Raw genomic sequence first — 110,614 nt, 5'->3', positions numbered from 1 at the left:
AGCCGGGCCGGCTTTTCCTTGTGACCCCGCAGGGGGATAAAACGGAGATAAGCGGCGTTCCCAAAGTGGCCTATGGCGGCCAGAACGGGCTGCTTGACGTGGCGGTTGCGCCGGATTTTGCCCGCAAACCCGTGATTTACCTGACCTATGTGGAACCGGGGGCTGGCGGCAGCAGTCTCGCCCTCGCCCGCGCCGAGCTCTCTCTGACCGGAAAGACCGGCGAATTGAAGGGGCTCGACGTCATCTGGCGGCAGATGCCGAAGGGCAGCGGCGGACAGCCCGGCGGAATCATAGCGTTCTCGCCTGACGGGCGTCACCTGTTCCTCACATCGGGGGATCGCATGCGGCCAAGCACGGCGCAGGACCCCGATCAGGCCCTCGGGAAAGTTTTGCGGCTCAATCTCGACGGATCGACGCCCGCCGACAATCCCTGGGCCAAGCAGGGCGGCATCAGAGCGCAGATCTGGACCCTGGGGCACCGCAACCCCTATGGCCTTGCCTTTGATGCCAAAGGCAGGCTCTGGCTGGATGAAATGGGTCCGAAGGGTGGCGATGAACTCAACCTTTTGAAGCCGGGCCGCAACTATGGCTGGCCAATTGTCTCCAACGGCGACAATTACAATGGAACGCCCATCCCGCGCCATGACACCCGCCCGGAATTCGAGGCTCCGCTCGTCTATTGGACGCCGGTCATCGCTCCCGCCGGCCTGGCGTTTTACCAGGGCGACCTCTTCCCGCAATGGAAGGGATCGGCATTCATCGGCGGGCTGGTCGAAAAAGGCTTCGTGCGGATCAGCTTCGACGCCGATGGCGGTGCCAGGGAAGCGGACCGATGGGTGCTCGGCCATCGCATCCGCGATGTCGCCGTGGCACCGGACGGCGCGCTTTGGCTGATCGAAGACGAAAGCAACGGCCGCCTGCTGCGGCTGACGCCGAAATAGCAGGGATGTCATCAGTTCCGTGCTTCGACGCTATGCTCAGCGCGATATGAGCATGGGCAGCTCGGTGTCCGACAACAGCGATCGCGTCACGCCGCCAAACAGGATCTCGGTGGAACGCGGGTGGCTGTAGGCGCCAATGACCAGAAGATTGGCCCCGATGCCGCGCGTCTCCCTGATAATCGCGTGGGCAACCGGTTCGTTGGACGAAACTGCCAGAACAGTTGCCTGCACGTCGTGCCTTGCCAGATGGCTCAAAAGGTCCGCGCCCGGCTCATGCGTGCAATCGGCCGCTGCGTGACCGTTTTCAATCACCAGTATGGTGACCTGCTTTGCCGTCACGATAAACGGCATGGCATCATAAACGGCACGCCGCGCCTCCCGGCTGCCATTCCAGGCGATAACCACCCGGTTGCCGATCGTGTCCCCATCCCACTCCCGTGGAATAACCAGCACAGGAATTCCCGTTGCGAGGAGCAATTGTTCGGCCGACCAGCTCATGGGAAGATCGCCCAGCGGCGGTTGCGCGGCAACGATCAGATCCGCATTCAGGCCACGGACCATGTTCTGGTCGCCGGGCCTGTCATGCCACGCCACGCGAAACTCGGAACCGATGCCCTCGGCTTCGGTAATCCGGGCAAAATGGCGGCCCGACCTGATCAGTTTGTTTTCGTCAGCGCTTCTCTGGCGAACGATCACCTGCCGGATTGCTTCCGGCCCGCGCGCAAAATTATCGGATGGCGAGCCGTAGGCCGCTCGGGTCAAACCGTAAACACCGACGAGATAAGCCCCATGCTTCCTGGCGAGGCGCGCCGCATGTGCGCCAATTTTTTCACCGGGGAGAGAGGCATCCAGGAAGACGACGATATCACGCCACACGGAAAGCATCGGAATACTCCTTGAACCATGTCCTTCACAAGATATGGTGTCGGGATATCCGTTTGTCACCCATCATGGGGTGCGCCGCGCGTTAAATTATCAATACGGTTAAAATGCGCGGTCACCTGTTCTTCAGGCGCCATTCGCCTTGCGGTTTACGTCCCGGCAAGCACGCCATCCAGCGTTGAGGCGTGACGCCCATCGGCATTCTGATCATGGGCAATCCGCGAAAAAACCTCTGCCATGGCCTGGAAAAGCGCCGCGCCGGGATCATCAGGTCCCAGGAATTCGGCAATCTCCTCCATCTCCGCGACCCATCGATAGGCTTTGGGATACATATCGGGTATCGAGCGCTGGAAGCGTGCGAGAAGCTCCGGCATGCTTTCCGTCATCTCGGCATGCAGGCTTGCCGCAGACCCCGATCCGGCTGCGGCCAGCAGCATGGTTGTACCAAGCCCGATCAGCCCCTTGTTGATGCCGGCATAAACCATCTTCAAGGCAGAGGCAGCACCGATCGAACCATCGACGCGGTGCGCCCGCAAGCCCAGCGCCGCAAGGCGATCCACGATCGCAGCGCTGCCGCCGCTGACATAGAATTTCGGTCCGGCATTATCGGGTTTCGGCGGCAGGCCGATAATGGCGCCGTCGCATATGTCCCAACCCGTTCCGGCCAGAACCGATCCGACGTCGCGCATCGAATTGGGATTGATCGCATTGAAATCGATGAAGGTGCCTTTGGCGCTCGCTGCCGACAAAACCGGCGCGAACCTGCGCGCGACACCGGTCGCCTCGGCGGGAGGAACAATGGAGAATATCAGGTCAGCCTTTGCGATATCGGCGATGGCTGCGGGTTCGATACCCGCCGCCCGGACGCGGTCCAGTGTCCGCTGGCTTCGCCCTTCGGTAAAGGAAAGGACGCGGGCGCCGCCCTGTATCAGGCGTTGCCCGACGGCGCTGCCCATGGCCCCGGCTCCGATGATGGCGATGGTTGTCGGCATGGGTTGTCCTCACATGAGCTGAACACTCCGACCAAGCCTCGCCAAGCCCTGTTCAATTGTCAACGGCGCAATCCGCCGAAAGCCACCGGATGCGTTCAAGCAGTGTGCGGACGGCACGCCGCTGGCTGCCCCGTTCTGTGATGGCATGGAATTTCAATTGGCTGGCCACCGGAGCGCTGGACATCGGCACGAGGCTGCCGTTTTGGACAAACACCTCGCCATAGGGCGCGCGCAGAAGCGCCACGCCGCTTCCCGCAGCCGCCGCGTGCAGGCCCAGATCATAGTCCGGATACCGGCGGTCCTGCGGGCGCGGGCGATACCGGTGCCCGCGCTCGGCCAGCCAGATACGCCACGCATCGGGATAGGCATCGTGAATCAGGGGGTAGCGGAGAATGTCGCCCGGCTCAGCTTCATTTCCCAGGATGAGCGCGAGTTCGGGCGATGCGACGGGAAAGAGAACTTCGTCGAAGAGCGGCATTGCCGCACCATCGCTCCAATCACCGCGGCCGTAACGGATCGCCACGTCAACCTCGCCGAGCGGGGCATAGCGGCGGTCAAGCTCCAGTTCGATCCGCAGATCGGGGGGAGAGCCCTCCAGTTTGCCAAGATTCGGCAAAATCCACAGCCGCGCAAACGACGGCAGGACACTGATCCTGACAGTTTCGGGCTGGCGGTTCTCCCGCCATTCGGCTGCCCCGCTATCAATCAGGTCGAGCGCCTGCTCGAATAACCGCACAAGCCGCTGGCCTTCGATCGTCAGGCGCACACCGCGCCCGTGGCGTTCGAACAATGCCGTCCCGGCCCATGCCTCGACGACGGCGACGCGCCGGCTGACAGCCCCATGCGTCAGATCGAGTTCATCGGCGGCGCCGGAGAATGAGCCGGTGCGATTAGAGGCCAGAACCGCCTGTATGGCATCGAAGGACGGAAGATCCGAGCTGTGTTTCATTCTCACAGCTCACGCCATATCAGCACTCTATGTCAAGCCTTGAACCTGTTTTAGTTTCTCCCCATGACCCCATCCCGCCCCACACTTCTACCGATCCTGGCTATCTCCACCACCATTCTCGTGTGGGCGACAGCTTTTCCCGCAATCAAGCTCGCGCTTACACAATTGGAGCCCTTGCCGCTCGCATCGATCCGCTATGCCATCGCCGCCGTACTGGCGGCGATGTGGCTGATCTGGAACCGCCCTGCCCGTATGCCGCTGCCTCACCTCCTGCTCTGCGCCGGCTGCGGCATCGTGGGCGGTGCCGGTTACAGCGTTCTCCTGAACATCGGTCAGCAAACCGTCGCGGCGGGCGCCGCAAGCTTTCTCATCAAGACTGAATCGCTGTGGATGGCGACGTTTGCCGTCGTGCTCCTCAAGGAGCGGTTCCCGCCCATTGCCTGGGGCGGAACCCTGTTGTGCATTGTCGGTATTGGCTTGATTGCCAGCGCACAGGCCGGCGGCCTCACCCTGAATTCAGGTGCTGCCTTTGTGCTCGGCGCGGCATTGTGCTCGGCAACGGGCTTTACCGTGCAACGCCAGCTGGTGTCGCGCTATGGCGCCCTGCATGTCGCAGCCGTCATGTTTATTTCAGCCGCCCTCGCCCTTTCACCATGGCTGTCGCAGGCACTGGCCCAGACCGGCAAAGCATCGCTGGCAGTACAGGGCTGGATCGGCTTCCTCGGCATCTTTCCCACCGCAATCGGCCTGGTTTGCTGGGCCTATGCGCTCGGCACATTTGGTGTCGCCCGTGCCGGAAACTTTCTCTACCTCATTGCGCCGATCGCCATGCTGATCGCCTGGCTCATTGCCGGCGAACCGCCGAAAATGAGCACGGTCCTCGGCGGCATGCTCATCCTGGCCGGGGTTGTGATCGTGAACATGCGCGGCAAGACTGTGCAGGCACCGGTTGACGTTCGCACGGAAGCACCGGCAACCGATACCGCCAAATTGTGATCCTGCGCGTCTGCGCCGGGTATCGCAAAACTGCCTATAGCGTCGACAGTTTCAGGCCAATCAGTCCCGCAACGATGAAGCCGACGCTTGCAATCCGGAAAAGCGTGACCGCTTCACCGAGGAAGAATATCCCGACGAGGAATGCGCCAACCGCTCCGATACCGGTCCAGATGGCATAGGCGGTGCCGAGCGGCAGGGATTTCATCGCCACGGCGAGCAAGCCGAAGCTGATGATCATCGTGACGATGGTGATCACACTTGGCACAAGCCGCGTGAAACCATCGGAATGTTTCATTGTGGAAGCCCAAATCACCTCAAACAGGCCAGCAAGGGCAAGATAAATCCATGCCATAATCGTTCCTTTCACATGGGTATGGTTTCAGTGGCCCGGATGAACGACATCAGCCGTTCGAGACCTGTCAGCGCAACGGCCATGGCCAGCGGCAGAACGGCAGCCAGACGGACAAGCGGTCTGACGATGAGTGCTGGCTGGGCCAGCGACAATCAAATGGGAAAAATTCGGTCTGGTATGGGACACCATCATCTCCTTCAATCGAGATAACGGGGCCGTCCCCATGCGCAACCATGACACAGGTCGTCCTGTGCATGGCGGTCGTAACCGCCAGGCGGAAACAATTCAAGTCAACAAATCGTCATATGCGGATCAGAAGATATGCAAGCCAGCGCGAACAGATCCTGTCTGCGATCTGTTCGCGCTCAAGCGCGGCGTGAGCTAATCGACGGAAATCACGTCACCCGTTCGCCGGTCGACGCTGACGCGAATATCGTTGCCCCGCCGGTCTGTCCCCTCCACGATGAAACGGGACCGCGTCCGGTCTATATTGTCCACGTTGCGCAAACCTTCGGCGCGGGCAATGCGGACCGCCTCACGCTCGCTGATATCCATGCCGCGCCGCATGGGCCGTTCAACGCGCGGTTCGACAAGGCGCACGCCGCCCGGTCCGATTTCGAGCGATTGCGCGAGGGATGGGGCCGGCGGCACGAGAGCCGCTGCTGCAATGGCCGCAATAGCAAAATATTTCAACATGATCGCCTCCCAAAGAGCATTGTTAAATGCATTATCATCAGGGGAAACGCCAAGCTGCGGCTGTGGTTCCGTTCAAATGCCTGCAGCCTGTTGATCTGCCGGCTTTTTGTCATAGAACAGTTCACCCGTTGCCATGGTCAAATCGGCTTTCACAGCGGCAAAATCGCTGGCCGAGGTCCAGTACCGCAGGGTGATGGCGATGGATTCATCCGTGAGATCGGAGGCGAAGACCTGCGGCGCCGGCTCCCGCAAGATGCGCTTGTCACCAGCGGTCAGGGCCACCAGGCTCTTGCGCATCCGGTCAATATCCTCGCCATGATCGGCCCCGAGCGTGATGTCGTTGCGCCGGACGCCATTGCGCGTATAGTTTTTGACGGGCTGGGTCCAAAGGGTTGAATTGGGCGCAAGGACATAGACGCCGTCCGCAGCCCGCAAGCGGGTGGCAAACAGCCCTATTTCCTCCACCGTGCCGGAAATGCTGCCGACTTCGACATATTCCCCGATGCGCAGCGGCCGCAAGGCGAGGAGCATGATGCCGGCTGCGATATTCTGCAGCGTTCCCTGCAGGGCAAGACCGATGGCCAGGCCGACCGCGCCGATGGCGGCAATGACCGACGCGGTCTGGATGCCGAACTGGCCGAGCACCATGACCGCCACCAGTCCCAAAACCGCATAGCGCGCGATCTTCGAGAAGAAGCGGCGCAAAGTCAGGTCGAAGCCGCCGACCTTCCCCAGTCCGGCATAGAGCCAGCGTTCCACCAGCCCGGCAACGATATAGCCGATCACCAGCAGCAAGATGGCGCCAAGGACCGAGAACGAATAGGTGACAACAAGCGCGCTTGCCTGGTGAATACCGGTCTGTATGGCGGTGACGGCGTTTTGGGGATCAAGTTCCATGGGCCAATTCTCCTGATCAGAAACTGTAGAAGGAAATATCAGAGTGCCGGGATGGTTCCTTCGTCAACGATTGCGTCAATCTCAAGGGCATTGCGTCCGCGGCACCGTTTCGCACAGCGTTGCGGACATACTTTTGACAAGCCATCCGGGCGATATGCCATTTCAGGGCTTGCGCCGAAACCCGCTGTCTGATTCTTTGCCGGACAATGGGGTAAGGAGAAGCTTTGATTCTCCTGGTGAGCTCCGTCATAACATTACGTACCTGCACGCCGATACGACCATCGGCCGGGAATAAGGATTGCACGATGTCAATTAACCTCAAGAAGCCGGAAATTTCCGAGATGAAGCCGAATATCACCGTGTTCGGTGTCGGCGGCGGCGGCGGCAATGCGGTTAACAACATGATCCGTGAAAACCTGCAGGGCACGCAGTTCATCGTGGCCAATACGGATGCGCAGGCGCTGGCCATGTCCAAGGCAAGCCGGCTGATCCAGCTCGGCGCCAACGTGACGCAGGGACTTGGCGCAGGCTCGCATCCGGAAATCGGACGGGCCGCTGCGGAAGAAAGCATCGATGAAATCATGGATCATCTTGCCGGCACGCACATGTGCTTCGTGACGGCGGGCATGGGCGGCGGCACCGGAACCGGCGCAGCGCCGGTCATTGCCCGCGCAGCCCGCTCGGCCGGCATCCTGACGGTTGGCGTCGTGACAAAGCCGTTCTCGTTCGAAGGCACGCGCCGCATGCGCATGGCCGAAGAGGGTCTGGAAGAGCTGCGCGACAGCGCCGATACGCTGATCGTCATCCCCAACCAGAATCTTTTCCGCGTCGCCAATGCGACCACGACCTTTGCCGACGCCTTTGCCACGGCCGACCGCGTTCTCTATTCGGGCGTTGCCTGCATCACCGACCTGATGGTCCGCGAAGGCCTGATCAATCTGGACTTTGCCGACGTGCGCTCGGTCATGCGTGACATGGGCCGCGCCATGATGGGGACCGGCGAAGGCACGGGCGAAGGCCGCGCGCAGGCTGCCGCCGAAGCTGCAATCGCCAATCCGCTTCTCGACGTGGAATCGATGAAGGGTGCCAAGGGCGTCCTGGTGTCGATCTCCGGCGGGCGAGACATGACCCTGTTCGAGGTCGACGAAGCCGCAACCCGTATCCGCGAGGAAGTGGACGATCAGGCCAACATCATTCTCGGCGCAACCTTCGATGATGCGCTGGAAGGCGTTTTCCGCGTATCGGTTGTTGCGACCGGCATCGATGTTGCCCGCGCTGCCGCACTGTCTGACGCAGGCACACCCGGCTCCGTCCTGTCGATGACACGGCGTCAGGCCTGAAATCCCACGCATGAATTCCCATACGGCGCCGCTTCCGGCGCCGCATGGGTTTAGACATCAGTCTTTTTTCTTGCCTGATTCTATGTCCAGCGCCGCCTGTTCGAGGATCTTGCGAACCCGGTCGGCCTCTTCCGCATCCCAGCCGTGACTGTGAAGGTGGAGCGCGGTGCGCAGCGTGTCCATCGCATGGGCGACCGCTTCCGGCGCGCGCTGTCCAGCCATCGAACGCGCAACCATGCCCATCCGCGTGCGGACCGCATCCACAAGGTTCTTGTTCTCGGCGAGATAGGCAAGTCCCTCCTCCGTGATGGTATAGAGCTTTTTCGAGCCTTCGCTCGCTGCAGCCGTTACCTGCCCTATTTCCTCCAGAAACGTCAGGGACGGATAGACAGAACCGGGGCTCGGCGCATAGGCGCCGCCGAACAGCTCTTCGATGTCCTTGATCAGTTCATAACCATGACGCGGCCGTTCGGCGACCAGCGCCAGCAGGACCAGACGCAGGTCGCCTGACGCGAACACCCTGCCTCCGCCGCCCCTGCGGCCGAAACGGCCGCCGCCGCCGGGGCCATCGTGACCGCCGCCCTGACGGCCAAAACCGCGCCCCATGCCGTATATGACAAAACGCTCATCGCGTTCATGCCGTTCGTGATGACAATTTCTAAACATTGTACATTCTCCTTTCATATGCAAACGATATATCTTTTGAGTCTATCTGTAAATACAAACTTCAACCTGCATCGAACGTTTACTCCGTTGGAGGAGCTACACGCATGATTGTGCTGGGGAAAATATTGCGATGCGAACCCGCTCTGCATGATGCCGTGTATTCGACAAGCCTTGCGCATGCCGTGTCCGGGCGATAGCAATAGATGCGGAAGTCTCGCTCCTGCGAATGAAAGCACTTAAGCCAACGTAGGGACGCTCAGATATGCTCACTGTCTATGGCGAAGGTCGCGGGTTCCGTGTCGTTTGGCTGCTCGAAGAATTGGGAGTGGCTTATCGGCTGCGCCCGGTCGATCTGCTCGCGGTCGAAAACGATCCCGATTTTCTGGCGATCAACCCCGCGGGCTTCATCCCCGCGTTGCAGGACGGCGAGATGATCATGGTCGAATCGATTGCGATCCTCGAATATCTGCTTGCCCGCTACGGCCCGAGCCCGCTCGCCATTGCCCCGGATGATCCGGCTTTTGCCGCCTATCTGCAATTTCTCCATTTGGGAGAGGCCGGGCTCGCTGGGCCAATGAATGCCGTCCTCATCGGGCGCGCACTCGCGCCCGAAGCAGAGAGAAACGCCCGGGTCACACGCTGGGCACTGGAGACCTTTCATAGCCGGCTGGGATTGGTCATCCGGCGTCTCGCAAATCGGCCATTTCTCGCCGGAGACCGGTTCACTGCCGCTGACATTTCAGTGAGCTACGCTCTCCTGTTTGGTCTGCGCACCGGCAACTATACCCCAGGTTCGGTGGAGCGTGCCTATCTCGCCCGCACAACGGCGCGCCCCGCCTATGCCCGGGCGATGGAAACCTGCCAAGCCACCAAGGCCTGGGCGGCACGGTCACCGGCGTTGTAGAGCCACTTTTTAGCCGGGAGAGGCGTGCCGCGTATCGGTGACCGGCGCACGCGTGGGTCTGCGGCATTATCAGCGGCGGCGGCGATCAATCTCCCGGGCTTCTTCCCGCGTTATGCCGATGTCATCAAGCAGATGATCGCTGAGCTTGCTGACCTTTGGCTCGCCTGCCCGCCCGCCACGGATACGCAGATAGTTGTTCCAGATATCCGTTGCGGTGTTTTTGATGAATGATGCCAATGCATTGCCGCCGCGTCGTTCTAGTAGACCAGTCGTCTCGATATTGGACATGATAAATCTCCTATGAATGGTTTGTAAGCAGGCAATCAAACGTCATGGTCGCGAACCGCTTGAGCGGTGCAATGCTGCCTTCCGTCTTCATCCGCACCAGCGCCCCTTCATAGGCATCGATCAGAAAAGCAGCGGTTTCATCGGGATCAAGGTGCGCGGGCAGTTCGCCCTGCGCCCGTGCCTGCCGCAGAACCGTCTGGAAATCGTGTTGCCACGCGGCAAAGGCCCGGTGCAGTTCGTGCCTCAGGACATCGCTGTGGGCGGCCATCGATTGGGCGAGATTGCCAAGCAGGCAGCCGCCAATCGGATTCTCCCGGGCGAATTCCTGTTCGTAATATTCGAAATAGGCACGCAGGCGTTTGAGCGGCGTTTTGCTTTCGTCGCCCAAGATCCGCGTCCGGACAGTCTGGTTGCCCTCGGTGTAAAAGGTGAGGACCGCGGAGGCAAACTCCTCCTTGCTGGCGAAGAAATGGTAGAACGAGCCCTTCGGCACCCCGGCCGATTTGAGCACCGGGCCAATGCCCGCCCCTTCATAACCGTGCGAAAGCAGAGCTTTCAGCCCTTCCTCAATCAATACGGTGCGTGTGTCGATCTTTCCCATGTATTTAGAATAGACCAGTCGTCTAGTAAAGTCAAACCCGCTTGCGATGAGTCGTAAAAGAAAAGCCCACCGGACGGCAGGCTTTCAGCACGTTCTGGACAATAATCGAAAACTACCGATGCCGTCCGGCAGCGGCCACCCGGAAAAATCGCCGGTCGACAGGCTCGCCGTGCGTCGCCATATCAGGCGAAGCCTCTGCCATTCTGCGCAGATTGCGCTCGCTTTCAAACTGCATGACGGACAGCGCGATACCGACAGATGGCTTGCAGCGTCCATGCAGGGATGCCACCAGGATTTCGCGGCAGGAGAAAAAGGTGCCGAGATCACAGCCCGCAAGATAGTCATCCACCGCAGCCCGCGCATTCAGGAAGGCCGATTTCCAGACCTCCATGATCTCGCTGTGCAGGACAACCGCAAGCCGCCAGCGCTCGAGACGCTCCGCCGCATCGGCCGCATTGCGATAGGAATCCAGCCGCAGGCGCAGCGCGTCGCACAGCGCCGCCAGCGGTCCGATCTCCTGTTGGATGACCGCTTCCGCCCCCTGGATCAGTTTTGCTGTTTCCGGATGGGCATCTATAGGTTGGGATTTATCCCAATTGCTCGGCATAGTGTTCGATTCCCTCGAAAATAGAAGCACTTGAGGACGCGTTTTCCTATGCGATGCGAAGTCCTGTCACGTATGCAGGACCAGGATTTCACCGCATGTACCGGTTCGAATTACTGGCATTCCGACTGTGGTTGTGCGATCAGCCTCTGCAGGATTGAAAACAGTTCGTACTTGTCCAAACTGTCGTCCTCCTCCAGCAGAAGAGAACAGATATGCTGTGCCTTCGCCGCAAACTCTTCCAACGTGTTTGCCGGATGTTTCAGCATGGCAACGCGCGCGTGATGTTCCGCGTCCGTTGCCGCCGCCAGGCGCCGGTCTGACGATGCATTGTCCTGTTCGGAGTCCGCACGATCGGTGCATGTCCGGACAATCCATTGCAATTCACGTCTGGAATGTCTGTGCCGTTCAAGCACAGTTGCAATCGAAGCAACGCGTTCGGTCGGATTAACCCGGACACCATCGATGGTAATGATAGCCAAAGTCACGCCGTGTACCCTCTCAATGCATTTCAATGCACCGTTTCGCGTTTCGGTCGGAACACTATGCGGTTACGCTCAGAAAAATAGGGACAACCCTGTCCCTATTTTGCGCTTTGCATAAATCGCACTACTCTCTAAACGCAACTGCTGTATTTTATACACTGTGGCGTGCAACTGTGAGTACGCGTGAGAGCCATGTCGGAACAAACGTCAAAGCATACACATGTGCTGGTCATTGAAGACCAGCACCTCATGAGGCTGGCCCTGATACATGAATTGCAGGCGGCATTGCCTGCATCCATTGTTCACGGGGCGGCCAATGTCACCATTGCCCTCGACCTTCTGGAATCGCATCAATTCGACCTTGTGGTCATTGACCCCGGCATGCCCGGCTATGATCCGAAATCGCAGGATGACCGCCTGGATGTCGTGCAGGTCATCCTCGACCTTTCACCGGACGCAATCCATATCGTCGTCACGGGTTCCGACACGGATGAAGAATGGGAGCATTGCCAGAAGCTCGGTGTCGTCGGCTACCTCGCCAAGAACAATATAAGGCCGGGAGCACTCGTCGACGTTCTGCAGGAGGTTGCAGAACGGGGCTACAGCGTGAGGTTGTCGAACGAAACAACGGCGCCACCGGAATTCTATCATTCCGGTCTCACGCCACGCGAACAGGAAATACTCGGCTGGATGCGGCAAAGACCGTCTGGAATCAGCCGCAAGGACATATATGAACAGCTTGGGGAACGCTTTGATATCGACGCGGCATCGGCAGAAAAATACTACAAGCGAGCGCGCGCAAAGCTTTTAAAAACCGGGCTCCTGCCAAAGGGGTTGTGATGGGGTCGGCTCTGGACATCAAAAAAACCGAAAAAACATTGGCGAAGGCAGGCACGGAAGAACCCTTCCCTGCCGTTATCGCCAATAGAAAACAACGCGCGTCGCGCGCCTGGAAATATGCTGCCTTGTTTTTTGCCGCACTGTCGATCGGCGCGCCGCTCTGGTGCGGCGCGGCAGCGGCCAATGATGACCCTGCGGTCATTCAAATACAGGACGCGTCGGGCAGCCCTCTCGGGACCTTTACCCAGGAGCAGTTGAAGCAGCAGTTTCCCATGCGTGATCTGGTCACGGAAACGCCGTGGACCAATGGGGTGAAGGTGCATTTTCGCGGCCCCTCGCTGCAGGAGATGATCGCGAAATACAAAATCGGCGACAAGGCCAACCTCGAAGTTGCCGCCTATGATAATTTCATCGTGAAAGTCACGATGGATGAGGTTGTCGAATTTGCACCCGTGATCGCCATCGAGAGAGCCTGTACCGATGCCGACAAGCAAAGCGGAGCCTGCGCCAAGGATCAGGATTTCAAACCATTGTCACTCGATGATGGCGGCCCGTTCTACATTGTCTGGCCGCTATCCAAACTGCCAAAACCCTATGTCCCCGCGCGCAACACCATATGGGTTTGGTTTGTTACCTCGATCCGTCCGGTTGACTGAACATGAAACTGGATAAGTACCTCGATCCGCTCTTCTACATCATACTGATCAGTGCGGCTTTGATCTGCTGCTGGTCATTCATCCGGGCGGACACGTATCGTATCCAGTCAAACGAAATCATGAGCCAGAGCTTCGAGATTCAGGTCCGCGCCTCGCAGGCGCGCGAAAAGATTTCCAGCATCAAGGGCTATCTGACGCTGGCAACCCGGACAGGTGAAGTCGAGCCGCGCCTGCTGTCGGAAGTCACGCTCATGAACTTCAATCTCAAATCGCTGCAGCAGCTGGAATATGCCGACCGGTTCCTGGATGCGCCCGACATCGCGACACTGCAGAAAACCATCTCGACCGTCGATACCGTCCTGGTTCCCCAGATCAGGGCGGGAAACCAGTACGACAAGGCCCTGAAAACCTTGCAGACAATCGAAACGGATATTTATCGCACAGCCGGTTCGACAATGGCCCACAGCATCACCCTTCAGGGAACCGCGACGATTGCCGCTGATGTCGCCAGGAACAAGCTCCTGGGCGCCGCGGGTGCCCTCATCCTAGCGGGATTGCTCATCCATCAGCGCAGCCTGCTGGCGCGGCGCAAGGACCAGCATATCCGCTCCTTCTCCACCCTGTTTGCCCATATGACACGCACGCGCGTTGCCGCCCTGCGCCTTTTTCTCGGCTATGTCGGCAGCAACACCGTTCCGTCCTCTGAAATGACCTCTGCGGCTCGCAACACCATCGCCGAGCTTGAAAGCATCAACGAGGGGTTGATGATGATCGGGCATTCCAAGACACAATTCCGCAAAGTGCCGTTGGGTGACCTGCTTGCGGACATCGTGTCGAAGAGCGCGGTCGACCTGCAGCTCGACATCGATCAGGCAGCGCGAAATTCGCTCATTCCCGCATCGCAGTTTCACCTGATCATCGACGAACTCGTCCGCAATGCGATCAACGCCGTCGCCACCCGCACCACCCCCGTCATCGCCATCAAGGCCAGCATCCATCGGCGCTTTCTGCAGCGGCCGCAGCTGATACTCGTCGTTGCCGATAACGGCATCGGCATGAACCCGTCGACGCTTGCCAAGGCCAAGGAGCCGTTCTTTTCGACCAAGGCGGGCGTTCATCTCGGCCTCGGGCTGACAAACTGCATGGAGCTGGTGAAAACCATGGCCGGCAAGTTGAAAATTACCTCGACGCCTGACGTCGGCACCACCGTGCGCATCAGTTATGCCCTGGACAGCTGATTTTAGAACAGAATAGTTCGAATTAAACGCAAGCAGGCATGGCTTTCTTCATCTGTTTCGGGCTTGAATGCCGGTGCTTTCAACCAGCCCGGCAAACACCATGAACATCTACACTCTATGGATGACCAAGTTCGGCGCGCTCTCGCCCTTGACGCAGGTCGCGATCATGGTCGGCATGGCCACGATATCCTCGGATATCCTCGCCGTTCTGGCGTTCTTCGTCATCGGCCTGCGAACGCCTTATCACGTTGCCGGCGTCACCACCGCGATCGTGGTGCTGGTCAGCGTCCCCCTCGGGGCTTTTCTCGTCGGGCTGAACTTCAAGCTGAAACAGCTGGCGGCACAGCTCGACCTGGAATCCCGCCGTGACGACCTGACCGGGCTTCTCAACCGGGCAGAGTTTTATGTGCAGGCGCAGGGCCTGTTTCTCGCAGCAAGGCCGATGGATAGCGCCGGAGCCCTCCTCTATATCGACGCCGATCATTTCAAGGCAATCAATGACCGGTTTGGCCATGCCGCTGGCGACGAGGTCATTCATGAGATCGGCCGGGTGATCAGGGCGAATATCGGCGCGCGGGATTTGGCGGCGCGGATCGGCGGCGAAGAGTTTACCGTATTCCTGGCAGACGCGGACCTTGGCCGGGCCAACTGGATCTCGCATAAAATCCTCATGGCCACCCGCACCATCGGCAGGGAGCTTGGACTCGATACGACGGCCATCACGGTCAGCATCGGCATTGCCTTGCACGAACCCGGACAATCGCTCGAGGAAACCCTTGGTGTAGCCGACAAATATCTCTATTCGGCCAAGCATCAGGGCCGCAACCGGGTGGTATATGGTTAGGGGATTTTCATTCAACCTGTTCGTTCCGGCTCTTCCGCCCGCTTCACTTTCCCATTATGGTCCGCGATGAGACCGATCGAAACGGATCGGTCTTGGGGCTCGTAACCCCTCACGAAGCGGTCGGTGTCGACCGCAAAGGCACCTCCTCAGCCCTATGGCCGGGGGGGCCTCGGCGTATGTCCAGAGCTTCGGCTTAAAGGCCGTGGCGGTCGTCTTCGTGCGGCTTACGAACCTCCCGGTCACCAGAGGATAACCCTCGGGTGACCACTTTCCTCGCGAAACAAGGGGGTGCACATGGACAATTACAATTTCTGGCAGGATTTGTTCGATACATACCAGTCGCTATCCGACTGGCTCAAGATTCTGTGGCTGATCGTCCCGCCTGCCTTCATGCTGGGGCTGGTGGCGCTGACGCTGCGGTTTCGTATCGAGAGCAAAAAAGTGGAAAGACGTTTGGACGGCGAGCTGGTCTATTCCATCCACCGCGATGCCGACAACCGCGTCCACATTCTCCGGCATGGTCCGGGCGCGGAGGAAAGTCCCGCACTGCTCCTGCTCAATCCCGCAGGCGCGGAAAAAGCAAAAGACTTCAACCGATAGGCTCAAAAGGAAAAAGCGGGACTTTCGCCCCGCTTCCACTGTGATTGCCGTGATCAGCCCTTCAGGCGGGAATTGCAGAGGCTGTAATAGCCGCCGCCCTTCTGGATCCACTTGAGGCCGCCGAGCGTGTTGTTCTGCTTGTTGGCATAATACTGCTCGAGGCATGTCTGCATGCGGGCCTTGCCGGCGCTCTCGGTGGAATATTTGCTGGAAACAGCGCTCGGGAAAACAACGCCCTTCGGTGCCGGTGTGGTCGCTGCCGGTGGCTCATCCTTGTAGGTCGCTGTCTGCGGGGTCGGTGCGGTCTCATCAGCAGCGGCAGGAGCAGCTGCAGCCGTTGCACCGGCGGCGCACTGGGTCTTACGGAAGTCGTTCCACTTCACGTTGCCGAGCGTACCGGCGGTTTTTGCAGCCTGATACTTGGCACTGCACTCTTTCATGCTCAGGCCCGCTGCAGCCGGTGCGGCTGCTGCTGGAGCGGCGGCCTTGGGTGCTGCGGTTGTCGCCTTCGCGGCAGGCTTGGTCGTGGCAGCAGGAGCCGCCGGAGCGGCTGCAGCGGCCGGTGAAGCATCGGCACACTGGGTCTTGCGGAAGTCATTCCACTTCACGTTGCCGAGCGTACCGGCTGTCTTGGCCGCCTGGTATTTGACGCTGCATTCCTTCGCGGTCAGCGCATAGGCTGGCACAACCGTAAATGATGCGGCGCCAATAATTCCAGCGAGTATGAGATTCCGGGTGATAGTCATATTTGAACTCCCTCAATTTCAACAGTGCACATTCAGAAACTGTCACCAACTACAGGTTTCCCCAGAACCCATAGTCTTCCCATGTGATGAAATGATTATGGCTTAAATTTGAGAAGTAACCAACTAGAATCATTCGGGAAAAATATTCACCAAACATGACAAATTATTACAAGATTTCAAATGATTACGAACGAGTTTTGTTAAAATACTATTTTATCAGATATGTCCTGTAAATAATAAGAAAATGGCTCGAGAAAAAACAACCGGGCCGGATGGAAAGAATCGCCTGCGATTAACCATCGGCAGAGCTTGTGGATCAATCTGCAGTTGTTAAATGGATCCTTGTCTCCCAGACACATTTATGCGGCATTTACGCAGCACGGTCTTTCGTTGTTATATGAGATAAATGCCTAATCTCCGAAAAAACTGTTTTATCAAGGACACCGCATTGCCCCCATCGCCGCCCCGTCCGCTGCCCGTATTGGTCTTCCGAAACTATACCGTGGCAGAACTGTGGGCGGATGGCGTCGTCCATATGACGGGTGTGACGCTGGCAATCATCGGATCGATTCTGCTGCTTGCCTTTGTTCCGGAGGAAGCAACCGCAGGCGCCTACGCGGCAACCGCCATCTATCTGGCGACCCTGGTTCTGTCCATGGCCCTGTCGGCAATGTACAATATATGGCCGATTTCCCCGACCAAGGGGTTTCTGCGGCGCTTTGATCATTCGGCCATCTATCTGCTCATCGCCGGCACCTATACCCCCCTCATGGCCAAAAGCGGCACATGGTGGCTCCTGTCCATCGTCTGGTCGATTGCCATGGCCGGCGTCCTGTTGAAGCTGTTGATGCCCAACAGGTTCGACAGGCTTTCCATCGTTCTCTATCTCGCCCTCGGATGGAGCGGCGTTGCCGCCTATCAGGAACTGACGATTGCCCTGTCGGCCACGGTCTTGTGGCTGATCCTGGCCGGCGGCCTCGTCTATTCCTTCGGTGTCATCTTTCACGTCGCGGAACGGCTGCCCTTTCACAATGCGATATGGCACGGCTTCGTTCTGACGGCGGCAAGCATCCACTTTGCCGCCATATGCACGGCGGTCGCCTGAATCCGCCCGGTACACTCCTGCCATTCCGGGGATCCATGCTGACACATCAGGCTTGAGACATTGCCAGAAATAGGACAATCTCACGGGCGGACGAAAAGCTGCAAATTTTTCGTTGCATGACCTTTTCGCGAAAAGAAATACCCGGACCGATCGCTGTAATCGTGATTAAAAGGTCGCTTCAACTCGGGATATGCAAAGGGAACGAAAAGAATGTCTACCAGCAAAACTTTTCTCGGCGTAGCGCTTGCTCTGGCGCTTTCTCTCGGATCTGCCAGTGCGCAGGTTGTTGTTTCTTCCAAGATCGATACGGAAGGCGGTGTCCTCGGCAACATTATTCTGGCCGTTCTCAACGCGAATAAAATTCCAACGACCGACCGCATCCAACTGGGCGCCACGCCGATTGTGCGCAAGGCGATCACGGCCAAGGAAATCGACATCTATCCCGAATATACCGGCAATGCCGCGTTCTTCTTCGAAAAGGCCGATGATCCCGCCTGGAAAGACGCGGCCAAGGCCTATGAGACCGCCAAGAAACTCGACTACGACGCCAACAAGATCGTCTGGCTGACACCCTCGCCCGCCAACAACACCTGGGCCATTGCCCTGCGCAAGGAAGTGGCTGATGCGGAGAAGCTGGTCACCCTTTCCGACTTCGGCAAATATGTGGCCAAGGGCGGAACGGTGGTGCTTGCGGCCTCCTCCGAATTCGTTAATTCGGCAGCCGCCCTGCCTGCATTCCAGACAACCTATGGCTTCAAGCTGAAACCCGAGCAATTGATCACGCTCTCCGGCGGCGACACCGCTGCAACGATTGCAGCCGCTGCCAACAAGACCAATGGCGCCAATGCGGCCATGGTCTATGGCACCGATGGCGGCATCGCCCCCTCCGGGCTGGTGGTACTCCAGGACGACAAGGGCGTTCAGCCGGTTTATCAGCCCGCTCCGATCATTCGCGAGGCGGTTCTGAAGGAGCATCCGCAGATCGAAACCCTGTTGAAGCCCGTGTTCGAAAAGCTCGATCTTGTCACGCTGCAGGAACTCAATGGCCGCGTGCAGGTTGGCGGCGAACCGGCAAAAGCCGTTGCGGAAGACTTTTTGAAGAAGAACGGCTTCCTCAAGTAAATCCGCTCTTTGCCGGGATGGGGTGAGCCCGGTCTGGGCTTGCCCTGTTCCGGCAAAAAGGAGGCCATGCCGTGCGTCTGGACAAACTAGGTGTCGTGATTGCCCTGATCGCCGGATATGCCGTGGCGGCGGCACCCTTTGCCACGTTCCGCGCCAACCGGATCGTCGCCGGTGAGCCGCAGACGCTGTTGGCGGCCTTGCCCTCCTGGGCTGGCCCCACGCTTCTGGCGGTCATTGCAGCAGCCGTTCTCGTTGGATTGTTCCGCACACCCTCGACATTGCGGCTGGCGGCAAGCTTCGCCGCCCTGGCCGCCCTCCTCCTGTTGATCGGCACGGCGGCCGACCATCTGACGCCGCCTGGCAACACCTACGCGCGCGTGTCTCCGGCCTCGGGCTTCTGGCTGCTGCTCTTTGCCTTCGCCCTGCTGGCGGCGGATGCCCTGACGCGCCTGCGCCCGACACCGCCGCTCCGCATCCTTGTCCTGGTCTTGGCCGGGGCCTTCCTGGGTTTTGTCCTGTTCAGCGGCAGTTGGGACAGGCTGTCGATACTCAAGGAATACAGCGCCCGCGCCGACAGTTTCTGGGCGGAGGCCAGCAAGCATGTGACGCTGGCGCTCGGCTCGCTCGCCGCTGCCGTCATCGTCGGCATCCCGCTCGGCGTCCTGTGCCACAGGGTGCAGAAGCTGCGCGCCGCCGTTCTCAACGTCCTCAACATCGTCCAGACCATCCCCTCCATTGCCCTGTTCGGCATTCTCATCGCCCCGCTCGGCTGGATCGCGGCGCATGTGCCGGGCGCCGCTGACATCGGCATCAAGGGCATCGGCATGGCGCCCGCCTTTGTCGCGTTGTTTCTCTATTCCCTGCTGCCGGTGGTGGCCAATACGGTGGTCGGGCTTGCCGGCGTGCCGGTGCAGGCCAATGATGCCGCCCGCGGTGTCGGCATGACGGAACGGCAGCGCCTGTTCCGGGTGGAATTTCCGCTGGCCTTTCCCGTGATCCTGACCGGCGTGCGTATTGTCTTGGTTCAGAATATCGGCCTTGCAACCATCGCCGCGCTGATCGGCGGCGGCGGTTTCGGCGTCTTCGTGTTTCAGGGCATTGGCCAGACCGCCATGGATCTGGTTCTGCTCGGAGCTGTTCCGACCGTGCTTCTCGCCTTCGCGGCTGCCATCATTCTCGATGCGGCCGTCGAACTCAGTTCCCCCTTTCACGCGAGGACATCCGCATGATCGAAATCGAGAACATCACCAAGCGCTACGGCGCGGCAACGGTGGTCAACGACGTCTCGCTTGTCGTGCAGCCGCGAACGATCACCGTTATCGTCGGCACATCGGGCTCGGGCAAGACGACGCTGATGCGCATGATCAACCGGCTGGTGGAACCGACAGCGGGCGTGATCAGGCTCGATGGCGAGGACAACCGCACCCTGCCCGGATACGAACTGCGCCGCCGCATCGGTTATGCCATTCAGGGGCATGGCCTTTTCCCGCACCGTACCGTGGCGCAGAACATTGCGGTCGTTCCCGAACTTCTCGGCTGGGACAAGGCAAAAACCGATGCCCGCGTCAGCGAGCTGCTCTCCCTGTTTCAGCTCGACCCGGAAACCTTTGGCCCGCGCTATCCGCATGAACTTTCCGGCGGCCAGCAGCAGCGCATCGGCGTGGCCCGGGCGCTGGCGGCGGAACCCAACGTCCTGTTGATGGATGAACCCTTCGGCGCGCTCGATCCCGTCATACGCTCGAAGGCGCAGGAGGACCTGCTCGCCATCCAGAAGCGGTTCGGCACCACGATCATCCTGGTCACGCATGATATGGAAGAAGCGATCCACCTTGGCCACAAGATCGCGGTGATGGATGGCGGCAACCTGCTGCAATATGCAACACCCGCCGAAATTCTCGCCAATCCGGCAACGGATTTCGTGGCAACACTGGTCGGCACGGGTGACCGGCCGTTCCGCTTCCTGTCCCTGAGCCCCGCGGGCGACGCGGTGGAGCCCGGCACAGCCGAGGGCGAAGCCATCCCCGCCTCCGCCACCCAGCGCGATGCGCTGGCTGAACTCCTCTGGTCCGGCCGCCCCGCTTTGCCCGTGGTCAACGAGGCCGGAAAAGCCATCGGCCGGGTCACCGTCGATGGGCTGGTCAAGCGGGCGTCGAGGCCCGCCGCATGAAACTGCGCCTGCCCACCATAGTGCGCATCGGCATCCTGGTGCTGCTGGTCGTGTTTCTCGTATGGCCGGAATGGTTCGAGCCGGTGTTTCGCCCGTTGACGCAGAACAATGCTCCGGTGATCTATAATCAGGGCAGCCTGCTCAACCTGACATTGCTCCACCTGCGCACCGTTGCCATTGCGACGGCGGGCGCGACCGTCGTGGCCATCGCACTGGCCATTCTGGTCACGCGCCCCTTCGGCGCGGAATTTCTGCCGTTGTCCCGCAGTCTGGTGAATATCGGCCAGACGTTTCCGCCCGTCGCCGTGCTCGCTTTGGCGGTGCCAGCCGTCGGCTTCGGTGAAAAACCCACGCTGATCGCGCTGTTTCTCTACGGATTGCTGCCCATCTTCGAAAACGCGCTGACCGGCCTGACCACCCTGCCGCCGACTGTCACCGATGCGGCGCGCGGCGTCGGCATGACCGGCTGGCAGCGGCTTGTCAAAGTCGAGCTGCCGCTGGCGATGCCGGTCATTCTTGCCGGCATACGCCTCTCGGTGACGATCAATCTGGCGACGGCCACCATCGGCTCCACGGTTGCCGCCAAAACGCTGGGCGAAGTGATCATTGCCGGGCTGCAATCCAACAACCTCTCCTTTGTGCTGCAGGGCGGTCTGATCGTCGGTGTGCTCGCCGTCATGATCTATGACGGATTGTCGGCGATGGAACGTTTCATTTCGCGGCGCATGGGCCTTCTCCAGCAAGGCTGACCGTTTCCCCTGCGCTTTTTTCATTCATTACATCGTGTCTAAATCCGGTGGTCGAGCCGCTTGACCAGCCTGTCGCCAACCCATTGGATGCCGCAGACGAGGACGATGAGCACGATCACCACGGCAATCATGATCGAGGTTTCAAACCGCTGGTAGCCGTAGCGGATGGCCAGATCGCCAAGGCCGCCCGCGCCGATGGCACCGGCCATGGCCGATGCGCCGATCAGGGTGACGAGCGTCACCGTGAAACCGGCGATAATGCCCGGCAGCGCTTCGGGCACCAGCACTTCGCGGATAATCGTCCAGCGGTTGCCGCCCATGGCGCGTGCGGCCTCGATCAACCCGCGATCGACTTCCCGCAGCGACACCTCGGCAATGCGGGCATAATAGGGCGTCGCGCCGATGGACAGCGGCACAATGGCCGCCCATGTGCCGATGGATGTTCCGACGATGAGCCGTGTTACCGGGATCAGCGCCACCAGCAGGATGATGAACGGCACGGACCGGAAGGCGTTGATGACGGCACCAAGCACACTGTTGACCCAGGGATTGGGCGCAATGCCGCCACGGTCCGTTGCCACCAGAGCAAGGCCAAGCGGCAATCCCGCGGCCAGCGAGATCAGACCGGAGGCCCCGGTCATGACAAGCGTTTCCCAGATGGATTGAACGAGAAGATCAAGCATGACCGGTGACATAGCCGAGCACCTCCACACGGGCCGAGCGGGCCTCGAGAAATTGAATGAATGTCTGGACCGCGCCGGCAGGCACAGCCGGAACCGCGAGATAAAGCCGGGCAACCGCCTGGTCCTGCACATGATCGACACCGCCGTGCAGCAGGCGGAACGGCCGTGGCAGCTCGGCCAGCAAGGTGCCCTGCGCTGCAGCACCAGCGAGATCGACACCCAGCACAGCCTCGCCGCCGGGTTCCGCCGATAGGGCATCGGCGATATGCGCCGGAAGCTGCGGGCGAATACCCGCCAGCAGGCTTTTGGTGATGTCTGTCTGCGGATCGGCGAACACCGACCAGACGGGCCCCTCCTCGACGATTTTCCCTGCATCGATCACTGCCACGCGGTCGCCGATGGAGCGGACCACTTCCATCTCATGGGTGATCAGCAGGATGGTGAGGCCAAGCTTGCGATTGATGTCCTTCAGCAGCGCGAGGATGGAGCGGGTTGTTTCGGGATCGAGTGCCGATGTCGCTTCGTCCGAAAGCAGCAGCGCCGGGCGTGCCGCCAGTGCCCGCGCAATGCCGACGCGCTGCTTTTGCCCGCCGGACAGGGAGGACGGATAGGCCCTTGCCTTGTCGGAAAGGCCGACAAGATCGAGCAATTCGCGCGCGCGCTGGAGCCGTTCAGCCTTCGGACGGCCCTCGATCTTCAGCGGCAGCGCCACATTCTCTTCCACCGTCTTGGCCGACAAGAGGTTGAAGTGCTGGAAGATCATGCCGATACGGCGGCGGAAGGGCTGCAGCTCCCGCTCGCTAAGCCCGGTGATCTGCCTGCCTTCGACGAAAATGGCCCCGGATTCCGGCCGCTCCAGCCCGTTGAGGCAGCGGATCAGTGTCGACTTTCCCGCGCCGCTGCGGCCGATAATGCCGAGAATTTCCCCCTTGCGGACAGTCAGGGACACACCGTCCAAAGCCGGCGTTTCCCCAAAATGCCGTTTGACATTCTCAAGCCGCACGACAGCGTCGGCAAGCGGCGTACCGGCTATGATTGCACCCGTCTGGCCGGGAACAGAGACATGCGAATTCATGTGTTTTCCTCTTGGAGGGATGCCGCAACGGCATCCGCCTCAACCGGGAAAGCGGCCCGCGGCATATATCCATGCTGCGAACCGCTTTGTCGTGATTGCTTTTAAGATCAACTGGTTATCAGTAAGCGCTGATACCTGTTCCCTTGTACACCTTGTCGAATTCCGCCTTGACCTTGTCGTTCTGGTAGGAGGACACGAGGGTCTTCACCCATGGCTCCTTCTCCTGCCCGGCCTTCACGGCAATGAAATTGCGGTAAGGATTGTCGGCGATCTTTTCCTGGGCGATGCGGTTTTCCGGTGTCAGGCCGCTCTTCAGCGCCCAATCCGTGTTGACCACGGCTGCATCGAGATCTTCGACCGAACGCCCGACGATACCGGCATCGAGTTCCTTGATTTTCACCTTCTTCGGGTTGTCGGCAATGTCGGCGATGGTGGCGAGAATGCCCGTGCCGGGCTTGAGCTTGATGACGCCCTGATCTTCCAGCACCCGCAGCGCACGGCCTTCATTCGACGGATCGTTGGGAACGCCGACCACGGCGCCTTGCGGCAGGTCAGCGATTTTGCTGAACTTCTTGGAATAGAGGCCGATGGGCCAGACGCCGGTGTAGCCGACCGGAACAATGTGGTAGCCCTGCGTCTTGATCTGGTTGTCGAGATAGGGCTTGTGCTGGAATGCATTGGCGTCGAGATCGCCACGTTCCAGCGCTTCGTTCGGCTGGGTGTAATCGTTGAAAACAACCGTCTGGATTTTAAGGCCGTTCTTGGCGGCTTCCACCGTCACAACTTTCCAGACATCTTCGTCCTCGCCGCTGATGATGCCGACCTTGATGGCCTTGTCAGCCGCCTGGGACGGTTGCGGCGCGGTGAAGCTGGCAATGGCGATGGCCGAAGCCACCAGCGCAAACAGGCCGGCGCGCCGCGTGATTTTCCCGTTGTTTCCGAGATTTTCTATGGTTTTTGTCATGTGCTGGCCCCCGTAGGCAGTGTGAATAGCGAAAAGAGAAACGTCTTGTTTCGTCCCGGATATTCGCGAATGCACACGGTTTGAGCGAGGGATGACTATCTTTTGTGCAGAGCAGCAGGCGAAAAACCTTTCAACAATTGCCGCAACCGGAGCTGGAATTTTCCAGAATGTGGAATACATCCGGGTTTTGCCGCGAAATGAATCTGCCATCGGGTTTTCCATGGCGCGCCGCCGCCAGAAAATATAAGCCTTTGAACACCCTGCCCCCTACCCACCGCAAACCTGTCACAGACGGATATTTCCCATGAGCCGCATTTCCCCGATTGTTTATGAAGACGCAGCACCGGATATTCGCGCCGAGCATGACCGGGAGCTGCAGTTGCGCGGCCGCATGACCAACATGAAACGCATCATGCTGCATTCACCTGTCGCCCACCGCATCTATGCCGAATGGTTCACCTTGCGGGATCTGCTGCGCCCGGCCCTGCCGGATCGCGCCATCTGGCTTCTGTCGCTCGCCATCGCGCAGGCAAGCCATGCGGATGTGCCCGTCACCTTTTTCCGCCGCGCCCTGATCGATTCCGGGTTGCAGCCCGAGACCATCGTCCCGGATGCGGATGAAACGGTGCTGATCGATTTTGGCAAGGCCATCGTTGCCGATGCCAATGCGGTGCCCGAGCGGCTGTGGAACAAACTGGCTGCACGTTATGACGAGCCGACGCTGGTCAACCTTGTCGCCTTTGCCGGTATCATGATCGCCACGGCGGTCTTCACCAACGTTGTTGAGGTGGAGCTTGATCCGGAACTGCATTCCTACAGGGCATGAGCCGATTGCCATATCCGCGACCCCGGCGGCCATCTGGCCGGGATCGCGAATGATGCAGTGTAATTAAAGGGTTACATGCTTTTCATCAGGTCCGCACAGGCCTGCCAAACCCAGTGTGACAACGGCCGCCACGGCGGCAAACACCGCAACGGGCCAAAAGCTCGCCTCGGGGAGCAGGACCACGGCCAGCGTCCCGGCAGCCCCGACAATCACACTTTGGATGAAATAATAGATGGCTGTCGCCGTTCCCGCGATATCACCAAAGTCGCGCAAAGCCCCGTTTGCCACAACGGCAGATGTCAATGATATGGCGCAAGCCATGATCCACATCGGCGCCATGAACGTGACAATGGAGATGGGCAGGACCATCTGTCCCGCAATCAGCACCACCGCGCCGGTCAGGAACAAGGCCATCCCCCTGATCAGGCATCCCTTTAGCCCCCAACGCCGGACGAACACACCACCGAAGCGGCTGCACACGATCATGACAAGGGCAACGGTTGCAAAGACGAGGCTGAACATGGTCGAAGACAGGCCAAGCGCCTGCATGAGAATGCGCGGCGCCGTTGAAAAATAGGTGAAGAACGTTCCCATGGCGGTGCTGAAACCCATTGTATAGGTCCAGAACGAGACGCTGGAAAACACCCTGCCAAAACTGCCTCGCAGTGTCGCCGGATGTGTCTGTAGCGGACATGTTTCGGGCCAGCGCAGAAACGCATGCAGCCCGGACAACACAGCAAGCCCGGCAAGCAACCAGAAAACGGCACGCCAGCCGAATATATGGTCGACCAATGCGCCGATCATCGGTGCAAAAGCCGGAACGAAGGCCAGCATGGAACCGAACAGGCCGTAGATGATGGCGCCTTCCGGCCGCGCCGCATAAACATCGCGGACAGTGGCAAAGGTTGCCACCAGGGCCGCCGCGCCACCTGCCGACTGGACAACGCGCAGCGCTATGAAAACGCTGGCCGAACTGGTCATGGCCAATCCGGCGGAGGCAAAGGTGAACAGAAGTGCGCCGCCGAGCAGGACGGGCCTGCGTCCGATGCGGTCCGCCAGCGGGCCGAACAGGAGCTGCCCGCAGCCAAGAACGATCATATACAGGCTGAGTGTCAGCTGGATCGTCGCCGGTGTGGTTTGGAGAACCGCAGGCATGCGGACGACAACAGGCAGATAGATGTCCATGCCCAGCGAAGCGAGCAGGTCAAAGGGAGCCATCAGCAGCAAGGCTGCCGGCAGCGAATAAGTCCAATTTTTGGGGTAAAGCATAACAAAGAATCCCACACGAACAGGAAAGTCCGGCGGCGATCATTGATCCCAACGCAAAAAGCATGATGAGAGCTTTGAATGCCGCAACAACGGTTGAAAACGGTTGTTACGGCCTAGCGGGTTGCGAGCGTGGTGGCTTTCATGGAAGTGCAGCTCCCGGTTGAAGCGCCGATATAGAGCCGTGACGGGCGAGCGTCAAGCAGCTGCAAAACAGGGCCGTTTCATGGAAAAAAATTAATGTTGATGCACACAAAGAAAACACGGTCGATCAATAATCTGTGACTCGAGCAATGTTGGCATGGCGTATAGCACCGCGCATCTCATTGATTTGCAAGGGCTTGGCGAAATGCAAGCAGTGCTCAGGTGCAACCGTAGCGCGAGAGAACCTGGTGTCACAAAGCGCTACAAAACGGGTTTGTAACTCAAAGGAAACGACCATGAGACTAGTTGCCACCCTTACCGCCACCGCGATCCTTGCCTTTGTCGGCACAAGCGCGATGGCACAGACTGCAGCCCCCGCAACGACAGCGCCAGCGGCCACAACCGCACCGGCCGCACCGACCACAACGACAAAGCCGGCCGCCAATTCCATGGCCAAGAAACCCGCCGCTGCTCCGGCTGCCACAGCCACCACCCCGGCCAAGACAGCCATCTCCAAGGCATGCTCGGCCCAGGCCGATGCCAAGGGTCTGCATGGCAAGGAACGCCACAAGTTCCGCGCCGAATGCAAGAAGAACGGCGGCAAGAGCTAACGCCCGTCCTGCTGCTGGCGGGCGCGGTAAATCCGCCGCCCGCCAGTTATCGATACATGTAAATACGCGGCCGCTCAGGCTTTCAGTCCGATGCCGCCCGGACGGCATTGTTTCCGTCCGGTCGCTGCCCCGCCATCGGGGGCTTCTTTGGCGAAGCGCAGGCAAGCCGGATCGGCTATAATAGGCCTTGCAGCAGGCGCAACTTCGGAAATACTCCCATCATAGGTCTGTCGTGCCTGCCCTCCCGCGCGATCAATCCTCTGAATTGGAGTTCTGCAATGACCGGTACATCCTTCTTCAGCGACATGGTGCAGACGATCACCGAACGCGGCCGCAAGCTGCTGTCGTTTGCGCCACGCGCGGAACGGACGCAGGCCAGCCTCACCAGCCTGGAAAAACTGTGCGACATGCTGCTCTCCAGCCGCGGCGAGGCATCCGGCATGGCGCTGGCGGCGGAAATCCTGCAGCAATGGTCGCGCCTGAACGACGGACAGCAGCGCGATTTCATGCTGCTTCTTGCCGGCAAGTTCGGGCCTGACTCCGACAAGCTCGACAAGGCCATCGACACATACCGTGCGGAACGTAGCGCGAAAGCCGTGCTGGAACTGCATGAGGCCGCGGAGCCACGCCGGCAGGAACTGATCCGGCGCCTCAATCTGGCGCCCAACGGCATATCAACGCTGGTGCGCATGCGCGAACGGCTGCTGGAGCTGAAGATCGACACTCCGGACCTTGAGGCTGTGGATGCGGATTTCGCACATCTCTTCACCTCATGGTTCAATCGCGGCTTTCTGATACTCCGCCCGATCGACTGGTCAACGCCCGCGCATATTCTGGAAAAAATCATCCGCTACGAGGCCGTGCACGAGATCGGCGACTGGGATGAACTGCGCCGTCGCCTGGCGCCGGGCGACCGGCGCTGCTTTGCCTTCTTTCATCCGCAACTGGCCGACGATCCCCTGATCTTCGTGGAAGTGGCACTGACCAAGACCATTCCCGAAACCATCTCCGACGTGCTCGGGGAAAAGCGCGCGCCGATTCAGGCGCAGGATGCGCGAACCGCCGCCTTCTATTCCATTTCGAACTGCCAGGCGGGTTTGCGCGGCATTTCCTTCGGCAATTTCCTGATCAAGCAGGTGGTCGAAGATCTGCGCCGTGACCTTCCCAAGCTGGATACATTCGTCACGCTTTCACCGGCTCCGGCCTTTGCAGGCTGGCTGGGGCGCGAACGGCGCAATGAGGATTCCGACGTGCTGACGGCGGAGGACAAGGCCGCTCTCGCCGTGCTGGATGACGCCGACTGGGCCAGCGGCACGGCCGGGACCGCCGATGTAAAGGCGGCATTGCTGCCCGCCGCCGCCTGGTATTTCCTCCGGGCCCGGACGCCGGATGGCCGGCCGGTTGATCCGGTTGCCCGCTTTCACCTCGGCAACGGCGCGCGGCTGGAGCGGCTGGATTTTCTTGCCGACCGTTCAAGCCGCGCCATGCGGCAGGCGCACGGGCTGATGGTCAATTATCTCTACAAGCTTGACGATATTGAAACCAACCACGAGGCTTTCGCCCAGCGGGGCGAGATCGTTGCCGCGCCAGCCATCCGCAAGCTGCTTCGCAGCATCAAGCCGAACCGCTCCGCGCCTGCCGCGGAGCGCGCCGGGAACGCAGCAGACAGCAAGGAATTGAGTTCATGAGCAACCACTTGTTCGACGCCATCCGGGATGCCATTCCCGCCGGCAATGCCGTGTTCATTGAAACAGGCGACGGACGCAGCTGGACCTATGGCGACATGCTGCGCTGCTCCGGCCGGATGGCGGGTGCCTTGCGCGGCCTCGGCGTCATCCCCGGCGACAGGGTGGCCGTTCAGGTGGAAAAAAGCGCCGAAGCTTTGATGCTTTATCTCGCCTGCATCCGCTGCGGAGCGGTCTATCTGCCGTTGAATACCGCCTACACCCTGGCTGAACTTGACTATTTCATCGGTGATGCCGAACCGCGTCTCGTCGTGGCAACACCGCAGGCAGCCGATGGCATCAGGGCCGTGGCATCGAACCATGGCGCATCGGTTGAGACGCTCGATGACCACGGCGGCGGCTCGCTCATGGATATTGCAAGGGATCAATCGCCGGATTTTCCCGATATTGCGAGAGCGGCAGATGATCTTGCCGCCATTCTCTACACATCGGGCACAACCGGACGTTCCAAGGGCGCAATGCTGACCCATGACAATCTCCTGTCGAATGCCCTGACATTGCGGGCCTGCTGGCAATTCACAGCCGATGACCGGCTGATCCATGCCCTGCCGATCTTTCACACCCACGGGCTTTTCGTCGCCACCAACGTCATCCTGATGTCCGGCGCCTCGATGTTCCTCTTGCCAAAATTCGACCCGGCGGAAATCCTGTCGCTAATGCCGCGCGCGACCACCATGATGGGTGTTCCCACCTTTTATGTCAGGCTTTTGCAGAATGAGGGACTGACCCGTGATGCCGCCAGGGGAATGCGGCTGTTCATCTCCGGCTCGGCGCCTCTGCTTGCCGATACGCACCGGGCATTCCAGGAGCGTACCGGCCATGCCATTCTGGAGCGGTACGGCATGACCGAAACCAATATGAACACCTCCAATCCCTATGACGGCGAGCGGATTGCCGGAACGGTCGGCTTTCCGCTTCCGGGTGTTGCCGTGCGGGTCACCCATCCGGAAACCGGCGCGATGCTCCCGGCCGATGCAACCGGCATGATCGAGGTCAAGGGGCCGAATGTGTTCAAGGGGTACTGGCGCATGCCGGAGAAGACCAAGGCGGAGTTCCGCGATGACGGCTTCTTCATCACCGGCGATCTCGGCAAGATCGATGCGGGTGGCTATGTGCACATTGTCGGCCGCGGCAAGGATCTGGTGATATCGGGCGGCTACAACATCTATCCCAAGGAAGTGGAAACCGAAATCGATCAACTGCCGGGCGTCATGGAAAGCGCCGTGATCGGTGTCGCCCATCCGGATTTCGGCGAGGGCGTGACCGCCGTCGTGGTCAGGCAATCCGGCGCCGATATCGATGAGAAAGCCATTCTCGACGCGCTGCAGGATCGCCTGGCGCGCTACAAGCAGCCCAAACGCATCATTTTCGTCGATGACCTGCCGCGCAACACCATGGGCAAGGTGCAGAAGAACGTGCTGCGCGAGCAATATGGCAATCTCTATGCGAGCAAGGCGCACGCCTGAACGCCTGAACGCCCCTACCGGCTGACGATGGAGATTTTCCCGTCCTTGCCGACATGGGCGGCAATGGCGTCGTAGCTGGCGATTGCCGGGTGAGCGGTGGCAATCGCGTGCACCTGCGTCGCCGTCACCACGATGACCTCGGCACCGGCCGCCTCACCGGCTTGAATGCCCGCCGGCGCATCTTCAAAAACCAGGCAGTCCGCAATGTCCACGCCGAGTTTTTCGGCACCGAGCAGATAGCATTCCGGATTCGGTTTTCCGATCGAGACATCCTCGGCCGTCACCATCGTTCGGGGAACAGGAATACCCGCAGCTTCCAGCCGCCGCAGCGCCAGCGCAAGGGGGGCTGATGTCACGATCGCCCAGCTCTGCGGCGGCAGGGCGTTCAGAAAGGCCACCGCCCCGTCAATCGCGACAATGCCTTCGACATCGTCGATTTCCTCCCGCTCGATCTCCGCTGCTTCCGTTTCCGGATCCACCCCCGGCAAAGCCAGACGGCGGATCGTATCGACACCGCGGACGCCGTGCATGGTGGGCAGGAAGGTTTCGACATCAAGGCCCTTGCGGTGCGCCCAGTTGCCCCATATGCGCTCGGCGGAAGCCAGCGAATTGAGGATCGTGCCATCCATGTCGAAAAGCAATGCCGCAAACGGCTTGCTGAAAACGGCGGAAGTGGTTGGAGACAATTTGAATTTCCTTTCATTGGCAAAACCACCGATACACAATTGCAGCGCTTGCCCGCAACGCCCGCCATGCTAATTTCCGGCGCAAAATGGCACCAAAATCTGTGTTTGCAACCATGACGCGCCTGAGGTGCCGATGTCAGCGGCCGATCTGTTTTTGCGCCGCAATTTATGTCACAAGATATTGCAGCAAGCATATCGTTCATGCGCTGCGTGTATCGCAGCTTTGAACAGTCGGGGGCGTGATGGACAAAGAAGATGCCGATGCGATCGAGGCACTCGCCACCGGCGCGTTCTCCCTGTTTCAGCAATCACCGCGCGTGGCTTTTGCGTCGATTGCCGCCCTTGCCGGATCAATCATCGTCGCAGCATTGATCACCCGGCGGCTGAAACGGAAATGGCCGATCAGATCGCGCATCCGCATTCTCATCGATTATCTCTCGACTGTTGTTCTGACCATCATCTTCATCCTCGCGCTGATGCAGATATTCAGGGGAACACTGGCCAACACGCTGGTGTTCGTGATGGGCGGCGCGCTTGGTTCCTTTCTTGTCGTCCGGGTTGTCGGCGCGGTCGTCGAACTTCTTTTCAAACCGCATGAGCCGTTTCGCTCCATCCTGCGCGTCGGGTCCGTTCTATTCTGGTTTGCACTGTTCGTTTATCTCTTCGGGCAATGGAATCCGGCGATCAAGGGTTTCTTCGAGGCGGAAATCCCCATCGGCGATTCCAGGATCAGTGCGCAGGCGATCTTCAACATCCTGTTTCTGGGCGCCATCATCCTGATTGTCACGATCTGGATTTCCGAAACGGTGCAGCGCTATCTCCACCGCAGGAGTGGCCTGCAGCCCAACCTTGCGCTTGCTCTCGACCGTATCATCTCTGTAACGATGTGGGTGGTTGCGGCCCTGCTGATCATTTCATTGGCCGGGATCAATCTGACCGCCCTTGCCGCCTTTGGCGGCGCGCTCGGCATTGGTCTTGGCCTTGGCTTCCAGAAGCTTGCCGCCAGCTATATCAGCGGGCTCATCCTGCTGTTTGAACGTTCGGTCCGGGTCGGCGACAATCTGGTTACCGACCGCATTTCGGGCAAGGTCACGGAGATGACCATCCGCTACACAACGATCCATACCACCGATGGACTCGATGTCCTGATATCCAACGACACGCTGATCAGCAGCACGATCTTCAACGAGACGCTCTCCGACAGCAATATACGGCTGGAATGCCCGGTCGCGGTGGCATCCTCCGCCGATCTGGATGCGGCGCGCCGCATCTTTCTCGATGCCGTGCAAAAGCAGCCGCGCGTCCTGAAACAGCCGCCGCCCCGGATTTTTACGGCAACGATCGAAAACAAGAGCATCAAGCTTCTGGCCCGCTTCTGGATCAGTGATCCTAGCAATGGCCGTATAGAGATCATCTCTGATATCAATGAGATGATTCTGCAGGAATTCAAGAACAAGGGAATCGATCTGGCCTGACAAAGAAGCGGCAGATCACGGCAGTGGGGTTGGGAGGCACGCATGTCACTGAACGAAACGGTAGATCCGTACCGAAAAATAAGCCTGCGCATCATTCCTTTCATGATGGTGCTCTATCTCGTCGCATTTCTCGACCGGGTGAATATCAGCTTTGCTGCCCTCACCATGAACGACGATGTCGGCCTGACGCCCTATGTCTACGGATGGGGCGCGGGTATTTTCTTTCTCGGCTATTTCCTGTTCGAAGTGCCCAGCAACGTCATTCTCGAAAAGGTCGGTGCGCGGCTGTGGATTGCCCGGATCATGATCACCTGGGGGCTTGTCTCCGCCGCCATGGCCTTTGTGCAGGGGCCATGGAGTTTCTTCATCCTGCGCTTTCTGCTCGGCCTCGCCGAGGCGGGGTTTCTTCCCGGCATGATCCTTTACCTCACATACTGGTTTCCGGCGGCGCAGCGGGCGAAATTCATCGGCCTGTTCATGGCAGCGGTGCCGCTGGCAAGCGCCGTCGGCGCACCGCTTTCCAGCCTGATCATCGGCATCGATCACGCCTGGGGGCTGAAAGGCTGGCAGTGGCTGTTCATCGTCGAGGGCATCCCATCCTGCCTGCTCGGCCTTGCGGTGCTGCGCCTGTTGCCCAATGGCCCGGCGCAGGCGCCCTGGCTGACGCTGACCGAACGGCGCATCGTCCAGGAGAGACTGGACAAGGACCACCTCGCCCATCCCGGCCGCACCCAGCACAGGCTCTGGCCCGCTTTGGTTGACAGGCGGGTATTGCTCCTCGGCCTTGTCTATTTCGGCATCGTCATCGGGCTCTACGGCATTGGCCTGTGGCTGCCGCAAATGATCAAAGCGATGGGTTTTTCCAACACGCAGGTCGGCTTCATCACGGCCTTGCCTTATCTCGTCAGCGCCATCGCCATGCTGCTCTGGGGCCGGCACAGCGACAAAAGCGGCGAGCGGGTCTGGCATGTCGCCATTGCCGCGGCGGTCAGCGCCATCGGCTTCATCGGCAGCGTCTATCTCCAGTCCAATCTGGTGGCGCTTTTCTGTCTCGGCATCGCCTCCGTCGGCATTTATGCGAGCCTCGGCCCCTTCTGGGCCATGCCGCCGGTCTTTCTGCAGGGAACGGCGGCAGCCGGTGGCATTGCGCTGATCAATTCCGTCGGCAATCTCGGAGGGTTCGCCGGTCCCTATCTCGTCGGCTGGATCAAACAGAGCACCGGCAGTTTCCAGATCGGCATGGGTGTGCTTGCCTGCTGCCTTGCGGCGGCAGCCATCATCGTTCTGTTTCTCGGCCGGGAACTGAAATCCAGCCGGCACGATGCGGTGCGCTGACCTCTATTCGAACAGATCCGGGTGGTTTTTCTCCACCTCCGGCAGGGCGCGCAATATTTCGGTGAGGTGGTGGCGCATCGCCGCCTCCGCCGCGTCGGGATTGGCCGCATCGATGGCGCTGACGATTGCCTGATGCTGCTGGATGAGCAGTTGCATGGCCGCCGCGTTCAGCAGGGTAAGCTGGCACGCCCGATCCATATGGGCCTTGAGGTTGCCGACGACCGACCATGCCATGGGACAGCCTGCGCCTTCCGCAAGCGCAATGTGGAACTGCTCGTCAAATCTCTGGAAAGCGCTGTGGTCGGTGCGGGCGGCGGCACGCGCCTGCGCTTCAAGCGCCTCGTCGATCTTTTCCCGGCTTGCCGGATCAAACGCTTCACAGGCGCGGCGCACGACGGCGCTTTCGATGACCTCGCGCAGAAACCGCGCCTCCCGCATCTTGGCAAGGGAAATCTTGACCACCATCGTGCCCCGCTGCGGCAGCACTTCGACAAACTGCTGTTTGCTGAGCGCGATCAAAGCTTCGCGCACGGGCTGGCGCGACACGCCGTAGCGCTCGGCAATCTCCTGCTCCGACAAGCGCACGCCCGGATATAATTCCAGCGAAACAATGGCCCTGAGCAGCTCCTTTTCGAGCCGGTGCGCCGTTGAGCCACCACGGCTGAGATCAATCGTCAAACCTGCTCCTCCAATCCGCTTGCATTGCATCGATTACCATATCATACTACCATACTAGTATATGCCGTGCCAGCCGCGGTCAAGCGACGGCCTGTTTGTGAATCAGAATCCGGTGCCGGATAGACAAGGCCCCCATGCTGTTTCGCACAGGAATCCGCCTGAACCAAGCAAAGCCTGCATGGAGCCAGCAACACGGCAGGCGGATTGAGGAGTCCGCCATCGTGTCCGAAGCCGTCCTGAGCAAGAGCGGCAGCAAGGGGTGACGCCGGCGACCTCCGGCGTCGGGAACAATCAAGGCCACGGGGAGTGGCCGATGTGGAGGAGAGACTATGAAGGATTTTCGCCTGACACGCCGTGCATTCGGCCTTGGCCTTGCCGGTGCCGGTACATTCGCCATTCTCGGCCGCGCGACGCGCGCCGAAGCTGCCCCGGTGACCCTGCGCATGTCGTCATCCCTGCCCGCCGATCCGAACTCGGCGCACTGGCTGTGGTATGACCGCTTCCAGAGCAGCCTGAAAAACAAGGCCGGCGATGCCGTCGAGATCAAATATTTCCCTGACAATCAGCTTGGCAAGGAAGCCGACATTGTCGGCCAGGTGAAGCTCGGCATTGTCGACATGATGATCTCCGGCTCCTCCATCTGGGGCACGCTCGCGCCGGAAATCGGTGTTCTCGATCTCGGCTATCTCTTCAACTCGATGGATGCGGCCGGGCCGGTGCTCGATGGCAGCGCGGGCAAGGTGCTGAACGGCATTTTTGCCGGCAAGATTGGCGTCGAGGTGGTCAGCTGGGCCTATAGTCTCGGCGGGCGCAACGTAACGGCGCGCCAGCCTGCCAACACGCCGGAACTGCTCAAGGGACAGAAGATTCGCGTCCTGCCGGTTGCCAATTTCGTCGCCACGCTGAAGGCGATGGGGGCATCGCCCACGCCGATGTCACTGGGCGAAGTCTACACCGCCCTGCAGACGGGCGTCATTGACGGGCTGGAGCACGATGCGCCGACAGTCCTGGCACTGAAGTGCTATGAGGTGGCCAAGCACATTTCCCTCACCCAGCATATCTGCAATCCGCAGACCATCGTCATCGGCAGGCGTGCCCTGTCCAAAATACCGGCGGAACATCTGCCCGCTTTCCGCGAGGCTGCGGCGGAAGCCTCCGCCTTCCAGCGCAGCAAGGCAAACGAGATCGAAGCCAGCGCACTGGCAAAACTGCGCAGCAATGGCGTGACGACGCACGAGGTCGATCGTGCCGCCTTCAAGCAGCTTGTCCTGCCGCTCTGGGATGAGTTCGCCAGGACCTATCCAAGCACCAAGCCCGTGCTTGAATCCATCACCAAGGCCTGAGGTCGCCCATGTCCGTCGAGGCTGCCTTGCCCACCGCCCATGCACCCGCCGTCAGGGGCGCGCCGTTTGTCGGCGCTCTCCTGCGCACCGTCGAGATCCTTGCCGCCATCGCCCTGGCCGCCGATCTCGCTCTGGTCATCATCGCCGTCCTCTGGCGCTTCGCCTTCAACGACACCATTTTGTGGGCCGATGAAGTCGCACGCATGCTGCTCATCGCCGTCGCCTTTCTGGGCGGCGCTGCAGCGGTCGCCAAGGGCAATCATGTCGGTATCCGTATCCTGCGGGACAAGCTGGCGCCGCAGCATGCATCCCGCGTGGAAGCGGCGGGCCTGTGGATCGAACTCGGCGTGACACTCGCCGTGGCGGTCTTCGCCATCGAGTATTGCGAGTCTGCCTCCACGCAGGTGACTTCGACCGGCCTGCCGCAAAATCTCTTCATGTATCCGCTCGTTGCCGGCGGCTTCTGCATGGCCATTTTCACCGCGGCGCGGCTGCTGGCCTATCCCAGGACAGACATTGCGATGGGCCTGGCCGGGCTTCTTGTTCTGGCTGGTGCGGTGACGCTCTGGACAATGCTTCTGCCGGATCATGCACCCAGCCCGCTGGTTCTGATGCTCGGCGGGTTTGCCATTTGCCTGTCCAGCGGCATTCCCATCGCCTTTTCGCTGTGTGTCGGTGCCCTGCTCTACATTCTCGGCGATGGTTTCATTCCATTTGCGGTCTTTGCCCAGCAGGCCTCCAGCGGTATCGACAATTTCGTGCTGCTTGCCGTACCGTTCTTTGTCCTGACCGGCCTTGCCATGGAGGTGAATGGCATGTCGGTGCGGCTGATTGAATTGCTGCGCCGGGGGGTGGGCGAGCGCAAGGGCGGGCTCAACATCGTCACCATTCTCAGCATGGTGCTGTTCTCGGGCATTTCCGGCTCGAAACTTGCGGATGTGACGGCTGTCGGTACGGTCATGATCCCGGCCATGCGCCGGTCGGGCCATGATCCGTCGGAAGGCGTGGCCCTTCTGGCGGCCAGTGCCGTCATGGCGGAAACCATCCCGCCCTGCATCAACCTCATCATTCTCGGCTATGTGGCGAACCTGTCCATCGGCGGCCTGTTTGCCGCTGGCATTTATCCGGCGATCCTGATGGCCGGAGCCCTCATCCTTGGCGTCGTCATCTTCTCGAAGAAAGCGCCACCCGCCCCGGTGGAAACATCGGGGCGCAGCCTGAACAATCTCATGTGGAGCAGTGCGGTCAGCCTTGGCGTCATTGTGATCATTTTCGGCGGCTATCGCTCCGGCTTTGCCACCGCCACCGAAATCGGCGCCTTCGCCGTGGCCTATGCGCTCCTGGTCGGGCGCCTCGTGTTCCGGGAGCTGACATGGCGCAGCACGGTACACCTGTTCATCCGCTCCGCGACGCTTGCCGGTATGATCCTCTTCGTGGTCGCAGCCTCCCAGACCGTTGCCTTCTCGCTGACCATCGACCAGGTGCCGCACATGCTGGCGGAAGCCATGATCAATCTCAGCCACGGTGCAGGCTCCTGGGCGTTCATCATCGCCTCCATCCTGATCCTCATCGTCATGGGTGCCGCACTGGAAGGCGCTCCGGCGCTCATCATCTTCGGCCCGCTGCTCATTCCGGTGGCGCAGAGCTTTGGCATCCATCCCCTGCACTACGGCATCGTGCTCATCATCGCGATGGGGCTTGGCCTGTTCGCGCCGCCATTGGGGCTCGGGCTTTACACGAGTTGTGCGGTGGGCGGCGTGTCCCTGGAGGCGACGGTCAAGCCCATCGCCAAATATCTGGCGATCCTGTTCGTGTGTCTGCTGCTGATCGCCTTCATTCCGGATATCACATTGTCGCTGCCGCGCTATATGGGCTTTGTCCATTAGCCGGGAACCATGGTAGTCTCGATCCCTCGCAGAAGGGATCGAGCCCTCGGATCAAACCCTGGGATCAAGCCGTCTTTTCCTCGATTCTGGCGTCATCCTGAATTGCTTCGTCAGGCAAACAAAAAGCAAAACTGCATGACGCACGCCTGAATGCATCGGCAACCGCCCGCGCAGACGAATTCAAGCTGGCATCGCCGTGCATCAGAAACAGTTTCCGGGAAAATGGCGGATCAAGCGGACGGACAACACAGCCATCGACAATAGTTGGCAGCGCCAGTTCAGGCACCATGGCCACGCCGACATGGGAGCGGACCATCGAGAACAGCGTCTCCTTCTCCCTCACGCGCACGACAACATCGATTGCAACACCGGCATCCCCGAGCATCCCGTCGATCTGCGGGCCGCACCCCATTGCCGGCACGACAAAGCGGGCATCCTGCAAGTCGGCCTGCAATACGGTCTCGCGCCCGGCCAGGACATGATCTTCCGGAACGAGGAGAAGCAGCTTTTCTTCCATGAAGTGCTCGGCATTCAGACCATCGCAAATACCGGCTATGCCAATGTCGATCAGATCATTTCTGGCCCATTCATGTACTTCCTGATCGGTTCCATCCCAGATATCGAGCCGGATATCGGGAAAATTGCGGCGCAGGTCGCGCAAGGCCGCCGGCGTGATCCGCGACGCGATGCTGGCGACGACGCCGACGCGCACCGTGCCGCAGACATTGCGGTTCTGGCCGAGTTTGCGCAGCCGCTCAATGGCCTGCAGCACGCCGCGCGCTTCCTCGGCGACTTTCTGGCCCATGGCCGTCAGTTCCATATTGCCCCGCTGCCGCTCGATCAGCGGTGCGCCTATCGCAACCTCCAGGCCGCGGATGGCATGGCTGACGGCAGACTGGCTTACGCCGATCCGGTCGGCGCCGCGGGAAAACCCGCCTTCTTCCACGATAGCAATCAAAGCCTTCAGCATGGTCAGGTTGATATGAATCTTGCTCATGATGCGCGTCCAGAAGTTTTCATTTTACATGTTTCGATGGCCTATCTATCAGCTCCCCTTGTTTCCGGGCAAGTCAATTTTTGTATTATAACCCGGTAAAATGCAAAAATGAGGCGGTGCTATCCGTAACAATCTCCCAGGAATCGCGGATTGCACCCCGCATCGCCAGGCCACCGGCGGCGACCCGGCGGCACAGGCTCATAGCTTGGCGAATACAACTCAACTGACCATTGACAGGAAAAACCATGTTCAACCACTTCACGAAATTATGTGTCCGCACCAGCCTGATCGTGGCCATGATGGCAACAGCCGCATGGGCTGAGGAAACGGCGCTGCCCAAAAAGGATATTGCGGGCGCATCGGACAGCCCGGCGCTCAAGCGCTATGAAGGCTCGCTCATTTTGAGCCATCTTCACCAGAAATTCACCGACTTCACCTTTCCACTGTCTCCGCTTGTCGACACGGGCGAAAAGATCGAGCGGACCTATATGGAAGTATTCAAGCCCAAGCAGAAACAGACGGTCGAAGGCGAACTGACCCGGCTCATTTATCTCACCCCTGAAGGGCGCTCCACCCTTGAAGTCACACGGAACTATCAGGATGAAATCGCCGCGAAGGGCGGCAAGATCCTCTATTCCTGCAAGGGCGAAGAATGCGGCGGCAGCGCCGATCTTTCGGCCCGCGTCCCAACGGGCGGCAATGAGGACACCAGCCTGATGATGTACTTCATCGATGAGAGCAAGCTGCAGGCGAAATTTGATGATGCTTTGGGCTGCTCGGCCCTGCCGTACAAGATCGATGACCAGCGCTTTTTTGCGGCGAGCTTTCCGCAGGGCGGCGCGGACGCCTATGCGACGGTCCACACCTATCGCATTGCCAAGAGCTTCACCGACGGTTGCGCCCGTTATACTGACAGGACGATCGCCCTCGTCAACGTGGTGGAGCCGGAAAAGCGCGAACAGAAAATGATCACCGTCAATGCTCGCGAAATGGCAACGGCCCTTGATACCAGCGGCCGCGTTGCCCTCTATGGCATTTTCTTCGACACGGACCGGACCGACATCAAGCCGGAATCCGACGCTGCATTGTCCGAGATCGCCAACATGATGAAATCGAACCAGGACCTCAACGTTCTGGTTGTCGGCCACACCGATGACGTCGGAAATTTCGACTACAATGTCGACCTGTCCAAGCGCCGGGCGGCTTCGGTGACCAGAGTGCTGGCAGATCGTTACGGCATCGCAATCGGGCGGCTGCGCTCCTTTGGTGCAGGCATGTCTGCCCCCGCGGCAAGCAATGCAACCGAGGAAAACCGTTCGAAGAACCGGCGTGTTGAACTCGTCAAAATGCGCTAATGCGCGCAATCCGCTGGCGGCGCAAATGCCGCCAGCGGATTGCGTTTCAGAGTTTCAAATCTCCACTGGCAGATGAATGGCCGACATGGCAATCATCGCACGCCGGCAGTTGCACATTCTCAAAGATCAAGCAGGACACTCATGTGGAACTTCAGCATCACGCGTTCACTCGGCCTCATGGCACGCACGGCCCCGTTCATCGCGCTTAGAATTGCCATCTACTTCGGCATGGTCATCGCCTATGTGCTCGTCACATCAACCGGCGCCGGTATCGGCTGGGGTATTGGCGGCCTTGGCGATGAAGGGTTCCGGGCCAATTCCATCTTCATCGGCGGGCTTGTCGGCTTCTGCATGACCGCCGGGGCCCTCTATCTCATGCGGGAATACATCCTCTATGTCGTCAAGGCAGGGCACATTGCCGTGCTGGTGGAGCTGCTCGACGGCAGGCCATTGCCGGACAATCAGGGACAGATCCGGTACGCCAGAGGCATCGTTGCAAACCGGTTCGCCGAGGCAAGCGTCCTTTTTGCCGTCGACCAGCTGATAAAGGGCGTGCTGGCGGCCATCACCGGACTGGTGCAGGGTATCACCGCCTTTTTGCCCCTTCCCGGCCTGGACCAGCTCATGTCGCTGATCCGGGCATTTCTGCGCATTGCCGTCGGCTTCATCGATGAGGTCATGCTTGCCTACATCATCCGGACCCGCAGCCCCAATCCCTGGCAATCGGCACAGTCGGCACTGGTGCTCTACGGCCAGAATGCGGGAACGATGCTGCGCAATGCCGCGTTTCTGACCGTCATCGTCTACGGCCTGTCGATCGCCGTATTCCTGGTGATGCTGGCACCGGCGGCAGCCCTGGTCTACTGGATTCCGGGCGGCTGGACATCCGGCGGCTTCCTTCTCGCCCTCATCTTTGCCTGGGCCGTCAAGGCCGCCCTCATCGAACCGTTTGCCATCACATGCATGATGCAGGTGTTTTTCCGGACGATTGAAGGCCAGTCGCCCAATCCCGAATGGGAAGCCAAGCTGTCGCAAATGTCCGGAAAATTCAGGAAACTCAAGGAAAATGCCGGTCTGGCGGCAACCGCATAACCCGCCGGCATACAAGACGGCCTGCCCCCGGACGGAAATGCCGGGAGCAGGCCGCATATCTCAGGCGCAACGCCTGTTCACATCCGCATGAACATCGTCCAGAATCCGCTTCAGGACATCCAGCAGCTGCCCGATCTGGTCAAGCGTGGCAATGAATGGCGGCGCCAGAACCACCGAGGCACCGAGCGGACGAATGATGAAGCCGAGATCCCGTGCCGCCTTGGCGATCCTGTCCCCAACGCGATACTCTCCCGCATAGGCGGTCTTGGTTTTCTTGTCCGCCACCATCTCCAGCGCGCCCATCAGGCCAAGGCCGCGCGCCTCGCCAACCATGGGGTGTTCGGCCAGCGTGCGCAACCCGGCCTGAAAAACCGGCCCGACCTTGCGAATATTGTCGAGAATGCCCTCTTCCGTGATGATGCGGATCGCTTCCAGCGAAATGGCACATCCGACGGGATGGCCGCCAGTGGTATAACCATGCGGAAACTCTTCCCAAAGTTCGCAGGCCGCGGTCGCCCGCTTGTCCATGTCGGCGGACAGCATCACGGCGCCCATCGGGAAATAGCCCGCCGACATGCTCTTTGATGCCACGATGATATCCGGCTGCAGACCGACTGCCTGCGCACCCCACAGATGCCCTGTCCGGCCAAAGCCGCAGATCACCTCATCGGCGACGAGCGGGATGCCATAACGCTGCAGAACCGGCTGGATCATGCGGAAATACCCGTCCGGCGGCACGATGACACCGCCCGCCCCCATCACGGGCTCGGCGAACATGCCGGCAATGGTCTCCGGGCCTTCCGCCACAATCTGCTGTTCGAGCCGGACGGCAAGCCGCGCGCAATAGTCCTCGTCGCTTTCACCCGGCAGCGCAAAGCGCCAGCTATGCGGACAGTCAAGGGTAACGATCTCGGCATTGGGCAGACCGAAGGCCCGCACGTAATCCTTGCCCGTCAACGCCGAAGCCATGACGGTGGCGCCATGATAGGCGTTCTTGCGTGTCAGAAGCTTGCGCCGCCTGGGCTGGCCCTCTGCCGCCCACATCATCCACAGGAGCTTGATGACGGATTCATTGGCATCCGAGCCCGAATTTGTAAAAAAGACGCGGCTCATCGGCACGGGCGCCAGTTCAAGCATGCGCTCGGCCAGGGCAATGGTCGGCTTTGAGTTGCGGCCAAAGAAGGTGTGATAACCGGGAAACTGCGCATATTGCCGGGCGGCAACCTCGGCCAGGCGCGTTTCGGAAAATCCCAGCGTCATGTTCCAAAGACCGGAATTGCCCTCGAAATAGCGCTTGCCGGCGGTATCGAAGATATAGGCGCCATCGCCTTTCTCGACGATGGCAGGCCCGTCCTCCCGCAGCGATGCCAAATCCGAGAATGTGTGAAAGAAGCTGCCGAGTTCGCGCCGCTCCCAAGACTGTACTGTTGTATCCATGAATCCCTCCAGAAGTAACGATGCGTTGATCGCATCTGCACTTCATGAGAAGTCACATATTGCATTTTGTCAATATAAAATGCTTTTCGATATCACAGGTTGAACCGCTCTACCCGATTGCATCGCACAATATATTTTTACAGATTGGCGAAAACATGCCTGTCTATTGGTATATTCACCGCGATGTTTCTTGAAATAGGGATTTATCCCGGCATCCGGCAATTCCGGCGGGAAAATTCTTTATTGCACTATATCCATGTTAAAAACGGAAAACATCCACATGGGACATCCGTATCCCATCCGCAGATCAGCAGTTGCCGCAACCGGCGGGTGCCGTATCAGTCCTGCTCCAGGGAAAGATGCAAATCCCCCGCCCGGACCCGCTCCAGATCGTCATCGATGTATTTGAATGTTTCATCCCTGGAGATTTGCAGATGCAGCCGCATCAGGGCCGCAGCCACCTGCCTCTCACCGCGCAGCAGGGCCGCGATGATGTTGCGGTGCTCACCAAGGGATTCGCGGATGCGCTCGAGCCGGACAAACCCGATATATTCGTTGACCCGCCGGATATTGTTCTGCCGCTCGATGGCATCAACCAGATGCGCAGACCGGGCGCCGAGCGCAACCAACCGGTGAAATTTGGCATCCAGATCGAAAAGCCGCCGCTGATCAACTTTTTCGATATTGGCGATTGTATTGGCATGGTCGCGGTCAATCGCCTGAAAGGCCTCGACATCGACGAAGTAGGGATCGGCCAGAATGGTGGCCGGCTCGAGAATCTGACGGAACTTGTATCCGCTTTCCAGGGCAGTCGCACTGACGTCGGCAAAAATCCATCCGTGACCGACGGAAGGCTCCACCAGCTGATCGCGCATCAGGCGGCGCAGGGTTGACATGAGAATGCCGTGCGGAACCGCATATTTCTGCATCAGCGCCCGCTCGCTGATCACGCTGCCGAGCTGACCGAGCGCCATGTCGCGCATCACCCGTTCATCCAGCAGCTCATTCTTCTCGGCATCCGTATCAAACACGTCGGCGCTTGCATCCGCGAGGCGAAACCCGCGATGCTGCTCGTAGCTGACGACACCTTCATTCTGCAACTGCCACAGCACCTTGCGCACGGGCGTGCGCGAAATCCCCAGGGCATCGGCAATTTCCGCCTCATTCACCCGGTCGCCGACATGCAGGTCCTCACCGAACCGTCGTTGCAATTGATCGCGAATCCGTGTCTGAAGTGGCGTGTGCTTGGTCAAGTTCCGATACCCCTTGTAATAATAATTGTACTTTTTCCCAACAAAGAACTTTTATCAATCCTTATAAGGCCATTTCCAACATAAATGCGCACTTTTCTGCGTCAAACCATCACATTTGTTCAATGGCGAACGGCCATGGGGACATGCCGGGGCTGGTGATACGGCATTCATCCGTCCAGATCATGGCATTGGCGGATGTCCTTGCGGGCTGTCCTGACGGGCTGGCGCTCGAAGAATCCTGTAGCGCTTCCATGTTAGCCGGAATAGGAATTGGCAAAGGGAAGGAATCACCATGGCTTTACGATCATTCGGACCACTCACCGCAATTGCCATGCTGGCTTTGACAGCCGGCGCCGCGCCCGCCTGGAGCAGCGACAGCGTCCAGACAATTGCCTTTATCAGGCATGGTGAAAAGCCGGAAAAGGGCCTGGGCCAGCTCAATTGCCAGGGGCTGAATCGCGCCCTTGCTCTTCCCCCCGTGATTGCCAAAACACTGGGCAAGCCCGATTATATTTTCGCGCCGAACCCTTCCGATCAGAAGGAAGACGGCGGCGAGAACTATGACTATATTCGCCCGCTGGCCACGATCGAGCCGACGGCCATTTCGTTCGGCCTGCCGGTCAACGCAAGCATCGGCGTTTCCGAGCGCAAGGACCTCGCCAAGGCTCTCAGCAAGCCAAAACTGCGCAATGCCCGCATCCTCGTCGCCTGGGAACACAAGAAAATCGATAACATTGTCACTGACCTGCTCGAGGCCAACAATGGCGATGCCGGCGCCGTGCCGAAATGGCCGAAAGACGATTTCGACAGCATCTATGTCGTCACGATCACCCGAAACGGCGAAACGTCAAAATCGACATTCGAGATAAAGCATCAGGGCTTGAACGGACAGCCGCAGACCTGCCCGCACTGACCTTGCATGCGCCGGAATCTGACCGTCAGGCCGGGCCTGCCAGCCACCGTTGCCGCCGCCTGTACGCCGCAGCACGATTTCCAGTTGTTCTCCACACCTATTGCCAATAGTTTGGTTGTGGGCTGATTGGGTTGTAACAGCATGCGCCGCGTGCCGTTTCGGGGGTAACGATGATTTTTTGCGATTCGGCGGGACCGGTCTACTCGCCGCAGGACCTGGCAATCATGCGAAAGGCTTACGCTGAAGCTTTCCGCATGCTGGATCTCGGCCCGCGCTCAAAGGTCTATGCGCAGGAAATATCCCTGATCATCCTGCAGATTTATACCTCGGGTGTATCGGACGTGAAGCGGCTTGCCGAGCTTTCGCTTGACCGCGCCGTCCGCAAGAATTTCGAATTGCGCCTGACGCTCGACGCGGCAAGAGCCCATCAGCTGCGCCGTGAACAGGCCGAGGCAGCGGCGCGCAAGGCCGCCTTGATCAAGCCCGGCTCTCCCGCTCCGCACCGGCCCCGATATACACGCGGCTAAAGCCAAATCGCGCCATTTTACGTGCCTCTTGTTTTGACGCGGCTGCGCCTTGGGTATAAACCTGCACGGGCAACTTTCCTCGTCCCTGCAGTCCAAAATGCTCCGCAAATTCAACATTCGCCGCCTTGGTGTCCTCTCCATTCTCCTGGCACCCAGCCGGCTCCGGGCCTTCGCGCGCGGCAGCGAGCTTGGGCTTGTGCTTGCCGCCGCACTGATCGGCCTGGTTGCCGGTGTCGTGGTCACGGGCATGAGCCTTGTTACCCAGCAAATGCACCAGCTCATCTTCAAGATCGAAGAGGGCGAACGCTTAAGCTCCATGAGTGCGCTGGATCAGGTGATTGTTTTTTCGGCTCCGCTTGCCGGTGGAATTCTGCTCGGTGTTCTGGTGCTGATACTGGCACGCTGGCGCAAACGCCCCATGGTCGATCCGATTGAGGCCAATGCCCTGCATGGCGGCCGGCTTTCCCTCAACGACAGCATCATCGTCGCCGTACAGAATGTCATCTCCAACGGTTTCGGCGCATCCGTAGGATTGGAAGCCGGCTATACCCAGCTGGCATCGGGCCTGGCATCCAAGCTCGGCCTGTCCCTGCAGTTGCGCCGGGCCGAACTGCGCATTCTCGTTGGATGCGGCGCGGCGGGCGCCATTTCGGCGGCCTTCAACGCGCCGCTTACCGGATCGTTCTACGCCTTCGAGCTGATCATCGGCTCCTACACCATCACCAGCCTCGCGCCCGTCGTTGTATCGGCCCTTATCTCCACCATGGTCGCCCGCGCCCTCGTCGGCAGTGATTTCATGATCGACGTCGGCAGTTTCGGCACCGTCGTCACCGCCGACTACGTACCGGCGCTGCTCCTCGGCATCCTGTGCGCCGGTGCCGGCATCCTGCTGATGAAGGGCGTCTCCTTTGTCGAGGAACTCGCCCGCAAGAGCTCGGTTCCGTCATCGATCCGTCCGGCGATTGGCGGCGCTGTCGTGGGTGCGCTTGCATTGGTTTCGCCGCAGGTGCTGTCCGGCGGCCATGGCGCCCTCCACCTCAATCTCGATCATACCGCAACCATTGCCTCGCTGCTCGGCATCCTCCTGCTCAAATCAATCGCATCCGCCGTGTCCATTGGTTCCGGCTTCAGGGGCGGTCTCTTCTTCGCCTCCCTGTTCATGGGCGCCCTCCTCGGCAAGATATTCGCCTACTCCGCTCCCTTCATCTTTGCCCATGCCACACTGACACCCGTCATCTATGCGGTAGTCGGCATGAGTTCCCTTGCGGTCGCCGTTATCGGCGGACCGCTGACCATGACCTTCCTGGCTCTGGAAATCACCGGGGATTTTCCGATCACCGCGCTGGTTCTGGCCGCTGTCATCACCGCATCGCTGACCGTGCGCAACACCTTTGGCTATTCCTTCGCCACGTGGCGCTTTCATCTGCGCGGGGAAAGCATCCGCAGCGCGCACGATGTCGGCTGGATCCGCAATCTCACCGTCGACCGCCTGATGCGCCGGGATGTGCGCACCGCATCGACCCATATGACCATCGCCGACTTCCGCCACGATTTTCCCCTCGGCTCCACCCAGCGCGTCGTGGTCCTCGACGATGCGGGCAAATATGCCGGTATCGTTCTCGTACCGGAAGCCCATTCGGAAATCGTTGACGAATCGGCGCGCACCCAGGAAATCGGCAGCCTGATGAAGTATCAGGGCGATTTCCTGCATCCGCAGATGAATGCCAAGCAGGCGGTCGGCATTTTCGACAAGACGGAAAGCGAAGCGCTTGCTGTCGTTGACAACCTGATCGAACGCAACGTCGTCGGGCTTCTCACGGAAAGCCATACGCTGCGCCGTTACAGTGAAGAACTCGACCAGCGGCGGCGGGAGATTTCCGGCGAACTGTAAGGCCGGAAACGCGCTGAAACCACCACCGGCATGCCGCTGCTCCATTACCTGCTGCAAACTTCATAAAACTGTCATCTGGCAGAAACGGAATATTCAAGGATGAGCGGAAATTATCCGGCGGCAATTTGCATCCATGCCGGAGTACCCCATGTCCTTCCAACCCGCTGAAATGCTGGTCCTGCGCCGTTTTGGTGACGATCAGCTCGTGACCCTCGCAAAGCTGGCCATAGAAACCGCATTCCAGCCGATCGTCGAGGCGGCAACCGGGGCGACTTTCGGTTATGAATCGCTCATGCGCGGGTTTGACCGGCTGGGTTTTGGTTCGCCGCCCGAACTGCTCGACAAGGCGCATGATGTCGGCCAACTGGCCGAGCTGGAACAAATGATCAACGGCCGGGCCTTTGCCGGGTTTTCCGGCCTGCCCGGCTTCACCCACCGCATGCTGTTCATCAATATCGACGCGCGGCTGATCAGCCTGGGCACCAATTTCATCGAGCGCCTTGCCCAGCAGCTGATCAAAGCCAGCATCCGCCCCTCCTCCATCTGCTTCGAACTGTCCGAGCGCTTCGACAACACCAAGGACGCGGCGTTCACCGCACTGATCAACAAGCTGCGCCATGGCGGCTTCAAGCTTGCCATCGATGATTTCGGCGTCGGTTTCAACGGGTTGAAACTGCTGTGCGACTATCCGACCGACTATGTGAAGATCGACCGCCACTTCATCTCGGGTCTCGACGCCAGCCCGCGCAAACGCCACATCGTCAAGCAGATTGTCCAGATGGGTCATATGCTGGGTGCACGCGTCATTGCCGAAGGCGTGGAAACGGAAGCGGAATATATCGTCTGCCGCGATCTCGGCTGCGATCTCGTCCAGGGATATTACATCGCGCGCCCCACCACCCATGTCGGGGAGCTGCAGGATACCTATCCCCATCTGGAACAGGCCGGCAGCGGGCGCCGCCAGACCACGACACTCGACAGCATTCTCATCCGGGCGCAGGTGCAGCGCCTTCCCGCCGTGCGTGAGAACGACGATCTCGACAATGTCTTTGAACTCTTTCGCAAAAACCCGCAGCAGAGCTTTTTTCCGGTGCTCAGCGCCAATGACGAGCCACGCGGCGTTTTGCACGAATATCACGTCAAGGCGATGATCTATCATCCCTTCGGCCGCGATCTGCTGAAAAACCGCATTTATCAGCGCGGCATCTCGCACTTCGTGACCGGAACCCCGATCGCCGATCTCGATACGCCCGCCGAGCAGATGCTCAAGATTTTCGCCGGAATCGACGGCAGCGACTGCGTGATCCTGACCGAGAACCTGCGCTATGCCGGTGTCCTCTCCGCCTCGTCCCTGTTGAAAATCATCAATGAGAAGCAGCTGAAGACCGCACAGGACCAGAATCCGCTGACCGGCCTGCCGGGCAATCGCTCCATCCGCGACTATGTGCAGGACATCATGCGGGACGGTTCATCGACCCGCTTCTTCTGCTATTGCGACTTCGACAATTTCAAGCCGTTCAACGATCATTACGGCTTCCAGAAGGGCGATCTGGCCATCGGCCTGTTTGCCTCGCTGCTCCGGCATCATTTTGTCGGGGAAGACAAGTTCCTCGGCCATGTCGGCGGCGACGACTTCTTCATCGGGATGAGCGGAGGCAGCCGGGCGGAAATCGAGGAACGGCTGACCGGTCTGTTGAGCGATTTCCGGACCAATGTGCTTGATCTCTATACGCCGGAAGACCGCGCTGCCGGCGCCATCCGCGCCCATGACCGGTCCGGCGGCGAGCGCCATTTTCCGCTCATGCGCTGCAGCATTGCCGTGCTGGAGATTGGCGAAGGTCTCATGCATGCGGATGTCAACCGGGTCAGCGCATCCATCGCGGCGATCAAGGCATCGGCCAAAGCCAATCCGTCCGGACTGGTGTTCAGCAATCTGACAGAGGTTTAACTGGCATTCTGGAAATTGCGGACATTCGACAGGATTTCCTTCGACAGCGCCGCGATCAGTTCGCCGTCGGCGCCCTTGCGCGGAACCAGCACGAATTCCACATCCTCAAGCGCCGGCAGCCGGCCCGCGGGAAGCTCCTGCAAGCCGGCCGGAACCATGCTGCGCGGCTGCACCAGAACGCCCATGCCGGCTCTCGCTGCCGCAATCAGGCCGCTGAGACTGCCGCAGGTGCAGACGATACGCCAGGGAATCTGATGCTTTTCCAGTGTCTCCAGCGCGACGCGGCGGGTGATGCTCGGCGGTGGAAAGGCGATCAGCGGCAATGCCTTCTGCTTTCCAACGAGACGCGCCGGATCACGCGCCAGCCAGACCAGCGGCTCGCGATAGACCAGCTCGCCGCGCGGGTCGCCAAGACGGCGCTTGGCCAGGACCAGATCGATCTCACCCCGGTCCAGCATTTCATAGAGGACACCGCTCAAGGAAACCGTGAGTTCCAGGTCGACGGACGGGTGCGCCCGGCCGAAATCCTCCAGCACGTCAGGAAGACGGCTGGTGACAAAATCTTCGGAAACACCCAGGCGCAGATGACCGCGCAAGCTGTTTTCAGCGAAAAGCGCCTGCACTTCGCCATTGATCGTCAGCATGGTCCGCGCATGGGCAAGCAGCGCCTCGCCATCCGGCGTCAGGGCAAGACGATGCGTATCGCGCTGCACCAGACTGCGGCCGAGCTGCGTCTCCAGCCTCTGGATATGCTGGCTGACGGTTGACTGGCCCAGCCCCAGCTTTTTCGCCGCCAGGGAAAAACTGCCCATCTGCTCCAGCGCGACGAAACTGCGCAATTGCATGAGATCAAGCATATGAAATCCTGAATCATGATAAGTGTTATTCCTTGCATCCTATATCATGATAGTGGATGCTACCGCAAATCTATCGTACCGGAATAACAGCCATGTCCCGTTTCCTGCCTGACAATTTCACCCTGATGCTGGTTGCAACCGTTGTGCTTGCATCGTTTTTCCCCGTCAGCGGCGTGGCCGCCGGTTATTTCGGTCTGGCGACGAAAGTGGCCATCGGGCTTCTGTTTTTCCTGCACGGCGCGCGCCTGTCGCGGGATGTGGTCATTGCCGGGTTTCTGCACTGGAAACTGCATCTGACGATTCTCGCTGCCACCTTCGTGCTGTTCCCGATCTTCGGTCTGGCGGCCGGTGTGCTTGTTCCTACCATCCTGCCGCCGGCTTTTTACACCGGCATTCTGTTTCTGTGCGTTCTGCCGTCAACGGTGCAGTCGTCCATCGCCTTTACATCGATAGCCGGCGGCAATGTTCCCGCCGCCATCTGTTCGGCATCCGCCTCGAATATTTTCGGCATGTTCCTGACCCCGCTTCTGGCTGGCGTGCTGTTTTCCGCCAGCGGCCACGCCGGGTTCTCGCTGGATGCGCTGCAATCCATTCTGCTGCAATTGCTGGCCCCCTTCGTTCTCGGACAGGTGCTGCAGCCATGGATCGGCGATTTCATCCGCAGCAAGAAGAAAATCCTGATGCCGGTGGATCGCGGCTCCATTCTGATGGTTGTTTATCTCGCCTTCAGCGAGTCGGTGAATGAAGGCCTGTGGAAGACCATGTCGCTGCGCGATCTCGGCGTGGTCATTGCCGTCAACATCGTGCTTCTTGCACTGGTCCTGCTCACGACCATGTATGGCAGCCGCTGGCTGGGTTTCTCCAAGGAGGACGAGATCGCCATCACCTTCTGCGGCTCGAAGAAGAGTCTGGCCAGCGGCGTGCCCATTGCCACGGTGATTTTCGCCGGTCAGAACATTGGCAGCATCGTGCTGCCGCTGATGCTGTTCCACCAGATCCAGTTGATGGCCTGTGCGGTCATTGCCCAGCGCTACGCGGATGCGCACAAGAAGCAGGCATCCGAGGCCCCAGTCCAATCCTCCGGGGATAAAAAGGCTGCAACCAGCGCCGCCGGCTAGGCGGCGCGGGTCTCCAGATTCGAACTGGCAACATTACTGCGCGGATGGCTGCGCCGGCACGCGGGATGCGATGGCTTCCATCAGCTTGGCGGCCAGCGTGTCATATTTTTCATCGTAGTGGTGATCGCCCTTCAACTGGATTTTCTGCACCGTGCTGAGCGAGGGGTCATTGCAGGCCGTATCGTCCTCCTGCGTGCCATAGACGCACAGAACCTTTGCCGGCGGCAGTTTGGCAACGGCGGGCGCCACCTCGTTGTCGCCGCCCAGACCCAGCCACGCACCGACCGAGACCTGGAACGGCGTGGTCTCCTCCGTGCCGATCAGCCCGACCATGGCGATACGCTGTTGCAGATGCTCGGGAATGAAGGGCCAGGCGAAGGGCACCGTGTTCGCCCCGAAGGAATAGCCGAGAAGAACCACGGGCAGCTTGCTTGTCGGATCGGCTTTCTTGATGATGCGGCCGATATCCTTGGCGATGTCCTCCGGTTTGCGCACCGACCAGAAGTACCGCAGGGAATCGACACCGACGACGTGCACCCCTTCCTTGGCGATGATGTCGCCGACGGATTTGTCGATATCGCGCCAGCCGCCATCGCCGGAGAAGAAGACAGCGAGATATTTCGCCGGGCCGCTGCTGCTTGGAATATCAACGATCGGCAGGGTATCGGCGGAGGCATCTTCCTTGGCAATTTCCACTGCCGCATCCGCCGCCATCTGCATGCGCTCGGGCTTGCCTGCGGCCAGCTTCTCCTGCGCCTTGAAATAACCGGGGGTCGGCGGACCGGATGGTGCCGGATCGGCCTTTTCCCGCACGATCACCGCCGGATTGGGCAGGTCGGCATCATAGGAATAGCTGTAGCCCTGTCCGGCCACGGGCTCGAAATCCGCCCCCTCGCAGGAGGGCAGCTTGGTGTTGAGCGCAACGGTCGGGTCGAGTGCCACCGCACCCGCAAGGGTTGCCGCCGGTGAATTGGCGACCGAGGCATAGGACATCACGCCGCCTTCGCCAATGCCGATCATCACCGGATGCATATAGGTATCGAGAGAAATCATGCGCTGAGCTTCCTTCGCAATGCCCTCAAGATCGGAGACGAAATAGGTGCATTCGCCCGTATCCTGGTTGAGTTGCTGACGCCACCTTTCCAGATCGACCATCAGGACGAGGAACCCGCGATCGAGCAGCAGCTTGGACAGCGCCTCGTCATCAGCACCGATACCGCCGGTCTGCGACACGAGAATGGCAATACCGGTTGGCTTCATGCGCGGCTGCAGCAGCGGCACCTCGCTCAAGCGTTCGGATGTGACCAGAATGCGTCCGGAGGTCCCGAAACCAAGCCAGGGCATGGTGCGATAGGTGACGGAGAGAATGATGCTGATAATCACAAGCGCAGCAACGAGATACAGATAGGGCCTGCGTAGAAATTTCATCGTTTAAACACCTCGAAGGGGCTGCCGCTTACCAAATTCGTTGCATCGATCAGCGAACGCGGCGTGGCAAGGCCTGGGGGGCAAATCAGATAATAGGGCGTCCATTTCGGCCCGAACTTATCCTTGAACGCGCGCAATCCGTCAAATCGATAAAATTCGGCACCGCGCCGGTAGATGAACGACCCGATGCGGTTCCAGCGGGACGCAAGGTGGCTGTCGGAAAGACCGGACAAGGGTGCAGCACCGAGATTGAACCATTCATAGCCCTCTGCCTTCGCCGCCATCAGCAGATTGGCAAACAGGCCATCCATGATAACGCTTGATGCATCGGGCCGGTGCCGCATCAGATCAACAGCAATTTCCTTCTGCCCCGCGCCGCGCCAGACATTGGCAAAAGCCACGATAGCACCATCCTTGCGCAGGACCGCAATGTCGAAATGCGAGAGATACGCCACTTCGAACGAGCCGAGCGAGAAACGCTTTTCGGAACCTGATTTCATTTCGAGCCAGGCATCCGACACCTCGCGCAGTTCATCCATGACGGCCGGTGTCTGCTCCTTGGGCAGGATTTCAAAGGAGATGCCTTCTTTTTCCAGCCGCCTTGCCGCATAGCGCAGCGGCTGGCGTTTTGAACCCTCCAGCGAAAAATCACGCAGTTCCACGCGCGCCACTTCGCCGAGCTTGAGCGCTGTCAGGCCCATGTCGAGGAACAGCGGCAGGCGTTCCGGTCCGACGCCGTAGAAAACGGTCCGGGCGCCGGTGCGATCCGCCATGTCGCGAAACGCCCACGCAAGCCCCGCAATGACACCGTCATCCCCGCCGACCGGCTCGCCCATCGACACCAGACTGCCGCCGGAGCGGGCAAACATGACAAAGCCGCGCCCCTTGCCATCCATCAAGAACCGTTTGTCGCCCAAGAGTGCCAGCGCATCGGAGGCCCGCGGCGATTGCGCCACCAGATCCGGCACCTCTTCCGGGATGGGTTGCGCCCGCAATTTGCCGCGCCCGACACCGTTGATCACCGTGTTGATGGTGATCGCCGCCAGCAGGGTCAGCAGCAGCACGCTGCCGCGCAGGAAGCGGGATGCCTGCGCATCCCAGGCAAATTCCCACCAGAGCTGGTTGGCATATTCCACATGGCGATAGGCGAAGAAACCGAGCCACAGCACGGCAAAGGCGGTGGTGCCGATACTGGCAAGCCAGCCCCAGGTCAGCTTGAAACTTTCCCCCATCGGCTTGCGGTAAAAGGAATCGCCGAACAGCAGCAGCACGCCCGCCATCAGGGTCAGGGCCAGTGCTTCTTCCCAGTCCAGTCCCTTTGCCAGGGAAAAGACCGCCCCCAGGCTGAAGAGGACAACAGCCATCACCCAGGCGCGCCAGAGCCGCCGCGCCAGTCCCCGCGCCACGATGAGCAGGGCCAGACCGACAAAACTCGCGCCGAGATGCGACATTTCCAAAAACGGCATCGGCACGAAATCCGAGAGCACCTCGAGGCGGCGCGTGAAGTCTGGCGTGACCGAGGAAATCAGCAGGACAATGCCGCCGAGAAAGGCGATACCGGCGGAAAGCGGCGGTATCAGCGTTTCGAACACCCGCACGGCCAGCATGGTCGGCCCGGCAATGAGGTGCCGGCGCCGCAGTATTTCCGAGATGACAAAGCCGATGATGGCGACAAGGAACGGAATGAGCGTGTAGATCGCCCGGTACGCCAGCAAGGCAGCAATCGCGTCGGGATTGGTGCCAATCCCCAGACCGGCAATCATCGTGGCCTCGAACGCGCCGATGCCACCCGGCGCATGACTGATGATGCCAAGGGCCACGGCGACCACATAGATCAGCGCAAAGGCGGCGATGCTCGGCACCGCTCCGTGTGGCATCAGGACATAAAGGGTCGCCGCAGCGGCGGCAACATCGACCAATCCCGCAATGATCTGCAGCATGGCGCCTTGCGACGACGGCAGGCGCACCGACATACGGCCGATGCGCAACGTGCGCTCGCGGCGCGACAGCCAGTAGAGCAGGACCGCCACCGCAAGCAGAATGGACGCACCGATCATCTGGTCAATCACCGGACCGAACGACACGATCCAGGGAATACGCGTGGGATCGATCACCAGCGCAACGGCAATCATGATGGTGAAGGCAAACCAGATGGCCAGCCACGACGTGCCGATGATCCGGCCGATGTCGGCCACATTGATGCCTTCAGCGGCATAGACCCGATAACGCAGCGCCCCGCCGGTCAGCAGCGAGAATCCGAGCGCGTTGGAGATGGCATATCCGGCACCGCCTGCCATGGCGGAGATATAATAGGGCACCCGCTTGGGTGCGATGGTTTCCACCGCCACCACGTCATAGAGCGCAACGGCGGCAAAGCTGACGAAGGTAAAGAACAGCGCCAGCAGCAATGTGCTGTTCGGTATCGCGTGGATGGAATGTTTGACGGCCTTGAACGAAATCTCGCTCGACAAATGCGTCAGCACCAGCAGGCTGAGAACAGCCACGCCAACGCCGAAGAAGGCGAACATCGCCGATTTCGTCCGCTTTCCCCACGGCAGTTTAAGCTGCGAGCGCGCGTTAATTCTCTGCAGCGCTTTCTCGTTGCTATGAACCGGAGACGTGGCAGGGTCCGAAATCAATGCGTCGTCTTTCCAATAGTGCCAAAATCCCCATGACTTTGGCCAGGCGTGATAAGCTATGTAATAATGGCGGCAGTATGCCACAACACGAACGCTCGATTTTGGCCGAGCCAAAATCGAGTGCACTATTGTGTGCTTGTTATTGCATTCTGATGAATTGCGCTACTAGGCCGCTTGATCCAGCGCAAGGTGACGATACGATCCCGGTGCCCTTACTCTTCCGACAGCTGCGGATGGCGGCGTCAGCCCCATCCCTTCGGCAATGGCCGTTGCCACGGAGTTGCTGTTCTGGATCAGGAACGAATAGATGAGGCCGGATGCACGGATGCGCGACGCGACATCCACCGCCGCACGCCATTTTGTGGCGATGGACGTATAATTTCCTTCAAGCAGCAGTGTGGTGCGCGATGTCGGGCGCACATAGAACTCGGGGCAATAGATCAGGTCGCGCTTGGAATAGTCGGTTACCACAGCTGTCAGCCGGCCGCGAATGGCGCAGTAGTTGAAACTGCCGTCCGCATTGGCTGCACCGCCATTGATCTCATAGAGCGGCCTGCCCGTCTCATCGGTCCAAACCACAAAATTATGGCTGGCAATCCCGGCAAAGCGCGGGATCGGATAGGAGCCAAAGAGAATGCGGTGGTTCATAAACGGGTGCTCTGGAGTTCTGGTGAGAGAAAAACAGATTCTTCAATAGACCATTTGATTTCAAAGACAACAGGGACGTTTCTAACAAAAATGTCATGCGGATTTGTTTAGCCGGAACACCATCAATGCACAGACACAAAACTGTCAAACTTGAGCGCCCGCCGGCCCATTTTGGACCGGTTTGACGCTGACCTGCGTGAAACGGATCGAGATATCCCCGCAGATCGGCGTCAAAATTTATTTTTCACTTTTTTGCTGATGCCAACGCGAAAACACTTCCCTTCGCTGGCAAAATTCAGCGGCATGGCGCTTGAGACTAGGGTCAGGACCTAGACGACCCGCGCCCGAATCTCGCCGATACCGTCGACGCCGCCATGCATTTCATCGCCGCGCACGATGGCGCCCACACCGGCAGGCGTTCCGGAAAAGATCAGGTCGCCCGCCTGAAGCGTGAACAGTGTCGAGAGATAGGCGATGGTTTCAGGGACATTCCAGATCAGTTGCCTGAGATCGCCGCGCTGGCGCTCCTGACCGTTCACCGTGAGCCAGATGGCGCCGGAGGACGGATGGCCGATTTTTGCTGCCGGAACGATGTCGGAACAGGGTGCGGACGCTTCGAATGCCTTGGCCACGTCCCACGGGCGTCCCAGCTTCTTGGCTTCCCCCTGCAAGTCGCGCCGCGTCATATCGAGGCCGACCGCATAGCCGAAGACGTGATCAAGCGCATCCCCCACGGCGATATCGGTTCCGCCTTTGCCCAGAGCTACGACCATTTCCATCTCGTAATGGACGTCGCTGGAGCCGCTGGGATAGGGAAAATCGCCATTGCCGGTGACCAGCGCATCCGGATTCTTCTGGAAGAAGAACGGCGGTTCGCGGTTCGGATCATGCCCCATTTCGATGGCGTGATCGGCGTAATTTCGCCCGACGCAATAAATCCGGTGCACGGGAAACAGCTTTTCCGAGCCGGTCACACGCAGAACCGGCTGGGAAACGGGCTGGAAAACAAATTGATCGTTCGGCATTATGGGCCCTTCACATGAGATTGATGACCGGGATCGGATTCGATCTTGGCAAGCTGTTTGGCACGCTACACATGGTGTAGAAGTCAGACAATCGTCCAATGCAATCCGGCATATGCAGCGTCATTGTGCCCTGTAGCAGGAATACCCGGCCATTATGGATCAAAGATTCGTGCGTGAAAAAACAGGCATGGCCCCGGATGACGCGGGGTTGCTGGACGCGGTCCAGCGCGCATGCTTCCAGTATTTCTGGGACGGCGCGCATCCCCATAGCGGGCTTGCCCGCGACCGCACCGGCAAAAATGCCGACCCCAAGAACGATCTTGTTGCCGCAGGGGCAAGCGGTTTTGGTTTCATGGCCATACTGGTGGCAATCGAGCGCGGCTGGATCGAACGGCAGGCGGCTCTCGGCCGTATCGCCACAATGCTGACAGCGCTCGAACAGACCAAGCGCTATCACGGCGTGTTTCCGCATTTCTTCCATGGCAGAGACGGGTCCACCATCCCCTTTTCCAGGCGCGATGACGGCGGTGACCTCGTCGAAACCGCATTCCTGCTGCAGGGTTTGATCTGCGTGCGGCAGTATTTTGCCGCACCGGTCCCGGAAGAAACTGCGCTGCGCGACCGTATCAACCATCTCTGGCACGCTGTCGAATGGACCGCGCACATCAAGCATGACGAAAAGGTCCTGTACTGGCACCACAGCCCCCGCTACCATTTTGCCCGCAATATACCGATCCGCGGCTGGAATGAAGCACTGATCGCCTATGTGCTGGCGGCGGGCGCGCCCAGGCACGGCATAGATGCCGACATCTACCACGAGGGTTTTGCCACCGGCAGCCAGTTCATCAACCGGCGGGATTATTACGGTATCAACCTGCCGCTCGGTCCCGACTATGGCGGGCCGCTGTTCTTCGCGCACTATTCGTTCTGCGGTCTCGATCCGCGCGGACTTTCCGACCGCTACGCCGATTACTGGCAGCAGAACTGCAACCACGCCCGCATCAATTACCAGCACTGCGTCGACAACCCGCACGGCTATCGCGGCTATGGTCCGCACAGTTGGGGGCTGACCTCGAGCCATGGCCCGGCCGGCTATGTCGTCAGCTCCCCTGCCTCGGATTTCGGCCTGATTGCACCCACGGCCGCCCTTTGCAGCCTGCCCTATCTACCCGAGGAGGCCATGCATGCCCTGCGGCATTTTTTCCAGCTTCCCCAAACGAAAATCTGGGGGCGCTTTGGCTTTGTCGATGCGTTCTCACAGACCAGCGGATGGTTTGCCCGCACCTATCTCGGCATCGATCAGGGACCCGTGGTCGCCATGATCGAGAACCATCGCACCGGCCTGTTGTGGAACCTGTTCATGGGTGCGCCCGAAGTTCGGGACGGCTTGCTCAAGCTCGGCTTCTCCAGCCCGCATCTTGCCGTTGCCACGCCGCCTGTTTTGGAACCATTGGGCTGATTGTGCATTGCCACAATCGGAGCAGCCGGCAAGATTCCGGCGGATCGCAGCAGTCATCGGGGAGTATTCATGCAGGTTCACGCCGTTTTCAACCGCGATGGCGGCACCTTCCGCACCATGGACATTGCCGCATTCGCCCTGAAGGCCAAGGACATCTTCGAACAGCATGGGCATGCCTTCCAGAGCGATATCGTGGCCGGCAAGGACATCGTGAAGGCGCTTGAGACGGCCGCCGCGCGGGATCGGGATGGCGTGCTGATGGCCGGCGGCGGTGACGGAACCATCTCCGCCGCGGCTGCCCTCGCCTGGAAGACGGGCGTTCCCCTGGCGGTTCTGCCTGCCGGAACCATGAACCTGTTTGCCCGCTCCCTGAAAATACCGCTTGAGCTGAATGCCGCGCTGGAGAGCCTTGCCAGCGGCGTGATAACCGCAGCCGATATCTCGACCGCCAACGACCGCGCCTTCGTGCATCAGTTCTCCATCGGCTTTCAACCGCGGATGATCAAGCTGCGCAACACGCTCGAATACAATTCCCAGTGGGGCAAACGTCTGGCCAGCATGCGGGCATTCGCCAGGGTGATGGGGCGCCCGCCGCGCTTTGCCGTCCGGCTGACTGTCGATGGTGTACCGGACGAGCGCACGGTCTCGGCCATTTCCGTCTCCAACAACCCCTATGGCCGGGGTCTGATGCCAATCGCCGACAGGCTGGACCAGGGGAAACTTGGCCTGTACATCGCCGAACGGATATCGCTGTCATCCCTTACCAAATTGGCCGCCACCATCCTGATGGGCTCGTGGCGCAACAACAATGACGTCGACGAGATACTGGCCAGGGAAGTCGGCCTGCATTTTCCGCATCTTCATCACCGCAAGAAAGCGACCATCGACGGCGAACTCATCCCGCTGGAGCGCGACGTCATCATCAAGGTACATGCGGGCGCGCTGAAAGTGTTGGTTCCGGCCGAGCCGGCATCCGGGTGAAAAAACAAAAACGGCGTGGCTTTCGCCACGCCGCCTGTATGAAACCTGAAGGCAATCAGCCTTCCTGCTGCTGTGCCTGCTTCTTCTTCGACTTTTTGGCCGGAGCTGCGGTGCCGCCAGCTGCCTTCTTGGCAGCGGCCGCTTCTTCCGCAGCAACCTGATCGGCGCTCTTCGGCATGGTGTCGACGACGGAGCGGACTTTGCCCTTGTCGGTGACGGTGCACAGCGCGTTGCGGATATCGACTTTCAGGGAGACTTCGTTGACGCCGCCACCGACGGCGCGCTCATCCACGGCCTTGATGTTGCTCGCCGAAAGCACGTATTTGCTTGCTGCGGCAGCGATGCACGGCGCCGCAAGTTCCGAACTGACGGGCGGGCGGACGGGAGAGAAGGTTGCGAATGTCGGGCCTGCGCTGGGCTCGCCGGTTGTGGAACATGCGGCAAGAGGAATGAGAACTGCCAGAGGGGCAATCCGGCTTAGAATAGAGGTAGGCAGGCGCATGGCTTTCTCCGCAAAGTCTCGTCGCAGGATGATGTCTGTTTAGGCCGGAAACTATTCGCTTTTACCCATTTGTCTAGTGGCACAATCGCCACAATGGGACTTTATTGCCACAATCCCCAGATCGCGCCTTATGGTGAAACACTGAGCATCCAGTTCAGAACGCCGCGCCAATCCGACATGCGGATGGGCGTTCCGTGGTTGCCTGTCTCGAAACGGACGAAGCGCACCGGATAGCCTTTCGTGGTGCCGCGTATCTTCTGGTAAAACGCTTCCTGGTTATCGATCGCGAACACCGGATCGCGGCTGCCGTGACCAAAGAAAACCGGAATGCGCCGCTTGTAGGCGGGCGAACCGATGAACTTGTCCTCCCACAGGGAACCCAGCATGACCAGGCCGGAAATGTTTTTCGCGGCTTCGGCGTCCTGTGCCAGTCCCCAGCACAGCGAGCCGCCCATGGAACCGCAGGCGACGAACAGCTTTGCCTGCGGCGATTGCGACTTGAAATAGGCAATGAGCCCGGCAACCTGCGCCACACCCTTGTCGCCAAAGTCGCGGAAATCGGGCGTGAGATAGAGCCCGCCATTGAGAACCATCAGGTTCTTGATGCGGTTGAAGTTGCCGCCGAAGGTAAAATCATTCATGCCCTGCTGGCGGTTACCGCCCTGCCCGTGCAGATAGATCGTGATCACGGATGCACCGGGTTCGATTTTCCCGGCGGCCATCACCTTGATCGGCCCGCTGGCGGTGGTCACCACCAGGTCCTTCTGCATCCGCTTGGCGGCAAGATCGATATACCGGCGCTTGACCCGCAGTTCCGGCACCTCGTCGCGGCCATTGATATCGCGCATCTCATTGTAATCGACCACGATGTAGTCGCCGCCGTCGGCCGTCTTCATGATGCCGGGATAGGCAAACAAGTCGTCCTTGAACGGCGCAAGCTGCGCGGCAAGTGTCGCACTGGAAAGACCGATGGCAGCCAGCGCGCCAAGAAAAATAGTCCTGAACAAATGCAAATCCCCTGATTACCGCACCGTTTCCACAATGGTGCCGCCGGCCAGCCGAAGCATATCGGGCGTATCGACGTCAATGGCCGCCGCTTCGCCAAGCTCCACATCAATGACCGGAATATCGCCACGCTCCACCAGATGCCGCGCACCCACATCGCCAGCCAGCGTAAACACCTCGTCAAACAGGAAGCGCGGCAGGATGACGGGATTGCCGCGTTTGCCCTTGAAGGTTGCCCGGACGACCGTTTGCCCGCCGACACCCTGGAATTGCCGGATCATCATTTGCAGATCGGATGCGGACAAGGCAGGCATATCCGCAAGCATGATCATCACACCATCCGATGAGGCCGGAACGTGGCGGATGGCAGCGTGCAGTGACGAGGCAAGCCCGCTGGCATGATCCGTGTTGAGCACAATGTTCACCGGCAGCCCGTCCAGCGCGGCGCTGCATTCCTGCGCCATGTAGCCGAGTACGGCAATCACCGGCTCGCCTCCGGCCTGAACTGCCAGTTCCGCCGAACGGCGGATCAGCGGCACGCCATCGAACGTGGCCAGCAATTTGTTGGCACCGCCCATGCGGCTTGACCGTCCAGCGGCAAGAACGGCTATGGCGACCGCAGGCCTTGGCAGCGGCGGCCTCGGATCCCTTGGCTGCGGCCGGGTCGGAATTTCCATCAGCAGCCCGCCAACGCCCATACCGACAATATCCGCCTTGGTAACCGGAATATCGGCCATAAGCCGGTCGATTACCCAGTCGAAACCGTTTTCCTTCGGGCTGCGGGCGCAGCCGGGCGCGCCGATAACCGGCTTGCCGCCGATTTCGCCCAGCACGAGCAGGTTGCCGGGATCGACGGGCATGCCGACGTGATGAACAATGCCCCCCACATCCCGAATGGCTGCGGGAACCACATCATCCCTGTCGACCACGGCGGATGCGCCGAAAATGATCACCATATCGCTGTTGCGATGCATCTGCCGGATGGAGGCCGCCAGCGCCCCTGCCTCGTGGGCCGGACGCAATTCTCCGATCAGGCTGCCGCCGCTGGCGCTCACGCGTGCATCAACGACCCGTGTCGTCTTGTCGAGCACGGAGGGTTTCACCGAGGTCAGCGTCGTCTGGATCAGGCCGATGCGGGCACCGGAAAAGGCATGAACACCAAAAGCATCACGCTGGTGTGCAAGCGTGGCGATTTCATCCAGAACGGCCTTCGGCACGGCAAAGGGGATGATCTTGATGGTGACAACCATCTGCCCCGGCTCCACCCGCTCGAATGGTTTGAGCGTGGCGATCGTGACCGATGGATCGACCGAATTAATCGCATTGATCAGGGCGGCATCCACCGTAAACAGTCCGGCGGTCTGCGCGTAGCAGTTCACCCGTCCCGTGGAGGCAGGCCCTGCCTGAACGCCGAAGCACTGCAAGGCAGCGGTTATCTGCCGGGCGGCGGCATTTTCCTCGACATCACCGGCGTCAAGGCGCGCCGCCGTGACGTGGGTAACGCCGGCACCGCGCAATTGCGCAATATCGTCCCCGGTCAGGACATGTCCCTTCTTCAGCTTCACGGCGCCCGCATGGGTGGAATGGGCGAGAATGGCACCGATGGCCTGATCAAGCGGTATATCGCCGAAAATCATGCGGTCTTTTCCAGTGTTTGGGCCGTACGCAGCCGGCGCGCCCGGAAGGCCTTGATGACTTCCGCCAGCACCGCGACGGCAATTTCCGCCGGACTTGCCGCACCGATGTCAAGGCCGATCGGCGCGTGGATGCCGGCAATGCTTTGCTCATCAAGGCCGAGCGCCTGCAACCGCTCCACCCGTTTGGCATGGGTTTTGCGGCTGCCGAGTGCACCGACGTAAAAACACCCGGCTCTCAGGGCCTGTTCCAGCGCATAATCGTCAATCTTCGGGTCGTGGGTCACCACGGCAACAGCCGTATAGGCATCGAACGGATGGGTTTTCAGCGCTTCCTGCGGCCATTCAGCCAAAAGCCGTACCTCGGGAAAGCGGTCCGGTGTTGCGAAGGCCGTGCGCGGATCGATGATTTCCATGTCATAGCCCGCAAGCCGTGCCATCGGCGCCAGTGCCTGGCTGATATGCACGGCGCCGATGACCACGAGACGCGGCGGCGGCAGGTGAACATTGAGAAAGAACGACCGGCCGTCCACCGCGGCGACACCGGACTGTCCGGACAGGAATGCCTTCGCGATCACCTCGCCGAGTTGCCCGGCGACGGGATCGCCCTCCCTGATGACCCGGTCACGGCCGTCTCCAAGGTCGGTCAACAGCAGCGCCGCCCTGCGGGCCCGGCGTTCAATATTCAGTTTTTTGAGGCAGTAGGGATCCATGATGCAATCTCAGCCAAGCCGTTCAACATAGACTTTGATGCGGCCGCCGCAGGACAGCCCGACCTGCCAAGCCGTTTCGTCGGCAACGCCAAACTCCAGCAGCCGGGGTTCGCCGGTGGTGATCACGTCCATGGCTTCGGCGATCACCGCCCCCTCGACACAGCCGCCGGAGACCGAGCCTTCAAAATTGCCCTTCGCATCAATGACGAGATGACTGCCGACCGGACGCGGCGCCGATCCCCAGGTTTCGATGACCGTGGCAATAGCAACATCACGGCCATCAGACATCCAGTGCTCGGCGACGAGCAGTGGATCGTGTTCATTTGTGCTTTGCTGTGTCATGCCATGCCTCCCGCACCATTATGCGTATAAGCTGGGTTGCTGGGAAGAACTTTGCAACCAGCGCTTGGGATCATCGCGCTGTTCCGATGGGCGGCTCAACGCCCGGCACAAATCCTCCAGCGCATCGAGATTGTGCACGGCGCGAAAATCATCGACATAGGGCAGCATGGCCCTGACGCCGCGGGCGCGCGGCTCGAAGCCTTCAAAGCGCAGCAGCGGGTTCAGCCAGATCAGGCGGCGGCAGGATTTTGCCAGCCGCTCCATCTCCGCTTCAAGCCCGCTGGTTTCCTCGCGCTCAAGGCCATCGGTAATCAGCAGCACCACCGCACCCTGCCCGAGCACCCGGCGCGACCACTGGCGGTTGAACACACGCAGCGTCTCGCCGATGCGCGTTCCGCCCGACCAGTCCTGTACGGCGCCGGTGCAGTGCGCAATCGCATCGTCCGGGTCGCGGTAACGCAGCGGGCGGGTGATGTTGCTCAGCCGTGTTCCGAAGACAAAACAGTGCACGCGGCGGCGCTTGGCCATCATCGCATGCATGAAATGCAGGAAAATGCGGGTATACTGGCTCATCGAGCCGGAAATATCGGCAAGAACCACCAGGGGCGGGTGTATTTCCCGCCGCGAGCGGAATTTCGGCAGGATGAGATCGCCGCCGGTTTTCAGGCTCGACCGCATCATCGCCCTCGGATCAATGCGGGAGCCCTTCGGATCGGCCCGGAACCGGCGCGTCGCCACTTCATCGACCGGCAGCCGGAGCTGATCCATGGCGCGCCGCGCCTGCGCCAGTTCATCGGCAGTCATCTGGGCGAAATCCTTCGACCGCAGCACTTCCCTGCCGGAAAAGGTAAAACGCGCATCGATATCGATATCCGGCGGCCGCTCTTGCGGCGCGTTGCGGGCAGTGCCCTTGAACAGGGCTTCGGCAACGCGGGCTTCCGCCGCCTTCGGCTTCGGCCGTTCCCGTGCCACGGCAACCGGCGAGAACATCGCCAGCATTTTTTCGATCAGCTCGCGCGACCGCCAATAAAGCCTGAATGCTTCGTCAAAGGTGGCGTGATCCTCGCGCCGGGTGACAAGGACACTGTGCAGCGTCCAGTAAAAATCATCGCGCGAACCGATGCCGCCCGCAAGCACGGCCTCGATGGCGTCCTTGACTGCCGCCGGGCCGACCCGCAAACCGGCCTTGCGCAGGGTTCTGGCAAAATAGACGATATTGTCCGCCAGCCGGCTATCCTGCCGGGCGGTCTGCGGGGAAGAGGCAAATGTCTCCATATCAAGCCGCGTTCAATTCTGCCTTGACCTCGTCGAGGATGCGCCGTCCTTCGCCCGTTGCGATGCGCGCAATATCGTCCTGATATTTGAGCAGCACGCCGATTGTGTCGGAAATGGTTTCCGGATCGAGCGCCAGCTTGTCCATTTCGGTCAGGGCACCCGCCCAGTCGATGGTTTCGGCGACGCCGGGCAGCTTGAAAAGGTCCATGTCGCGCAATTTCTGCACGTAGCGGACAATTTCGGCCGACAACCGCTCATTGGCCGCAGGCACCTTGCGCCGGACGATTTCCAGCTCCCGTTCCGCCGAGGGATAATCCACCCAGTGATAGAGGCAGCGGCGCTTCAGGGCGTCGTGGATTTCACGCGTGCGGTTGGTGGTGATGATGACAATCGGCGGTTCGGCGGCAACAATGGTACCGAGTTCCGGCACCGTCACCTGATAGTCCGACAGAACTTCCAGCAGAAACGCTTCGAAGGCTTCATCGGTCCGGTCCAGCTCATCGATCAGAAACACCGGCGCCCGGCCTGGTTCGCCCGAAAGCGCCTGCAGAACCGGCCGCCGGATCAGGAATTTCTCGGAAAAGACATTGCGCTCGATGGCTGTCTTGTCGGCTATGCCTGTCGCCTCATCCAGCCTGATCTCGATCATCTGCGCGGCGTAATTCCATTCATACACGGCGGAGGAGATATCGAGACCTTCATAGCATTGCAGGCGGATCAGCGGCCGGTCCAGCGTCGTCGCAAGAACCTTGGCAATCTCGGTCTTGCCAACACCGGCTTCGCCTTCAAGAAACAAGGGCCGTTTCATCCGCAGGCTGAGAAACAGCACCGTCGCCAGCGCCCGGTCCGCCACATAGCCGCCGGTTTCAAGCAGTGCCAGCGTCGCGTCGATCGATTGCGGCAATGATGAAACAGTCTGGTCGGCCATGAAATCTCCGTTTTGGACCTATTCCCCTACACCATGATAGGAGCGGTTGAGATAGACAAGCGACTGGCCGCGCTCCCCGGTATTGAGCGCTGTGACCTTGCCATAGATGACATAATGCGTTGCCACCTCATGGGTGGCAATGATGCGGCAATCGAAACTGGCCAATGCATTCATCAGCACCGGCGCGCCGGTTTGCAGCGTTTGCCACTGCCCGAGGGCAAACCGGTCTTCCTGCGGCAAATCCCCCTTGCCGGAAAAGGCCTCGGAAATCGCCCGCTGGCCAGCCGAAAGCACGTTCAGCGCAAAAACCTGATTTTCGATGAAAAGATGATTGAATTCATGCTGCCGGTTCAAACAAACCAGAATGGTGGCCGGATTGTCGGATACGGAACATGCGGCCGAAATGGTGACCCCGCGCCTGCCCGCTGGCCCATCGGTGGTAATGACATGGACCGCTTCCGCAAAATGACTCATGGCATTGCGGAATGCGAGCGGTTCTATTTTCTGATCCTTGGCGATGAGCACAGTTTTATTTCCATTGTCCAAATCATCACTAACGCAACGCGCGCCCGAACTATAGCTGTAGAATATTTTTTCTGCGGCTTGGACTCTTTCCGGCGGAATGCGCCAATATTATCGCGCTATGCTTACCCTTTTATATAGAGCCGGATTGCACAGAGTGAAGGAAACAGTTACCCAAATCGAAAGTTTCGTCATCCGCCATCTCGAAGGTACGGCAATATCGCAATGAATCCGATGATACGAGCCGCAACGCTTGGTCTGTGCCTGTTGAGCAGCAGTGTCGCCTTTGCACAGGATAAGATTGGCGTTATCGCGCCGCTCTCCGGCTCGTTCGCGCGGCTGGGCAATCAGATGGTCGATGGTGCCAATGCCGCGGTTGCCGGCAACAGGCAGGGTCAGGACATCAGCGTGGTGACGGTCGACGACAAATGCGATGCCGCAGGCGGGGCCGCCGCCGCCCGGGAAATGGTGCTGGCCAATGCGACTGTCGTCATCGGTTTTCTCTGCTCGGAATCACTCGAAGCTGCCCTGCCCATCCTCGGGCAGAAGGGCATTGCCGTCATTACACCCGGCGTTCGGGATCTGACGCTGACGGAAATGCGCGCAGATACACCCTATCCGGTGTTCCGCATTGCCTCCTCCGAACGCAATGCCGCGCGCGAGACCGGCGACATACTGGTGAACCTCTGGCGCACCCTGCCCTTTGCCATCATCGATGACGGCACCATTTTCGGCCGCGAGATCGCCGCCACGGTGCGGGGACGCCTCGAGGAAAAAGGCCTGAAGCCGGTGTTTGCCGATACCTACCGCCCCGGCCTCGACAATCAGAATGCACTGGTCGGGCGCCTGAAGCGGGCCGGAGCGACACAGGTCTTCGTCGGCGGTGAGCGGGATGACGTCGCTGCCATCGGCCGCAGCGCCGTGGCGCTTGCCTATCCCCTGACGATCATCGGCGGTGAATCGCTCAAGGCAACGGCGAGCGGCGGTGACCTGTCTACGGGAACGCTGATGATCGCACCGCGCGATCCGGAGACCCTCGAAAGCGCCCGCAACGCCCGCAATGCCATGGAACTCGCCGGCAAGGCGCCCGAAGGCTATGCCATTCCCGCCTACGCCGCAGCGGAAGTCGCCATCCAGCTGCTGACAACCGCGCAGGCCCAGGCCGGTTCGCTATCTGACCTTCTCAAGAACAACGTCTTTGAAACCGCCATCGGCCCCGTGCAGTTCGACGCCCGCGGCGAGCGCATTGCAGATACGTTTCGCCTGCAGCGCTATGATGGAAAACAGTTCGTGCAGGAGACCAATTGATGCCGTTGAAGACAGGGCCGCGCAACCTCATCACCGACGTCGCCGGACTGAGCATCGGCAATGCCGCGGATGCAACCATCAAATCGGGAACCACCGTCATCCTCTGCGACGAACCCGCGACAGCCGCCGTGCAGGTTCTTGGCGGTGCGCCCGGCACCCGGGAAACCGATCTGCTTGAGCCGCACAACACGGTTGAAACCATCAATGCGCTGGTTCTCTCAGGCGGCTCGGCCTTTGGCCTCGATGCCGCGTCGGGCGTACAGGCGGCCCTGCGCGAAAAGCGCATCGGCTTCAAGGTTGGCGGCCAGCGCATTCCGATTGTCCCGGCGGCCATTCTGTTTGACCTGATCAATGGCGGCGACAAGGACTGGGGCCTCTACCCACCCTATCGCGAGCTCGGCTATCAGGCCGTGCAGTCCGCATCGCGCGATTTTGCGCTCGGCAGCACCGGTGCAGGCACGGGCGCGCTGGTCACCGGCCTGAAAGGCGGGCTCGGCTCGGCCTCATCCATCCTGCCGAATGGTGCAACCATGGGCGCGCTGGTGGCCGTCAATGCGCTCGGATCGGTGACCGTTGGGCGCAGCCGCCACTTCTGGGCCGCCCCCTTCGAGATCGGCAATGAGTTTGGCGGACTTGGCCTGCCGCATCCGCTCCCCGCCGATGCGGTGGAGATCAAGACAAAATTCAAGGAAGCGGCAACAGACACCAACACAACCATCGGTGTCATCGCGACCGATCTGCAATTGACCAAGGCGCAAGCCAAGCGTCTCGCCATTGCGGCGCATGATGGCTTTGCCCGCGCCATCTGGCCCTCGCATACGCCATTCGACGGCGATCTGGTGTTTGCCCTTGCCACCGGCACCGCCGGGCGCGCGCCTGAGATCGACGAATTCATCGAATTGTGCGCGGCGGCAGCTTCCACCATGGCACGCGCCGTCGCACGCGGTGTTTTTGCCGCAACAGCGGCTCCAAACGACCTGTTTCCTGTGTGGAACACCCGGCCCTGACGGTTTTCATTGTGCCTTCCGGGCGCGCATGGTAACGGGCGCGCACAACATTTCCACCGGAGAACGCCATGAGCCGCCCGCTTGTCATCGCCCCGTCCATTCTCGCTTCGGACTTTTCGAAGCTCGGTTCGGAAGTCACCACCGTGCTCAAGGCAGGGGCCGACTGGGTGCATATCGACGTCATGGACGGCCATTTCGTGCCGAACATCACCTTCGGTCCCGAAGTGGTGAAGGCGATCCGGCCGCTGACGTCAGCGGTTTTCGACACGCATCTGATGATTTCCCCGTGCGATCCCTATCTCGAAGCCTTTGCCAAGGCGGGCTCAGACATCATCACCATCCATGCCGAGGCCGGACCGCACGCCCATCGCTCGCTGCAGGCCATCCGTGCGCTGGGCAAAAAGGCCGGGATCGCCATCAATCCGGGAACGCCGGAATCTGCCATCGAATACATGCTGAATGACGTCGATCTTATATTGGTCATGACCGTCAACCCCGGCTTTGGCGGACAAAAATTCATTTCCGAGACCCTGGACAAGATCCGCAAGGTCAAGGCGATGATCGGCGACCGCCCGATCGATCTGGAAGTGGATGGCGGGATCACCGCCGATACCGCCGGTCTGGCGGCGCAGGCGGGCGCCAATGCGCTGGTTGCCGGTTCTGCCGTGTTCAAGGGTGGATCGGAAGCAAGCTACCGCGCCAATATCGAATTGATCCGCAACGCAACCGTCAAGGCCTCGTGATGCGCCTTTCCCTCCTGCTTCGCGCGGCCCTCGCCGTTCTGGTCCTGGGTTTTTCGCCAGTGGCGGCACGGGCAGGAGATGTTGCAAAGCTCGACATTCTTGGCTTTTCCAAAGACGGCAAGGTTTTTGCCTTCGAGGAATATGGCGTGCAGGATGGTTCCGGCTTTCCCTACGCCAACCGCTATTACATCGACACGGCGACCGACGCCTTTCTTCCCAAGACGCCGGTACGGGTGCGCCTTGACGATGAAAAGGCCTCGCTCGCGGAAGCGCGTGAAAAGGCCGGCCGCGATGCACAGGGGCTGACCGGGCTTGCCGATACGGAACTGCGCGCCAATGCAGGCGATACGGTCGCAGCCAGCCCGATCACCGAACTGTCGGCCGACAAGTTCAAGGTGACATTCAATCCGCGTCCGGTTTTTCCGCCCATGGACGAGCCGCTGACGGTGAAACTTGAGGAAATCGATGTCCCGCGTCCGGACAAATGCCCGGAACCGGAGATGTACAAAGGCTTTCGCCTGACGATCCAGCAGGGTACATCAGCCGATGTCAGGACGCTGCACGAAGACAAATCCATCCCATCGAGCCGCAACTGCCCGCAAGGCTACAGCATCGGCGCCGTCCAGACCTTCTATCTGGCGGATGGCAAACCAGCCCTCGCCATTCTGATCGCTGTCCGTTCCATCGGCTTTGAAGGCCCCGATTACCGCTGGCTGGCGGTCACCACGCAGCGCTGATTTCCGGTCATTTGCCCTGCCGGGCCGAAAATGGCGCGTTGAGTACCGCGCCTTCGTCTGTTAGAGCAGGTTTCACACTCATCCGCCCACCGATTGCCTATAGGAACACACAATGATCCCGCGTTATTCGCGGCCCGAAATGGTCGCCATCTGGTCCCCGGAAACGAAATTCCGCATCTGGTTCGAAATCGAGGCCTATGCCTGCGATGCGCTGGCGGAACTCGGCGTCATTCCCAAGGAAGCCGCCGCGACAATCTGGGAAAAGGGCGGGGCCGCGACATTCGATATCGACCGCATTGACGAGATCGAGCGCGAGACCAAGCACGACGTCATCGCCTTCCTGACGCATCTGGCTGAGATCGTCGGCCCCGACGCGCGCTTCGTGCATCAGGGCATGACCTCGTCCGACGTGCTCGATACCTGCTTCAATGTCCAGCTGATGCGTGCCAGCGATATTCTGCTGGCCGACCTCGACAAGCTGCTCGCCGCCCTGAAGAAGCGCGCTTTCGAGCACAAGGACACGGTTACCATCGGCCGCAGCCATGGCATCCATGCCGAGCCGACGACGTTCGGCGTCAAGCTGGCACAGGCCTATGCCGAATTCGAACGCTGCCGCACCCGCCTCGTGGCCGCACGCGCCGAGATCGCCACCTGTGCCATTTCCGGCGCAGTCGGCACCTTCGCCAATATCGATCCCTATGTCGAAGAACATGTGGCCAAGTCGCTGGGCATGGAGCCGGAGCCGGTCTCCACGCAGGTCATCCCGCGTGACCGCCATGCCATGTATTTTGCCACGCTCGGCGTCATCGCCTCGTCGGTCGAGCGCCTCTCCGTTGAAATTCGCCACCTGCAGCGCACGGAAGTCCTGGAAGCGGAGGAGTATTTCTCCCCCGGCCAGAAGGGTTCGTCCGCCATGCCGCACAAGCGCAATCCGGTGCTGACGGAAAACATGACCGGCCTCGCCCGCATGGTGCGCGCCTTTGCCTTGCCTGCGATGGAAAATGTGGCGCTCTGGCACGAACGCGACATTTCGCATTCATCCGTCGAGCGCATGATCGGCCCCGACGCGACGATCACGCTTGATTTTGCCCTCGCCCGCATGACCGGCGTCATCGACAAGCTGCTGATCTATCCGGACAACATGTTGAAAAACATGAACAAGTTCCGTGGCCTGATCCACTCCCAGCGTGTTCTGCTTGCCCTCACGCAGGCCGGTGTGTCTCGCGAGGATTCCTACCGCCTCGTCCAGCGCAACGCGATGAAAGTCTGGGAACAGGGCAAGGATTTCCTCGAGGAATTGCTGGCCGATGCGGATGTCCGCGCCGCGCTGCCGGAAGAAACCATCCGCGAGAAATTCGACCTTGGCTATCACACCAAGCATGTCGATACGATTTTCAAGCGCGTGTTCGGCGAAGCTTGAGCATTCCCCCATCGATCAAAAGAAAAGCCCGCGATTTCGCGGGCTTTTTATTGGCAGAAGCCGGTCAGGCCTTTGCCGGCACGATGCGCATGACATTGCCCCAGGGATCGACGATTTCCCGCTCGTCCCGGGCATCGCTCGACACGAATTCGGCCCAGGCAAGACCGGAACGGTCATTGTCCCGCTTGCCAGCGCCCCGGCTCTGCCAGGAATTGGCGGCAACATGGTGATGGTAGCCGCCGGTTGACAGGAACACGGCGCTGCCGCCGAAACCAGCGACGGTCTGCATGCCGAGCTCCCGGTGCCACCACGCCTCCGCATCCCCGGCATTGCCGACCCGCAGATGCAGATGACCGACCATGGCGCCATCGGGCGCACCATTCCATTCCGTCGTATCCGGCTTTAGCTCGCCAAGCAGATTGCCGACATCCAGTGCAGCGGTGCCCATCTCGACCGATGAACCGTTCCATTTCCAGTTCTCATGCGGGCGGTCGGCATAAATCTCGATGCCATTGCCTTCCGGGTCCGTCAGATAGATGGCTTCGCTGACAATATGGTCCGATGCACCGACAATCGGCGTGCGCTGGTCAATGGCGCGCCGCGCCCAACGGGCAAGATCGACCCGGCGCGGCAGCAGAAAAGCCGTGTGATAAAGCCCGGCACTGCGCGGATCGTCGGCACGGATCGCCGCCGCCTGCTCAATCTCGAGCAAAGGCACCTCGCCGGCACCAAGGACAATTGTCTGGCCTTTGCGGGAGAGTTCCCGCAAGCCGACAACCTCGCTGTAATATTTCGACAGCTGATCGGCGTCCTTCGCCTTGATGCCAACTTTTGACACATGGGTCGGGGCCGTCGCTGCAAAGGGAACGCTGCTCATATCTGTCTCCGCGCGGGCTGATCCCGCAATCGCCTGAAAGGCAAGCATACCGGCACCGCCGACAACATCTCTGCGTGTGACCTTCATGTGCACTCCCGGCGATCCACCTGTTACTTATCGCATCTAAAGTCGGCCGTTACGTCAACGGATACAAGCCATGCAGCGGCGAACAGCATGTTCACCATTCGTGAACCATCAAATCCGGATTGTTTACAACTTTGCGCCGTTGCGATCCCGGCATATTTTTCCTAAATGGGGAGCATGAAAGTCCAAGACGCAGATATCCTCATCATTCCCGGTTACACCAATTCCGGTCCCGATCACTGGCAGACACGCTGGGAGGCCAAGCTGTCGACGGCACGGCGCGTCGAGCAGAAGGAATGGTCAAAACCCGTCCTCGCGGACTGGGTGGCCGAGGTGGTCAAATCCGTCAACGAAGCCACCCGCCCGGTTGTCGTCGTCGCGCATTCGCTGGGGGTGCCGACCTTTGTGCACGCCTTGCCGCAGATCGGCGGCAAGGTCAAAGGCGCATTTCTGGTCACGCCGCCTGATGTGTCAAACCCGAAAATCCGGCCAAAGCACCTGATGACATTCGGCCCCTACCCGCGTGAGCCGTTCACATTTCCATCCATCGTCGTTGCCAGCCGCAATGATCACTATTGTGAATATGCTGTCGCAGAAGACCTGGCCGCTGCCTGGGGGTCCCTGTTCATCGACGCCGGTGAATCGGGCCACCTCAATTCCGAATCCGGCCATGGACCCTGGCCGGAAGGCACGATGGTGTTTGCGAAATTTATCTCGCAATTATGATTGAATGGCTGCCAGCAATGTCTGCACACCGAGCTGCAGATAGGCCGTGTCGACGGAAACGGGAACATAGGTGAAACCGAGACCGGTGAACCGCTTTGCAAGCTCCGCATTGGGCGCGTAGATGCCGCAGAGCTTGCCTGCGGCGTGCGCCTTGGCCGCGATTTCCCGCAGCGGTTCGATGATCGCCTGCGATCCGGCATCCACCTCAGCCCCGTTGCTCCAGCCGATGGAAAAATCCGCGGGGCCGACAAAGACGCCGTCAATGCCGTCGACAGCCAGAATGCCGTCCAGCGCGGTAAAGGCGGCACGGGTCTCGATCATCGCGAAAGCCAGCGTCTTGGCATTGACTTCGGTCAGATACCCGCCGGAACCGCCCGCGCCATAGCTTGCCGGACGGCCGCGCAACTGCCCCCACGACCGCTCGCCAACAGGCGGATATTTCATCGACGCCGCAAACCGCCGCGCATCCTCCACTGAATTGATCATCGGCGCGATAATGCCCTCGGCGCCAAAATCCAGCGCCCGGCTTGCCATGTCGAACCGGTCGACGGGAATGCGCACCACCGTGTGCTTGCCTGCGCTCTGGATGATACCGACGCTCTGCAGAACCGATTGCGTATCGAACGGGCCATGCTGCATGTCGAGCATGAAGGCGGTGAAATCCGTCCGGCACAGGGTTTCCATGACCAGCGGATGAGGCAGGTTGCACCAGGCGGAAAAAACCGTTTCTCCCGCCTTCAGACGTGACGCTAGCGACATGATCTCTCCCGGAAATTGTTGCTGATGGCCGACTCAGCTCTGAGTGAAGCAAAAACGGCCGGGATGCACCAACAAAAAACCGCCCCGGAAGGGCGGTTTTTACGAAGACCGATCAGGACAGATCAGGATCCCTGAATCTGGCGGATGGCTTCTTCCAGCATTTCATCCATGGTCCGGCGGATGCGGTGGTCGGATTTATCGACACCTGCCGCATCGAAATCGGCGCGGATCTTGCGGAAAACGTCGTCGTCACCGGCTTCCTGGAAATCCGCCTTGATGACTTCAAGCGCATAGGCTTCCGCATCTTCGCCGGTCTTGCCCAGCTTTTCCGCTGCCCAAAGGCCAATCAGCTTGTTGCGCCGTGCCTCTGCCCGAAAGCGAACTTCCGCGTCGTGCGCATATTTGCTTTCAAAGGCATTTTCGCGATCTTCCATTGTCATCCTCTCTTGCTCCCGCAAAATGAATTGGTCATTCCGGTGAACGATGCCCCCCGGGTCTTGGCAATTTTAGGGCAAGCCCCTGATTGGCATGGCTTCTTAGGTTCATATAACCATTCTGCACGAAATCGGAAGTCTGAAATGAACCACTTCAGTCAAACATGGGTCACATTGTCGTAAAAAGCCCATATAACCCATAAATCCGGGGACCTACATAAAGTATCATTGTAGAATGCTTGCTTTTACGATAGTTAGCGCGCCAACATGATGGCTGTGACCAAGGCCGACCGATAACTCCAATACCAGAGACCTGCAATGAACCGTCGCCGCCGTGTCTACGAAGGCAAAGCCAAAATCCTTTACGAAGGACCCGAGCCAGGAACACTTGTCCAACATTTCAAAGACGACACCACCGTGCTGCATCCAAAGAAGCACGAAGTCATTGATGGCAAAGGTGTTTTGAACAACCGGATTTCCGAGTACATTTTCACCCAGCTCAACCGCATGGGTATTCCGACGCACTTCATCCGCCGCCTCAACATGCGTGAGCAGCTGATCAAGGAAGTCGAAATCATTCCCCTGCAGGTGGTCGTCCGCAACATTGCGGCGGGTTCGCTGGCAAAACGTCTTGGAATCGAAGAGGGCACGGTCCTGCCGCGCTCGATCATCGAATTTTACTACAAAAACGACGTTCTGGACGATCCGATGGTCTCCGAAGAGCACATCACGGCTTTCGGCTGGGCTGCGCCGCAGGAAATCGATGACATCATGGCGCTGGCCATCCGCGTCAACGACTTCCTCAGCGGCCTGTTCCTCGGCGTCGGTATCCAGCTTGTCGATTTCAAGATCGAATGCGGCCGTTTGTGGGAAGGCGATATGATGCGCATTGTCGTCGCCGACGAGTTTTCCCCCGATTCCGCCCGCCTGTGGGACAGCCAGACCAGCGAAAAACTTGATAAGGACCGTTTCCGCCGCGATATGGGCGGTCTGATCGAGGCCTATCAGGAAGTCGCCCGCCGTCTGGGCATCATGAATGAAAATGAACAGTTGCGGCCGACCGGGCCGGTTCTCGTTAAATAATCGCTGATTGAACAATCTCGGAGAAGACGATCGATGAAGGCACGTGTCACTGTAACCTTGAAGAATGGCGTTCTTGACCCCCAGGGCAAGGCAATTGTCGGCGCGCTGGGCAGTCTTGGTTTCGATGGCGTTGCATCCGTACGCCAGGGCAAGATCTTTGATGTGGAGATCGACACCAAGGACCGCGCCGTTGCCGAAGCCAACGTGAAGGCGATGTGCGAAAAGCTGCTCGCCAACACGGTCATCGAAGATTACGCGGTGGAGCTTGTATAGAGCCCTTTCTGACCATATTGGCCTATTCTGACGGAGGCATGTTGCGACAAGATCAAGCAAAGACAGGAAGACCCGCACTCTGCGTGCGGGCGAGTGGCTTTGCGCAGGAATTGGCGCAACAGGCCCCGTCCCTTCGGGTTTCCGGCTGGCGGACACCCGCTTTGTCAGGCGCCTTCGTCCGATGAACCACATCGGCCTCACCACCTTCCGCGCGGATTGCCGCGCCATCCGAGAAACAGAATACGGCCAATATGGCCAGAAAGGGCTCTATCGATGAAATCAGCTGTCGTTCTTCTCCCGGGCCTCAACCGCGACCGTGACATGATTGCGGCGCTGACGAAAATCTCCGGCCAAGCGCCCCAGACGGTCTGGCAGACGGATACGGAAATCCCCGATGTCGATCTGATCGTCATTCCCGGCGGGTTCTCCTATGGCGACTATCTGCGGTGCGGCGCCATTGCCGCGCGCATGCCCGTCATGCAGGCGATCCGCGAAAAGGCCGACAAGGGCGTCATGGTCATGGGCGTGTGCAACGGCTTCCAGATCTTGCAGGAAGCGGGCCTCCTGCCCGGTGCCCTGATGCGCAATGCGTCGCTGAAATTTGTCTGCCGCGAAGTGAAGCTGGAAGTGACCAATGCCAACACCGCCTTCACCCGTGGTTATTCGCATGGCCAGATCGTCCGCTGCCCGGTTGCGCACCATGACGGCAATTTCTTCGCTGACGAAACGACTTTGGCCCGCATCGAGGGCGAAGGCCAGGTGGTTTTCCGCTATGCGGAAGGCACAAATCCGAACGGCGCCATGAATGACATCGCCGGTATCATCAGCGAAAAAGGCAATGTTCTCGGTATGATGCCGCATCCGGAGAACCTGATTGAAGCGGCCCATGGCGGCTCCGATGGCCGCGCCCTGTTTGCGGGCATTCTTGGGATTGCCGCCTGAGTAAAATTCTATACGCTTGAGCCATGCTGTTCCGGCCCGCCATGGGCTGGAACAGCACTCAAACGGAGGAATTGAGAATGAAACTGTATTCGCGGCCGCTCTCCCCCTACTCCTCGATTGTTCGTTGCATCGCCTACTACAAGAAGGCCCCCATCAAGGTCGTAGCGCCGCCGCCGGGTTTTCCGATACCCGAAGAGTTCCGCAGCATTTCCCCGTTCAACCGTATTCCGGTGCTGATTACAGGCTCGGGCCTGACCATCATCGAAGCGACGGTGATCTCCGAATATCTCGAAGAGCATTTTCCCGAGCCGGTCCTGTTGCCGGCAGATTCGCGTGACCGCGCCGTGGTGCGCATGGCCGCCCGTATCGCCGAACTGGAAATCCTCGTTCCCGTCATGGAGCTTTTCGAGCTCGTTCACACCAAATCCAAGGACGACGCACGGATCACCAAACTGTTTGCCAAGCTGGAAGCCGGTTTGCGTGAAATCGAACACCGCATGGGAGATGGCCCCTATGCGCTGGGCAAGCAGATGACCATGGCCGATGCCTGGCTGACGCCGATCCGCTTCCTGTTCAACCATTTCCGGGTGATGACGCGCCGCTCGCGCCTGCTCGAACCTTTTCCGAAATTCGACGCCTATGAGCAACTCATTGTTCAGGATCCGGTGCTATCGCTGGTCTGGTTCGAGATGACGGATGCCTTGAAAGTGTTCCTCGGGGAACTTGAGGCAAGCTGATCAACCGCCCTTGTATCATTGGAGATAGCTGGATGAAAAAGCAGACAATTGGCATGGCCATGATGATTTCGCTCGTGGCGCTTGCCGGATGCCAATCACCCGGCAAACCGGGGCCCGGTTCCCTGGCCTTCGGTTCGGACAAGGCTGCCCTCGCCACCATGGAGAGGGTGGCCCTTGCCGCCAACAATTGCTGGTTCAAGTCGAAGGATTCGGCTTTCAAGCCCTACCATCTCGCACCGGAGCTGAATTCCTATTCCGGCCGGCCGCGCATCCTCGTGGTTCCAGCCGGCAATCCCGGCGGCCGTCCGCTGCTGGTCGTTCATGCGGAAGGCAACCCGGCCAAGGTCGAGGCCTTTGGCCCGCTGATGGGACATTCCATGGGAAATCGCATTGAATCCGACATACGCCGCTGGGCGGCAGGACAACCATCCTGCACCGCGCGCGGCTGAAGAATGACAACGGAAGCCGGTGCGGTATGCACCGGCTTGCAGCCATCACAGTGACAGATAGCGGTCGAGATCGGCCTCAACATGGTCGCGGGTCAAGGCAAGATCCTTGAGCCCTTCGTCGCTCAGCTTGCCGAGCTGAAGCCGCGTGCGCCGTTTCATCAGGGCGCTTTCCACCCACCCGGCAAATTGTGACAGGAAGTCCGGCTGTGAAGCATAGGTCAGCCCCCGGATAGCGGGACGGTTAGGTTCTACAAAAGTCGTACCCATATGCGCCTCCCTGAAACGATTGAATATGTAATATATATGTAAATTACAAAAAATTCATTCAATTTTACTGAGGGCGGGTATCAGCGGACCTGATCGCGGCGGGCAAGGCCGTTCGCACCGGCCTGCCATTGTCCGCGGGGCTGCCGCTGAGCGCTTCAGTCCTGCTCTAGAGCGGTTTGCGGCCATATTGGATCAGTTCTGTTTCCCGGATGGCGAGACAATCCACGCGGAAGGTAGCGAGGCCGATGTTCATCCATCGGACGAAGCTGCCTGACAAAGTGGGTGTCCGCCAGCCGGAAACCCAGCCGTTGGTTTGCTGCGCAAACCAACAAGCTTTCATACTTGCCGGTCGAATTATCCGCATTTCGGCAGAAATGCGGTTCGACCGGAGGGCCGGGTGAATTTGGCCCAATGCCATCGGGCTTCGGCTTCGCCCGATGGAAAGGCATCGGTCTCGCCAAACCCCTCGACCTTGAACCAAATTCCCTCCGGCAGAACGATTCAATATGGTCGCAAACCGCTCTAATCCCAGAAGAAACGGCGCGACTCTCGCAACGCGTCAAACGGCGTCATTCCGATGTCCTTCAGCTGTTCAGCGGAAAGCTCACTCAGATGAATGCGCGTGTTGTGCTTTCGTGCAGCCACGTACAACCATTCCATCATGCGGCGGAACGCCGTCGGATTGTGACCCAATACGCCTGTTGGCACGTCGCGGCGTGCGCGCACTACATCGGAGCATTCTCTTTCAATTGCATCAATTGTACCCATAATATCCATCCTATCGAGCCGAATTGACTCGAATTGCACTGCCAATTGTCTTGAATTGACTCAATTGGAATCGCAATATACATAATTGTCACCATGACAAATTGGCTTCCAGAACTGAAACACGGCAAAGGTCCGCTTTATCTGCAGCTGGCAGAGCGGATTGAATCGGATATTGCGCAAGGCGTGCTTGCACCCGGCACCAAATTGCCTCCGCAGCGCAATCTCGCCTTCGATATCGGGGTGACAATCGGTACGGTCGGCAGGGCGTACAATCTCATCCGCGAGCGCGGGCTTGTCAGCGGCGAAGTGGGCCGCGGCACCTATGTGATTGATCACAAGGAGACGAAGCTGATCGAGCTTCCGCCCGCCCAGCATTCCGAACCCTTCGGCGGCACGCGCAGCGCCATCATTGCGCCCGGCAATATCCGTCTCGACAGCACGGCGGCGATTGATGTCGGGCAATCGGCCGTGATGGACCGTATTCTGCGGGATATCACCCAGTCCTATCCCGGCGAAATTGCCAGCTATTCCCGCACCCTGCCCCCGTCATGGCAATTGGCGGGAAGCCGCTGGCTCGGTTCGGCGGAATGGCGGCCCGACGCCGCCTCGATCGTACCGACGCTCGGCGCCCATTCCGCCATTCTGGCCATTATCGCCGCGGTTACGACGCCGGGCGACCGCATTGCCTTCGAGGATTTGACCTATTGCTCCGCCGCGCGCAGCGTCAATCTGATGGGGCGGCGCAGCATCATCATGAACACCGAGAACGGCAGCGCAACACCGGACGATTTTGAACGGCTCTGCGCCCAGCAGCACCCCAAACTCGTATTTCTGATGCCGTCGCTGCAGAATCCGACGGCGACGACCATGTCCGAGGAACATCGCCGCGCCATTGTCGAGATTGCCCGGCGCTACAATGTCTGGATCATCGAAGACGAGATTTACGGCTCGCTCCTCTGTCTTGACCACGTCAAGTTTGCCGAACTGGCGCCGGAGCGGACCTTCCACATTGGCGGCCTGTCGAAATCCGTCGCTGCCGGCGTGCGCGGCGGCTGGGCCGCCTGCCCGCCGCATCTGGCATCGCGCGTGCTGACGGCCCATAAGATGGTCACCGGCGGCATGCCGTTCCTCATGGCGGAACTCGGCGCGCAACTGGTCAATTCCGGCGAGGCCGACGCCATCCGCGTCAAGGTGCGGGAGGAAACCGCCCGGCGGGAAACACTGGCGCGATCGATCTTTGCCGGTTTCGACCTCAATTCGCATCCCTATTCACCATTCATCTGGGTAAAACTGCCGGAACCATGGCTGTCCGCCACCTTCAAGAGCGCCGCGCTCAATGAGGGCGTCCTCATTGACGACGAGGACGAATTCAAGCCGGGACGGACGGAAAAGACCTTTCACCGGGTGCGGTTCGGCTATTCGGTGCCCGCAACGCTACGTGAAGTAGAAAATGGCCTGTCCATCCTGCGCCGGTTGATGGAAACCGACAATGCGAGCTATGACAGCTATTCCTGAGGAGCAGCAGCACCCATACCGTTTCACCGCTGGACACCACCTGTTGACGAAACGCGGCAAGCGACAATTTTTCCGCGTTAGATGGTGTATTCCCCGTGCAAATTGCTCTAAGAGAACCCAAGAAAAGCGCAATGGAATTGGTATTACCGATGGCTCTCTCCAACACAATCCAGATCACGCCGGAACTCGTTGCTTCGCACGGGCTCAAGCCGGACGAATATCAACGCATTCTCGACCTGATCGGACGTGAACCCAGCTTCACCGAGCTCGGCATCTTCTCGGCCATGTGGAACGAGCATTGCTCCTACAAATCCTCGAAGAAGTGGCTGCGTACCCTGCCGACAACCGGACCGCAGGTCATTCAGGGTCCCGGTGAAAATGCCGGTGTTGTCGATATCGGCGATGGCGACTGCGTTGTCTTCAAGATGGAGAGCCACAACCACCCGTCCTATATCGAGCCCTATCAGGGTGCGGCAACCGGTGTCGGCGGCATTCTGCGCGATGTGTTCACCATGGGCGCCCGGCCGATTGCAGCCATGAATGCACTGCGCTTCGGCGCGCCGTCGCATCCGAAGACGCGCCACCTCGTATCGGGTGTGGTTGAAGGTGTCGGCGGCTACGGCAATTCCTTCGGCGTTCCCACCGTCGGCGGGGAAGTCAATTTCGACGCCCGCTACAACGGCAATATCCTCGTCAATGCTTTTGCCGCCGGCCTTGCCAAGACCAATGCGATCTTCCTGTCCGAAGCCAAGGGCGTCGGCCTTCCCGTTGTCTATCTCGGCGCCAAGACCGGCCGCGATGGCGTCGGCGGCGCCACGATGGCATCGGCTGAATTCGACGAATCGATCGAAGAGAAGCGCCCGACCGTTCAGGTCGGCGATCCCTTCACGGAAAAATGCCTGCTTGAAGCCTCGCTGGAACTGATGGCATCGGGTGCCGTCATCGCCATTCAGGACATGGGCGCCGCAGGCCTCACCTGCTCCGCCGTGGAAATGGGCGCCAAGGGCAATCTCGGCATCCGGCTGAACCTTGATGACGTGCCGGTGCGCGAAGAGCGCATGACCGCCTATGAAATGATGCTGTCGGAAAGCCAGGAGCGCATGCTCATGGTTCTGCGCCCGGAAAAGGAAGCGGAAGCCCAGGCGATCTTCAAGAAATGGGGCCTGGATTTTGCCATCGTCGGTTACACAACCGATGATCTGCGCTTCCGCGTCATCCATCAGGGCGAGGAAGTCGCCAGCCTGCCGATCAAGGACCTTGGTGACCAGGCGCCGGAATATGACCGCCCATGGATGGAACCCGGCAAGCATGCACCGCTGCCCGCTGCCAGCGTTCCCGATGTCGATGATTATGGCGCCGCACTGCTGAAGCTGATCGGTTCGCCCGATCTGTCGTCGCGCCGCTGGGTTTACGAACAATATGACACGCTGATTCAGGGCAATTCGCTGCAGGTTCCCGGCGGCGATGCCGGTGTCGTGCGTGTCGAAGGTCACCGAAGCAAGGCGCTTGCCTTCTCGTCCGACGTCACGCCGCGCTACTGCGAAGCCGACCCCTATGAGGGCGGCAAGCAGGCTGTTGCCGAATGCTGGCGCAACCTGACGGCTGTGGGCGCAGAACCGCTCGCCGCCACCGACAATCTCAATTTCGGCAATCCGGAGCGTCCTGAAATCATGGGACAGCTGGTGAAGGCGATTGGCGGCATCGGCGATGCCTGCCGCGCGCTTGCCTTCCCCATCGTTTCCGGCAACGTATCGCTCTACAATGAGACCAACGGCCAGGCCATCCTGCCCACACCCACCATTGCCGGTGTCGGCCTCATCCCTGACTGGTCGAAGACGGCCAAGATCGGCGGCATGCATGAGCGTGACGTGCTGATCCTCATCGGCGGTGACGGCACCCATCTCGGCCAGTCGGTCTACTTGCGCGACCTGCATGGCCGTGCCGATGGCCCGCCCCCGCCGGTTGACCTCAACATCGAAAAGCGCAATGGCAATTTTGTCCGCTCGGCCATCCGCAATGGTCAGGTCACTGCCTGCCATGATTTGTCTGACGGCGGCCTTGGCATTGCGCTCGCGGAGATGTGCATGGCTGCGGCCAAGGGCGCCAACGTCAATATTGGCGAAGGCCCGGCCCATGCGGTGCTTTTCGGCGAGGATCAGGCGCGTTATCTCATTGCCGTTGCCCCGGATATGGCCAACTTCGTCACGCTCAACGCTGAAGGATCGGGCGTTCCGTTCCGCAAGCTGGGCACTGTCGGCGGCAACACGTTGACGATCGAGGGCCTCGCCTCCATATCAGTAGCAGACCTGACAAAAGCACACGAATCGTGGTTCCCTGACTATATGAGCGGTCAGGACGGCGAAGAAACACAGGCTGCATGATCCTGTCCCGGTAAAGGACAGGCGAAAGTTTGGGAGACAGAACATGGCTATGGACGCGCACGACATCGAGAAAATGATCAAGGACGCCATTCCTGACGCGCAGGTGACCATCCGCGACCTGGCCGGCGATGGTGATCATTATGCCGCGGAAGTCGTCGCCGAGAGTTTTCGCGGCAAGTCGCGCGTTCAGCAGCACCAGATGGTCTATGATGCGCTCAAGGGCAATATGGGCGGCGTCCTGCACGCCCTTGCCCTGCAGACCAGCGCCCCAGAGTAATCACTTCCAATAATCACTTCTTTGCGAACACGGCGAGAATCGGCCCCACGGGGTCGACCCCGCCAATCAGGGTCTTGCGGTTGTTGGCAAGTGCCGAGATCGTCCCGTCGAGAAAGAGCGCGTTGGCGCAATTCAGCCCGTCCCTGAACAGGCGGGCAAAACTTCCCAAGCTCACCGGTTCGATGGATATGGCCAGGACGACCGTATGGGCGTCGCGCACGCCGACGGCATTGCGGATCAGGCGTGATGTGCCGTTCGGCTCGAACCGCGGATGAACCTGCCCGTTGATGACCAGCATTGGCCCCGATTGGGTGGCGATGCGGACGTCGGGCTTTGCAGCATCAAACGCCGCTGTTTCCTGAATGGCGGCAGCGCCATCCTTCCCGATGAAGAAAACCCCGTTCGGCTTCATGTAGAAATTGCCTTCGCCGTCATCGGTCTGTAGTTCCGACGTCTCCCTGCCGTCCTCGACATAGAGGCCGACCGGAGAAAGGTCCTTTTCATACATGCCCGCATTCATCGCCAGGATCGGGCGTATGTCCAGGAGCCGGGATTCCATGAACGTCTTCAGCGATCCATAGGGCTCGCCGTCCTTGCCCGTACGCACCAGATCGATGCGGTGCGAGCGCAGATCGATCTCGCAGACGATGGAATCGACATCCTCGAATGTCATCTTCCGGCAGACATCGGGCAGATCGCCATCGGAGATGTTGACCGGCGGATTGGGTGCAGGCTTGGGTGGGGGTGCCGGGCGCATGAACCAGAAAATTCCTCCCAAAATTGCCAGAACGACGACGCTGACCGCTATAATGATACGAGATGACACAGTGACCAGCCTTGTTTTGCCAGATTTGAAGCGCTATTTGTTTAAACGAGATCAATTTGGACCATTGATGACGATTCGTTGTCATTTGGTATGAAAGGTTGCCGAAATGAGCGGTATCAATGAATTTATCGACAATGAGGTCAAGAGCAACGACGTCGTCCTTTTCATGAAGGGTACGCCGGGCTTTCCGCAGTGCGGCTTTTCAGGCCAGGTCGTGCAAATTCTTGACTACATCGGCGTCGACTACAAAGGCGTGAATATTCTGACATCCAATGAACTGCGTCAGGGTATCAAGGATTATTCCAACTGGCCGACCATCCCTCAGCTTTACGTGAAGGGCGAATTCGTCGGCGGTTGCGACATCATCCGCGAAATGTTCCAGGCAGGCGAGTTGCAAACCCTGCTCAGCGAAAAAGGCATCGCCACCAAGGCGGCCTGACTACGCAACAGTTTCAATCGGTTCCGGGGCAATCCGGAATCATTTTCTCAAGGCGCTGGCTGTTCCAGCGCCTTTGTCTTTGTTTTGCAGGTCTCACAATGGATACCACCACACAAACGTCCGCACCACGCCTCATGGGCATGGGCAAGGTCGAATTCATCGGCATGATGGCCATGCTCATGGCGATCAATGCGCTTGCCATCGACATCATGCTGCCCGGCTTGCAGCAGATCGGCGCGAGCCTTGGTGTGACGAATGAAAACCACCGGCAATATGTGATTTCAGCCTATCTGCTGGGGTTCTCGGTATCGCAGCTGTTCTATGGCCCGCTTTCCGATCGCTTCGGCCGGCGCAAGCCGCTTCTGTTCGGCCTGGTTGTCTACGTCATCGCCGCAGCCAGCGCAGCCTTCGTGCCAAGCTTTGCCTCCCTGCTCCTCTTCCGCCTGATTCAGGGCATCGGTTCGGCCGCCACCCGCGTCATCACCATTTCCATCGTCCGCGACGTCTATGGCGGGCGGCAGATGGCGGAAGTCATGTCGCTGATCATGATGGTCTTCATGATCGTACCCGTCATCGCACCGGGCACGGGCCAGGCCGTGATGCTGTTCGGCGACTGGCACCTGATCTTCATGTTCATGGCCGTCGTGGCGGCGGCTGTGACCGTCTGGATGTATTTCCGCCTGCCGGAAACCTTCGATCCCGCCGACCGGCGTCCGTTTACGCTGGCATCGGTAGCGCAAGGCTTCAAGATCGTTCTGACCAACCGGGTGGCGCTTTGCTATACGCTGGCCAGCGCCTTCCTGTTTGGATCACTGTTCGGCTTCATCAATTCGGCCCAGCAGATCTATATCGGCATCTATGATCTCGGCATCTGGTTCCCGGTGGCGTTTTCATCCATCGCGATCATGATGGCATTTTCGTCCTTCGTGAACTCGCGTTTTGTCGGCCGGTTCGGCATGCGCCGCCTGTCGCATGGCGCGCTCATGGGCTTCCTGACGATCAATACGGCCTGGCTGCTCTTGACCATATTCGGTCCGCATCCGACGCCGTTCCCGATCTACCTCCTGCTCTTCGCCATGGCGATGTTCCAGTTCGGCTGGATCGGCTCGAACTTCAATGCGCTTGCCATGGAGCCGCTCGGCCATGTTGCCGGCACGGCGTCTTCGGTGCTGGGCTTCATGGGGACGGCGGGCGGCGGCGCCATCGGCGCCATCATCGGCCAGTCCTATGACGGGACGACCCTGCCGCTGGTCATGGGCTTCTTCGTCGTTTCGGTGATCGGACTGATGTTCGTGCTGATTGCCGAGAAGGGCAAGCTCTTCCATCCCCATAATCCGCGGGTTTAAGCCCGCGGATTATTCAGACCAAAGCGTCCGGCGCAAATCCTGCCAGTTCGCCTTATCAGGCGCAATCAGCAGGCCGCCGTCCAGATGCCTGGGAAGATAGGCAGAACCATCGAAGCGGGCCGCATGGCCGCCCGCTTCCCGGTGGATGAGAACGCCGGCCAGATGATCCCATGGCATCAGCTTGTTGAAGACGGCGAAGTGCGCATTGCCCGAGGCAATCAGGCGGTATTCATGCGCGGCGCAGCGGAAACCGAACGATGCCTTGCACTTGGCGTGGTTGCGCGCAAGGGTCGAGCGTAGGGGATCGGCCAAAAACTGCCATGAAATGGCCCCCAGCATCTCGCTGACCGCTGTTGGCGGTGCAACAGACACTTTCTGCCTCACATTGAAGGCCGAGCGGATGTGGCTTCCCGCCCCTTTGACGCCGATGATCCAGTCCTTGCCGACGGGATCGTGAATGATCCCGGCCACCGTCTCGCCATTGACCACAACGGCCAGCATCACGCCGAACAGCGGCACGCCCGTGGCAAAATTATAGGTGCCATCCACCGGGTCGATGATAAAAGCCAGCGGCGCGTCCTTCAGCTTGCCGAGCAGCGATGCATCGAGTTCACAGGCTTCCTCGCCCAGCACGAAGGCATCGGGATAGCGCTCGCGCAGCCGCGCGGTGATCACCCGTTCGGCGCTGGTATCGGCTTCCGTTACGAGATCAAGCGCCGAGGTCTTCTGCTTGATATCGCCTGTGCCGAGCTGGCGAAAGCGCGGCATGATTTCCTGAACCGCAACAGCGGCAAGCAGATCACTCAACCAATCGATGTCATTGTCATTAAACTGCACTGGCTTCGGCTCCGTGTGTGACAAGACCGGTGAAATCAAAAATATTGCGGTCGAGAAGATGGCTCGGGCGCGTATTGGCAAGCGCGCGGATCATGATTTCCTTGCGGCCCGGCATGCGCTTTTCGATATCGGTCAGCATCGCCTTCATCATGTTGCGCTGCAGCCCGTCCTGACTGCCGCAGAGATCGCAGGGGATGATGGGAAACTGCATGGCACCGGCAAATTTTTCCAGATCGTCCTCGGCGCAGTAGCTGAGCGGCCGCAGCACCATGACATCGCCCTCATCGTTCAGGAGCTTGGGCGGCATCGCTGCCAGCCTGCCGCCGTGGAAGAGGTTCATGAAGAAGGTTTCAAGAATGTCCTCGCGGTGATGGCCGAGCACCAGCGCCGAACAGCCCTCTTCCCGCGCCACGCGGTAGAGATGGCCGCGCCGCAGCCGCGAACAGAGCGAGCAGTAGGTCTGGTTTTCCTGCACCTTGTCCGTAACGATGGAATAGGTGTCCTTGTATTCGATGCGGTGCTCAATGCCGTTCTTTTTCAGGAAATCCGGCAGGATGTGCTTGGGAAAATTCGGCTGCCCCTAATCGAGATTGCAGGCCAGCAATTCCACCGGCAGCAGGCCCCGCCATTTCAGATCGAGCAGCAGCGCCAGCAGTCCGTAGGAATCCTTGCCGCCGGAAAGCCCGATCAGCCAGCGCTCGCCGGGCTTGACCATGGCAAAATCGTCGATGGCCTGCCGCGTATTGCGCAACAGGCGCTTGCGCAGCTTGTTGAACTCGACACTGGACGGCACCCCGAGAAACATCGGGTGGCAACCGGCGGCATCGGTCAATTCCTGATCGTGAATGGTCATGGTAACACCTCTGGCGCCTTCATTGCCTTGGCCAAAGTCCGAACGCAAGCAATGTTTCATACTGAGGCAAGCCTAAAGTTGAATTGAATGATGTTAACAGGAGTGTCAGATTTTCGCGTCATCAGTTGCAATGCAGCAGGAAGGGAAACCTGATATTCGCCGGGAGATTCCACTCCAGATCCGCAAGTTCGCTCGCGACATGCGTAAGGACGCCACCCTGCCCGAAAATATGCTTTGGCAGGCAATCCGCAACAAGCGCCTGAACGGTTTGAAATTCAAACGGCAGCTGCCATTTGATCGTTATATTCTCGACTTTGTCTGCTTCGAGGCTCGATTGATCATTGAGATTGACGGTAGCCAGCACTCCTGTTCCCAACTTGATAAGCAGCGCGATGCGTACTTTCACCAACGTGGTTTTAAGACTGTCCGCTTCTGGAATGATGAAATTCTGACAAATCTAGACGGCGCATGCGCTCATATTTTGCGTGAAGCCGAAGAGCGGTTGATCGAGTAATCCCCTCACTTGGATTTTCTAAGGATTTAGCGAAGAGGCTAAATCCGAGAAAATCCTTTCTCTCCCGCAAGGGGAGAGATAACCAGCGGCGTCTTATCTCCCCCCTTGCGGGGGAGAAAGCGATTTCAGCATCTTAGCGAGCGCAGCGAAGCTTAAGTGCTAGAAATCGCAAGAGAGGGGATCAGGGAATCGTACCCGCAATACCCATCTACTGCCCGAACACCGACCAGCCCGTCCTTTGCGCCAGCAGTTCCAGCGCAGCTGAACCGAGCAGCGAATTGCCGTTTTCGTTCAGACCCGGCGACCAGGCGGCAATAGACGCCTTGCCGGGAGCGATGGCGAGAATACCGCCACCAACGCCGCTCTTGCCTGGCAGACCAACACGATAGGCGAAATCGCCCGAGCCGTCATAGTGACCGCACATGAGCATCAGCGCATTGATGCGCCGTGCCCGGCCGGATGACACCACACTGCCGCCGCTCAGCGGATTGCGGCCCGCCGAGGCCAGATAAAGCCCCGCATGCGCCAGTTGCCGGCAGGACATGGCGATTGCGCAATGATGGAAGTAGACGCCAAGCACGTGCTCGGCCGGGTGGTTGAGATTGCCGAAGGAGCGCATGAAATTGGCCAGCGCCACATTGCGATAACCCGTATTGGTCTCGGACCGCGCCACGTCGTGGTCGATGGCGATGGTCTCGTCATCGGCGAGATAGCGGATGAACTGAACGATTTCGCCGATTGCCTCCTTCGGCAGGTGCCCGGCCAGCACGACATCGGCCACCGCAATCGCTCCGGCATTGATGAACGGGTTACGCGGCTTGCCCTTCTCCTGTTCGAGCTGGACAATGGAATTGAAGGCATTGCCGGAGGGCTCGCGGCCAACGCGCTTCCACAACCCGTCGCCGATCTTGCCGAGCGCCAGCGTCAGCGTAAAAACCTTGGAAATGCTCTGGATGGAAAAGGACGTGTCCGCATCGCCTGATGTATGCACCTGACCGTCGACGGTGCACAGGGCGAGCCCGAACTGTTTCGGATCGACCGTGGCCAGCTCAGGGATATAGTCCGCCAGCTTGCCCTCGCCGATGCGGCTGGCAAGATCCTGATAGACACTGTCGACGACATCCTGAAGATCGGTCATGTGCGCTCCGGCAAGGGATAAGACAAAAAAAGCCGCCCGGATTTCTCGGGGCGGCTTTTCCTGTACTCAGAACTGATTAACGCGAATAGAATTCGACAACCAGGTTCGGTTCCATCTGTACGGCGTAAGGCACATCGGAGAAGGCCGGAACGCGGGTGTACTTGGCAACCATCTTGTTGTGATCCACTTCGAGATATTCAGGAACATCGCGCTCAGCAAGCTGAACGGCTTCCAGAACGATCACGAGCTGCTTCGACTTTTCGCGCACTTCAATCACGTCACCTGCCTTGCAGATGTAGGACTGGATGTTGACGCGGCGGCCGTTGACGTTGACGTGGCCATGGTTGACGAACTGGCGCGCAGCAAAGATCGTCGGAACGAACTTGGCGCGGTACACCACTGCATCCAGGCGCGACTCAAGCAGGCCGATCAGCTGTTCGCCGGTATCGCCCTTGCGGCGGGCGGCTTCTTCATAGGTCTTGCGGAACTGCTTTTCCGAGATGTCGCCGTAGAAGCCCTTGAGCTTCTGCTTGGCGCGCAGCTGTACGCCGAAATCGGAAAGCTTGCTCTTGCGGCGCTGACCGTGCTGGCCAGGACCATATTCACGACGGTTCACCGGGGACTTCGGACGGCCCCAGATGTTTTCGCCCATACGGCGATCAATTTTATACTTGGACGATTCGCGCTTGCTCATCGCATTTCCTTTCAACCAAACACAAATCGAAGCTTGCGCCCCGATTCAAGGAAACGCGCCCTCCTCTGCCTCCTGTTTTTGAAGACTGACAGAATGATTCACGCACGCTTTGCGAAATCACTCACGGGACACGTCAAATGAAACGCAGAGCTGTTGAGCCCTGCGCTGGGTGGCTTCTAGTGTGAAGGTTTCGTGATGTCAAGCGAGACGGCGCATTTCACGGGTTCATAAAGTTTGAAACCGATCCGGCGCATCAGGCGTTAGGCTAGACGCTTAACAGGAGTGGAGCCGGAAATGACCCTATCCTTACAGCAGTCGCGCTGCTCGACATTCGTCCTTTTATCCCTCACCGCATGTTTTGCAACAACAGCTTTGCTCGGCTCGGCTGACAGTGCCGATGCACGCCAGCGGCGGCATCACAATGCGGCCAGCCGCCCCGCACTTCCAATCACACCGCCCATTCCACTTGCCAAGCCCGATGGTGAAGCTGCACCGGAAACGCCCAAGCCGGAGGAAAAACCCGCGGCGAAACCTGCGGAACAGTTTGGCCCGGATCGTCCAGCGGACGCGAAAACGGATTCAAAGCCGGATGATGAGGACACGGCGGAGAAAGCCGATCCCGCAACGTCGCCCGACCGGGTGTACCAGAATGCCTGTCCGGCGCTGATGAACGGCGATGTCCAGGGTGAAATCGTCCCGCCGCTTGCCGAAGGCACCTGCGGCGAACGCTCGCCGCTCAGGATCACTGCGATCGGCAAGGAGAATCCTGTAAAATTTGCCGCGCCCATCACCACCAATTGCACCATGGCCGGAACGCTCGCCGAATGGATCGGCGATGTGGAGAAAGCCGCGCAAAAATCCTTTGGCGCCGGGATCGAAACCATTGCAACGGGATCCGACTATCAGTGCCGCAAGGTCAACAACGGCAATAAGGGCCGCGTATCGGAACACGCTTTTGCCAATGCGCTGGATATCATGTCATTCAAATTCACCAACGGCAAAACCACGCAGCTCGGCTCCGGCTGGAATGGCACGCCGGAAGAACGGGACTTCTGGCGCTCCATTCACAAGACCAGCTGCGAGCGGTTCATGACCGTCATCGGGCCGGAGGGCGATGCCGCGCATCAGGGCAATATGCATCTTGATCTTGGCTGCCACGGCAAGGCATGCAAGGCGCGCATCTGCCAGTAATGGCGTGCACGCCTTGCGGTTCACTTCTTTGGCTGGACCTTCTGCGGCAGGCCTTTGCGGTCCGTCTCGGCAAAGTCTTCGAGCTGCTTTTCGCTCATCGATTCATACATGCTCTTCGACGCGCCCTTGAGCTGGCTTTTCCGGGTTTTGCCGCGCTTGGCCGACAAGGCGGCCCCTGCAGCCTTCTGCTGCGCCTGGGATTTTGCAGGCATTGTCTGTCTCCCTGTCAATTTCCTACAGGGAAACAACGCGTGTGATGCGGGAGTGTTCCGGAATGCTCAGCTCTGCTGCGCCTCATCGAAAACCGTGCGGGCTTGCCGCAAATGATCGCGGTTCTTCACCGCCCACTCGCCCAAGGCACCGATGGGAACGGCAATTGAATGGCCAATCGGGGTCAGCGCATAGGTGACCTCCGGCGGCGATGCCGGCTTGACGGTACGCGATACCAGACCGTCGCGCTCCAGCGAACGCAGCGTGACCGTCAGCATGCGCTGCGAAATCCCCTCCACCATGCGGCGCAGCACGTTGAAGCGGCGCGGACCGTCCTGAAGGTTGATGATCACCAGAAGGCTCCAGCTGTCGCCGACAATATCGAGCACTTCCCGCATCGGGCAACTGCCTGCACCGTCGGTGACCATCGCGGCCGAGGTTGACAGCAGCGGCACGTCGCCATCGGGTTTGGCATGTATACTCATCGGATAGATCTCCAGTGTTTCCGGGCCGGTTACCTCAGTGTTCCCTGAAACGGAAAAAGTGCGTTCTTCACAGGGCGCCACTTCTAGCATAGATGGTTATTAATAGTAACCAGAAAACAAACCGTACCCAGCAATTCAGGAAATCGAAAAATGAAAATCGCACTGATCGGCGCCACCGGCTTCGTTGGCAAGGAACTTCTGCAGGAAGCCGTCTCGCGCGGCCATAGCGTGACAGCTCTCGTTCGCAATCCCGGCAAGGTGGAACAGCGCGAAGGCGTCAAGGCAGTCAAGGCGGATGTGCTCGATGCCGCCGATCTCACTGAAAAGCTGAAAGGTCACGACATTGTACTCTCTGCCTACAATCCGGGCTGGGGCGAACCTGATATTCAGGCCATTCATGTCAAGGCAAGCAAGGCAATCACGGAGGTGGCCAAGCAGGCAGGCGTCAAGCGCCTGATCGTCATTGGCGGCGCCGGCAGCCTGTTGAATCAGGAAGGCAAGCAATTTGTCGATGGCCCTGATTTTCCTGCCGAATATCGCGAAGGTGCCCTCGGCGCCCGCCAGGCGCTCAACGACCTGAAGACGGAAAATAGTCTGGACTGGAGCTTTGTCTCTCCGCCGTTCGCCCTCGTGCCGGGCGCGCGCACCGGTACCTACCGGCTTGGCAAGGACAATCCCATATTCAACGCCGAGGGCCACAGCACCATCAGCGTGGCTGATCTTGCCGTCGCCATTCTTGATGAAGCCGAAGCAGGCAAGCACATCCGGCAGCGCTTCACCGTCGGATACTGATATCCGATGGCCTAACGACACAGCCGCCCCATCCGGGGCGGTTTCCTTTTGGTGCCTCGGCAACCCGAATGTGCGTTCTTCACAAGCCGCCAGCCCGCGCTTACCTAAACAGCAACACAGGACATGAAGGTGAAGATCATGGAACTCGGCATCTACACATTTGCGGGCATGAGCCCAGACCCGGCGAGCGGCGTTGCCATCGACGCGCACCAGCGCATGCAGAACCTTCTGGAAGAGATGGAACTGGCCGATCAGGTTGGCCTCGATGTGTTTGGCATCGGCGAGCATCACCGCCCGGATTTCGTCATTTCCACGCCCGCCGTGGTTCTTGCCGCCGGTGCGGCGCGCACCAAAAACATCCGGCTGACCAGCGCGGTCACGGTTCTGAGCTCGGAGGATCCGGTTCGCGTGTTCCAGGAATATGCGACGCTCGACCTGATTTCCTCGGGCCGTGCGGAAATCATGGCGGGACGCGGCTCATTCATCGAGTCCTTTCCCCTGTTCGGTTATGACCTGAATGATTACGACGCGCTGTTCACTGAAAAGCTCGATCTCCTGTTGAAACTGCGCGCCAGCGAACGCGTGACCTGGAAAGGCAATCTGCGTGCGCCGATCAACAATCTCGGCGTTTATCCGCGGCCGCTGCAGAATCCGCTGCCCGTATGGATTGCCGTCGGCGGCACCCCTGCCTCGGTCATCCGCGCCGGTACGCTCGGCCTGCCGCTCGCTGTAGCCATTATCGGCGGCGAGCCGCATCGCTTTGCACCGCTGGTCGATCTTTACCGCGAAGCCGGGGCCAAGGCCGGTCATGCGCCTGAAACGCTGAAAGTCAGCATCAACTCGCATGGCTATGTCGCCGAGACATCGCAGGCCGCCGCGGACGGTTACTGGCCATCCTATGAGGTGGTGATGAACAAGATCGGCCGTGAGCGCGGCTGGCCGCCAAGCAACCGGGCGCAGTTCGAAGCGGGCCGCACCCCGCGCGGTGCCCTTCTGGTCGGCTCGCCGCAGGAGGTCATCGACAAGATCATGCTGCAGCACAGCTACTTCAAGCATGACCGTTTTCTGCTGCAGATTGATCTGGGCAGCCTGCCGCACAAAAACACGCTGAAAGCCATCGAACTGTTCGGCACAAAGGTTGCCCCGATCATCCGCAAGGAACTTGGCCAGCCCGTGAAGACGGAAGAAACGGCATTGGCATAGTCAGCGACGGCGGGGCTTCGGTCCCTTCGGTCCCGCCGGTCACTGAAGATCAAACGGTGGCCAGCCCGAAACCTTGCATAAGGCGCCGGGTGGAAAAGTCGGGATTGCCCGAGGTGAACACGGCGATGTCGTCGCCATGCTCCGGCTCGCTGCCCGCTCCGTTGGGCTTGAGCAGCGACAGGGCGCGGCGGGCAATCGCTTCGGCCGGATCGAGCCAGTCCACCGGCCACGGGGCAAGACGGCGGAACACATTGGCCAGAAACGGATAATGCGTGCAGGCCAGAACAACGATATCGGTGCGCTTGCCATCCATTTCGACAAAGCAGGGCGCAATTTCCGCCGCGATCGCCGCATCGTCCAAGTGGTCGCCGCGGATATGCGCTTCCGCCATGCGCGCCAGGTTCTGGCTGCCGACGAGCCGCACATGGCATTTCGTGGCAAAAGACTGGATGAGATCGCGCGTATAGGCACGCTTGACCGTGCCCGGCGTTGCCAGCACCGTGATAAGGCCCGACGAGGTGCGCTCTGCCGCCGGTTTGATGGCGGGAACGGTGCCGACAAAGGGCACCGCCGGAAAAGCCCGGCGCAGATCATCCAGCACCAGCGTTGACGCCGTATTGCAGGGAATGATGACAATCTCCGGATCATAAGTGGCAATGAAGCCCTCGAACAGGCCGAGAATGCGGGCGCGCAACGGCTCTTCGTCCCAGTCGCCATAGGGAAAACCGGCATCGTCGGCGATATAGACAAAACGCCGGTCCGGGATGAGGACCCGCGCCTCGCGCAGGACGGTCAAGCCGCCAATGCCGCTGTCAAACGCAATGATCGGCCGGTCCGCTGCGTCATTCATCGCCTGGTATGTCCTCGCGTCCCGCTGGCTTGGCCGCCGTTTTGTCAGGCGCCGGCTTTTCCCGCTTGCGCCCTTCCGGTGCACCGGAGCCGCGCGGCGTCTTCGGGCTGAAATAGTCCAGCGAAACAACCACGCCGCGCAACAGCCTCAGTTCCGAGTCGGAAAAGCCCGCGCGGGTCAGAACGCCGCGCAGATTGTTGACCATGATCTCTTTGCGCGCCATGGGGCGGAAATAGCCGCGCGCCTGCAAGGCATCCTCCAGATGATTGAAAAAGCCCTGCAGCTGTTCCTTCGGCGCGGGTTCCAGTTCGGGACCGCGGAAAGCCGTGTCCGTCTCCTTCTCCAACCCGGACTTCATCCACTCATAGGACATGAGCAAAACCGCCTGTGCGATGTTCAGCGACGAGAATGCCGGATTGACCGGAAATGTCACCAGCTCATCGGCGAGGCTGACTTCGTCATTATTGAGGCCGAAACGCTCGCGGCCGAAAAGAATCCCGGTCTTCTCGCCTCTATTGAAGCGCTGGCGCAGCGTCTGGCCCGCCTCGACGGGTCCGCGCACCTGCTTGAACGCGTCGCGTTCGCGTGCCGTCGTCGCGTAGACGAAGTGCAGGTCCTCGATAGCCGACGGCAGATCGTCGTAGACCTTTGCCGCATCGATGATGTGATCGGCCCGGCTTGCGGCGGAGCGCGCCTTGTCGTTGGGAAATTCCTCGCGCGGCTTGACGAGGCGCAGTTCCGCCAGCCCGAAATTGGCCATGGCCCGCGCCACCATGCCGATATTCTCCGGCAATTGCGGCTCGACCAGGATGATCGCCGGCCCTTCGGCAATGAGTGTGCGCTGTCTGTCTGTACCTGCCATGATCAATCCATTGTGAATGCCGCCCTCATACAACGCGTTTTTTCAGCGGGCAATCGTGCATCGGGCCTGTGCCCGGTTCATATTCGGCCAAGATTGCGATTAAACACTTAAAGCCAGTCTTTGCGTTCTGGTTTGCGAGTGCTATAGGGGCGCGAACCCTCAATGAAAACCGATGCTGGCATTCCCAGACCAGTAATAAAGAGGCTGATTATTCATGGCAAAGATCAAGGTTGCAAACCCGGTTGTCGAACTTGACGGCGACGAGATGACCCGCATCATCTGGCAGCACATCAAAGACAAGCTGATCCATCCCTATCTCGACATCGACCTGAAATATTACGATCTGGGCATCGAACATCGCGATGCGACCGACGATCAGGTGACCATCGACGCGGCCAATGCAATCAAGCAGTATGGCGTTGGCGTCAAATGCGCCACCATCACCCCGGACGAACAGCGCGTTGAGGAATTCGGCCTCAAGAAGATGTGGAAGTCGCCCAACGGCACCATCCGCAACATTCTCGGCGGCGTCATCTTCCGCGAACCGATCATTGCCAAGAACGTTCCCCGTCTGGTTCCAGGCTGGACCCAGCCGATCATCGTCGGCCGCCATGCCTTCGGCGACCAGTACCGCGCCACCGATTTCCGCTTCCCCGGCAAGGGCAAGCTGTCGATCAAGTTTGTCGGCGAAGACGGCAAGACCATCGAACATGACGTCTATGATGCGCCGAGCGCCGGCGTCGCCATGGCCATGTACAATCTGGATGATTCCATCCGCGACTTTGCCCGCGCCTCGCTCAACTATGCCTATAACCGCGGCGTTCCCTGCTATCTCTCAACCAAGAACACCATCCTCAAGGCCTATGACGGCCGCTTCAAGGACATCTTCCAGGAAGTATTCGACGCCGAATTCAAGGACAAGTTCGCCGAGAAGAAGATCACCTACGAACATCGCCTGATCGATGACATGGTCGCCTCGGCGCTGAAATGGTCCGGCGGCTATGTCTGGGCCTGCAAGAACTATGACGGCGACGTGCAGTCCGACATCGTGGCGCAGGGCTTTGGCTCGCTCGGCCTGATGACCTCCGTGCTGATGACGCCGGATGGCCAGACGGTGGAAGCGGAAGCCGCCCACGGCACCGTGACACGCCACTACCGCCAGCACCAGAAGGGCGAGGAAACCTCGACCAACTCCATCGCCTCGATCTTTGCCTGGACGCGTGGCCTTGCCCATCGCGCCAAGCTTGACGGCAACACCGAACTCGACCGCTTTGCCAACACGCTGGAAAAGGTCTGCGTCGACACGGTCGAAGCCGGTTACATGACCAAGGATCTGGCACTGCTGATCGGTCCCGACCAGCCCTGGCTGTCCACCACGGGTTTCCTCGACAAGATCGACGAAAACCTGCGCAAGGCCATGGGCGCCTGATCAGGGCCACCTGATCGCGGGACTGCCTGATCGGGCATCGCCCCACCATATACGACAAGCCCCGGTTCGCCGGGGCTTTTCTTTGACCGGCTGGCTCTCACGCCGGTCCCTCCTCATTGACCCGGCTTATGCTCCGGCGATACCGCAGCCGGGGTCTGTGGGCACTATTCGTCGTCTGCAATGCCGTCGTCTTCGGCAGGCGCCGGCGCTTTTACCACTGGCGCTTTGTTTGCGGCAGCGGGCGGCAGTTTCATGCTCGATTTGAGATCCAACACCCTGCGGAAGGCATGGGCCGGAATCCTGCCGACAATTTTCCCCGCCTTGCCCGCGAGTTCGAAGTCGAGCCCTTTCGTGGCAGCGGCAACAAAATCCGCCTCGTCCATGGCCACCACGCCGGTTTCCTCGCGGGTGGGCAGGCAGGGCCGAAAGAAGCAAGCGCCCCGTCTGCTGACCCCCTTTTCGAACTGCATCTGCCGGCCATAGCTCCAGGCCTCGGAAAAATGGCTCTTGCGCGGGCCGGTATAAAACGTCTTGAAACCGTATCCCACGGTGGTCGAATAGTAGGGCTGCGCGTTCAGCGACATGAACAAATCCAGATAGGCCAGGACATCAGGCCCAAAGGCCGTGTCGCTGCGCATATGAACATCCTTGACGACCGTCGAGGTCTGGCAGGAAACAAGCAGCATCGCGGCGAACAGAAGAACCGGTATTGTCTTCACGATAGTTCTCGAAATGAATGACTAAAAACAACTTTTGAAAATGAAAACCAAAACGTAGTAAAAATACCGGAAAATCAATCTCTTGCCCACTCCGCAATTAGTATGAGCAGGCGGCATTTCCGGCCGCATCACCCGCGGCCGGAAATACAATGCTTATCTTAGCCGGCGAGCGCGTCGCGCACGGCAGCCACGGCAGCTTCGGCCCTGGAGCCGTCGGGTCCGCCGGCCTGCGCCATGTCGGGACGGCCGCCGCCGCCGGCACCACCAAGCGCCGCGGAGGCGACCTTGACCAGATCGACGGCGCTGAACCTGCCGACGAGATCATCGGTAACGCCAACGACCGCGCTGGCCTTGCCATCTTCCGAAACGCCAATGAACGTCACGATGCCGGAGCCGACGGTTTTTTTGGCATCGTCGGCCAGCGGCTTCAGATCGCGCGGATTGACGCCGGTGACCACCTTGCCGATGAAGCCGACACCATTGACCGTTTCGGACGGTGCTGCGCCATTGCCGGAGCCGCCAAGCGCCAATTGCTTGCGCGCCTCGGTGAGCTCGCGTTCCAGCTTGCGGCGCTCATCCAGCAATGCCGTCACACGCGCCAGCGCGTCGGCAGGCGTGGACTTCAACACGCCGGCAATCGCCTTGACCCGGTCGTCCTGCTCTTCGAGGTAGCGGCGCGCGGCTTCGCCGGTCAGCGCCTCCATGCGGCGCACACCCGCCGCCACGGCGCTTTCCGAGACAATGCGGATCAGGCCGATATCGCCGGTGGCGCGCACATGCGTGCCGCCGCACAATTCCGTCGAATAGCTCTTACCCGATTTCTCGCCGTGCAGCGCCGTGCCCATGGAAACCACGCGCACTTCATCGCCATACTTCTCGCCGAACAACGCCATGGCGCCTTCCGCGATAGCATCGTCGACCGCCATCAGGCGGGTGCTGACCGGTGCGTTCTGCAGGACGATTTCGTTGGCAAGGTCTTCGATGACGGCCAGTTCCTTGTCCGAAATCGGCTTCGGATGGGAAAAATCGAAACGCAGGCGATCCGGCGCAACGAGCGAGCCCTTCTGCGCCACGTGGGTGCCGAGGGTTTCGCGCAGCGCCTCATGCAGCAGGTGCGTCGCCGAGTGGTTGGAGCGGATGCGCGTGCGGCGTGCGCTGTCGACGGTCAGCTCCACCGGCACGCCAAGCTTCACCGTGCCCTTGAGCACCTTGCCCAGATGCACGAACACGCCGTCATTCTTCTTCTGCGTGTCGGTGACAACAACAGTAAAGCCGTCACCCGAAATGATGCCGGTATCGCCCTGCTGGCCGCCGGACTCGCCATAGAACGGCGTCTGGTTGACCACGAGGGCAACGGCCTCGCCTTCCCCGGCGCTGTCCACCTGCGCACCGTCCCGCACCAGCGCGGTGATGACGCCTTCGGCCTTTTCCGTCTCATAACCGAGGAATTCGGTGGCGCCGACCTTGTCGCGCACCGCAAACCAGACCGTTTCGGTCGCCGCGTCGCCGGAGCCGGACCAATGGGCGCGGGCTTCCGCTTTCTGCCGCTCCATGGCCGCGGCAAAGGCATCCGTGTCAACCGCAATGCCGCGCTGGCGCAACGCATCCTGGGTCAGATCCAGCGGAAAACCGAAGGTGTCATAGAGTTTGAACGCGGTTTCGCCATCGAGACGGTCGCCCTCGCCAAGACCTTCCGTGGCATCGCTGAGCAGGCCGAGGCCGCGATCCAGCGTCTTGCGGAAGCGGGTTTCCTCGAGCTTCAGCGTTTCAGAAATCAGCGATTCCGCCCGGATCAGCTCCGGATAGGCCTGGCCCATCTCGCGGATAAGCGCCGGCAGCAGGCGCCACATCAGCGGCTCCCTGGCACCCAGCAGCTGCGCATGGCGCATGGCGCGGCGCATGATGCGGCGCAGCACATAGCCGCGGCCTTCATTCGACGGCAGCACGCCATCGGCAATGAGGAAACTGGACGAACGCAGGTGATCGGCGATCACCCGGTGGCTGGCGCGGAACTTTCCTTCCGCCTTGACGCCGGTCGCGTCTTCCGACGCGCGGATGAGCGCCCGGAACAGGTCGATATCGTAATTGTCATGCTCGCCCTGCAGCACGGCTGCCAGGCGTTCCAGCCCCATGCCCGTATCGATCGACGGGCGCGGCAACTCGATGCGCTCTTCCTTGGTGATCTGCTCGAACTGCATGAAGACGAGGTTCCAGATCTCGATGAAGCGGTCGCCGTCCTCGTTGGCGCTGCCGGGAGGGCCGCCCCAGATGTCTTCGCCGTGATCGTAGAAAATTTCCGAGCACGGGCCGCACGGGCCGGTATCGCCCATCGCCCAGAAATTGTCGCTGGTGGCGATGCGGATGATGCGGTCATCGGACAGACCGGCAATCTTCTTCCAGAATCCGGCAGCCGCATCGTCCGTATGGTAGACGGTGACGAGCAGCTTGTTCCTGTCGAGACCATACTCCTTGGTGATCAGGTTCCAGGCGAGGCTGATCGCCTCCTCCTTGAAATAGTCACCGAAGGAGAAATTGCCGAGCATCTCAAAAAACGTATGGTGCCGCGCCGTATAGCCGACATTGTCGAGGTCATTGTGCTTGCCGCCGGCGCGCACGCATTTCTGCGATGTGGTCGCGCGGCTGTAGGGCCGCTGCTCCAGACCGGTGAAAACGTTCTTGAACTGCACCATGCCGGCATTGGTGAACATCAGCGTCGGGTCGTTGCGCGGCACGAGCGGGCTCGACGCCACGATCTCATGGCCGTTCTTCTTGAAATAGTTCAGAAATGTCGACCGGATTTCGTTGACGCCACTCATGTGCATTGCCTTCTGACTTGTCTCTAACCAAAGCGAAATAGGCCCTTTCTGCAACAAAGGGCGGAACGCAACGCTTGTAGCGATGCGACCGCGGCCTGTCCAGAAAATCCCTGTGATAATGGGCCTTGCTTATGAACAGCACAGCCTTTGAATACGCGCACTCTCCCTCATACCCAGCTTGTCGAAGCACGCACGGCCGCTCTGCGTGCTTCGACAAGCTCAGCATGAGGGAAGTCAGAGCTCTGCATGAGGGAAGTCAGAGCTCTGCATGAGGGAGGTCTGCTCCATATGTGGGAAGGTAGCGCTGCGTGCGGTGAAGCACAGTCTCGGCACGAGGGACGGTCTTGCAGCGTGAGAGCATTGTAAAAGAAAAACCCGCATCCGGCGGCCGGATGCGGGTGATGAAGCGCAGACCAGAACGGTCCGTCCTTAGGAGATCAGCCTTCGGCGGCCTCGGGTCCGTCATTGTCCTCGATATCGTCCGGGCCCTTGTCCAGCATCTGCTCGGCAATCAGACCGGCATTCTGGCGCAGGACCAGCTCAATTTCATTGGCGACTTCCGGATTGTCCCTGAGGAACAGTTTCGCGTTGTCGCGGCCCTGCCCCAGACGCTGGGAGTTGTAGGAGAACCACGAACCGGACTTTTCGACGATACCCGCCTTGACGCCCAGATCGACCAGCTCGCCCGTCTTGGAAACGCCTTCGCCATACATGATGTCGAATTCGACCTGCTTGAAGGGCGGTGCCAGCTTGTTCTTGACCACCTTGACGCGGGTCTGGTTACCGACCACCTCGTCACGCTCCTTCAGCGCACCGATGCGGCGGATGTCGAGGCGCACCGAAGCATAGAATTTCAGCGCATTGCCGCCCGTCGTGGTTTCAGGTGAACCGAACATCACGCCGATCTTCATGCGGATCTGGTTGATGAAGATGACCATGCAATTGGAGCGGGAGATGGATGCGGTCAGCTTGCGCAGCGCCTGGCTCATCAAGCGGGCCTGCAGGCCGGGGAGAGAATCGCCCATCTCACCTTCGATTTCCGCACGCGGGGTCAAGGCAGCAACGGAATCGACCACCAGAACATCGATCGCACCGGACCGGACCAGCGTATCGGTGATCTCCAGCGCCTGTTCGCCGGTATCGGGCTGCGAGATCAGAAGGTTCTCCAGATCCACGCCCAGCTTGCGGGCATAGACCGGGTCCAGCGCATGCTCGGCGTCGACAAAGGCGCAGATGCCGCCCTTCTTCTGGGCTTCGGCAATCGTATGCAGCGCCAGGGTTGTCTTACCGGAGCTTTCCGGCCCGTAAATCTCGACAATACGGCCTTTCGGCAGACCGCCGACGCCGAGGGCTATATCCAGGGAAAGCGAGCCGGTCGACACCGTCTCAATTTCCACCACCTGCTCATTGCGTCCAAGCCGCATGATCGAACCCTTACCAAAGGCTCTCTCGATCTGTGACAATGCCGCATCCAGCGCTTTCGTTTTATCCACCGAATTACCCTCAACTAACCGCAAAGAATTTTGAGCCATGTTACACTACCCCTGTGCTATCCATGAAGCCCGGATGCTCCGGCCTTTGAAGATATTTGTATCTGTTTTGTTCTCATTTGGCAATATGCACAAGCCATTGAAAAGCAACAATAACACAAAAATGTTCTTAAAATGTTCCGGAGTTGACCCGTTTGCGCTTGTCCACATGTTCCTCGTGCCTGGACAGCGGGAACGGGAAAACGGCGGCCGCCGGATTCGAATCGTTGCGGCGATTGCGTCAGGGCCGCAGGCAATCTAGAGAAGAAAAAGACCAAGTGTCTTGCAACCGATCATTTTGTTCAGCAAAAGCCACCAACCATGACTCAGGATTACACACCGCTGCTGTTTGCTGTCGGCGGCGCCCATATGGACCGGCGCGGCCAGAGCAGCGTTCCCTTCATTCCCGGCGCGTCCAACCCCGGCATCATGCGCGAAGAGCCCGGCGGCGGCGTCTTCAATGCACTGCGCCTTGCCGTGCGGCGCGGCGTACGGGCTGAAATGCTGTCGGTGCGCGGCGGCGACCGGGTTGGCGATGTCATCGGCGCGGCCTTTGAGGCCGCCGGAATCACAGACAGTTCCGCCGTGTTCATCGACCGGGCAACGCCGAGCTATACGGCGATTCTCGATGAGCAGGGTGACGTGGTTGCGGCCATTGCCGACATGGCGCTGTATGAACTTGCCCTGCCCCGGCAGCTCAGGCGACGCAAGGTGCGCGATTCGATTGAAGCGGCCGATGCGGTTTTCGGCGATGCCAACCTGCCATCCGAAGCGTTGCAAAAACTGGCAGAGCTGGCTGGCGGCAAGCCGCTCTATGCGCTGGCGATTTCCCCGGCCAAGGCGGTACGGCTGCGGCCGGTGCTCGGCAATCTCGCCTGCCTGTTCCTCAACCGGCGCGAAGCCTTCGCGCTGACGGGGCTCGGCGCCGATGCCAGCCTGCCCGCTCTGCACCGCGCCCTGATGGCGGAGGGGCTGCAGGCGGCCGTTGTCAGCAATGGCGGCCAGGCTGCGCTGGCCTATTCGAGCGCAGGCGCATTTTCCCTTTTGCCGCCCGAACTGAGCGGCATTGCCGACGTCACCGGTGCGGGTGATGCGCTGGCGGGCGGCACCATATCGGCGCTGATGCGCGGCCTGCCCCTCACGGACGCCGTGCGCGAAGGCTTTGCCGCCTCGGCGCTGACGCTGCAAACCCATTCGGCAACGCCGGTCTTCACATCCAGGATTTTCGACGCGGCACTTGCGGCCATACCGGCAGCCATGCCGCTCGCCTGAGCCAACGGCCAGACATGACAAAGGAAAGAACCATGACCACAACAGCCCTCAACCCGTTCACCGACATTGCACCGGAGGTGCAGAAAGCGCTTGCCGCCGGGCAGCCGGTGGTGGCTCTGGAAAGCACGATCATCACCCACGGCATGCCCTATCCGGACAACAGCCGCATGGCCGCCGATGTCGAGACGATCATCCGCGATGGCGGCGCCGTCCCGGCGACCATCGCCATCATCGATGGCCGCCTGAAGATCGGCATTTCGGCTGAAGAACGCGAGGCGCTGGCGCAGGTCAAGGGCGCCATGAAGCTGTCGCGCGCCGATCTGGCGTTTGCGCTGTCGGAAGGCCGCACCGGCGGCACCACCGTTGCCGCCACCATGCTGGCCGCGCACATGGCGGGCATCAAGGTATTTGCCACGGGCGGCATTGGCGGCGTGCACATGGGCGCGGAGACCAGTTTCGACATATCCGCCGATCTGGAAGAACTGGGCCGCACCCCGGTCATCGTCGTTTCGGCGGGTGCCAAGGCGATTCTGGATATTGAAAAGACGCTGGAAGTGCTTGAAACCAAAGGCGTACCCGTCGTCGTGCATGGGGCGGATATTCTGCCGGCCTTCTGGTCGCGCCAGTCGCATCTCAAGGCCCCCTTGCGCCTCGACACGCCCGAAGCCATTGCCAAATTCCAGGCAACGCGCAGCGCCATCGGCGTCAATGGCGGCATGCTGATCGCCAACCCCATTCCGCTGGAAAGCGAAATTCCGGCCGGCATCATGGGCGGATACATCCGCGAAGCGCTGGCGCGCGCCACAAAAAATGGCATCACGGGCAAGGCCGTGACGCCATATCTTCTGTCGGAAATCCTCGATATCACCAAGGGTGAAAGCCTGAAGGCCAATATCGCCCTGGTGGAAAACAATGCACGCCTTGCGGCGCGCATTGCCGTTGCATTGGCCAATATCAGGTAAGCGGCGAAATCTGCAGTTCGACGCGGCGATTCTGCGACCGGCCGGCTTCCGAATTGTTGGAGGCAATCGGCCGGTCCATGCCGAGGCCGCGAACGGAGAAACGCCGGTTGTCGATGCCCTGCTGCGTCAGATAGTTCGAAACCGACAGCGCGCGGCGCTCGGACAGGAGCTGATTGTATTTTTGGCCGCCGACATTGTCCGTATGGCCATAGACATCGATAATGCTCCGGTCGAACTTGCGCAGCACCACCGCGACTGAATTCAACGTTGCGTAGAACTGCGGCTTCACCGCGTCCTGGTCCGTGGCGAACGTGATGTTCGACGGCATGTTCAGGATGATCTGATCGCCATTGCGCGTCACCGACACGCCCGTTCCCTGCAATTGGGCGCGCAGTTCCGCTTCCTGCCGGTCCATGTAATTGCCGGCCATGCCACCGGCCAGCGCGCCGATACCGGCACCGATCAGCGCGGCATTGCGGCCGGATTTGCCGCCGCCGCCAACCGCAAGACCGCCCAGTGCGCCAACCGCTGCACCGATCGCCGCGCCACCTGCTGTATTCGATATTTTTTGCTCGCCCGTATAAGGATCGGTCGTGGTGCAACCGGCCAAAAACGTCGCGGCAAGACAGCCGATGGCAAACTTCTTGATCATGGAATCAGGTCCCCGTTGGAAATGCTGCGAAATATAGCATCGAATACGGCAAAATATGGAAAAGAACCGGCTAAATCAGCCGTAGTCGCGCCATTGTCAGCGCATCGACATACCGCCCGTGCTTGAAGGCATAATCCCGGTGCAGGCCTTCCCGCTCAAAGCCGCATTTTTCGTAGAGACCGATGGCTTTGACATTGTCGGCATGCACCATCAATTCCAGGCGCCGGATGTTGAGCCAGTTGTCCGCCGCATCGATCAGGGCAAGCAGCAACGCCTTGCCGATGCCGCGCCCGGTGAAATCATCGTGCACGCCGAGCCCGAGATGCGCGCTATGGGCCCGCCTGCCATCGGCGCGATGCAGACCCGCATGGCCGACGACCTGTTGATCGATCTCGGCAACGATGCTTGTCGTCCCCGCACCCAGGTTCTCGAGCCATTTGCGGGTCTGTTCCGCACTTTGAAAGGGCAAGCGCAACGTACCGGCGCGAAAGCCGGGTAAATTGGTCATTGCGTTGATCTGTTCAAAATCGGCAACGCGCGCCGCCCGGATCGAAAATGCGCCGTCGCGGGATAATGATAAGGGCTGGTCTTGCATCTGGCTCTCCATTTGTTCGAGGAGAGCGAAGGTCAGACCCTGCTCGCCTCCTGGCAGGGTCTGGTGAAGGATCGCGTCGGCGTCAGCGCAATAGCTCTCCACCACCCCTGAGAAGGAGTGCGGTGTACAGCATCACGATATTCGAACGACGGGTCATGCCGCTATCTTTCACCACGCGATCAGTGATTTCAAGAGAGTTTTTGATTCAAAACCTGACCCTGTTCAAAAATTTTGACCGATATGCCGGGCGGAATTCGTTTGCGCCGCCGGTCTTATTCCAACATGCTTCGTCGCACCCGAACGACACCGACAGGATTTCGCATGACTGAGACCTCACAATCACCCGTAGCAATCATCACCGGCGGCGGACGCGGCATGGGCGCAGGCATCGCCCGCGAGCTGCATGCCAGAGGCTACAAGCTGGGGCTGATGTCACCTTCCGGCAGCGCCATCGAGCTGGCAGCGGAACTGGGCGCGATCGGCATCAAGGGTTCGGCTGCAGAGGCCAAGGACCTGGAAACGCTGGTCGCCAGGACAGCGGAAGCCTATGGGCGCATCGACGCCGTGGTCAACCACACCGGCCACCCGCCGAAGGGGGACCTCATCGACATCACCGACGAGAAGTGGGCGCTCGGCAATGATCTGATGGTGCTGAGCGTTGTGCGCATGGCGCGGCTCGTCACGCCCTATATGCTCAAACAAGGCAAAGGCTCCTGGGTGAACATCACCACCTTTGCCGCCTTCGAGCCAAGTCTCGTCTTCCCGGTGTCCTGCGCCTATCGCGCCGCCGTTGGCGCCTATACAAAACTCTACGCCGATCGCTACGCCGCCGACAATATCCGCATGAATGCGGTGCTGCCAGGCTTTATCGACAGCCTCGATCATAAGCCGGGCACCGAGAGCGGTATCCCGATGAAGCGCCTCGGCACCATGAGCGAGATCGCCAAGACAACCGCGTTCCTGCTGTCGGACGATGCGGGCTATATCACCGGGCAGAACATTCGCGTGGATGGCGGGATCACCAAGCACGTCTAGACATTCTTCTCCATCAGGTTGACGCCGAGGGATTCGCGCAGATGCCTCTGGCCGTTCGGCGTCACGGATACGGCGCGCGTGCCGTCGACGCGCCGGATCCAGCCCTTGTCGAAGCAGTGGCTGCACAATGCAGCGCCGATGGCACCGGCCAGATGCGGGCGCCGTTCGCTCCAGTCAAGGCAGGGGCGGCACAGGACACGGCCCTTCTTCTGGTGGATCACACCGACATCCATGCCAAGCCTGTCAAAGAGCGACAGGCCGCTATCCGTCAGTTCGCCCGCATCGAGTCCGAGTTCCAGATGCCCGGCCCCGACGAGCGCATCGGTGATCGACACGCCCAGCTTTCCCGCCAGATGGTCATAGCAGGTGCGCCCCGCCCTTAATGCCGCGTCGCGCGGCCCGGTGCGCACCGTCTTGCCGCCCGCGGCAGGCGCGGCAATCTGCATGATGCTTTCAATCATCTGCGCAACCGCTGGCGATGCCAGCCGGTGATAGCGGTGCCTGCCCTGCTTTTCCACCTGCAGAAGCCCGGCCTCCGTCATGCGCGTGAGATGGCTGCTGGCCGTCTGGGCCGTAATCCCGGCAAGCTGTGCCAGTTCCCCCGCTGTCAGCGCCCGGCCATCCATCAGGCCGGTCAGCATGCTGGCGCGGCCGGGATCTCCGGCCAGCGCGGCGATTTCAGCAAATCTGGCAGTGTTCGACATGGCGCTCTTCCGTGGCTGTTCAGGGCCGATACTGGCCTATCCGCGGCAAGAATGCTTCGAAAACGCCCGAAGTATCAAGGGCGCTTCTATTCGCTTTCCAGCATGTCCTTGACCGATGTCGCCAACTGCTTCAGCGAGAAGGGTTTTGGCAGGAAACCGAACTTGGCATCTTCCGGCAGGTTGCGGGCAAAGGCGTCTTCCGCATAGCCGGACACGAAGATGAACTTGATATCCCCGTATTCCTTGCGCAGTTCGCGCAGCAGCGTCGGGCCGTCCATCTCCGGCATGACAACGTCGGACACGATGATATCGACCTTGCCGTCCAGTTCCTTCATCACTTCAAGCGCTTCGACGCCGCTGGAAGCCTCGTGCACCGTGTAGCCGCGCGATTGCAGCGCCCGGACACCGCCCATGCGCACCGCGTCCTCGTCCTCGACGAGGAGAACCGTTGCGGAGCCGGAAAGATCGGTGGCCTTCTCGACCTTCTTTTCCTTCTTCGGCGCTTCAACCGCAACCACTTCGCCCGCCGCGTTGAGGACCGGTGCCTCCACATGGCGCGGCAGGAAGATGCGGAATGTGGTGCCCTTGCCAAGCTCGGATTCGCAATGGATCGAACCGCCGGTCTGCTTGATGATGCCATAGACCATGGAGAGACCGAGACCGGTGCCCTTGCCGACTTCCTTGGTGGTGAAGAACGGTTCGAAAATCTTCTCGATGACCTCGGGCGGCATGCCGGTGCCGCTGTCCTGCACCTCGACCAGAACATAGTCGCCCGGCAGGAGATCGCGGTAGTTCAGCGCGGCGCTTTCGCTCTCGCCGATATTGCGGGTGCGGATGGTCAGATCGCCGCCTTCCGGCATGGCATCGCGCGCATTGACGGTGAGATTGACCACCACCTGCTCGAACTGGCCAAGATCGGCGCGCACCGGCCACAGGTCACGGCCGTGCTCGATCTTGAGGTTGACCTGCGTCCCCGCAAGCCGTGTCAGCAGCATGCGCACATCGGCAATGACATCGGTCAGGTCAAGCACTTCCGGCCGCAAAGTCTGGCGGCGCGAGAATGCCAGGAGCTGCCGCACCAGCGATGCCGCGCGGTTGGCGTTCTGCTTGATGTTCATGATGTCGGCAAAGGACGGGTCGGACGCCCGGTGATTGGTAAGCAGAAGGTCGGACGACATGATGATCGCCGTCAGCACATTGTTGAAGTCGTGGGCGATACCACCCGCAAGCTGGCCGACGGCCTGCATCTTCTGGCTCTGCGCCATGGTGGCTTCAAGCGCCTTCTGTTCGGTGGTCTCCACGACGGAAACGATGGCAGCCTCCTCGGCGCCCTCTTCCGAACCGGCATCGAAGACCGGACTGATATAGAAGCGCAGATGGCGCTCCTCATGGCCGGGAATGACCGTATCGACGGGCGAAATCTCCGCCTTGCCGGCAAAGGCTGCGGCCAGCGCCCGGTCGAAAGCTTCCCTGTCGCGCTCGTGCACGACGGTTTCGAGCGGCGCGCGCCGGTCGATGGCATCGCGGTCCACCACGGGCGAAAACAGGCCGAGGAAGCGCGCATTGGTGCGCAGGATCTTGCCTGAAGCATCGACGGCGGCAATCGCCATGGATGCCGAATTGAAAAAGCGGGTGAACCGCACTTCGGCGGCGCGCAGCGCGGCGGAATTGTCTTCGCCCTCGGCGCGGTTGAGCACGATTGTCCGGGTCGGGCCGCGCTTGCCGTCGCGCTGTGCCTGCACACGGTGATAGAAGCGCACGGCGAGGCTCTGGCCGTTCGCCTTGGCCAGATCGAGGTCGATCACTGTGTTGCGGCTGGTGCCCGGCTCTGTCTTCACCGCATTGATCAGCGCCATGCCATTGCCTGCAACGATATCGCGGACGGTCATGGAACCCGGCGTAAACTTGGTCAGGTCAATGCCGAGCCATTCGGCCAGTGTCGCATTGATATAGATGATGCGCCCGTCGGGATCGGCGGAGAAGAAACCCGCCGGGGCATGATCGAGGTGATCGATGGCCTCTTGAATATCCTGGAAGTAGCGCTCCTGCTCGGCGCGCTCGGCGGAAATATCGGCGATCTGCCAGGCGAAAACCGGCGCTGTCTGCCCCGGAATACCCGCAACGGCGCGGGCTTTCACGCGGTACCAGGTCGGGATCGGCTCGCGGGCCGGATCGAGCGGGCGTGACAGACGCAGTTCTTCCTGGCCGGAAATCCCGTCCCGCACCGCATTGGCCAGGCGGTAGATCGGGTCGGAAGCGGCGCTTTCGCTGGAAAGGATGTGCTCGATCGCCCGCACATCGCTGGAATTGGTCACGCCCGTCAGCTGGGCATAGGCGCGATTGGCGTAGACAATGCGCCCTTTCTGATCGGCAACAACCGTACCCTCGGGAAACGTATCGACAAAGGCGCGCGTCAGTTCATCGCTGGTGCCGCGCGGTGTGAACTGGATGACATTGATGGCTGAACCGAAGAGATAGAACACGCCGGTCATCGCCAGCGTGCCGAGCAATCCCAGCAGGAACTGCTGCCCCAGCTGATCGCGGTAGATGAAATAAAGGATGGAAACGCCGACGAGCACAATGCCGAGAATGACAAGGCGCAAGGCGGCCCTCGTCGACTTTGTGTTGGCAATGATCGGTTCTGGATAAAGATCGTTGTTCGTCTCTTGAGACATCCGTCTCAAACCCCTTCTTTTCATCGCGGATTCTGCCCGGGCAGGCCACAATATTTTGAACCGGCTGAGGTCCGTATGACCAATGCTGGTTCCGAATCGTTTGGATCATATCTTTGATGCCGTATAAACCCCAAGCGTGCAGAACCAGCCATTATTCCACGGTTTCGCACGGCAATTGCGGCACAAGATCGGCAGGACCAGCCGATAGCCACAGGCCAGACCATGCATCAGGGTTGCAGCAGGCAAAAGCTCGCACTAGTGTCGCATCTCCGGGTTCCATGTCGGGGGACGTGCGTTTTCGCCCGGAGAATGTAAAGGAGAGTTCGTCATGCATAATTGGCTGGTCGCTGTCGTCGGCGAAACCGCTGCCCCGATTGTCGGGTTCATCCTTCTTTTCGCACTGGTCATTGTCCTTCTGCTGCTCGTCTTTGCTGTCCTGCGCCGTGTCACCGGCGGCACCTTCGTCGCGGGCGGGCGCAACCGCCAGGTCCGCCTGTCGGTGACCGATGCTGCCGCTGTCGACAACCGCCGCCGCCTGGTTCTGGTGCGGCGTGACGATGTGGAACATCTGATCCTGATCGGCGGTCCCAGCGATCTGGTGATCGAGCAGAACATCCGGCAGTTTGCCAAGCCGCAGTCGCGCGTCGAACCCGCTGCCACCATCGCTCCGGCCGATACCGAGCCGAAAGCCGAGCCACGGCCGGTCGAGGCACCCCGCCCGCAAACCGTCGCTCCCGCCCGCGTTTCACCGCCCGTCACGCCACTCAGCCGGCCCGCCGCTCCGGCGCAGTTCAGGCCAAGGCGATATTTTTGCGCTTAACGCTTGTAGCTCAGCAGCCGCAAAATGATGAAGCACGGGACAACCAC

111 protein-coding genes and 1 pseudogene (1 of these 112 cut by a window edge) are annotated in these 110,614 nt (G+C 59.9%); 56 read left to right on the top strand and 56 right to left on the bottom strand.

Going from position 1 to position 110,614, the window contains the following annotated elements; all coding sequences use genetic code 11:
- Positions 1-941, top strand: the 3' portion of a protein-coding gene (locus tag ACTJJ7_RS13995; protein WP_440967557.1) for a PQQ-dependent sugar dehydrogenase. Its footprint begins 202 nt before the window's first position; the window shows 941 of its 1,143 coding nt (coding positions 203-1,143); the start codon falls outside the window, past its left edge; it ends in the stop codon at positions 939-941.
- Positions 942-977: 36 nt separating this feature from the next.
- Here the strand turns inward: ACTJJ7_RS13995 and ACTJJ7_RS13990 are convergent, their stop codons facing one another.
- From ACTJJ7_RS13990 to ACTJJ7_RS13980, 3 genes are all read right to left on the bottom strand, one after another.
- Positions 978-1,826, bottom strand: a complete 849-nt coding sequence (locus ACTJJ7_RS13990) for a universal stress protein (protein WP_105732518.1) — start codon at positions 1,824-1,826, stop codon at positions 978-980.
- Positions 1,827-1,972: 146 nt separating this feature from the next.
- A complete protein-coding gene (locus ACTJJ7_RS13985) occupies positions 1,973-2,815 on the bottom strand; it encodes a DUF1932 domain-containing protein (RefSeq protein ID WP_440967555.1) in 843 nt (280 codons plus the stop codon).
- A 52-nt stretch (positions 2,816-2,867) separates the two neighbouring features.
- The gene (locus tag ACTJJ7_RS13980; protein WP_440967554.1) at positions 2,868-3,764 is read right to left on the bottom strand and encodes a LysR substrate-binding domain-containing protein; all 897 of its coding nucleotides are present in this window, start codon (positions 3,762-3,764) and stop codon (positions 2,868-2,870) included.
- 63 nt (positions 3,765-3,827) lie between these two features.
- Here ACTJJ7_RS13980 and ACTJJ7_RS13975 point away from each other — a divergent pair, with 63 nt between their 5' ends.
- Complete coding sequence (locus ACTJJ7_RS13975; RefSeq protein ID WP_105732515.1) at positions 3,828-4,760, top strand: DMT family transporter; 933 nt, start codon at positions 3,828-3,830, stop codon at positions 4,758-4,760.
- 34 nt (positions 4,761-4,794) lie between these two features.
- On the opposite strand, the gene sugE is transcribed toward ACTJJ7_RS13975, so the two are convergent.
- The 4 genes from sugE to ACTJJ7_RS13955 form a co-directional block, all read right to left on the bottom strand.
- Complete coding sequence (gene sugE / locus ACTJJ7_RS13970; RefSeq protein WP_105732514.1) at positions 4,795-5,112, bottom strand: quaternary ammonium compound efflux SMR transporter SugE; 318 nt, start codon at positions 5,110-5,112, stop codon at positions 4,795-4,797.
- Between the two features lie 11 nt (positions 5,113-5,123).
- On the bottom strand, positions 5,124-5,264 hold the full coding sequence (locus tag ACTJJ7_RS13965; RefSeq protein ID WP_165401852.1) for a hypothetical protein: 141 nt from the start codon (positions 5,262-5,264) through the stop codon (positions 5,124-5,126).
- Between the two features lie 229 nt (positions 5,265-5,493).
- Positions 5,494-5,808: a PepSY domain-containing protein gene (locus ACTJJ7_RS13960; protein ID WP_440967551.1), complete on the bottom strand. Its 315-nt coding sequence runs from the start codon at positions 5,806-5,808 to the stop codon at positions 5,494-5,496.
- A gap of 72 nt (positions 5,809-5,880) precedes the next feature.
- Positions 5,881-6,705, bottom strand: a complete 825-nt coding sequence (locus ACTJJ7_RS13955; protein ID WP_105732512.1) for a mechanosensitive ion channel family protein — start codon at positions 6,703-6,705, stop codon at positions 5,881-5,883.
- Positions 6,706-7,010: 305 nt separating this feature from the next.
- On the opposite strand from ACTJJ7_RS13955, the gene ftsZ reads away from it, so the two are divergent.
- Positions 7,011-8,045 (top strand): cell division protein FtsZ, encoded by a 1,035-nt coding sequence (gene ftsZ / locus ACTJJ7_RS13950; RefSeq protein ID WP_440967549.1) that lies wholly within the window; start codon positions 7,011-7,013, stop codon positions 8,043-8,045.
- A gap of 57 nt (positions 8,046-8,102) precedes the next feature.
- On the opposite strand, the gene ACTJJ7_RS13945 is transcribed toward ftsZ, so the two are convergent.
- Positions 8,103-8,711: a PadR family transcriptional regulator gene (locus ACTJJ7_RS13945; RefSeq protein ID WP_440967547.1), complete on the bottom strand. Its 609-nt coding sequence runs from the start codon at positions 8,709-8,711 to the stop codon at positions 8,103-8,105.
- Between the two features lie 262 nt (positions 8,712-8,973).
- Here ACTJJ7_RS13945 and ACTJJ7_RS13940 point away from each other — a divergent pair, with 262 nt between their 5' ends.
- Positions 8,974-9,615 carry a glutathione S-transferase family protein gene (locus ACTJJ7_RS13940; RefSeq protein ID WP_105732509.1) on the top strand — a complete coding sequence of 214 codons (642 nt, stop codon included), beginning with the start codon at positions 8,974-8,976 and terminating at the stop codon, positions 9,613-9,615.
- Positions 9,616-9,684: 69 nt separating this feature from the next.
- On the opposite strand, the gene ACTJJ7_RS13935 is transcribed toward ACTJJ7_RS13940, so the two are convergent.
- The 4 genes from ACTJJ7_RS13935 to ACTJJ7_RS13920 form a co-directional block, all read right to left on the bottom strand.
- Positions 9,685-9,903: a DUF1127 domain-containing protein gene (locus ACTJJ7_RS13935; protein ID WP_440967545.1), complete on the bottom strand. Its 219-nt coding sequence runs from the start codon at positions 9,901-9,903 to the stop codon at positions 9,685-9,687.
- Positions 9,904-9,913: 10 nt separating this feature from the next.
- Positions 9,914-10,504 (bottom strand): TetR family transcriptional regulator C-terminal domain-containing protein, encoded by a 591-nt coding sequence (locus tag ACTJJ7_RS13930; RefSeq protein WP_440967544.1) that lies wholly within the window; start codon positions 10,502-10,504, stop codon positions 9,914-9,916.
- A 112-nt stretch (positions 10,505-10,616) separates the two neighbouring features.
- A complete protein-coding gene (locus ACTJJ7_RS13925; RefSeq protein ID WP_105732506.1) occupies positions 10,617-11,111 on the bottom strand; it encodes a hypothetical protein in 495 nt (164 codons plus the stop codon).
- 110 nt (positions 11,112-11,221) lie between these two features.
- Complete coding sequence (locus ACTJJ7_RS13920) at positions 11,222-11,596, bottom strand: hypothetical protein (protein WP_130270419.1); 375 nt, start codon at positions 11,594-11,596, stop codon at positions 11,222-11,224.
- Positions 11,597-11,815: 219 nt separating this feature from the next.
- On the opposite strand from ACTJJ7_RS13920, the gene ACTJJ7_RS13915 reads away from it, so the two are divergent.
- From ACTJJ7_RS13915 to ACTJJ7_RS13895, 5 genes are all read left to right on the top strand, one after another.
- Positions 11,816-12,433: a response regulator transcription factor gene (locus ACTJJ7_RS13915; RefSeq protein ID WP_158531239.1), complete on the top strand. Its 618-nt coding sequence runs from the start codon at positions 11,816-11,818 to the stop codon at positions 12,431-12,433.
- On the top strand, positions 12,433-13,089 hold the full coding sequence (locus ACTJJ7_RS13910; protein WP_440967542.1) for a hypothetical protein: 657 nt from the start codon (positions 12,433-12,435) through the stop codon (positions 13,087-13,089). The genes ACTJJ7_RS13915 and ACTJJ7_RS13910 overlap by 1 nt, the downstream gene beginning before the upstream one ends.
- Before the next feature lie 2 nt (positions 13,090-13,091).
- Positions 13,092-14,327 (top strand): sensor histidine kinase, encoded by a 1,236-nt coding sequence (locus ACTJJ7_RS13905; RefSeq protein ID WP_105732502.1) that lies wholly within the window; start codon positions 13,092-13,094, stop codon positions 14,325-14,327.
- Positions 14,328-14,427: 100 nt separating this feature from the next.
- Entirely contained in the window at positions 14,428-15,171 is a 744-nt protein-coding gene (locus ACTJJ7_RS13900; RefSeq protein WP_105733100.1) for a GGDEF domain-containing protein, read from the top strand.
- A 294-nt stretch (positions 15,172-15,465) separates the two neighbouring features.
- The gene (locus ACTJJ7_RS13895; RefSeq protein ID WP_440967541.1) at positions 15,466-15,771 is read left to right on the top strand and encodes a hypothetical protein; all 306 of its coding nucleotides are present in this window, start codon (positions 15,466-15,468) and stop codon (positions 15,769-15,771) included.
- Positions 15,772-15,824: 53 nt separating this feature from the next.
- Here ACTJJ7_RS13895 and ACTJJ7_RS13890 read toward each other — a convergent pair whose 3' ends face one another.
- Positions 15,825-16,517 (bottom strand): antifreeze protein, encoded by a 693-nt coding sequence (locus ACTJJ7_RS13890; RefSeq protein WP_440967539.1) that lies wholly within the window; start codon positions 16,515-16,517, stop codon positions 15,825-15,827.
- A 502-nt stretch (positions 16,518-17,019) separates the two neighbouring features.
- Here ACTJJ7_RS13890 and trhA point away from each other — a divergent pair.
- The 5 genes from trhA (at position 17,020) to ACTJJ7_RS13865 (ending at position 21,660) form a co-directional block, all read left to right on the top strand.
- Entirely contained in the window at positions 17,020-17,622 is a 603-nt protein-coding gene (gene trhA / locus ACTJJ7_RS13885; RefSeq protein WP_342588450.1) for a PAQR family membrane homeostasis protein TrhA, read from the top strand.
- Between the two features lie 210 nt (positions 17,623-17,832).
- A complete protein-coding gene (gene osmF / locus ACTJJ7_RS13880; RefSeq protein ID WP_105732498.1) occupies positions 17,833-18,744 on the top strand; it encodes a glycine betaine ABC transporter substrate-binding protein OsmF in 912 nt (303 codons plus the stop codon).
- Between the two features lie 71 nt (positions 18,745-18,815).
- Positions 18,816-19,973 (top strand): ABC transporter permease, encoded by a 1,158-nt coding sequence (locus tag ACTJJ7_RS13875; RefSeq protein WP_130270403.1) that lies wholly within the window; start codon positions 18,816-18,818, stop codon positions 19,971-19,973.
- Complete coding sequence (locus ACTJJ7_RS13870) at positions 19,970-20,911, top strand: ABC transporter ATP-binding protein (protein ID WP_440967536.1); 942 nt, start codon at positions 19,970-19,972, stop codon at positions 20,909-20,911. The genes ACTJJ7_RS13875 and ACTJJ7_RS13870 overlap by 4 nt, the downstream gene beginning before the upstream one ends.
- Entirely contained in the window at positions 20,908-21,660 is a 753-nt protein-coding gene (locus ACTJJ7_RS13865; protein ID WP_440967535.1) for an ABC transporter permease, read from the top strand. The genes ACTJJ7_RS13870 and ACTJJ7_RS13865 overlap by 4 nt, the downstream gene beginning before the upstream one ends.
- Positions 21,661-21,698: 38 nt before the next feature.
- Here the strand turns inward: ACTJJ7_RS13865 and ACTJJ7_RS13860 are convergent, their stop codons facing one another.
- The 3 genes from ACTJJ7_RS13860 to ACTJJ7_RS13850 all read right to left on the bottom strand — a co-directional run bounded on the left by ACTJJ7_RS13860 (position 21,699) and on the right by ACTJJ7_RS13850 (position 24,382).
- Complete coding sequence (locus ACTJJ7_RS13860; protein ID WP_105732494.1) at positions 21,699-22,355, bottom strand: methionine ABC transporter permease; 657 nt, start codon at positions 22,353-22,355, stop codon at positions 21,699-21,701.
- Entirely contained in the window at positions 22,336-23,418 is a 1,083-nt protein-coding gene (locus ACTJJ7_RS13855) for a methionine ABC transporter ATP-binding protein (protein WP_440967533.1), read from the bottom strand. The genes ACTJJ7_RS13860 and ACTJJ7_RS13855 overlap by 20 nt, the downstream gene beginning before the upstream one ends.
- Before the next feature lie 118 nt (positions 23,419-23,536).
- Positions 23,537-24,382, bottom strand: a complete 846-nt coding sequence (locus tag ACTJJ7_RS13850) for a MetQ/NlpA family lipoprotein (RefSeq protein WP_440967531.1) — start codon at positions 24,380-24,382, stop codon at positions 23,537-23,539.
- Positions 24,383-24,686: 304 nt separating this feature from the next.
- Between ACTJJ7_RS13850 and ACTJJ7_RS13845 the strand changes: the two genes are divergently transcribed.
- Positions 24,687-25,208 (top strand): hypothetical protein, encoded by a 522-nt coding sequence (locus ACTJJ7_RS13845; RefSeq protein WP_440967529.1) that lies wholly within the window; start codon positions 24,687-24,689, stop codon positions 25,206-25,208.
- 63 nt (positions 25,209-25,271) lie between these two features.
- Here the strand turns inward: ACTJJ7_RS13845 and cml are convergent, their stop codons facing one another.
- Positions 25,272-26,477, bottom strand: coding sequence for a CmlA/FloR family chloramphenicol efflux MFS transporter (cml, locus tag ACTJJ7_RS13840; protein WP_440967527.1), 1,206 nt, complete (start codon positions 26,475-26,477; stop codon positions 25,272-25,274).
- Between the two features lie 437 nt (positions 26,478-26,914).
- Here cml and ACTJJ7_RS13835 point away from each other — a divergent pair, with 437 nt between their 5' ends.
- The 3 genes from ACTJJ7_RS13835 (at position 26,915) to ACTJJ7_RS13825 (ending at position 30,440) form a co-directional block, all read left to right on the top strand.
- The gene (locus ACTJJ7_RS13835; protein WP_105732489.1) at positions 26,915-27,229 is read left to right on the top strand and encodes a PsiF family protein; all 315 of its coding nucleotides are present in this window, start codon (positions 26,915-26,917) and stop codon (positions 27,227-27,229) included.
- A 278-nt stretch (positions 27,230-27,507) separates the two neighbouring features.
- A complete protein-coding gene (locus ACTJJ7_RS13830) occupies positions 27,508-28,917 on the top strand; it encodes a malonyl-CoA decarboxylase (protein WP_440967525.1) in 1,410 nt (469 codons plus the stop codon).
- Positions 28,914-30,440, top strand: a complete 1,527-nt coding sequence (locus ACTJJ7_RS13825; RefSeq protein WP_440967523.1) for a malonate--CoA ligase — start codon at positions 28,914-28,916, stop codon at positions 30,438-30,440. Before ACTJJ7_RS13830 ends, ACTJJ7_RS13825 begins: the two co-directional genes overlap by 4 nt.
- Before the next feature lie 14 nt (positions 30,441-30,454).
- On the opposite strand, the gene ACTJJ7_RS13820 is transcribed toward ACTJJ7_RS13825, so the two are convergent.
- Positions 30,455-31,126, bottom strand: a complete 672-nt coding sequence (locus ACTJJ7_RS13820; RefSeq protein ID WP_440967521.1) for an HAD family hydrolase — start codon at positions 31,124-31,126, stop codon at positions 30,455-30,457.
- 242 nt (positions 31,127-31,368) lie between these two features.
- On the opposite strand from ACTJJ7_RS13820, the gene ACTJJ7_RS13815 reads away from it, so the two are divergent.
- Positions 31,369-32,601: a mechanosensitive ion channel family protein gene (locus tag ACTJJ7_RS13815; RefSeq protein WP_440967519.1), complete on the top strand. Its 1,233-nt coding sequence runs from the start codon at positions 31,369-31,371 to the stop codon at positions 32,599-32,601.
- Between the two features lie 42 nt (positions 32,602-32,643).
- On the top strand, positions 32,644-33,936 hold the full coding sequence (locus tag ACTJJ7_RS13810) for an MFS transporter (protein WP_440967517.1): 1,293 nt from the start codon (positions 32,644-32,646) through the stop codon (positions 33,934-33,936).
- A 3-nt stretch (positions 33,937-33,939) separates the two neighbouring features.
- On the opposite strand, the gene ACTJJ7_RS13805 is transcribed toward ACTJJ7_RS13810, so the two are convergent.
- Positions 33,940-34,614 carry a GntR family transcriptional regulator gene (locus ACTJJ7_RS13805; RefSeq protein ID WP_245457774.1) on the bottom strand — a complete coding sequence of 225 codons (675 nt, stop codon included), beginning with the start codon at positions 34,612-34,614 and terminating at the stop codon, positions 33,940-33,942.
- 329 nt (positions 34,615-34,943) lie between these two features.
- On the opposite strand from ACTJJ7_RS13805, the gene ACTJJ7_RS13800 reads away from it, so the two are divergent.
- Together ACTJJ7_RS13800 and ACTJJ7_RS13795 are read left to right on the top strand one after the other, a co-directional pair.
- Positions 34,944-35,957: a TRAP transporter substrate-binding protein gene (locus ACTJJ7_RS13800; protein ID WP_440967515.1), complete on the top strand. Its 1,014-nt coding sequence runs from the start codon at positions 34,944-34,946 to the stop codon at positions 35,955-35,957.
- Positions 35,958-35,965: 8 nt separating this feature from the next.
- Positions 35,966-37,843, top strand: coding sequence for a TRAP transporter large permease (locus ACTJJ7_RS13795; RefSeq protein WP_440967513.1), 1,878 nt, complete (start codon positions 35,966-35,968; stop codon positions 37,841-37,843).
- A gap of 64 nt (positions 37,844-37,907) precedes the next feature.
- On the opposite strand, the gene ACTJJ7_RS13790 is transcribed toward ACTJJ7_RS13795, so the two are convergent.
- Positions 37,908-38,840 carry a LysR family transcriptional regulator gene (locus ACTJJ7_RS13790; RefSeq protein ID WP_440967511.1) on the bottom strand — a complete coding sequence of 311 codons (933 nt, stop codon included), beginning with the start codon at positions 38,838-38,840 and terminating at the stop codon, positions 37,908-37,910.
- Between the two features lie 245 nt (positions 38,841-39,085).
- Between ACTJJ7_RS13790 and ACTJJ7_RS13785 the strand changes: the two genes are divergently transcribed.
- Positions 39,086-40,195, top strand: a complete 1,110-nt coding sequence (locus tag ACTJJ7_RS13785) for an OmpA family protein (protein ID WP_440967509.1) — start codon at positions 39,086-39,088, stop codon at positions 40,193-40,195.
- A 141-nt stretch (positions 40,196-40,336) separates the two neighbouring features.
- Positions 40,337-41,287, top strand: coding sequence for a hypothetical protein (locus tag ACTJJ7_RS13780; RefSeq protein WP_440967507.1), 951 nt, complete (start codon positions 40,337-40,339; stop codon positions 41,285-41,287).
- 60 nt (positions 41,288-41,347) lie between these two features.
- Here ACTJJ7_RS13780 and ACTJJ7_RS13775 read toward each other — a convergent pair whose 3' ends face one another.
- Positions 41,348-42,724 carry an aminotransferase gene (locus tag ACTJJ7_RS13775; protein WP_440967505.1) on the bottom strand — a complete coding sequence of 459 codons (1,377 nt, stop codon included), beginning with the start codon at positions 42,722-42,724 and terminating at the stop codon, positions 41,348-41,350.
- A 338-nt stretch (positions 42,725-43,062) separates the two neighbouring features.
- Positions 43,063-43,977: a GntR family transcriptional regulator gene (locus ACTJJ7_RS13770; protein ID WP_280952388.1), complete on the bottom strand. Its 915-nt coding sequence runs from the start codon at positions 43,975-43,977 to the stop codon at positions 43,063-43,065.
- A 292-nt stretch (positions 43,978-44,269) separates the two neighbouring features.
- Between ACTJJ7_RS13770 and ACTJJ7_RS13765 the strand changes: the two genes are divergently transcribed.
- The 4 genes from ACTJJ7_RS13765 (at position 44,270) to ACTJJ7_RS13750 (ending at position 49,256) form a co-directional block, all read left to right on the top strand.
- On the top strand, positions 44,270-44,890 hold the full coding sequence (locus tag ACTJJ7_RS13765) for a hypothetical protein (protein ID WP_440967503.1): 621 nt from the start codon (positions 44,270-44,272) through the stop codon (positions 44,888-44,890).
- A 170-nt stretch (positions 44,891-45,060) separates the two neighbouring features.
- Positions 45,061-45,417 carry a hypothetical protein gene (locus ACTJJ7_RS13760; RefSeq protein WP_105732476.1) on the top strand — a complete coding sequence of 119 codons (357 nt, stop codon included), beginning with the start codon at positions 45,061-45,063 and terminating at the stop codon, positions 45,415-45,417.
- Positions 45,418-45,514: 97 nt separating this feature from the next.
- Positions 45,515-47,308: a chloride channel protein gene (locus ACTJJ7_RS13755; RefSeq protein WP_130270369.1), complete on the top strand. Its 1,794-nt coding sequence runs from the start codon at positions 45,515-45,517 to the stop codon at positions 47,306-47,308.
- Positions 47,309-47,456: 148 nt separating this feature from the next.
- Positions 47,457-49,256: a GGDEF domain-containing protein gene (locus ACTJJ7_RS13750; protein ID WP_440967501.1), complete on the top strand. Its 1,800-nt coding sequence runs from the start codon at positions 47,457-47,459 to the stop codon at positions 49,254-49,256.
- Here ACTJJ7_RS13750 and ACTJJ7_RS13745 read toward each other — a convergent pair.
- The gene (locus ACTJJ7_RS13745) at positions 49,253-50,113 is read right to left on the bottom strand and encodes a LysR family transcriptional regulator (protein WP_105732473.1); all 861 of its coding nucleotides are present in this window, start codon (positions 50,111-50,113) and stop codon (positions 49,253-49,255) included. The two genes, ACTJJ7_RS13750 and ACTJJ7_RS13745, sit on opposite strands and share 4 nt — an antisense overlap.
- 92 nt (positions 50,114-50,205) lie before the next feature.
- Here ACTJJ7_RS13745 and ACTJJ7_RS13740 point away from each other — a divergent pair, with 92 nt between their 5' ends.
- The gene (locus tag ACTJJ7_RS13740; RefSeq protein ID WP_440967498.1) at positions 50,206-51,231 is read left to right on the top strand and encodes a bile acid:sodium symporter family protein; all 1,026 of its coding nucleotides are present in this window, start codon (positions 50,206-50,208) and stop codon (positions 51,229-51,231) included.
- A gap of 33 nt (positions 51,232-51,264) precedes the next feature.
- Here the strand turns inward: ACTJJ7_RS13740 and ACTJJ7_RS13735 are convergent, their stop codons facing one another.
- From ACTJJ7_RS13735 to ACTJJ7_RS13720, 4 genes are all read right to left on the bottom strand, one after another.
- Positions 51,265-52,659, bottom strand: coding sequence for a virulence factor family protein (locus ACTJJ7_RS13735; protein ID WP_130270363.1), 1,395 nt, complete (start codon positions 52,657-52,659; stop codon positions 51,265-51,267).
- A complete protein-coding gene (mprF, locus tag ACTJJ7_RS13730) occupies positions 52,656-55,187 on the bottom strand; it encodes a bifunctional lysylphosphatidylglycerol flippase/synthetase MprF (RefSeq protein WP_245420965.1) in 2,532 nt (843 codons plus the stop codon). The genes ACTJJ7_RS13735 and mprF overlap by 4 nt, the downstream gene beginning before the upstream one ends.
- Positions 55,188-55,463: 276 nt before the next feature.
- Positions 55,464-55,946, bottom strand: coding sequence for a hypothetical protein (locus tag ACTJJ7_RS13725; protein ID WP_105732470.1), 483 nt, complete (start codon positions 55,944-55,946; stop codon positions 55,464-55,466).
- 329 nt (positions 55,947-56,275) lie between these two features.
- A complete protein-coding gene (locus ACTJJ7_RS13720) occupies positions 56,276-56,971 on the bottom strand; it encodes a fumarylacetoacetate hydrolase family protein (protein ID WP_440967497.1) in 696 nt (231 codons plus the stop codon).
- A 169-nt stretch (positions 56,972-57,140) separates the two neighbouring features.
- On the opposite strand from ACTJJ7_RS13720, the gene ACTJJ7_RS13715 reads away from it, so the two are divergent.
- Both ACTJJ7_RS13715 and ACTJJ7_RS13710 read left to right on the top strand, forming a co-directional pair.
- A complete protein-coding gene (locus tag ACTJJ7_RS13715) occupies positions 57,141-58,430 on the top strand; it encodes a glucoamylase family protein (protein WP_440967495.1) in 1,290 nt (429 codons plus the stop codon).
- A gap of 69 nt (positions 58,431-58,499) precedes the next feature.
- On the top strand, positions 58,500-59,411 hold the full coding sequence (locus ACTJJ7_RS13710) for a diacylglycerol/lipid kinase family protein (protein ID WP_440967493.1): 912 nt from the start codon (positions 58,500-58,502) through the stop codon (positions 59,409-59,411).
- Between the two features lie 55 nt (positions 59,412-59,466).
- On the opposite strand, the gene ACTJJ7_RS13705 is transcribed toward ACTJJ7_RS13710, so the two are convergent.
- The 8 genes from ACTJJ7_RS13705 to ACTJJ7_RS13670 all read right to left on the bottom strand — a co-directional run bounded on the left by ACTJJ7_RS13705 (position 59,467) and on the right by ACTJJ7_RS13670 (position 66,329).
- Complete coding sequence (locus ACTJJ7_RS13705; protein ID WP_105732466.1) at positions 59,467-59,913, bottom strand: hypothetical protein; 447 nt, start codon at positions 59,911-59,913, stop codon at positions 59,467-59,469.
- Positions 59,914-60,041: 128 nt separating this feature from the next.
- Positions 60,042-60,920 carry an alpha/beta hydrolase family protein gene (locus ACTJJ7_RS13700; RefSeq protein ID WP_440967491.1) on the bottom strand — a complete coding sequence of 293 codons (879 nt, stop codon included), beginning with the start codon at positions 60,918-60,920 and terminating at the stop codon, positions 60,042-60,044.
- A 15-nt stretch (positions 60,921-60,935) separates the two neighbouring features.
- Complete coding sequence (locus tag ACTJJ7_RS13695; protein ID WP_440967490.1) at positions 60,936-62,555, bottom strand: NTP transferase domain-containing protein; 1,620 nt, start codon at positions 62,553-62,555, stop codon at positions 60,936-60,938.
- A complete protein-coding gene (locus tag ACTJJ7_RS13690) occupies positions 62,552-63,265 on the bottom strand; it encodes an XdhC family protein (protein WP_440967488.1) in 714 nt (237 codons plus the stop codon). The genes ACTJJ7_RS13695 and ACTJJ7_RS13690 overlap by 4 nt, the downstream gene beginning before the upstream one ends.
- 9 nt (positions 63,266-63,274) lie before the next feature.
- A complete protein-coding gene (locus ACTJJ7_RS13685) occupies positions 63,275-63,607 on the bottom strand; it encodes an XdhC family protein (protein ID WP_130270349.1) in 333 nt (110 codons plus the stop codon).
- A gap of 18 nt (positions 63,608-63,625) precedes the next feature.
- Positions 63,626-64,882 (bottom strand): vWA domain-containing protein, encoded by a 1,257-nt coding sequence (locus tag ACTJJ7_RS13680; RefSeq protein ID WP_440967487.1) that lies wholly within the window; start codon positions 64,880-64,882, stop codon positions 63,626-63,628.
- A gap of 1 nt (position 64,883) precedes the next feature.
- On the bottom strand, positions 64,884-65,810 hold the full coding sequence (locus ACTJJ7_RS13675) for an AAA family ATPase (RefSeq protein WP_440967485.1): 927 nt from the start codon (positions 65,808-65,810) through the stop codon (positions 64,884-64,886).
- A gap of 18 nt (positions 65,811-65,828) precedes the next feature.
- The gene (locus ACTJJ7_RS13670; RefSeq protein WP_440967643.1) at positions 65,829-66,329 is read right to left on the bottom strand and encodes a flavin reductase; all 501 of its coding nucleotides are present in this window, start codon (positions 66,327-66,329) and stop codon (positions 65,829-65,831) included.
- Between the two features lie 237 nt (positions 66,330-66,566).
- On the opposite strand from ACTJJ7_RS13670, the gene ACTJJ7_RS13665 reads away from it, so the two are divergent.
- The 5 genes from ACTJJ7_RS13665 to purB all read left to right on the top strand — a co-directional run bounded on the left by ACTJJ7_RS13665 (position 66,567) and on the right by purB (position 71,547).
- Positions 66,567-67,640 (top strand): branched-chain amino acid ABC transporter substrate-binding protein, encoded by a 1,074-nt coding sequence (locus ACTJJ7_RS13665; protein WP_440967483.1) that lies wholly within the window; start codon positions 66,567-66,569, stop codon positions 67,638-67,640.
- The gene (locus tag ACTJJ7_RS13660; RefSeq protein WP_440967481.1) at positions 67,640-68,647 is read left to right on the top strand and encodes a P1 family peptidase; all 1,008 of its coding nucleotides are present in this window, start codon (positions 67,640-67,642) and stop codon (positions 68,645-68,647) included. The genes ACTJJ7_RS13665 and ACTJJ7_RS13660 overlap by 1 nt, the downstream gene beginning before the upstream one ends.
- Before the next feature lie 68 nt (positions 68,648-68,715).
- A complete protein-coding gene (rpe, locus tag ACTJJ7_RS13655; RefSeq protein ID WP_130270343.1) occupies positions 68,716-69,390 on the top strand; it encodes a ribulose-phosphate 3-epimerase in 675 nt (224 codons plus the stop codon).
- Entirely contained in the window at positions 69,390-70,127 is a 738-nt protein-coding gene (locus tag ACTJJ7_RS13650; RefSeq protein ID WP_440967478.1) for a DUF2259 domain-containing protein, read from the top strand. The genes rpe and ACTJJ7_RS13650 overlap by 1 nt, the downstream gene beginning before the upstream one ends.
- 112 nt (positions 70,128-70,239) lie before the next feature.
- Entirely contained in the window at positions 70,240-71,547 is a 1,308-nt protein-coding gene (gene purB / locus ACTJJ7_RS13645) for an adenylosuccinate lyase (protein ID WP_105732456.1), read from the top strand.
- Positions 71,548-71,611: 64 nt separating this feature from the next.
- Here the strand turns inward: purB and ACTJJ7_RS13640 are convergent, their stop codons facing one another.
- Entirely contained in the window at positions 71,612-72,511 is a 900-nt protein-coding gene (locus tag ACTJJ7_RS13640; protein WP_440967476.1) for a VOC family protein, read from the bottom strand.
- Between the two features lie 174 nt (positions 72,512-72,685).
- On the opposite strand from ACTJJ7_RS13640, the gene ACTJJ7_RS13635 reads away from it, so the two are divergent.
- On the top strand, positions 72,686-73,234 hold the full coding sequence (locus tag ACTJJ7_RS13635) for an RBBP9/YdeN family alpha/beta hydrolase (protein WP_440967474.1): 549 nt from the start codon (positions 72,686-72,688) through the stop codon (positions 73,232-73,234).
- On the opposite strand, the gene ACTJJ7_RS13630 is transcribed toward ACTJJ7_RS13635, so the two are convergent.
- Positions 73,229-73,993 carry an HpcH/HpaI aldolase family protein gene (locus ACTJJ7_RS13630; protein ID WP_130270335.1) on the bottom strand — a complete coding sequence of 255 codons (765 nt, stop codon included), beginning with the start codon at positions 73,991-73,993 and terminating at the stop codon, positions 73,229-73,231. The two genes, ACTJJ7_RS13635 and ACTJJ7_RS13630, sit on opposite strands and share 6 nt — an antisense overlap.
- Positions 73,994-74,115: 122 nt before the next feature.
- Complete coding sequence (locus tag ACTJJ7_RS13625) at positions 74,116-74,433, bottom strand: DUF1476 domain-containing protein (protein ID WP_105732452.1); 318 nt, start codon at positions 74,431-74,433, stop codon at positions 74,116-74,118.
- A gap of 312 nt (positions 74,434-74,745) precedes the next feature.
- On the opposite strand from ACTJJ7_RS13625, the gene purC reads away from it, so the two are divergent.
- The 5 genes from purC (at position 74,746) to ACTJJ7_RS13600 (ending at position 77,911) form a co-directional block, all read left to right on the top strand.
- The gene (purC, locus tag ACTJJ7_RS13620; RefSeq protein WP_105732451.1) at positions 74,746-75,510 is read left to right on the top strand and encodes a phosphoribosylaminoimidazolesuccinocarboxamide synthase; all 765 of its coding nucleotides are present in this window, start codon (positions 74,746-74,748) and stop codon (positions 75,508-75,510) included.
- A gap of 33 nt (positions 75,511-75,543) precedes the next feature.
- A complete protein-coding gene (gene purS / locus ACTJJ7_RS13615; RefSeq protein WP_105732450.1) occupies positions 75,544-75,783 on the top strand; it encodes a phosphoribosylformylglycinamidine synthase subunit PurS in 240 nt (79 codons plus the stop codon).
- A gap of 273 nt (positions 75,784-76,056) precedes the next feature.
- A complete protein-coding gene (gene purQ / locus ACTJJ7_RS13610) occupies positions 76,057-76,725 on the top strand; it encodes a phosphoribosylformylglycinamidine synthase subunit PurQ (protein WP_130270331.1) in 669 nt (222 codons plus the stop codon).
- Positions 76,726-76,802: 77 nt separating this feature from the next.
- Positions 76,803-77,462, top strand: a complete 660-nt coding sequence (locus ACTJJ7_RS13605; RefSeq protein WP_105732448.1) for a glutathione S-transferase family protein — start codon at positions 76,803-76,805, stop codon at positions 77,460-77,462.
- Positions 77,463-77,494: 32 nt separating this feature from the next.
- Positions 77,495-77,911: a hypothetical protein gene (locus ACTJJ7_RS13600; protein ID WP_440967471.1), complete on the top strand. Its 417-nt coding sequence runs from the start codon at positions 77,495-77,497 to the stop codon at positions 77,909-77,911.
- A gap of 45 nt (positions 77,912-77,956) precedes the next feature.
- On the opposite strand, the gene ACTJJ7_RS13595 is transcribed toward ACTJJ7_RS13600, so the two are convergent.
- The gene (locus ACTJJ7_RS13595; protein ID WP_105732446.1) at positions 77,957-78,178 is read right to left on the bottom strand and encodes a DUF1127 domain-containing protein; all 222 of its coding nucleotides are present in this window, start codon (positions 78,176-78,178) and stop codon (positions 77,957-77,959) included.
- Positions 78,179-78,700: 522 nt separating this feature from the next.
- Positions 78,701-78,946, bottom strand: a complete 246-nt coding sequence (locus tag ACTJJ7_RS13590) for a DUF1127 domain-containing protein (RefSeq protein WP_165401850.1) — start codon at positions 78,944-78,946, stop codon at positions 78,701-78,703.
- Between the two features lie 93 nt (positions 78,947-79,039).
- Between ACTJJ7_RS13590 and ACTJJ7_RS13585 the strand changes: the two genes are divergently transcribed.
- From ACTJJ7_RS13585 to ACTJJ7_RS13575, 3 genes are all read left to right on the top strand, one after another.
- Positions 79,040-80,461, top strand: coding sequence for an aminotransferase-like domain-containing protein (locus tag ACTJJ7_RS13585; protein WP_130270325.1), 1,422 nt, complete (start codon positions 79,040-79,042; stop codon positions 80,459-80,461).
- Between the two features lie 149 nt (positions 80,462-80,610).
- Positions 80,611-82,842 (top strand): phosphoribosylformylglycinamidine synthase subunit PurL, encoded by a 2,232-nt coding sequence (gene purL / locus ACTJJ7_RS13580; protein ID WP_440967641.1) that lies wholly within the window; start codon positions 80,611-80,613, stop codon positions 82,840-82,842.
- 43 nt (positions 82,843-82,885) lie between these two features.
- On the top strand, positions 82,886-83,119 hold the full coding sequence (locus tag ACTJJ7_RS13575; RefSeq protein WP_091877529.1) for a BolA/IbaG family iron-sulfur metabolism protein: 234 nt from the start codon (positions 82,886-82,888) through the stop codon (positions 83,117-83,119).
- A 13-nt stretch (positions 83,120-83,132) separates the two neighbouring features.
- Here the strand turns inward: ACTJJ7_RS13575 and ACTJJ7_RS13570 are convergent, their stop codons facing one another.
- Positions 83,133-83,876: a phosphodiester glycosidase family protein gene (locus ACTJJ7_RS13570; protein ID WP_440967467.1), complete on the bottom strand. Its 744-nt coding sequence runs from the start codon at positions 83,874-83,876 to the stop codon at positions 83,133-83,135.
- A gap of 175 nt (positions 83,877-84,051) precedes the next feature.
- Between ACTJJ7_RS13570 and grxD the strand changes: the two genes are divergently transcribed.
- Both grxD and ACTJJ7_RS13560 read left to right on the top strand, forming a co-directional pair.
- Positions 84,052-84,384, top strand: coding sequence for a Grx4 family monothiol glutaredoxin (gene grxD, locus ACTJJ7_RS13565; protein ID WP_105732441.1), 333 nt, complete (start codon positions 84,052-84,054; stop codon positions 84,382-84,384).
- A gap of 140 nt (positions 84,385-84,524) precedes the next feature.
- Positions 84,525-85,730, top strand: coding sequence for a multidrug effflux MFS transporter (locus ACTJJ7_RS13560; protein WP_105733094.1), 1,206 nt, complete (start codon positions 84,525-84,527; stop codon positions 85,728-85,730).
- Between the two features lie 9 nt (positions 85,731-85,739).
- On the opposite strand, the gene ACTJJ7_RS13555 is transcribed toward ACTJJ7_RS13560, so the two are convergent.
- Both ACTJJ7_RS13555 and ttcA read right to left on the bottom strand, forming a co-directional pair.
- Complete coding sequence (locus ACTJJ7_RS13555; protein ID WP_130270321.1) at positions 85,740-86,567, bottom strand: inositol monophosphatase family protein; 828 nt, start codon at positions 86,565-86,567, stop codon at positions 85,740-85,742.
- A pseudogene (gene ttcA, locus ACTJJ7_RS13550) lies at positions 86,557-87,420 on the bottom strand (tRNA 2-thiocytidine(32) synthetase TtcA). Before ttcA ends, ACTJJ7_RS13555 begins: the two are co-directional and overlap by 11 nt.
- Positions 87,421-87,550: 130 nt before the next feature.
- Between ttcA and ACTJJ7_RS13545 the strand changes: the two are divergent.
- Positions 87,551-87,934, top strand: a complete 384-nt coding sequence (locus ACTJJ7_RS13545) for an endonuclease domain-containing protein (protein ID WP_440967466.1) — start codon at positions 87,551-87,553, stop codon at positions 87,932-87,934.
- Between the two features lie 208 nt (positions 87,935-88,142).
- Here ACTJJ7_RS13545 and ACTJJ7_RS13540 read toward each other — a convergent pair whose 3' ends face one another.
- Complete coding sequence (locus ACTJJ7_RS13540; RefSeq protein ID WP_105732438.1) at positions 88,143-89,072, bottom strand: glutaminase; 930 nt, start codon at positions 89,070-89,072, stop codon at positions 88,143-88,145.
- 76 nt (positions 89,073-89,148) lie between these two features.
- Positions 89,149-89,766 (bottom strand): 30S ribosomal protein S4, encoded by a 618-nt coding sequence (gene rpsD / locus ACTJJ7_RS13535; protein WP_105732437.1) that lies wholly within the window; start codon positions 89,764-89,766, stop codon positions 89,149-89,151.
- Positions 89,767-90,060: 294 nt separating this feature from the next.
- On the opposite strand from rpsD, the gene ACTJJ7_RS13530 reads away from it, so the two are divergent.
- A complete protein-coding gene (locus ACTJJ7_RS13530) occupies positions 90,061-90,957 on the top strand; it encodes an extensin-like domain-containing protein (RefSeq protein ID WP_440967464.1) in 897 nt (298 codons plus the stop codon).
- Positions 90,958-90,977: 20 nt separating this feature from the next.
- On the opposite strand, the gene ACTJJ7_RS13525 is transcribed toward ACTJJ7_RS13530, so the two are convergent.
- Both ACTJJ7_RS13525 and ACTJJ7_RS13520 read right to left on the bottom strand, forming a co-directional pair.
- A complete protein-coding gene (locus ACTJJ7_RS13525) occupies positions 90,978-91,169 on the bottom strand; it encodes a DUF3008 family protein (protein ID WP_105732435.1) in 192 nt (63 codons plus the stop codon).
- Between the two features lie 66 nt (positions 91,170-91,235).
- Positions 91,236-91,652, bottom strand: coding sequence for a winged helix-turn-helix transcriptional regulator (locus ACTJJ7_RS13520; RefSeq protein WP_440967463.1), 417 nt, complete (start codon positions 91,650-91,652; stop codon positions 91,236-91,238).
- A 150-nt stretch (positions 91,653-91,802) separates the two neighbouring features.
- Here ACTJJ7_RS13520 and ACTJJ7_RS13515 point away from each other — a divergent pair, with 150 nt between their 5' ends.
- Entirely contained in the window at positions 91,803-92,444 is a 642-nt protein-coding gene (locus tag ACTJJ7_RS13515) for an NAD(P)-dependent oxidoreductase (protein WP_440967461.1), read from the top strand.
- Positions 92,445-92,582: 138 nt separating this feature from the next.
- Positions 92,583-93,647: an LLM class flavin-dependent oxidoreductase gene (locus ACTJJ7_RS13510; protein WP_440967639.1), complete on the top strand. Its 1,065-nt coding sequence runs from the start codon at positions 92,583-92,585 to the stop codon at positions 93,645-93,647.
- A gap of 49 nt (positions 93,648-93,696) precedes the next feature.
- Here the strand turns inward: ACTJJ7_RS13510 and murI are convergent, their stop codons facing one another.
- Positions 93,697-94,497 carry a glutamate racemase gene (gene murI, locus ACTJJ7_RS13505; protein WP_105732432.1) on the bottom strand — a complete coding sequence of 267 codons (801 nt, stop codon included), beginning with the start codon at positions 94,495-94,497 and terminating at the stop codon, positions 93,697-93,699.
- Positions 94,490-95,359 carry an RNA methyltransferase gene (locus ACTJJ7_RS13500; RefSeq protein WP_105733092.1) on the bottom strand — a complete coding sequence of 290 codons (870 nt, stop codon included), beginning with the start codon at positions 95,357-95,359 and terminating at the stop codon, positions 94,490-94,492. Before ACTJJ7_RS13500 ends, murI begins: the two co-directional genes overlap by 8 nt.
- 214 nt (positions 95,360-95,573) lie before the next feature.
- On the opposite strand from ACTJJ7_RS13500, the gene ACTJJ7_RS13495 reads away from it, so the two are divergent.
- On the top strand, positions 95,574-96,788 hold the full coding sequence (locus ACTJJ7_RS13495; RefSeq protein WP_130270309.1) for an NADP-dependent isocitrate dehydrogenase: 1,215 nt from the start codon (positions 95,574-95,576) through the stop codon (positions 96,786-96,788).
- Between the two features lie 164 nt (positions 96,789-96,952).
- On the opposite strand, the gene ACTJJ7_RS13490 is transcribed toward ACTJJ7_RS13495, so the two are convergent.
- The 3 genes from ACTJJ7_RS13490 to recA all read right to left on the bottom strand — a co-directional run bounded on the left by ACTJJ7_RS13490 (position 96,953) and on the right by recA (position 101,855).
- Positions 96,953-97,426: a hypothetical protein gene (locus tag ACTJJ7_RS13490; protein WP_440967459.1), complete on the bottom strand. Its 474-nt coding sequence runs from the start codon at positions 97,424-97,426 to the stop codon at positions 96,953-96,955.
- 239 nt (positions 97,427-97,665) lie between these two features.
- The gene (alaS, locus tag ACTJJ7_RS13485; RefSeq protein ID WP_440967457.1) at positions 97,666-100,323 is read right to left on the bottom strand and encodes an alanine--tRNA ligase; all 2,658 of its coding nucleotides are present in this window, start codon (positions 100,321-100,323) and stop codon (positions 97,666-97,668) included.
- A 437-nt stretch (positions 100,324-100,760) separates the two neighbouring features.
- Positions 100,761-101,855, bottom strand: a complete 1,095-nt coding sequence (gene recA / locus ACTJJ7_RS13480) for a recombinase RecA (protein ID WP_105732429.1) — start codon at positions 101,853-101,855, stop codon at positions 100,761-100,763.
- Positions 101,856-102,173: 318 nt separating this feature from the next.
- Here recA and ACTJJ7_RS13475 point away from each other — a divergent pair, with 318 nt between their 5' ends.
- Together ACTJJ7_RS13475 and ACTJJ7_RS13470 are read left to right on the top strand one after the other, a co-directional pair.
- Entirely contained in the window at positions 102,174-103,124 is a 951-nt protein-coding gene (locus ACTJJ7_RS13475) for a carbohydrate kinase family protein (RefSeq protein ID WP_105732427.1), read from the top strand.
- Between the two features lie 32 nt (positions 103,125-103,156).
- On the top strand, positions 103,157-104,086 hold the full coding sequence (locus tag ACTJJ7_RS13470; protein WP_105732426.1) for a pseudouridine-5'-phosphate glycosidase: 930 nt from the start codon (positions 103,157-103,159) through the stop codon (positions 104,084-104,086).
- On the opposite strand, the gene ACTJJ7_RS13465 is transcribed toward ACTJJ7_RS13470, so the two are convergent.
- Together ACTJJ7_RS13465 and ACTJJ7_RS13460 are read right to left on the bottom strand one after the other, a co-directional pair.
- Complete coding sequence (locus ACTJJ7_RS13465) at positions 104,079-104,738, bottom strand: OmpA family protein (RefSeq protein WP_105732425.1); 660 nt, start codon at positions 104,736-104,738, stop codon at positions 104,079-104,081. The genes ACTJJ7_RS13470 and ACTJJ7_RS13465 overlap by 8 nt on opposite strands.
- 70 nt (positions 104,739-104,808) lie before the next feature.
- Complete coding sequence (locus ACTJJ7_RS13460) at positions 104,809-105,345, bottom strand: GNAT family N-acetyltransferase (RefSeq protein WP_440967637.1); 537 nt, start codon at positions 105,343-105,345, stop codon at positions 104,809-104,811.
- Between the two features lie 309 nt (positions 105,346-105,654).
- Here ACTJJ7_RS13460 and ACTJJ7_RS13455 point away from each other — a divergent pair, with 309 nt between their 5' ends.
- Complete coding sequence (locus tag ACTJJ7_RS13455) at positions 105,655-106,368, top strand: SDR family oxidoreductase (RefSeq protein ID WP_440967454.1); 714 nt, start codon at positions 105,655-105,657, stop codon at positions 106,366-106,368.
- Here ACTJJ7_RS13455 and ACTJJ7_RS13450 read toward each other — a convergent pair.
- Positions 106,365-107,072, bottom strand: coding sequence for an ArsR/SmtB family transcription factor (locus tag ACTJJ7_RS13450; RefSeq protein WP_440967452.1), 708 nt, complete (start codon positions 107,070-107,072; stop codon positions 106,365-106,367). The genes ACTJJ7_RS13455 and ACTJJ7_RS13450 overlap by 4 nt on opposite strands.
- Positions 107,073-107,158: 86 nt before the next feature.
- Positions 107,159-109,747, bottom strand: coding sequence for a cell cycle histidine kinase CckA (gene cckA / locus ACTJJ7_RS13445; protein WP_105732421.1), 2,589 nt, complete (start codon positions 109,745-109,747; stop codon positions 107,159-107,161).
- Between the two features lie 328 nt (positions 109,748-110,075).
- Here cckA and ACTJJ7_RS13440 point away from each other — a divergent pair, with 328 nt between their 5' ends.
- Positions 110,076-110,567, top strand: coding sequence for a hypothetical protein (locus ACTJJ7_RS13440; protein ID WP_440967450.1), 492 nt, complete (start codon positions 110,076-110,078; stop codon positions 110,565-110,567).
- Positions 110,568-110,614 lie beyond the last annotated feature (47 nt).

Source organism: Phyllobacterium sp. 22229, assembly GCF_052056495.1.
Classification (GTDB): Bacteria; Pseudomonadota; Alphaproteobacteria; order Rhizobiales; family Rhizobiaceae; genus Phyllobacterium; species Phyllobacterium myrsinacearum.
The sequence above is the reverse complement of the archived record's forward strand: the minus strand, read 5'-3'. Positions and strand labels throughout refer to the sequence as shown.

What these genes read in the sequence shown, in the direction of transcription:
- ACTJJ7_RS13990 (WP_105732518.1), bottom strand. Translation starts at nt 1,826, where the DNA reads ATGCTTTCCGTGTGGCGTGATATCGTCGTCTTCCTGGATGCCTCTCTC.
- ACTJJ7_RS13985 (WP_440967555.1), bottom strand. Translation starts at nt 2,815, where the DNA reads ATGCCGACAACCATCGCCATCATCGGAGCCGGGGCCATGGGCAGCGCC.
- ACTJJ7_RS13980 (WP_440967554.1), bottom strand. Translation starts at nt 3,764, where the DNA reads ATGAAACACAGCTCGGATCTTCCGTCCTTCGATGCCATACAGGCGGTT.
- ACTJJ7_RS13975 (WP_105732515.1), top strand. Translation starts at nt 3,828, where the DNA reads ATGACCCCATCCCGCCCCACACTTCTACCGATCCTGGCTATCTCCACC.
- sugE (WP_105732514.1), bottom strand. Translation starts at nt 5,112, where the DNA reads ATGGCATGGATTTATCTTGCCCTTGCTGGCCTGTTTGAGGTGATTTGG.
- ACTJJ7_RS13960 (WP_440967551.1), bottom strand. Translation starts at nt 5,808, where the DNA reads ATGTTGAAATATTTTGCTATTGCGGCCATTGCAGCAGCGGCTCTCGTG.
- ACTJJ7_RS13955 (WP_105732512.1), bottom strand. Translation starts at nt 6,705, where the DNA reads ATGGAACTTGATCCCCAAAACGCCGTCACCGCCATACAGACCGGTATT.
- ftsZ (WP_440967549.1), top strand. Translation starts at nt 7,011, where the DNA reads ATGTCAATTAACCTCAAGAAGCCGGAAATTTCCGAGATGAAGCCGAAT.
- ACTJJ7_RS13945 (WP_440967547.1), bottom strand. Translation starts at nt 8,711, where the DNA reads ATGTTTAGAAATTGTCATCACGAACGGCATGAACGCGATGAGCGTTTT.
- ACTJJ7_RS13940 (WP_105732509.1), top strand. Translation starts at nt 8,974, where the DNA reads ATGCTCACTGTCTATGGCGAAGGTCGCGGGTTCCGTGTCGTTTGGCTG.
- ACTJJ7_RS13935 (WP_440967545.1), bottom strand. Translation starts at nt 9,903, where the DNA reads ATGTCCAATATCGAGACGACTGGTCTACTAGAACGACGCGGCGGCAAT.
- ACTJJ7_RS13930 (WP_440967544.1), bottom strand. Translation starts at nt 10,504, where the DNA reads ATGGGAAAGATCGACACACGCACCGTATTGATTGAGGAAGGGCTGAAA.
- ACTJJ7_RS13925 (WP_105732506.1), bottom strand. Translation starts at nt 11,111, where the DNA reads ATGCCGAGCAATTGGGATAAATCCCAACCTATAGATGCCCATCCGGAA.
- ACTJJ7_RS13910 (WP_440967542.1), top strand. Translation starts at nt 12,433, where the DNA reads ATGGGGTCGGCTCTGGACATCAAAAAAACCGAAAAAACATTGGCGAAG.
- ACTJJ7_RS13905 (WP_105732502.1), top strand. Translation starts at nt 13,092, where the DNA reads ATGAAACTGGATAAGTACCTCGATCCGCTCTTCTACATCATACTGATC.
- ACTJJ7_RS13900 (WP_105733100.1), top strand. Translation starts at nt 14,428, where the DNA reads ATGAACATCTACACTCTATGGATGACCAAGTTCGGCGCGCTCTCGCCC.
- ACTJJ7_RS13895 (WP_440967541.1), top strand. Translation starts at nt 15,466, where the DNA reads ATGGACAATTACAATTTCTGGCAGGATTTGTTCGATACATACCAGTCG.
- ACTJJ7_RS13890 (WP_440967539.1), bottom strand. Translation starts at nt 16,517, where the DNA reads ATGACTATCACCCGGAATCTCATACTCGCTGGAATTATTGGCGCCGCA.
- osmF (WP_105732498.1), top strand. Translation starts at nt 17,833, where the DNA reads ATGTCTACCAGCAAAACTTTTCTCGGCGTAGCGCTTGCTCTGGCGCTT.
- ACTJJ7_RS13870 (WP_440967536.1), top strand. Translation starts at nt 19,970, where the DNA reads ATGATCGAAATCGAGAACATCACCAAGCGCTACGGCGCGGCAACGGTG.
- ACTJJ7_RS13865 (WP_440967535.1), top strand. Translation starts at nt 20,908, where the DNA reads ATGAAACTGCGCCTGCCCACCATAGTGCGCATCGGCATCCTGGTGCTG.
- ACTJJ7_RS13860 (WP_105732494.1), bottom strand. Translation starts at nt 22,355, where the DNA reads ATGTCACCGGTCATGCTTGATCTTCTCGTTCAATCCATCTGGGAAACG.
- ACTJJ7_RS13855 (WP_440967533.1), bottom strand. Translation starts at nt 23,418, where the DNA reads ATGAATTCGCATGTCTCTGTTCCCGGCCAGACGGGTGCAATCATAGCC.
- ACTJJ7_RS13850 (WP_440967531.1), bottom strand. Translation starts at nt 24,382, where the DNA reads ATGACAAAAACCATAGAAAATCTCGGAAACAACGGGAAAATCACGCGG.
- ACTJJ7_RS13845 (WP_440967529.1), top strand. Translation starts at nt 24,687, where the DNA reads ATGAGCCGCATTTCCCCGATTGTTTATGAAGACGCAGCACCGGATATT.
- cml (WP_440967527.1), bottom strand. Translation starts at nt 26,477, where the DNA reads ATGCTTTACCCCAAAAATTGGACTTATTCGCTGCCGGCAGCCTTGCTG.
- ACTJJ7_RS13835 (WP_105732489.1), top strand. Translation starts at nt 26,915, where the DNA reads ATGAGACTAGTTGCCACCCTTACCGCCACCGCGATCCTTGCCTTTGTC.
- ACTJJ7_RS13830 (WP_440967525.1), top strand. Translation starts at nt 27,508, where the DNA reads ATGACCGGTACATCCTTCTTCAGCGACATGGTGCAGACGATCACCGAA.
- ACTJJ7_RS13825 (WP_440967523.1), top strand. Translation starts at nt 28,914, where the DNA reads ATGAGCAACCACTTGTTCGACGCCATCCGGGATGCCATTCCCGCCGGC.
- ACTJJ7_RS13815 (WP_440967519.1), top strand. Translation starts at nt 31,369, where the DNA reads ATGGACAAAGAAGATGCCGATGCGATCGAGGCACTCGCCACCGGCGCG.
- ACTJJ7_RS13810 (WP_440967517.1), top strand. Translation starts at nt 32,644, where the DNA reads ATGTCACTGAACGAAACGGTAGATCCGTACCGAAAAATAAGCCTGCGC.
- ACTJJ7_RS13800 (WP_440967515.1), top strand. Translation starts at nt 34,944, where the DNA reads ATGAAGGATTTTCGCCTGACACGCCGTGCATTCGGCCTTGGCCTTGCC.
- ACTJJ7_RS13795 (WP_440967513.1), top strand. Translation starts at nt 35,966, where the DNA reads ATGTCCGTCGAGGCTGCCTTGCCCACCGCCCATGCACCCGCCGTCAGG.
- ACTJJ7_RS13790 (WP_440967511.1), bottom strand. Translation starts at nt 38,840, where the DNA reads ATGAGCAAGATTCATATCAACCTGACCATGCTGAAGGCTTTGATTGCT.
- ACTJJ7_RS13785 (WP_440967509.1), top strand. Translation starts at nt 39,086, where the DNA reads ATGTTCAACCACTTCACGAAATTATGTGTCCGCACCAGCCTGATCGTG.
- ACTJJ7_RS13780 (WP_440967507.1), top strand. Translation starts at nt 40,337, where the DNA reads ATGTGGAACTTCAGCATCACGCGTTCACTCGGCCTCATGGCACGCACG.
- ACTJJ7_RS13775 (WP_440967505.1), bottom strand. Translation starts at nt 42,724, where the DNA reads ATGGATACAACAGTACAGTCTTGGGAGCGGCGCGAACTCGGCAGCTTC.
- ACTJJ7_RS13765 (WP_440967503.1), top strand. Translation starts at nt 44,270, where the DNA reads ATGGCTTTACGATCATTCGGACCACTCACCGCAATTGCCATGCTGGCT.
- ACTJJ7_RS13760 (WP_105732476.1), top strand. Translation starts at nt 45,061, where the DNA reads ATGATTTTTTGCGATTCGGCGGGACCGGTCTACTCGCCGCAGGACCTG.
- ACTJJ7_RS13755 (WP_130270369.1), top strand. Translation starts at nt 45,515, where the DNA reads ATGCTCCGCAAATTCAACATTCGCCGCCTTGGTGTCCTCTCCATTCTC.
- ACTJJ7_RS13750 (WP_440967501.1), top strand. Translation starts at nt 47,457, where the DNA reads ATGTCCTTCCAACCCGCTGAAATGCTGGTCCTGCGCCGTTTTGGTGAC.
- ACTJJ7_RS13745 (WP_105732473.1), bottom strand. Translation starts at nt 50,113, where the DNA reads ATGCTTGATCTCATGCAATTGCGCAGTTTCGTCGCGCTGGAGCAGATG.
- ACTJJ7_RS13740 (WP_440967498.1), top strand. Translation starts at nt 50,206, where the DNA reads ATGTCCCGTTTCCTGCCTGACAATTTCACCCTGATGCTGGTTGCAACC.
- ACTJJ7_RS13735 (WP_130270363.1), bottom strand. Translation starts at nt 52,659, where the DNA reads ATGAAATTTCTACGCAGGCCCTATCTGTATCTCGTTGCTGCGCTTGTG.
- mprF (WP_245420965.1), bottom strand. Translation starts at nt 55,187, where the DNA reads ATGTTCGCCTTCTTCGGCGTTGGCGTGGCTGTTCTCAGCCTGCTGGTG.
- ACTJJ7_RS13725 (WP_105732470.1), bottom strand. Translation starts at nt 55,946, where the DNA reads ATGAACCACCGCATTCTCTTTGGCTCCTATCCGATCCCGCGCTTTGCC.
- ACTJJ7_RS13720 (WP_440967497.1), bottom strand. Translation starts at nt 56,971, where the DNA reads ATGCCGAACGATCAATTTGTTTTCCAGCCCGTTTCCCAGCCGGTTCTG.
- ACTJJ7_RS13710 (WP_440967493.1), top strand. Translation starts at nt 58,500, where the DNA reads ATGCAGGTTCACGCCGTTTTCAACCGCGATGGCGGCACCTTCCGCACC.
- ACTJJ7_RS13705 (WP_105732466.1), bottom strand. Translation starts at nt 59,913, where the DNA reads ATGCGCCTGCCTACCTCTATTCTAAGCCGGATTGCCCCTCTGGCAGTT.
- ACTJJ7_RS13695 (WP_440967490.1), bottom strand. Translation starts at nt 62,555, where the DNA reads ATGATTTTCGGCGATATACCGCTTGATCAGGCCATCGGTGCCATTCTC.
- ACTJJ7_RS13690 (WP_440967488.1), bottom strand. Translation starts at nt 63,265, where the DNA reads ATGGATCCCTACTGCCTCAAAAAACTGAATATTGAACGCCGGGCCCGC.
- ACTJJ7_RS13685 (WP_130270349.1), bottom strand. Translation starts at nt 63,607, where the DNA reads ATGACACAGCAAAGCACAAATGAACACGATCCACTGCTCGTCGCCGAG.
- ACTJJ7_RS13680 (WP_440967487.1), bottom strand. Translation starts at nt 64,882, where the DNA reads ATGGAGACATTTGCCTCTTCCCCGCAGACCGCCCGGCAGGATAGCCGG.
- ACTJJ7_RS13675 (WP_440967485.1), bottom strand. Translation starts at nt 65,810, where the DNA reads ATGGCCGACCAGACTGTTTCATCATTGCCGCAATCGATCGACGCGACG.
- ACTJJ7_RS13665 (WP_440967483.1), top strand. Translation starts at nt 66,567, where the DNA reads ATGATACGAGCCGCAACGCTTGGTCTGTGCCTGTTGAGCAGCAGTGTC.
- ACTJJ7_RS13660 (WP_440967481.1), top strand. Translation starts at nt 67,640, where the DNA reads ATGCCGTTGAAGACAGGGCCGCGCAACCTCATCACCGACGTCGCCGGA.
- rpe (WP_130270343.1), top strand. Translation starts at nt 68,716, where the DNA reads ATGAGCCGCCCGCTTGTCATCGCCCCGTCCATTCTCGCTTCGGACTTT.
- ACTJJ7_RS13650 (WP_440967478.1), top strand. Translation starts at nt 69,390, where the DNA reads ATGCGCCTTTCCCTCCTGCTTCGCGCGGCCCTCGCCGTTCTGGTCCTG.
- purB (WP_105732456.1), top strand. Translation starts at nt 70,240, where the DNA reads ATGATCCCGCGTTATTCGCGGCCCGAAATGGTCGCCATCTGGTCCCCG.
- ACTJJ7_RS13640 (WP_440967476.1), bottom strand. Translation starts at nt 72,511, where the DNA reads ATGAAGGTCACACGCAGAGATGTTGTCGGCGGTGCCGGTATGCTTGCC.
- ACTJJ7_RS13635 (WP_440967474.1), top strand. Translation starts at nt 72,686, where the DNA reads ATGAAAGTCCAAGACGCAGATATCCTCATCATTCCCGGTTACACCAAT.
- ACTJJ7_RS13630 (WP_130270335.1), bottom strand. Translation starts at nt 73,993, where the DNA reads ATGTCGCTAGCGTCACGTCTGAAGGCGGGAGAAACGGTTTTTTCCGCC.
- ACTJJ7_RS13625 (WP_105732452.1), bottom strand. Translation starts at nt 74,433, where the DNA reads ATGACAATGGAAGATCGCGAAAATGCCTTTGAAAGCAAATATGCGCAC.
- purC (WP_105732451.1), top strand. Translation starts at nt 74,746, where the DNA reads ATGAACCGTCGCCGCCGTGTCTACGAAGGCAAAGCCAAAATCCTTTAC.
- purS (WP_105732450.1), top strand. Translation starts at nt 75,544, where the DNA reads ATGAAGGCACGTGTCACTGTAACCTTGAAGAATGGCGTTCTTGACCCC.
- purQ (WP_130270331.1), top strand. Translation starts at nt 76,057, where the DNA reads ATGAAATCAGCTGTCGTTCTTCTCCCGGGCCTCAACCGCGACCGTGAC.
- ACTJJ7_RS13605 (WP_105732448.1), top strand. Translation starts at nt 76,803, where the DNA reads ATGAAACTGTATTCGCGGCCGCTCTCCCCCTACTCCTCGATTGTTCGT.
- ACTJJ7_RS13600 (WP_440967471.1), top strand. Translation starts at nt 77,495, where the DNA reads ATGAAAAAGCAGACAATTGGCATGGCCATGATGATTTCGCTCGTGGCG.
- ACTJJ7_RS13595 (WP_105732446.1), bottom strand. Translation starts at nt 78,178, where the DNA reads ATGGGTACGACTTTTGTAGAACCTAACCGTCCCGCTATCCGGGGGCTG.
- ACTJJ7_RS13590 (WP_165401850.1), bottom strand. Translation starts at nt 78,946, where the DNA reads ATGGGTACAATTGATGCAATTGAAAGAGAATGCTCCGATGTAGTGCGC.
- ACTJJ7_RS13585 (WP_130270325.1), top strand. Translation starts at nt 79,040, where the DNA reads ATGACAAATTGGCTTCCAGAACTGAAACACGGCAAAGGTCCGCTTTAT.
- purL (WP_440967641.1), top strand. Translation starts at nt 80,611, where the DNA reads ATGGCTCTCTCCAACACAATCCAGATCACGCCGGAACTCGTTGCTTCG.
- ACTJJ7_RS13575 (WP_091877529.1), top strand. Translation starts at nt 82,886, where the DNA reads ATGGCTATGGACGCGCACGACATCGAGAAAATGATCAAGGACGCCATT.
- ACTJJ7_RS13570 (WP_440967467.1), bottom strand. Translation starts at nt 83,876, where the DNA reads ATGCGCCCGGCACCCCCACCCAAGCCTGCACCCAATCCGCCGGTCAAC.
- grxD (WP_105732441.1), top strand. Translation starts at nt 84,052, where the DNA reads ATGAGCGGTATCAATGAATTTATCGACAATGAGGTCAAGAGCAACGAC.
- ACTJJ7_RS13560 (WP_105733094.1), top strand. Translation starts at nt 84,525, where the DNA reads ATGGGCAAGGTCGAATTCATCGGCATGATGGCCATGCTCATGGCGATC.
- ACTJJ7_RS13545 (WP_440967466.1), top strand. Translation starts at nt 87,551, where the DNA reads ATGCAGCAGGAAGGGAAACCTGATATTCGCCGGGAGATTCCACTCCAG.
- ACTJJ7_RS13540 (WP_105732438.1), bottom strand. Translation starts at nt 89,072, where the DNA reads ATGACCGATCTTCAGGATGTCGTCGACAGTGTCTATCAGGATCTTGCC.
- rpsD (WP_105732437.1), bottom strand. Translation starts at nt 89,766, where the DNA reads ATGAGCAAGCGCGAATCGTCCAAGTATAAAATTGATCGCCGTATGGGC.
- ACTJJ7_RS13530 (WP_440967464.1), top strand. Translation starts at nt 90,061, where the DNA reads ATGACCCTATCCTTACAGCAGTCGCGCTGCTCGACATTCGTCCTTTTA.
- ACTJJ7_RS13525 (WP_105732435.1), bottom strand. Translation starts at nt 91,169, where the DNA reads ATGCCTGCAAAATCCCAGGCGCAGCAGAAGGCTGCAGGGGCCGCCTTG.
- ACTJJ7_RS13520 (WP_440967463.1), bottom strand. Translation starts at nt 91,652, where the DNA reads ATGAGTATACATGCCAAACCCGATGGCGACGTGCCGCTGCTGTCAACC.
- ACTJJ7_RS13515 (WP_440967461.1), top strand. Translation starts at nt 91,803, where the DNA reads ATGAAAATCGCACTGATCGGCGCCACCGGCTTCGTTGGCAAGGAACTT.
- ACTJJ7_RS13510 (WP_440967639.1), top strand. Translation starts at nt 92,583, where the DNA reads ATGGAACTCGGCATCTACACATTTGCGGGCATGAGCCCAGACCCGGCG.
- murI (WP_105732432.1), bottom strand. Translation starts at nt 94,497, where the DNA reads ATGAATGACGCAGCGGACCGGCCGATCATTGCGTTTGACAGCGGCATT.
- ACTJJ7_RS13500 (WP_105733092.1), bottom strand. Translation starts at nt 95,359, where the DNA reads ATGGCAGGTACAGACAGACAGCGCACACTCATTGCCGAAGGGCCGGCG.
- ACTJJ7_RS13495 (WP_130270309.1), top strand. Translation starts at nt 95,574, where the DNA reads ATGGCAAAGATCAAGGTTGCAAACCCGGTTGTCGAACTTGACGGCGAC.
- ACTJJ7_RS13490 (WP_440967459.1), bottom strand. Translation starts at nt 97,426, where the DNA reads ATGCGCAGCGACACGGCCTTTGGGCCTGATGTCCTGGCCTATCTGGAT.
- alaS (WP_440967457.1), bottom strand. Translation starts at nt 100,323, where the DNA reads ATGAGTGGCGTCAACGAAATCCGGTCGACATTTCTGAACTATTTCAAG.
- recA (WP_105732429.1), bottom strand. Translation starts at nt 101,855, where the DNA reads ATGGCTCAAAATTCTTTGCGGTTAGTTGAGGGTAATTCGGTGGATAAA.
- ACTJJ7_RS13475 (WP_105732427.1), top strand. Translation starts at nt 102,174, where the DNA reads ATGACTCAGGATTACACACCGCTGCTGTTTGCTGTCGGCGGCGCCCAT.
- ACTJJ7_RS13470 (WP_105732426.1), top strand. Translation starts at nt 103,157, where the DNA reads ATGACCACAACAGCCCTCAACCCGTTCACCGACATTGCACCGGAGGTG.
- ACTJJ7_RS13465 (WP_105732425.1), bottom strand. Translation starts at nt 104,738, where the DNA reads ATGATCAAGAAGTTTGCCATCGGCTGTCTTGCCGCGACGTTTTTGGCC.
- ACTJJ7_RS13460 (WP_440967637.1), bottom strand. Translation starts at nt 105,345, where the DNA reads ATGGAGAGCCAGATGCAAGACCAGCCCTTATCATTATCCCGCGACGGC.
- ACTJJ7_RS13455 (WP_440967454.1), top strand. Translation starts at nt 105,655, where the DNA reads ATGACTGAGACCTCACAATCACCCGTAGCAATCATCACCGGCGGCGGA.
- ACTJJ7_RS13450 (WP_440967452.1), bottom strand. Translation starts at nt 107,072, where the DNA reads ATGTCGAACACTGCCAGATTTGCTGAAATCGCCGCGCTGGCCGGAGAT.
- cckA (WP_105732421.1), bottom strand. Translation starts at nt 109,747, where the DNA reads ATGTCTCAAGAGACGAACAACGATCTTTATCCAGAACCGATCATTGCC.
- ACTJJ7_RS13440 (WP_440967450.1), top strand. Translation starts at nt 110,076, where the DNA reads ATGCATAATTGGCTGGTCGCTGTCGTCGGCGAAACCGCTGCCCCGATT.